Here is a 110,575-nt window from a genome sequence, read left to right as displayed (position 1 = left end):
TGATCTGCAGCCGCTGCGGCCGCTCAAGCTCAGCCACTTTTGCCTCCACCACAGACGTTCAACACCACAAAATGAGTAAGTGCCTCACTTTGAGTAGAACTAGGGTTGGCCGCATAAGACGTCAAGGAGGGCCGATGCGTGAAGGGAGACTGGCACCAACGATACCAACGATGCTGCGAGACCGCCTTTGACACCTTATGCTAACTTACTGATTTATTTAATGATTTTAAGATTTGTGTATTGCCATCCGCTCGCTTCGGGCACATTGTACCCAAAGAGGGACGCCCGCCGTGAAAGGGAGGGTTCCAATGTTACGAGGATTTTCCGACCGGTTGCGCAACGACGTCCATTGCAAGGTCCAGCAGGCCCTGTGGGCGGACGGGATTGTCAACATCATCAGGTTGTCGGAAGAAGTCAGGCTCGACAACGTCGAGGAGAACATCGCCCGCGAGGATATCGAGAGTTTGGTGCTGCAGGTGGCACAACTCTATGGCGCGGCCATTGAGTTCGACGACGAGGCGCGGACGGCGCTCGACCTGCCCGACCCCTGTCCAGCCGATAACCGCAACGATCTGGAAAAGGCGTTGAAAGAACGGTCGCCGCTTTCGGACGGCCTAACGAATCTGCTGCACGTGGATGACAAGTGCTGACGGGCGGGGCTAGCGGTTGGAACCGACGCCCGGCCATCAGCCGTTGGCCTGTTCATCCAACAGGCGCAGTCCGGTTTCATATTTCCTCGGCTCGATGCCCATCTGGCGCGCCTGCCACAAATTGTCCCTGAGGTCTGCTTGCTTGACCGGCCTCGCCAGCGGATTCGCCGCGGCGCGAGAGATGAAAGCCCGTTCGCCTTCGTCCAGCCGCCTCGTCAGCGCGTCGACCGCCGCGACCACCGGAAAGCCGAAGCCTGCCATCTCGAGCCGCTCGAGCGTCCAGCCCTCGCCTTTTTCGACCACGTCGTGCAGGTAGGCGACGGTCTTTTCGTCGAGCGTTTCGACGGCGTCAGCAACGCGCCTCACATGTTCGATGTAGGGACGGCCGGTCTTGTCCTTCTGGCCGCGGTGGACGTCTTCAGCGATCTTCGCTGCCTGGTAAAGCATGATCTCCTCTCTCTATTTGGAAGCCCGCCCCGGAGGGAGGACGACCGGAGCGGGCTGGGCCGGGCTCTGGATACCCGATCCGGCAGCGCGCCTTTCGCGAGGATGCGGGGAATGCGCGCCGTACTGCAAACAGGAACATCAGCAGCGTCTAAATGTTCCTTCGCTGCCGGCCGAAAAACAGGAACCTGCGGCCGGCGCCGCCGTTAGCACATTGTGCAAGTAAAGGAGGTCCGCGCCATGGATTGGAACCGCGTCGAAGGAAACTGGAAGCAGGTCAAGGGCAAGGTGAAGGAACAGTGGGGCAAGCTTACCGACGACGACCTCGACCGCATCGCGGGCAAGCGCGACCAGCTCGAAGGCAAGATCCAGGAACGCTACGGCATCGCAAAGGACCGTGTCCGCCGCGACGTCGACGACTGGGCGAGCCGCCAAGGCTGGTAGCGCCCGCGGTCCGGATGAATCAGTCCGCAGCCCCTCACCGGGCTGCGGTATCGAAAGTCGGGAATTTTGATTTCAGAACAATGGTGCCATATTAGCTGACTAAGTGATTCATGGCACACTGAACCGATGGCCAAGAAGAAGAACGCACCCAGCCCAACCGTCGTCACGGCGACATCCGCCGCCGAGGCCTATGAGGCAGCCTACTTTGCCCGCAAATGCGGCCTGACCCCAGAAGAGGCGCTGCGGCTGATGCGCGAGGCGGCGGCACCAGCACTCGAGACGTCCGACAGTAGAAAGCGCAAGGGCTAGCCAAAAAACGAAAGTATCTGTGCGGTCATAGTCGTTCAGGTCGGCGGGCGATTGTTACGGCCCTTCGCGAGTTTCCTTATTGCCCGGAGGAAGATCGAGGCAGCGAGATCGCACTTGTACCGCGAGGGGCCATTGGTACGGATGACGATTTCGGCCTGCTTCAAGGTCATGCCGTGCTTCTGAGCAAACTCGAGGGGTTCATAGGCTTGCTCCCAGCCCGGCCCCGTCTTCAGCATCATAATGTTCCTCCCGCTTGATAAGTCAGGCAACGCGTTCGGCTAGACAAAGTTTCAAGGGCTGAGACAAAGCGGCGATTCGGCGCTTGCGCCGGGCCTGCGTGCGGCGCCCCGCGGCATCGAAGGCGCTCGAGTTCGATACCGCTGCCACGGCCAGCCGAGTGTCCTGTCGAGACTTCAGCCTATGGCGGACTGGAAGCACCTTTCAAAACTGTTCCGGCTAAAGCATGTCTCCCGAAAGTGGGAACCGGTTTCGGGACAAAGACATGCGTAAAATCAAAAACCTAAAGCGCATGGAGCGAATCTGAAAAATTGCGACGCACTTTAGGCGGAGGCAGGACCAAAGACCGGCACGCTTTAGGCCTCAGCCACCCGAGCACTGAAACGGGCAGTCAATAACAAAAGATCGTTTCCGGGATTCTCCTGGCCAAAATTCTTTCTGGAACAAGTCGTTTCGGATCGAGTTGAGGCTGACCAACCCCACCGGGAGATCGAAGACATGGCGAGCACGAAAACAGCCTCGAAGAAAGGCTTGAACGAACTTTTCCACGACACGCTGAAGGACATTTACTTCGCCGAGAAGAAGATCCTCACGACGCTGCCCAAGATGGCCAAGGCGGCGCAGGACGACGCCCTGAAGACGGCCTTCGAAAAACATCGCGTCCAAACCGAGGAACATGTGGCTCGGCTCGAGGAAGTGTTCGATGTGATCGACAAGAAACCCGTCGGCAAGACTTGCGCCGCGATCATGGGCATCACCGAGGAAGGCGCTGAGATCATGGAAGAGTATAAGGGTTCCCCTTCCCTCGACGCCGGCCTGCTGGCGGCGGCACAGGCGGTCGAGCATTACGAAATCTCGCGCTACGGCACGCTTCGGACCTGGGCATCCGAACTCGGCCTGACCGAAGCCGTCAACCTTTTCGACAAGACGCTCGCAGAGGAAAAGGAGACTGACGCGGCACTTACCGAGCTTGCCGAATCGGCCGTCAACGTAGCGGCCGAAGCAGCTTAGGGGTGGAGGGAGGAATCTTCCCTCAATCCTGCCCCTTTCCCGAGGCCTGGGATTCACGTCCCAGGCGGGCGCGATTTGAGACCGTCACATGGAAAAGGCGTTCAACCGAATGGCGGAGGCCGTTGCCCGCGCTACCGGCAGGCCGTGGGCCTTTGCTCTCTGCCTGGCATCGGTTCTGGTCTGGGGAGGAACCGGGCCGGTGTTCCACTACTCGGAGACCTGGCAGCTCGTCGTCAACACCGGGACCACGGTCATCACCTTCCTGATGGTATTCCTGATCCAGAACACACAGAACCGCGACGGAGCCGCCGTGCAGGCCAAGCTCGACGAATTGATCCGCTCCGGCCACGCCAAGAATGATTTCATCGGCATAGAACATCTCACTGAAGCCGAGGTCGAAGAGCTCCGCGCCCGCTGCGCAGAGGCAAGGAGAAGGCAGATGGCCGACGCCTAGAGAAAGTTCAAAGGTTGACGGTTGCGCCGATCGTTCGGTTGTTCACCGGGACGCGGGCCTGGAAGCGCTCACGCCAGCCGCGGCAGCATGGGTTTCGATATTCTCCAGTTCCTCGTTTATGTGCTCCGGCGATTTATGCTCTAGGCCGACAACCTCGTTGCGGGCGGCCTCCAGCGCAATGATGATTTCGTTGAGCTTGGCCTGCATGGCGGCCGTATCGCGCGCGTTCTGGATCAGCACGACGCCGGTGAGTCCTAATGCCGAGATCGAGACGATATAGGTGCCGAGAGGGGCGCTGGCGACAGCGGCACAAATCAGCGCGGCTGTCAGCAGCACATAAAGTCCCCATGGTCTGGAGAAGAACTCGGCAAGGACGTAGAGCGGTCGATGCATGGAAGCCCTGTCACTTCGCGGCGAAGGCCTGCGCCTTTTTGCAAAGCGCAGGCCCGACCGGACGTATCGGCCGGCCGGCAGCTACCTTGGAGGGACACTGCGAAGATGGAACTTCAGTAGAGGGTGTTTGTTCCTCATGGCGAAAGGGCGGCTTCTCCAAATGACCAGACCGTCGCTTCATTTGCTCAAGGGCATAGGCTATATGGTCTCGACGATCAGCGTGGCCTTGCTGGCGATCGTCAGTTGGGAGAGCGCGTCGAAAAGTCCGCTGCTGACCGCCTGCCTGCTCGGCGGCGCCGCCACGTCGATCGCCGGCATGTTCTGCCGCTGGCTTTCCTACGAAATCGAAAAGCGTCAGGAGGAGCGGCGGAACCGAAAAAAGCCAAGCCTCGGATCGCCGGCGAGCAGCGTCACCCCCGCCTCCACCGCCGGAACCCCGAGACCAGCACCGTAATCAGGCTGGTGAGAAGGATCCACAGGACAACCTCGCCCTCCGATATACCCAGCCTGGATGGACTGTCCGACCGTGGCGTTTTACCGCTCGCCGCCGACCACCGGCGCGAGATCCCGCTGGCTGCCGCTCCGCACCGAATAGGCGCGGGTGATCTCGGCGCCAAAGAGGAATATCTGGGCAGAGTAATAGACCCACAGCAGCACGACCATCAGCGCGCCGGCAGCGCCATAGGAGGTGGCGATGGCGCTGGTGCCGATGTACCAGCCGATCAGCGACTTGCCGATGGTGAACAAAAGCGCGGTGACGATCGAGCCGACGCCGACGTCGCGCCATTTGAGCGTGCGGTCCGGCAGGACCTTATAGATCGCCGCGAAGAGCAGCGCGATCAGCACAAAGGAGACGACGGTGTTGATCGAGCTCACGATCAGTTCGCCGAACGGCAGACGCCGGTTGATGTATTCGCCCAGCGCCGAGATCGCCGTGCTTGCGGCAAGCGATACCAGAAGCATAAAACCGAGAGCCGCCACGAGGCCGAGGCTCGCCGCCCTCGCCCGGACCAGCCGTGAAAGCGAAACGCCATTGGGCTTGACCTTCCATATCTGGTTCAGCGACTGCTGCATCTCGCCGAAGACGCCGGAGGCGGTGACAAGCAGCGCCACCAGCCCGATGACTGTGGCCAGCGTGCTCGATCCGCGGTGCGAGGCGGTCTCGATCGTTGCCCTGAGAAGGTCGGCGCTCTGCGGGCCCATCACGCCCGCGAACTCGGCCGAAAGGGCAAGTTGCGCGGCGTCGTTGCCGATGACGATACCCGCGACCGCCACGACGATCAGAAGGATCGGCGCCAGCGAGGTTGCGGCGTAGAAGGCCATTGCCGCGCCATGGCTCAGCGCATTGTCGTCGAGAAAACCGGTGACGCTCTCTTTTAGCAGAACCCAGGCTTCCTGGAACCAGCGCGGCATGTTCCTCACCGCCTATCTCGAACGGGAGATGCAGGTTCGAATGCCGGACATCTTGCCATGCGCGCTCGCCCGAATTTGGAGCGGGCCGGGTGGGACAAGAGCTCGACTGCCTTTTCGTTGGCCAGGGTATGAAGCCGGAAAAACCACCCTGTTCTCTTTGCCACCAGGTCCGGCTGACGCGGCCCGCCGAAGTCAATTCGGCAAAAGCCCGATGGTTCCGCGCTTCGGCGCCGGCGAAGATCCGGCAATATGAACAATTTGAATGCGTGCCGATCCAGCAAAAGCCGCCCCGGATGGGAGAACCGGGGCGGCAATCGAGGGAAGTAGTTCAGGGTATCCGGGACTACCGGACAGTAACTCGCCCGACCTTGAAAAGTTTCAAGCCAGGCCGGCCCGGCATATCTATTTTGGCGTTTGCGGCGGCAGCTCGCCCGGCTTGATCACCGGCATCTGGCTGTTGTCGGCCGGCGGAACAGTGGCGTTCTTGTCGCCGGTCGGCGGCGGCTTCAGCACGCCGCCGCAAGGCTCCAGGCTGCCGGAAAGGTTGTTGGACTGATCGTTGGCCTGGGCTTTCGGCTGCTCGCCGTTAGCCTTCGGCGTCGCGTTTTCATCCGGTTTGACCTGGCAATCCTCGATCTGCGGGTTCTTCGGCTGGGTCTGTGCCACGGCGCTGATTCCCGACATCAGGACGATGGCGAGGCCAAGAAGTGCTTTCTTCATTGGATCCTCCTCAGGTTCAGTAGCCCCCGATGATCGGCAGGATTTCGCCGGTGATGTAGCTGGAGCATTGCGGCGAGGCTAGAAACACATAGGCCGGTGCGATCTCCTCCGGCTGGGCGGGCCGCTTCATCGGCGTCTGGGCGCCGAACCGCGAGACGACGTCCTCGGCCTCCTTTTCCGACGGGTTGAGCGGCGTCCATACCGGGCCGGGCGCCACCGCGTTGACCTCGCCCGGCTTCGGATGATGCTGCTTCGGAAAAGGCGGCGCCGGATATTTGCGCGCGCCGGCCTGCATCGGGCCAGGCCGCGACTTGGGCTTGCCGCGATCGGTGGCATAGACTTTGCCCTGCACGCCACGCTGCCTGCGCGTGGCCTTGGCGCTTTCGGCTTTCGATCGGATGCTGGTCGGCATGTTTGTCTCCTTCTCCGAGAGACAACGCTTGCCGGTCGAAAAGGTTGGCCTTCGTCCGACCCGGCGGCCGCTGCATGGCATTTCGCACGCATATCAAAATTAAATGCGAGCAGGTCGCCATAGGTGCTAGTCGATCGCTGTTAGGGGGGACTCTCAGGAGGAGAGTTCCATGGACGTCCGAAAACTGATCGGCAGGCTATCGACGGCATTTCTGCGCCAGCGCGCTGCCGCGCCGACCGCCCCTGCGAGGCCGGGCCAGGCCCCGCTCGCCGACGTGCCGTTAAGGCCCCGTCCGCGCCCGCCGCACCGTCCGGCGCCCCCTGTGCGATCGGCGAGCAACATGTAGCTCGTCCATGCAGCGGTACCCGCCCGCCCGGATGCAACCTGGTGGCGGCAACTTCGTTGATGGCGATCCAAATCTTTGTGGTGGCAACATGAAATCCATTCGCATGAACAATCCCATTTTCATCCTGGCCACGGCGATACTGACCGCGGCGCCCTTCGCCGGTCTCGCCTGGAGGGCGTATGAATGGCTTGGATGGTGACCCAATGAGCCGCTTCCTGCCGCTCACCATCCGCTTCGCCAATGGCGGCTCCATGGTGGTTTCCTCGATCGCCGACGCGAAGAAGGCGCTGGACGGGACATGGAAAGACAAAGAGGCGCCGGACTATCTCGCGGCGGCGCGGCTGGTGGATGACGCCGTGGCAGGCATCTGCCGGCCGGCGGTTGCCTTCGCCGCCTTCAAGAAGGCCGCCGCGCGACAGGGCCTGCTGAAGCCGGCAGACCCTAGTGCCGCGCTGACCATGCTCGACGACCTGTGGTCACGCAAGGGCAAGGGTCCGCCGCGCTGACCACCTCACCTCGGCTCGATCCTCATGCTGAGATAAGTCGGGTCGAATTCCGCGATGTCGACGAGACGCGGCCAGTCGAGGATAGTGACCCAGTGGTTCGCCCAGTTGATCACGCCCATGCGCCGCAGCGTGGCAATCACCCTGTTCATATGGACGACCGAGAGGCCAAGCACATCGGCAAGCTCTGCCTGCGACAGCCGCAGATGGAAGCTCATGTCGCGGGTCTTTCTCACCACCTGAAGCCTGACGAACAGCTCGCAAATGAGATGCGCCAGATGCGAGGTCTTCGAGCGGCGGCCCATCGCCACGATCCATTCGCGATGGATAGCGCCGTCGACAAGCGTGTCCAGCCAAAGCAGCCTGGTCAGATGCGGCGCCTGCTCGGTTATCGCGCGCAGGCTGCTGTGCCCGGCCCCCACCACGTGGCAGGGCGAGAGCGCGATGATGCCGTGGTCCATGGTCTTCAGCAGAAAGGCATGCAGGTCGACGAAGTCGCCGGCGACTTGCAGTGACGTGAACTGCCGCCCGCCATCCTCGAGAACCTTGTAGCGCGCCGCCAAACCATCGACGATCAGCGTGCTGTGGCTCGGCCTCGATCCCTCCGAAACGATGTCCTCGCCGACGACGAAATATCTCTCAATGGACATGGCGCCGGCCAGCAATCCCTTCTCTTCGTCCGACAGGGCATCGTGCTGACCAAGGTTGAGGAACAGATTCCAGCATTGGGACTTTTTGTCCTCCATTCGCAACAGCTAACGTTGGAGGATCGGGCCGGTTGCAGGGGATCGGTCGCCACGTTGGCTCAGACGGGGCCGGCGCAAGCGATTTCCCCTCAGGATCAGGTGCTTGGAACCATGCTCGCGGCGGTGAATTGAACATCGAAAATGTTCGGGATCGCGGCGCCGATGGAACGTTTCTACTTCGACCCATATAACACCGAACAAACTCAGATGGATGCCGACGGGCAGGTTCTTTCCAACCCTGAGCGGGCCGCCGCGGAAACGCTGCGGATCCTGCACGACGTCGCGCGCGACGAGATGCCGGGCGGCGAGAAACTGAAAATAACCGTCAAAGTGCGGAATGAAAAAAGCGAACAGATTTTCGAGGCATCGCTCACGCTGAATGCGGCCTGGAGCTGAACTCGGAAGCATCGGCCGGAGAGGCTTTCCGGCCGCGGCAACTATCCCTGGCCTGAGCTGTTCCGATGCCGGAAAGGCAAAGCATGTTCGAAGGGTTTGAAATCGCCGAGATCGATACGGGCGCGGCACGGATTTTCATTCGCCGCGCCGGCAGCGGGCCGGGGCTGCTCCTGCTGCATGGCTTCCCGGAAACGCATCTGATGTGGCGCGACGTGGCGCCCAAGCTGGTCGACCGCTTCAGCGTCGTCTGCGCGGACCTGCGCGGCTACGGAAAAAGCGGCTGCCCGCCGTCCAGTCCGGATCACGCTCCCTACGCCAAGCGCGCCATGGCCGCCGACCTTGCGATGCTGATGACGAAGCTCGGCTTTTCCCGGTTCATGGTTGCCGGGCACGATCGTGGCGGGCGCGTCGCCTATCGGCTGGCGCTCGACCATCCCGACCGCGTCGAGAAACTCGCCGTGCTCGACATCATCGTAACCGCCGATGCCTGGGACCGGGCCGACGCCCGCCTGGCGCTCGGCTACTGGCCGTGGTCGCTGCTGGCGCAGCCCGAGCCGCTGCCGGAGAAGGTCATGGCGGCGGCCGCCGATGCGATCGTCGACAACGCCCTGGAAGGCTGGGGCTCCTCGCCCGACGTGTTCCCGGCCGCGGTAAGGCAGGCTTACGTCGAGGCCTTGCGCGACCCGGTCCATATCCATGCCATCTGCGAGGAATACCGGGCGGCGGCGACGCTCGACCGCGAGCATGACCTTGCCGACCGGTCAGCCGCCCGGCGGATCGCCTGCCCGCTGCTGGTGCTCTGGAGCGGGCACGGCGCGCTCTCCGAATGGTATGCGGCCGAAGGCGGCCCGCTGGCCCTGTGGCGAGAGTGGGCGGACGATGTGCGGGGCGGCGCGGTTCCCGGCGGTCATTTCTTTCCCGAGGAATTGCCCGGCGAGACAGCCGCCATGCTCAACGATTTTCTGCTGCCGGCCAGATCAGCATGACGTTTGGTTGAACCGTCGTCCTGATCTAGCTTTTTGTCGGCACATGATCTTGTCCGAAAGCCAGTTCCCACTTTTTGCGCTCGCTGACCTCTGGTTCGGAATCACGCCCTAAAGCGCGTAGGCCAGGGCGAGATAGATCGCCGGCGCGACGATCAGGCAGAGCGCCATCACGATCACCACGGCATTGCCCAGACGCTCGGCGCGCCTGGCTATGTCGGCAACGTCGTCATCATCATCATTGATGAGTTGGAGGATCGAGGTGTCGGCGAGAGCGGAGAGATGATTGTCGTTTGCGGGGTGGCTTTCAGGCTCTCGGAGTTGGGGCTTGGCAGAAATGAAAGTCAAACGTCGTCTCGCTTTCGAAACCGGCAAAGCGGCTTCCTTGTCCGATGATTTTTGGGTTCCGACGGTATTGGGCGCCCGCCTTTGCGCGGAAATGGCGGGCACCCAAAATGCCGACGACGGAGGAGAATCCATCGACGACCGCTCACCAACTCAAAGCTTTTGCTTTGGTTGCCGTCAACGGCCCAATGCGCGGGCCGCTCGGACTTCAGTCGTAGGGGCCGTTCGGACCGTGGCCCCCGCGCACAAACGCCCATGCCGATCGGCCGGCGCATGCAAGACTTCGCGCCAGCGCCCTGGGGTGCAGGATTCACGAAATATTTCGCGGGGGAACATCGATCGCGGGCATCGGTTCTCCTTACTCAAGGAGTTCAGATCTCCTTGAATTCACCCCGAAGACCAATCCCCAACCAATGGAGCAGTAGATATGCCTAATCAAGGCGGAACTCACGAACAGCATGTCAGGGCCGGCCAGCAGAGCCACAAGAACCGCGACGACCAGCATCGCCGCAGCGGCCAACAGCAGGCCGAGGACCGCAACATGCGTCAGCAGAGCGCTGGTCAGCACAGGGGCGGCAGCGGCAATTTCGCCGAAGACCGCCGGCGTGCCTCGGAAGCCGGCCGCAAGGGCGGCCAGTCCTGACCCGGGCCGCAAGGGCGGCCAGCCGATAATGAAGCTGCGTTCCCGCGATCCCTTCGCGGGTGCGCCGCCTCTTCAGCAATTCCCGGAACGCGCGCAGCGGTTTCCGTTCGCAGCTGCGCTGCCGCTCCAAGCCTCCCGCCCCAAGCGATTGGAACTTCTTCCCCTCCCCCCGGTTCCTAAAACACCCGGCGGCCGCCGCCGCCAGGAGGATGTTTCAACGGAGGCACCCATGTCCGTGCGCACACTTCATCCCGAGCGCGTCGACGAGACACGTATGCATGCCTATTCGATCTTCGCTCCGCTGCTGATCAATGCACTGGCGCAGACGCTGGAGCGCCGCCAGGGCATGAAGGAGCTGGACAAGCTCGAGGCATCGCTTCTGCGCCTCATCGAGGAAACCGCCGTCGCCGCGCCGGATGCCGATGCGCTGAAGGAGTTCGCGGTCGAGCTCGTCACCTCGACGCTGCGCAATGTGCGCGAACATCCTGATGCCAAGCATGATCTGGAGGAGATCGAAAACCGCCGCACGCAAGGGCGGTCGGAGGTTCCGGCGACGCTGGAGGAGCAGCTTCAGTCCGGCCTGGAGGACAGTTTCCCGGCCAGCGATCCGCCTGCGGTCGTGTCCACCGCCATCACCGGGGGCTCGAAGAATATCGTCGGAACCGACGAGGTGTTGCGCCGCAAGAAGGCCGCCTCGAAGCGTGAGCGGCATCCCAAGTAAGCGGAGCTGGTCCGGCGAACGGAACAACTCCCCGGCCCGAGGGTTGGTCCAATAGCGGAAGGAGAAAAATGATGCACAGGAAAGAACTTCCGAACCGACCGGGCGCCGGTCACTCGCCATCGTCGGGCAGGTTGTCAAGTCATTCGCCGTCGTCCGACCAATTGCCGACCAAGGGCGGGGAAGACCCGGATGTTCGGTTCCTGGCCGAGAACAGCGACCTCTCGCCGAGGCAGGCGCGCGAGCTGATCCGTGAGCACGGGCACGACCGTGACGAGCTTTTGAGGATCGCGCGCACCATGAAGGCCGAGGGCTGATCGCGCTGCGGAAAGAGAGGCAAAAATGAGCAATTCACCGAAGAAGGGATCACCGGGAACGTCCGACCAGTGGCCGCGCTGGGAAGGCCCGGAAGAGAACCGCCCGCCCGGCTACCTGCCGGCCAAGGATAATCCAGACGAGGATCGCGATGCAGCCGGCGAGAACAACAAGGATCCCGAGCGATCCGACTTGGGCGACGTCGCCAAGAAGAAAGGCTCCTAGGATCCCTGGTTTTCACACCTTGAGCATCACTCAGCGCAACAGGAGAAGAAAATGCCACGCGGAGACAAATCGAAATACACCGACAAACAGGAACGCAAGGCCGACCACATCGCCGAGGGCTATGAGAAGCGCGGCGTGTCCGAGAAGGAAGCCGAGCGGCGCGCCTGGGCGACCGTGAACAAGGACGATGCCGGCGGCAAGAAGGAAGGCGGCTCCGGCCGCGGCAAGCACACCGGCAATCCGGCCGCGCACAAGGGCGGCCGCATGGGCGGCAAGGCTGCCGGAGAACGCCCGGCGGCCGAGCGCTCGGCTTCAGCCAAGAAAGCCGCGGCGACGCGCAAGCGCAATGAGAGCCACGCGCATCATTGACGCGGACGCCGGAGCTGATGTTCTCCCCCGTTGTGGGGGAGATCAGCTATCATCCCCGTAGAGCCCAATTTCGTCCGGCTGGAGCGAGGCGGCATTCCCTTCGGCAGCCTCACCCAGATACTTTTCCAGCGCGGCGTCCAGCCTGCCGGCGCTGCCGCCTTGCGGATCGACGATCGCGTTGAGCAGCGTTTCGAGCGAAACGCCAAGCTGGTCGAGGCCGAGCTGCCTTTCGATTTCGGCGATCGCGGCGGGAGACTGCCGTTTCAGGGCCTCGACAGCATGCTTGACGGCCGAACCGTAGGACGCCACGGACTCGTAGTCGTCCTGGTCGATGCCGAACTCCTTGCCTGCCCGCTCCATCAGCCGGACTTTCGTCGCCGTGACGTTGAGGCTGTTCACGCTGAACATGGATCGGGAGATTTTGGCCTGCGCCTGGATTAGTGGCGAGCCGGCGCCGTCGGGTTCGGCGCTGCGATTGATGCTCGAGACGAGACCATCCGCGATCGATTTCGGCGCCGGCGTCTGGCGCTGCCGTTGCAGGGTCAGAAGAGCGACGTTGTTCAGCGCGAAGGGTGAAGACATGGCGGCCTCGACGGCGCCCGCCCATCATGGAACGGACGCCGGATAGTCGAGCCAAGACATCATGCCTTGAGCAAAGCAAAAAGCCGGTTCGGCAAGGCAGTAGCCCAACAATCCTAAGAATTTCCTAGAGCGGGTCACCGTTTCACGGAAACGGCAACCCGCTCTATTTCCTTGTTTTTACGCAATTCCGGACGGGCGGGTACGGCGAAGTCGCCGAGCCCGACCGTTTCCACTTTTACTGGAATTGCTCCAGGAGTGATGGTCGTCCTATCGGGGAAGATTGACGCTCAATCAGTCGTCGCCCCCGCCGCTGTCGCCGCCGCCGTCGTGACCACCGCTATCACTGCCACCATCATGGCCGCCGCTGTGGTCGCCGTCGTGATCTTCGCCCTGGTGATCGCCGTCCTCGTCGTCGCCCTGGTCGCCCTCATGCGAGCCCGACTCGACGCCGTCGCCCTGATGGTCGGTCTCGTCATTGTCGGTGGCTTCGTGGTCGCCGTCGACGCTGGTGGTGGTGATCTGGTCGCCGTCATCCTCGGTCGCAGCCGCCGACACCTGGCCGCCATTGTCCGAATCCGCATATGACGGCTGCGCCGCACAGATGCCGAGCAGGCCGATCGCGGTCGCCGCCAGCAAGGGAAGGTTTTTCATCAGTCGCTCCGATCCTGTTTCAGGTGCGGATCATTGCCCCGGCGGATTACGGTGCGCTTAAGCGAGTGATCGCAATTTTAGCAGTCGCTTATTTTATGCCGCCCACCCTGGCGCGCGGCCTTTCGGGCGCGGCTCGCGCCACGATCGCCTCCAGCGGCTCGGGCCGGTGCAGGAAATAGCCCTGGCCATAGGTGACGCCCATGCCGATGAGTATCTCCAGGGCGCTTTTTTCTTCCACCTTTTCGGCGACGACCGCGCAGCCCGTCGAGCGAGCGATGCCGGTGATCGCCGAGACGATCTCGCGGTCGAAGCGGCTGTTGGCGATGTGCTCGATGAAGGAGCCGTCGATCTTGATGGCGTCGACGGGGAAGCGCCTGAGATATTCGAAGGAGCTCATGCCGGCGCCGAAATCGTCGAGGCTGACGCGGCAACGGCGCAGCCTGGCCTTGCGCACGAATTCTTCCGCGGCGTCGAAATTGGTGACGGCGGCTGTCTCCGTGATCTCGAAGCCGATGGCCGACGGCGGCGCGCCGCTCTCGGCCATGGCCTGGTCGACGAAATCCCAAAGCTGCGGATCGGAGAGCGTCTGCGCCGACAGGTTGAAGCCGAGCGAGATGGCGCCGGAGAGCATTGCCTTGCCATGGCGCGACAGCGCCGTGCGGATGATCCAGCGGTCGAGCCGGGCGGCAAGGCCGAAGCGCTCGGCCACCGGCATGAACTCGCCCGGCGGGATCAGCTTGCCGTTGCGGCCTTCGAGCCGCGCCAGCACCTCGACGTGGCGGCTCTCTTCCCATGGCCTGCCCAGGCGATGGATCTCCTGGCCGAACAGCTTCAGCCGGTTGTCCTCCATCGCGTCGACCAGCTTGGCGGCAAGCCGCGCGGCATTGAGGCCGCCGGAGCCCGAGGCCGTCTCGGGCGCGAACACCGCGAAACGGTCGCGCCCGCCAGCCTTGGCCGCGTAGCAGGCATCGTCGGCGCAGGCCAGCGCGTCGGCCACCGTCATCCCGGGATCGCGCACGAAGGCGATGCCGATGCTGGCCGCCAGCCTGCGGGAGGTCACGGCCGGGCCAAGGTCGGCGTCGCGCACGGCGGCGAGCACGGCGCGGGCGAGCCGCTCGGCGCAGGCGTCGTCGCAGTTCGGCACCAGCAGCGCGAACTCGTCGCCGCCGAGACGCGCGGCATGCCCGGAGGGCGGCAGGCTGGCGCGGATGCCGGCGGCGACGCTTTTCAGCGCGATATCGCCCGCGGCATGGCCGGCATAGTCGTTGAGCGCCTTGAAGTAGTCGAGGTCGACATAGAAGACGGCGAGCGGTAACCGGTTCACGGCGCCGATGTTCTCGGCCAGCAGCCGGTCGAAGGCCGCGCGATTCCACAACCCGGTCAGCGCGTCGTGGTGGGCGGCGTAGGCGAGCTCCTCGGCGCGCTTCTTCTCGTCGGTGATGTCGCGCACGGTGCCGAGGATCTGTCCGGCCGAACCGGCGGCGGCGATGAAGCGCACCAGCGACTCGACATGGCGGACCACGCCGTCGCGCCGCACGATGCGGTACTGCGTGGCGGTAACGCTTTCCGAACCGGGCGGCGGCAGGTGGGCGCGCTCGGTGGCCTCCTTGTCGTCCGGGTGGAGATAGGTGTGCCAGAGATCGGCCGTCACCTCGTCGGTGTCGCTGACCAAGCCGAAGATCTCCCTGGTGCGCGCGTCCCAATAGCTCTTGTTGGTGCCGATGTCGTAGTGCCAGATGCCGGTGCCGCTGGCGGCGAGCGCGAGACGAAAGCGGACATTGACCTGCTCCAGCGCGGCCTCTGCCTCTTTCTGCTTCGTAATGTCGGTCTGCACGCCCATCAGCCGCAGCGGCTTGCCCTCGGCGTCGCGCTCGACGATACCGCCGCGGTCGAGCACCCAGACCCAATGGCCGTCCTTGTGCTTCAGGCGCAGCTCCGTCTCGATGGAGTCGACGAGGCCGGCAATGTGACGGTCGCCGCTCGCCAGCGCCCGCTCGCGGTCCTCGGGATGGGTGAGCTTCAGCCAGAGATCGGACGTGTTGGCGAGCTCGTCCTCGGCATAGCCCAGCATCCTCCACCAGGTCGGCGAATAGTAGCAATCGCCGGTCGCGAGGTTCCAGTCCCAAAGGCCAAGCTGGGCGCGATCGAGCGCCAGCGCCCAGAATTCGCCCTTGCGTGTCTTGTCTTGCGCCATGCCCTGGTTTTCTTCCGTCCCCGTCGGACCATTGTGCACGGAACGAAAGAAGAAAGGGTTACTAGGGCGAAGCTGCCAATCTCCCTCCTTGAGGGGGAGATGTCCGGCAGGACAGAGGGGGGTGCCTCGCGCCGACGCCCACAATCTCCTTGACCGGCTCACCCCACCGCCAACCGTCTCCTCACCACCGCAGCATGAAAACGCGCGCCGTGGAGCAGGCCTTCGTCGTTGAAGTCATAGGCCGGGTTGTGCAGCGGCGCGGAGTTGCCGTTCAGGCCGGCTGCAGCAACACATGCTCCGGCGCCACGCCGACCAGCTCGGCGTAGCGGCCGGGATCGGTCGCGCCTTCCGAGTTGATGACCAGCACGCGCGAACGGGCGTCGAGGCCGAGTGCCGCGCGCATGCGCCTGTCGCCGGCGGCGCGGATCAGGCCGGCGAGCCCCGCCCCGCCGCTCTCGCCGGAGACGATCGCCGGATCGTTGCCAAGGGGCCGCGCCAGCCGCTTCATCACCGCGACCGCATCCGCCTCTTCCACCGTCATGAAGGCATCGCCGACACGGGCCAGCACGCGCCAGGCGACCAGGGACGGCTCGGCGCATTCGAGCATCGCCATCACCGTCGACTGCTGCTGTGCGATCGTCACGGGACGTCCGGCCTCGGCCGAGGCGTAGACGCAGGCCGAGCGCCTCGGCTCGACCACCACGGCCTTCGGCCGCCGCTCGCCGAGCAGAATTGCCATATGGCCGGCAATCGCCGCCGCGAAGCCGCCGACGCCGGCCTGGAGAAAGACATGCGTGGGCGGTTCGGCCAGATGCCGCAGCGCCTCGCGCACGATCACCGTATAGCCCTGCATGACGAGACCGGGGATGCGCTCGTAGCCCAGCCAGGACGTGTTGGAGACGATCTTCCAGCCACGCTCGGCGCCGACGCGGGCCACTTCGCGCACCGCATGATCATAGCCGCCCTCGACCTCTACGATCTCGGCGCCGAAGCGGGCGATGGCCGCGACGCGCTCGCGGCTTACGCCGGCATGGACGTAGATGACCGAGCGCGCGCCGACCAGGCCGGCGCCCTGCGCCACCGAGCGGCCGTGATTGCCGTCGGTGGCGCAGACGAAGATCATGCTGGACGCGATCTGGCGCACTTCGGCGTCGTTTATCTCGCTGACGTCGACATCGCGACCGAGCCACTTGCCCGCTTCCTCCAGCACGAGCCGGATGACGGCATAGGCGCCGCCCAGCGCCTTGAAGCTGCCAAGGCCGAGACGCTGACCCTCGTCCTTGACATGAAGCGCCGCGATGCCGAGCTCGTCGGCCAATGCCGGCAAGGCGTGCAGCGGTGTTTCCGCATGGTTGTCGCGCGCCTTGAGGTAATGCTCCGCCCGCGCGCCGCCGGTCGTGCCGAGGGACTCCGCATCGGCGGCAACCAACGGCTGGTTGTGTTCGGGACGTTGGTTGAGCAGCAGCATGCTAGTCTTCCTGCGAGGCACTGAACTCTCTTGGCTGGCGCAATTCCGGCGCGATTCTGGATGCTTTAATTGGCTAAGTGATTGAAGTTTGTTTCGATTGGATGTCGCCGAATGTTCGCTTCGGAACGACTCGATCCGCGAATTTGACTATTTTTGGTGATATTTGGTCCGGCGGCGTGCGGTTCCGGACATTTGTGGCGATGGACCGGGTGAAGGTGGGGCTGGAAGTGCCGCTAGGTGAGGCTCCTGGCCTTCGTCATTCTAGGACGGAGCAAGGAGCGAAGCGACGCGCGCAGACCCTAGAATCCATGCCGTTACTTCGACGCGTTGCGACGATGCAGAACTCGATTGTCGGCAGCCCTGGACGCTATTTCTTCCATCGCGGCATCCTTTGGCCGATGTCACGGCATGGATCCTCGGGTCTGCGCGTCCGCTTCGCGCCCGCTCCGCCCGTGGATGACGAAGTTGAGAGGCCCTGCAAACTCACCCGCCCTTCGCTCGCCCCAGCCACCGCGCATAGACCTCCCCCACGATTCCTCGCCTGAAAATCAGCACGCAGACCATGAAGATCAGGCCGGTGGCGATGGTCACCGGGAAGCCGGAAGTGGCAAGCGTGTTCTCCAGCCCGACGACGAGGCCGGCGCCGACCACGGGGCCGACCATGGTGCCGATGCCGCCGAGCAGCGTCATCAGGATCACCTCGCCCGACATCTGCCAGGTGACGTCGGTGAGGGTGGCGAACTGGAAGACGATCGCCTTCAGCGCGCCGGCGAGGCCGGCAAGGGCCGCCGACATGACGAAGGCTGCGAGCTTGTAGCGGCCGACCGAATAGCCCAGCGAAATGGCGCGGTTCTCGTTTTCGCGAATGGAGCGCAGGATCATGCCGAAGGGCGAGTGGACGATGCGCCAGATGGCGAAGACGCCGATCAGGAAGACGGCGAGCACGAAGAAATAGATGTTTATGGTGACGCTAAGATCGACGACGCCGAAGAGATGGCCGCGCGGCACCCCCTGGATGCCGTCCTCGCCTTCGGTGAACGGCGCTTGCACGCAGAAAAAGTAAAACATCTGCGCCATCGCCAGCGTGATCATCGAGAAATAGATGCCCTGCCGGCGGATGGCGAGGAAGCCGACGACGAGGCCCATTGCCGCCGCGCCCGCCGTGCCCAGCAGGATGCCGGCCTCGGGCGGCCAGCCCCAGGCCTTTACCGCATAGGCGCAGAAATAGGCGGCGCCGCCGAAGAAGGCGGCGTGGCCGAAAGAGAGCAGCCCGGTGTAACCCAGGAGCAGGTTGAAGGCGCAGGCGAATAGCGCGAAGCACAGCATCTTCATCACAAAGATCGGGTAGATGACGAAAGGCGCCGCGAGGAGCGCCGCTATGCCCAGGGCCACCAGAGCCCTTTCCAGCCGCATGGAGGCGGCGGCGCGCGCTTCGTGAAGGGTCGCCTCGCTCATGTCAGGCATCCCTTCCGAACAGGCCGGCGGGCCGAAGCAGCAGCACGATCGCCATGATGACGAAGACGACGAGGTTGGAGGCCTCGGGATAAAAGACCTTGGTCAGGCCCTCGGCGAGGCCGAGCATGTAGCCGGTGACGATGGCCCCTAAGATCGAGCCCATGCCGCCGACCACGACGACGGCGAAGACGACGATGATGAGGTCCGAGCCCATCAGCGGGCTGACCTGGTAGACGGGCGCGGCGAGGATGCCGGCCAGGCCCGCCAGCGCCGCACCCAGCCCGTAGGTGAGCGTGAGCAAGAGCGGCACGTTGACGCCGAAGGCCTGCACCAGTTCGGGGTTCTCGGTGGCGGCGCGCAGGTAGGAGCCGAGCCGTGTCTTCTCGATCAGCAGCCAGGTGCCGATGCAGACGATGAGCGAGGCCACCACCACCCAGCCGCGATAGTTGGGCAGGAACATGAAGCCGAGATTGGTGCCGCCGGCAAGCAGCGTCGGCACGGCATAGGGGTTGCCGGAGACGCCGTAGTAGTAGCGGAACACGCCTTCGATGACGAGCGCCAGGCCGAAGGTGAAGAGCAGGCCGTAGAGGGGGTCGAGTCGGTAGAGCCTGGATAGCGCAAGACGCTCCACCACGATACCGAACAGGCCGACGGCCAAAGGCACGATGATCAGCGCCGGCCAGTAGCCGATGCCCAAATGAACGAGCAGCAGATAGCCGATGAAGGCGCCGAGCATATAGAGCGCGCCGTGAGCGAAATTGATGATGCGCAGCAGGCCGAAGATGACGGCGAGGCCGAGGCTGAGCATGGCATAGAAGGAGCCGTTGATGAGGCCGACAAGGAGCTGGCCGAGAAGGGCCTGGATGGGGATGCCGAAGATCATGGTCATTTGGCGATCATACCCCCAGCACCTCGTGCAGTTTCTCGGTATGCGCGGAAAGCTGCCCGACCGGAAAGCCCTCCACCACCTTGCCGTGGTCCATCAGATAGAAGCGGTCGGCGATGCGGGCGGCGAAGCGAAAATTCTGCTCGATCAGAAGGATCGTCATGCCGCGCTTTTTCAACGTCGCCAGCAATTCGCCGATGCGCTGCACGATGACGGGCGCCAGTCCCTCGGTCGGCTCGTCGAGCAAAAGCATCTCGACGCCGGTGCGAAGAATGCGGGCGATTGCCAGCATCTGCTGCTCGCCGCCGGACAACTTCGTGCCCTGGCTGTTGCGGCGCTCCTTGAGATTGGGGAAAAGCTCGAAGATCTCCTCCACGCCCATGCCGCCCTTGGCCACCACCGGCGGCAGGATCAGGTTCTCGTCGACGGTGAGCGTCGCGAAGATGCCGCGCTCCTCCGGCACGAAGCCGATGCCCTGATGCGCGACGCGGTGGAGCGGCAGGCGGATGATGTCCCTGCCGTTGAAAGTGACGGAGCCGGTGCGCTTGCGGATCAGGCCCATGATGGCGCGCAGCGTCGTCGTCTTGCCGACGCCGTTGCGGCCGAGCAGCGTCACCGTCTCGCCGCGCTGGACTTCCAGGTTGACGCCGTGCAGCGCGTGGCCCTCGCCGTACCAGGCATGCAGATCACGCACGGCCAGCAACGGCTCACTCATGCTCGGTCCCCATGTAGGCGACGCGCACGCGCTCGTCCTGGCTGACGGTGGCGTAGTCACCGGCGGCGAGCACCTGGCCGCGCTGCATGACGGTGATCCAGTCGCAAAGATCGGCTACGACGGTGAGGTTGTGCTCGACCATCAGCACGGCGCGGTCCTTGGCGAGCGAGCGGATGATGCCGGAGATCATGCCGACATCCTCGTGCCCCATGCCGGCCATAGGCTCATCGAGCAGAAGCACCTTCGGATCGAGCGCCAGCGTCGTGGCGATCTCCAGCACGCGCTTCCTGCCATAGGAGAGATCGCCGGCCTGCCGGTGCGCGGCATCGTCCAACCCGACGATGGCGAGCAGTTCGCGCGCCCTCGGCGTGAGCCGGTCCAGCGCCGAGACCGGACGCCAGAACTGATAGCCCAGACCGCCCGGGCGCTGCAGCGCCACGCGCACATTGTCGAGGACGGTCAGGTGCGGGAAGATCGCCGAGATCTGGAAGGAGCGGACAAGGCCCATGCGTGCCACTTTCGCCGGCGGCGTGCGGGTGATGTCGGTGCCGAGCAGCTCGATCGTGCCGCTGGTCGGCTGCAGGAATTTGGTCAGCAGGTTGAAGATGGTGGTCTTGCCGGCGCCGTTCGGGCCGATGAGCGCATGAATCCTGGCGTGATGGACGTCGAGGTCGACATCCTTCACCGCGACGAAACCGGCGAAGTCGCGCCGCAGGCCGCGGGCGGAAAGCACCACCCGCGGTATCTCTTCGCCGCCGTCCGGCCGGACGGCCGTTGCGGTTTCGAGCGTCACTTGGTGACGAGCGGACAGCCGCTTTCCTCGGCCTTCATGAACGCCTTGTCGCCGGGAATGGTCGCCAGATAGGTGTAGTAATCCCAGTCCTTCTTCGACTCTTCCGGCTTCTTGACCTGGTAGAGATACATGTCGTGCACCATGGAGCCGTCGGCCTGGACCTTGCCGTTGACGGTGAACACGTCGTTGACCGGCATCTCGTGCAGTTGCTTGGCCACGGCCTCGGTCTCGTCGGTGCCGGCCTTGTCGATGGCCTTCAGATACTGCGTCACCGCCGAATAGGTGCCGGCCTGAATCATGTTGGGCATGCGGTTGGTGCGCTTGAAGAACTTCTGCGCGAAATCGCGGCTGACGTCGTCACGGTCCCAGTAATAGCCTTCGGTGAGCACGACGCCCTGCGCCGCCTGCAGGCCGAGGCCATGCACTTCGGCCAGCGTGAACAGAAGCGCCGCCAGCCGCTGGCCGCCGGCAACGATGCCGAACTCGGCCGCCTGCTTGATCGAATTGGAGGTGTCGAGGCCGGCATTGGCGAGCCCGATGATCTTGGCGCCGGAGGACTGCGCCTGCAGCAGGAAGGAGGAATAGTCGGTGGAGCCAAGCGGATAACGCACCTCGCCCAGCACCTTGCCGCCGCTCGATTCGACCAGCTTGGCGGTCTGCTCCTTCAGCGAATAGCCGAAGGCGTAGTCGACGGTGATGAAATACCAGCTGTCGCCGCCCTGCTGCACCAGCGCGCCGCCGGTGCCGACCGCCTGGGAATGCGTGTCATAGGCCCAGTGGAAGCCGTAGGGCGAGCATTGCTTGCCGGTCAGATCCGTCGAAGCGGCGCCGGTGACGATGTCGATCTTCTTCTTTTCCTTGGAAAGCCCCTGGACGGCGAGCGCCACGGACGAGGTGGTGAGCTCCATGATCGCGTCGACCTGCTCGGTGTCGTACCACTGGCGCGCGATGTTGGAGGCGATGTCCGGCTTGTTCTGGTGGTCGGCGCTGACGATCTCGATCGGCGCGCCCTGCACCTTGCCGCCGAAATCCTCGACCGCCATCTTGGCGGCCTCGACCGACCATTTGCCGCCGAAATCGGCATAGACGCCCGACTGGTCGTTGAGGATACCGATCTTGACCTTGCCGTCGGAAATTTCGCCGGCCGCCGCCGGCATTGCGGATGCCGCAATGAGCGCGGCCGAGACGAGATAGGATGCTTTCACTGGTGGTTCCTCCCTTGTGGCCAACCACGGGAAACGCGGCGGGCCTCGCAATGGTTCAACAGTTCGGTCCGGATTTTGGATTTGGAGCCTCGATCCCGCCTGCCACTCCTCTTCTGCGAGACCACGCCGCCCATGTGCCTGGGGTGCGCGGGCGCGAGCCTAGCATCACCATTCGCGGGTCGAGAATGCTATTTTCGTAGCATGCTGCATGGGCAGATGACGCGGCAGCGGCGCGTGCAACAGCAATGCCGCTTTGGATCGATCCGGTGCAGGAAACGACGCAATAGGCAGTCGCCCCAGGCCGGAAGAAAGGTTAAGCGCGAGCCGCGGCTTTCTTGTCGTTTTTATTGCCCTGATCGGCCAAATGGTAAGGGACGATCAGGATTTCCGCGGGAATATGCCACTCGCGGTTGAGCTTGAAAGCCATATCCATCGTCAGCGCTCGCTTGCGAGCTAGAATCTCAGATGCACGTGACGCCGACCCGAGCAGCTTTACCAGCGATTGCCTACCGAGATTGGCCATCTCCATATGAGCGGTGATCGCGTCCACCGGGTCGGTTTCCTCAATGGGATAGTGCCTCGCCTCATAGGCTTCGATGAGTTCAGCGAGAACATCGAAACGATCAGCATCAGGCGTGCCGGGAACGGGCTCGTTGTCAAAATAGCGAGTGATCTCCGCAATCGCCCAATCGTAATCGGCTTCGGTCTTAATGGGTCGAATGTTGTCCATCATACTTTCTCCGCGTCAATCTTGTCGTACTCGGCGTGGGTGCCGACGAATTTGATGAGCACCCTCTTGAACGTGTAGCTGACAAGTACAATCAGCCGGTACTTATTGCCGGCAATGTCGAACACCACACGGTTGTCAGCCAGGAAATCGACGTTCGCGCCGAATTGTTGCTTGATGTCAGGTGGCCCCCTCCACTCGACCTTGCTCGCTGCGTTGAACCAAGCAGTCAGCGGCGCTTTGGATTGCGGGTGCTTCGTCCAAAAGGTGACGAGCGTTTTCCTGCTGACGATTTGCATGCATCCATATAGCCATTTCCCAAACTGGGAACAAGGGGATTATTACCCAAATTGGGAAAATACCCGTTAGGTTTCGGGCTTCTTAGAATTTCGCGAATTTTGCCCAATCGCCGGTCAACTTCATTGACGCCTGCTCACCACCGTAGCCGCTTGCCGTCGCGGAAGAAGCCGCCCGTCGGGCCGTCGTCCGGCAAGGTCGCCGCCCAGACGATGCCGGCCGCACCTTGCGCGACGGGACGTCCGCCCGCCCCGCCCATGTCGGTCGCGACCCAGCCGGGGCAGACCGAATTGACCAAGACGCCCGAGCCGCGCAGCTCGGCCGAAAGGATGCGGGTCAGCGCGTTGAGCGTCGCCTTGCTGGTCGAATAGGCCGGCGCGCCGGCGCCCATCGAGGCGAGCGAGCCGCCTTCGGACGAGACGTTGACCAGCCGGCCGTGGCCGGAGGCGCCGAGCAGCGGCGCGAAGGCGGCAGCGACACGCCAGGCGCCGAAGACGTTGGTCTCGAAAGCCTCGCGAATCACGCTCCAGTCGGGTTTCAACGCCCGCGCGGACGGGTCGTAGTGGATGGCGGCGTTGTTGACCAGAACGTCGAGCCGGCCGAAGCGGCGCTCGACTTCGGCCACGGCACGGGCGGCGGCGTCGGGCGCCGCGACATCCAGCGCGATCGCCTCGACCTTGCCGCCGAGCTTGCTTGCCGCCGCCTCGCCCTTGGCGAGGTCGCGCACGCCGATGAGCACGTTGAAGCCGAGCCCGGCGAGCTGGCGGGCCGTCTCCAACCCGATGCCGCGATTGCCGCCGGTAACGAGCGCCACCTTGCCGGAATGATTTTTGGTGTTGGTCATCCGCGCTGCTCCTTGTGTCGACTGCAAGATGGCATCGATCGCGCCCACCGATTAGAGCGCAGAATTGGCAGTCATTGCGCGATGCGGCTCATGAATGGAATGGTTAAAATCTGACGCTTGGAACCGAGTCATAATTCCGAACGGGTTGGAAGACTTCTACTGGTCAGTCCGACAGCAGAGCGGGGACGATCCGGCGGTCCGTTCAATCGAGACCGACCCAGATGTAGCCGTCCTCCTCGCGGCACGGAATGAGACGCAACGGAGCCCGGTTCTTCGAAATATCGCCGAGGATCTCCATGCCGGCCGAAGTTCCGTCCTCATTGAGCGCCTCGCACCACTTCACGATTTCGCCTGTATCCAGATCGAATCCGCTGTGATGCCAGCGACACACCAGCGTGCCGTCCTCGTCCAAAGTGCTCGCCCGTCCTGCATGGCCGTTGGCTCGCGAGGTGCTTTCGAAGAACGGCAACTTCAAATGCGGGCAGGCATTGTTAAAGGCATGGACGCGCCCGCCTCTGCGCAAAATCACGACATAAAGCGCCTGGAACTCGATGACTTTGTGGTCGCCCTCCTTCAGTTCGCTCGTTGAGACCGTCCGGTGCCACGTCTTGCCGCCCAGCTGCATGGTCTCGCGCGCGCCTCTTTCGTTCAGCCGGCGCTCGGCTTCAACTTTCAGCTTCTTTATCTCGTACAGCGAAATTCGGTCGGAGGTGCCGCGCAGACGCACCCGAATGAAATCAGATATTTCAACCTCATCCTTGACCCGTTCATAGAGCGTCTCGGAAATCAGCAGGCGGGTTCCGGCCTCCTTGTTGGCTGTTTCGACGCGGCTTGCCACATTGACCGCATCGCCTATAGCCGTCAGGCGCTCGTTGCCGGGTGATCCGACCGAGCCGATCACGGCTTCACCCAGATGCAACCCGATGCGAATATCGAAGTCGATGCCGTACATAGAGGCAAAGAAGGGCTTCAGCCGATCGACCGTGGCAAGTGTCTGCAGGGCCGCATTGACGGCGCGCACCGGCGCATCGTCTTGGCCTTCCACGCCAAATATCGCCATGAGCCCGTCGCCGACGAACTTGTCGATGTAGCCATCGTTCAGCTCGATCACTTCGGCGACCTGAGTGAAATAGCGATTGAGCAGATACATGACGTCGTAAGGCGTCAACGTTTCGGAGAAGTGGGTGAACCCGGCTACGTCGCTGAAGAAGATGACGACCGACTTCAGCTCGCCCGCACTGGTGGACCGGTGCGGCAGCAACTGACTGGTCATTCGCAGGTCGGTCTCGTCGAGGACGAGCCTGCGGAAGGTGATGTCGGAGGCAGGTCGGAGCTGGCATGCCAGCCGTACGTTGTCGCTCAGCCCCAATCGCTCCACCAGCGCGCGCTCCAGCGCGGTGCGCTCCGGGCAGCCGTCCGCACCGTCGAGAATCCAGATCCGGCAGGTAGAGCACTTGGCCTTGCCGCCGCAAGCGCAGGCGATCGGCACATTAGCCCGGCGAGCGGCTTCGAGGACAGATTCTCCACTCGCCGATTTGATCAATATGTCGTCAGGCAGCGATAGCAACGTAGGCATCGGAACCGATCTTCCAGTGCGAGCGGCGCCGGATGCCGGTAGCTGACAACAGGTCTATCAGCCGGACGCCGTTTTAGCCTCGTTCGGACGACATTAGCCCAGCAATGGCCTGGATGCCATGGTCGAGTCCGATAGTCCCGTCCGGGGTCGGCCGAAAGCCGCACTCCACTCGCTTCCCGCAAAAACGCCGTCCCGTTCGGGCGGCGTTTTTGCCTGGCATCATGAGCGCCTATTTCTTCGGCTCGCAAGCGCCCGCGCTCAAAAAGATGCCACAGCGCAGCCGCCCGCAGGCTCGACTCGCCGGCTTCGGGGTTCTGCTGGCGGGCGCAAGCCTGTAGCTCCGCCCTATTTCTTCTTCTGCGGGTGGATCGTCTCGCCCCGCATCAGCATGGCCACCAGGTCGGCGATCTTCTTCTTGCGCCCTGCTTCGGTCTTCATGTTGTGGGTGCGGAAGGCGAGCGCGAAGCGGTTCTGGGCGGAAAGCTTTGCCAGCATCGCCTTCGCCTCCGGCTCGGCATCGATCGCCGCCTGCAGGTCGGGCGGGATGGTCGTCTCTTTCGACCCGCCGTAGGCGCGGTCCCATCGCCCATCGGCCTTGGCCGCCTCGACCTGCTTGAGGCCATGCTTCGTCATGCGGCCCTCCTCGATCAGGCGGGCGACATTGTCGATGTTGATCCTGCTCCAGATGCTCTTCCTGCCGCGCGGCGTGTAGCGCTGCAGGAAGCTCTTCTCGTCGAGCGACTTGCGCACCGCGTCGATCCAGCCGAAGCAGAGCACGACGTCGATCGCCTCCTTCGGCGTGATCGAGGCAAGACCCGAACCCACCTTGTGAACCTTGATCCAGACCTCGCTTTCGCTGGCGTGATTGTCGGCCAGCCAGGCGTAGAAGCTCTCGGCATCAGGGAACTCGCGAACCTTGTCCGGATCGACTTTGATGGGTGCCATCAAAGAAGTCTCTTCGCCTTAGACATTGTTGGTTTCCGAATATATCTCTGCCTCTCGTCGAATTGCGTAAAAGTGGCTATATAGGGCGTATGGCAAAGACAAGCACAGCATCGACCGTGACGGTCCGCAACGCGAAGACGGGCAAGTTTGTGACCGTCCGCGGCGCTCAGTCCCTGAAGGGTAGCAAGTTCGCGATCAAGAAGAGCGTGGACTTGACGAAGCCTATCGCGGAGCAAGCCCTCAAAGGCAAGCCGCAGACACTGAAACACGCGGCCAAAGGCTGATAAGTGCCGGGCATCCTGCTCGACACTCACGTACTCTATTGGCTAGTGAGTGGTGTCGAGCCACTTTCCAACGACGCGCTGGTGATGATCGGCGAGAATCAAGACGCCGGCACGCTCTATGTGTCGCCGGTCACCGCCTGGGAATTGGCTATTGCTGCGCGGAAGCCTGCCCACAAAGCTCCGCCTGATCTCGGTGCCAATTCGCCCGCCCGTTGGTTCTCGGCCGCGATCGAGGCGACCGCTGCGAAAATCGTTCCGATCAAACAGCGTATCGCGATAGAGGCGGCCGCAGTAGTGACGGCAACAGGCCACAAAGACCCTGGTGACTGCTATCTAATCGCCACCGCCCGGGTGCGCAAAATTCCGATCATGACGCGGGATCATGTGATGCGCGGGTTCTCCGCACCGAACTACCTGCAGATCGCAGACTGCTGAATAAAGGACTCGATGGATGGCGGGCTGAACCGCAACACCATCGGACTTTCCGATGACACTATCGGTTTCTTCCGTTTCCGTTTCGCCCTCTCGCCTGCCACCTCAGCGTCCATGCAGAGGAAAGGCATGGACATGGACAATCGAAAAATCCTGATCGTCGGCGGCGGCTCGGGCATGGGGCTGGCGCTTGCCAGGCGCTTGATCGACGAAGGCGCCGCGGTCGTCATCGCCGGGCGCGGCGAAGCGAAGCTGAACGCCGCGCGGGACGAGCTCAACCGGCCGGCAAAGCTCGAAACGGCGGTTGCCGACATCAGCCGCAAAGCCGAGGTCGCGGCGCTGTTTGAGCGCATCGGGCGGCTCGACCATATCGTCAGCACCGCGGCCGACATCGAAGGCGCCTACCAGCTGCTGCCGGAGATCGAGCTGGAAGCGGCGCAGCGTGTGGTGGAGAGCAAGCTCTACGGGCCGCTGCTCCTGGCCAAGCACGGCGCGCCGTGGCTTTCGGCGACGGGTTCGCTCACCTTCGTCTCGGGCATTGCCGCCTACCGGCCGGCGGCGCGCGGCTCGGTGGTCGCCGCGGTCAACGCCGGGCTCGAAGGACTGGTGCGGGCTCTGGCCGTCGAGCTGGCGCCGATCCGCGTCAACGCCGTCTCGCCCGGCTGGGTCGACACGCCGATCTGGCAGTTCGTCGCCGGCGACGCGAAGGACGAAACCCTTGCCGCCATGGCCAAGCGGCTGCCGGCCGGCCGCGTCGGACGGCCGCAAGACATTGCCGATGCGCTTTGCTTCCTGATGGGCAACGGCTTCACGACGGGAACGACGCTGCATGTCGAGGGCGGGCACCGGCTGATCTGACCGGCTCGAAATTCTCTCCTATCGCTGCAAGCAGCGCCTTCAGCGCCGGCGGCTGCACGCGCCGGCGCCGCCAGATCATCACCAGCTCGGCGGAGCGGACAGGGCCTGGCCAGGCGAGCTCGGCGACCTCGCCGCGGTGGAGCGCCGCTACGACCGCCAGGCGCGGCACGACGCCGAGACCCGCGCCGGCCGCCACCAGGCCGGCAATGGCGTCGATGCTGCCGGCTTCCACAGCCAGTTTCGGCCCGCCGAGGCCCGCTTCGGCGAAAGCCCTGTCGACCATGACGCGGTAGACGCACCCGGTCTCGGTGGCGACGAAGCGTTTTTCGGCAAGCTCGGCCAGATCGACTTCCGTCCGGTTCTCGCCGGGCGGCGCGATCAGCACCAGCGGCTCGGCCGCGACGACGCGTCTGGCGAAGCGCGCGCCCGGCTCGCCGGCGCCTGGCCGGTCGAAGCAGAAGGCGACGTCGATCTCGCCGTCGCCGAGCCGGCGGAGCAATTCGCCGCTGCCGGCGATCTTCAGCTTGATGTCGATGCCCGGATGAACAGCCTGAAAGTCCGCGAGCCAGCCGGCAAGCCTTGCAGAAGCGATCGTCTCCAGCGCGCCGATAGACAGGCTGCCGGCCGTCTCGCTCCCGGTCGCGTCGAGGGCCGCCCGCGCCTCGTCGGCGAGCGCCAGCAATTCCTCGGCGTAGGGTTTCAGCGCCTCGCCGGCCGGCGTCAGACCAAGCCCTTGCCGCGAGCGCGTAAACAGGCTCGCGCCAAGCTCGGTCTCCAGCGCCTGGATCTGGTCGCTGACGCTCGACTGCGCGAGGTTGACCTCGGCGGCAGCGCGCGTGACGTTGCGGGTGCGCGCGACCGCGAGAAAGGTCTTCAGCAGCCTCGGGTGCATGCGGCGTTACTGCAGCTGCGGCTTCTTGAGGAAGGAGTTGCGGTCGGCGGATTTCACCCTGAGCCAGGTCTCGCGGCCGTCGCGCACGACACGCAGCGGAATTTCCGCGCCGGCCGGGTTCTGCCAGAGCTTGCGGTAGAAGTCGGCGAGACCGTCGACCTCGCCGTCGCGCACATCGGAGATGATGTCGCCCTGGCGCAGGCCCGCTTGCTCGGCCGGGCCGCCCTCGGCGACGCTCATCACAACCACCATGCCGTTCGACTCGGCCGAGAAAGCGCCGAGCCACGGGCGCGCGGGCTTCGCCACCTGGCCGCGCTTCACAAGATCGTCGAGGATCGGCGTCAGCAGGTCGATCGGCACGATCATGTTGATGTCGGCGACCTCGCCGGCGCGGCTCATCTGCAGGCGCAGCGAGCCGACGCCGAGCAGCTTGCCGTCGCGGTCGAACAGCCCGGCACCACCCCACGACGGATGCGCCGGCGCGGTGAAGATCGCCTCGTCGATCAGATATTCCCAGTAGCCGGCGAATTCCTGCTTGGTCACGATATGGGCGTCGACCTGCTGGCCGATGCCGTCGGCAAGCGTCACGGCGTCGCCGATATTGGCCTTCCTGGCGTTGCCGAACTTCACCGCCGGCAGGCCGAGCGGCGACAGCGCCTGCACCAGGCCGAAGCCCGTCTCCTGATCATAGGCCAGCGCATGCGCGGCGACCACGCGGCCATCCTGGTCGGTCAGCCAGACCTCCTCGGCTTCGGTGATCAGATAACCGATGGTGAGCACCAGCCCGTTGTCACGGATCACCACGCCGCTGCCCTCGCGGCGGGTACCCAGCGCATTGGCGGTGAAGGCGTCGTCCGGAACCGTGGCGCGCACGGCCACGACGGAGCGCGAGACTTTTTCGATGGTCATCGGTCGATCCTGCATTGCGGGTCTTTTTCTATAGGTATGGCCAAAGGGGCGATGTGCAAGGGTATCTTCCCTTCTCCCCTTGCGAGCCCACAAGGGAGCGAGCCCACAAGGGAGAAGGGAAGAGGCTGGCCCAGTCGTTAGTTCAACGAAAATTGAACTTTTTTCTTTGACGCGCGCGCAGCCGCACCTAAATCTTGCGCCAACGAACCCGCATCCACCCCCGCAGAACAGGGCCTCCGAGATGAACCAGTACACTCCGCCGAAAGTCTGGACCTGGAACAAGCCGAATGGCGGCGCCTTCGCCTCGATCAACCGGCCGGTGGCCGGGCCGACACATGAGAAGGAACTGCCGGTCGGCAAGCATCCGCTACAGCTCTATTCGCTGGCCACGCCCAACGGCCAGAAGGTCACGATCATGCTGGAGGAGCTTCTGGCGTGCGGCCACAAGGGCGCCGAATACGACGCCTGGCTGATCCGCATCAATGACGGCGACCAGTTCGGCTCAGGCTTCGTCGAGGTCAATCCGAACTCGAAGATCCCGGCGCTGATGGACCGCAGCGAGCCGAAGCCGGTGCGCGTATTCGAATCCGGTTCGATCCTCACCTATCTCGCCGAAAAATTCGGCGAGTTCCTGCCGACGGAGCGTGCCGCCCGCGCGGAAACCTTCTCGTGGCTATTCTGGCAGATGGGCTCGGCACCCTATCTCGGCGGCGGCTTTGGCCATTTCTACGCCTATGCGCCGGAAAAGATCGAATATGCCATCGACCGTTTCGCCATGGAGACCAAGCGGCAGATGGACGTGCTCGACCGGCGGCTGGCCGAGAGCGAATACCTTGCCGGCCCCGACTACACCATCGCCGACATGGCGGTCTGGCCCTGGTATGGCGGGCTGGCCAAGGGCCGCAACTACAACGACGCCGCGCAGTTCCTCTCCGTGCATGAGTACAAGCACGTGCAGCGCTGGGCCGACGCGATCGACGCCAGGCCGGCGGTAAAGCGCGGCCGCATGGTCAACCGCATCTCCGGCGACCCGGCCTACCAGCTGCACGAGCGCCACGACGCCAGCGACTTCGAGACGAAGACGCAGGACAAGCTGCAAGCGGCGGAGTGAGGCGTTGAAGCTGCTGATCTCCCCCCCTTGCGGGGGAGATGGCCGGCAGGCCAGAGGGGGGTGCTGCCCCGCCAGCCTATCATCCAGTCCCTGCATCGCTTCGATAGGCTAGAGTCGTCAGGTCCGCTACGTCGCGTTCCTTCACACCCCCTCTGCCCTGCCGGGCATCTCCCCCACTTGGGCCCGCAAGGGGGAGATTAGCTGTCGCCAGCGCCTCGCTATCTCCCATAGGTATACGTCACGCTCGCCTCGCCCAGCGCCTGGCTTTTCGCCGCGACCGATACCATCTCCGGCGACGGATTTGCCGGCGTGCGCAGCTTGGCTTCGCCCAGCGCGTAGAGCGTGAACACATAGTGGTGCGCGCCGCTGCCGGGCGGCGGGCATGGGCCGAAATAGCCGGCGCGGCCGACACCGCTTTCGCCAGACACCGTGCCCTTGGGCAAGCGCTTGCCGCCCTTCGAGCCGACGCCTTCGGCCAGGCCCTTGGCGCTCGCCGGGATGTCCCAGGCGAGCCAATGCCAGAACCCCTTGCCGCCGTTGGCATCGGGATCGAACATGGTGAGCGCGTAGCTCTTGGTGCCGGCCGGCGGATCCTTCCAGGCAAGCGCGATCGAGACGCTCTTGCCGCCGCATCCAGCCTTGTCGCCGAGATATTTGGCGTCCCATTTGCCGTTGGAGACCGACGGGCTGGAGATCTCGAAGGCCGATGCCTGGGTGGCGAGGGCAGCGAAGGCAAGCACGGTAAAGCCAAGGCGCAAGATCATGGCACTTCTCCCTAGCTGAAATGACGGAGTCTAGCCGAAAGACCGCGCTAAACCGAGCAACTTTGCGTGACGGCTGGCGGGGGCGCAGGAGCTGCCAATCTTCACAGGGGTCACCACCAAACTCCCCCTACTCCGCCGCGTTGCATTCCTCCAGCGGCGGTGCCACCAGTTCCGCGACGGCCGCCAGCCACAAACGGTCGATGCGGGCGAGCTTGGCGCCGTCGATCTCGTCGAGGTGGTTCCAGTACATCCCGTCCTCGTAGAAATAGTCGAACTCGCGCTCCATCGCCTCGGCCGCATCCACCGTCTCGGTATCGATGCAGGCGCGCAACTCGGCCCGCATGGCGGCAAGGCGCGATGGCGTGAGCGCCCGAACCTCCTCGAAGGAGAGCTTCGGGAATATCAGCCGGCTGCGCGGCAGGTCCGACAGGTTGACGCAGAGCGTGCCGCGCCGCAGCGCGTGGATCAGCAGGCGCGCGGACTTTGCCTCGAGGCTCTGCAGCGTGATGTCGCCGCGCAGCGGGTCGGCGCGGCCGGTGCCGTAGAAATGCGTGTCGCCGGCATGATCGTAGATCATGTCGCAGCCGAGGAAGGCGAGCACGTCCGGTCTCTGGCTGTGGACGGTCCAGTAGGCCGCCGTCATCGACATGGTGCCGCCGGCATAGGCGAAGCCGCCGAAGCTGTTCTGAGCCGGCACATAGTCGGCGGCGCTGAAAATCCGCCGCTCCGGATCGGGCCGCGGCATGCGATCGGCCGGGAAATCGCCGGCATGGACAAGGATGTCCCAGTCGGAGCGCACACGCCAAGCATTGTTGATGGCGACGATGTCGGCGAAGGCCCGCTTCGGCCATGAAGCGCAGCGCATGACATCGGGCGCGCTGCCGAGCAACAGTGTCACGCGGAGCGATGCATCCATGCCATCCTCTCTCACCGGCCGGGGCGACACATTTGACCTTATCGGCCCTCTCCTGCAAGGGCCGACCGTCGCGCGATCTATCCGCCAAGCCCCTCGAAAAGGCCGGCGATGCGGCCTTCACGAATTCTTTCAGCCGGAACATCCCCTGGAATGCTCCGTTGGAAATTCAATCAACGATGCAAACCGATGGAGATTTCCTCATGATGAAGAAAATCCTCGCAGCTTGCGTGCTCACCCTTGCGCTCGCGACCTCGGCCGCGGTGGCGCAATCGACCGGCACGAGCGCCGGTACGAATGCGTCGGGCAGCGCGTCGGGCGGCGTGAACGGCGGCGGAACGGTGACTGGCACAACTCCGACCCAGACGGATACGACCACGACCGGTTCCACGAACAAGTCGAACGGCATGGAGGACCGCTGCAAGGACAGCGGCGGCTACGATACCGACAACAACACTCCTAGCGGCGCCATGACTTCCGACATGCAGAACTGCAACAAGTAGCATCGCTTGGCCCTGTCGCGCTCTCTGCGTCGGCTCCCCGATGCGGGCCTATAAAAAAGCCCCGCCGGTGGAGGCCGTCGGGGCTGTTTCGTTCGGGCCGTGAAGGTGGGACTTCGCGGCCTGTCGATCCAGGGGGTGTTGGATCGGCCGCGACCCTAGCTGAAGAATCGGCCGCCCCGACAATCACGCCTACGCACCAGCAATCACGCCTGCGCGAGGCAGAGGTGATAGCCGGCCGTTGATCTTCCCCTCGAGGGGGGACTATCCCCTTAGCAACCTCGCCAACCTTGGCACACCCTCGCCCACCGCGCGGTCATCCGCGAGCGTGAACGACATACGCAGCGTGTTGCGGCCAGTGCCGTCGGCGTAGAAGGCCTTGCCGGGAACGAAGGCGACGCGCGCCTCCTTCACCGAACGCGCCAGGAGGTCGGTTGCGTCCGAGCCTTCGGGCAGCGTCAGCCAGACGAACATGCCGCCGTCCGGCCGGCTCCAGGAAATGCCGTCCGGCATGTTTTCCTCGAGCGCGCCGAGCAGCGCGTCGCGACGCCGGCGATAGGCGCCGATCAGCCTCTCCACCTGGCCATCGAAGATGGTTTCGGCGACCCGGTGCATGACCATCTGGTTGATCGAGGGGCTGTGCAGGTCGGAGGCCTGCTTCATCAGCACCAGCTTTTCCACGACGTGGCGCGGCGCGCAGACCCAGCCGACGCGCATGCCGGGCGACAGGATCTTGGAAAACGAGCCGCAATAGAGCGTGCGGGCCTTGTCGATGCCGCCGGAACGCGCGCAGTCGAGCGCCAGGATCGGCGGCACGGCCTCGCCGTCATAGCGCAGCGCCCGATAGGCGGCGTCCTCGATGACGGCTATGTCGAGCTCGCCGGCAAGATCGAGCACCGCCTCGCGCTGCCCGGCATCGAGCGTATTGCCGGTCGGGTTGGCGAAATCCGGCACCAGATAGGCGAACTTCACCTTGCCGCCATTGGCCGCGGCGGCCGCGCGATAGGCTTCCGGTGTCATGTTGCCGCCGGCTACGTTCAGCCGGTCGTAGCGCGGCTCATAGGCGTTGAAGGCCTGCAGCGCGCCGAGATAGGTCGGCCAGGTCACCAGCGCGGTGTCGCCGGGCGACAAAAACAGCTTGCCGAGATAGTCGAGCGCCTGCTGCGAGCCGGAGGTGATGAAGATATTGCCCTCGTCGCACCGGACGCCGAGCTTGCCCATGTAGTCGGCCAACCATTTGCGCAGCGGCAGAAAGCCTTCGCTGACCTGATATTGCAAGGCGGCGCCCGCCTCCGCGCCGCCGAGCACCGCCTGGTAGGCGTCGCCGATGGCCTCGGCTGGAAACAGCGTCGGATCCGGAATGCCGCCGGCGAAGGAAATGATGTCGGGCTGGTCGAGCAGCTTGAGCAGCTCGCGGATTTCCGAGGCCTTCATGCGCGAGGAGCGCGAGGCCAGAAGGTTCAACAGGGTCAAGGCGCACCTCCCGCAGGGCGAGTTCTTATTTAGGTCAATGTAGCTGACCTATTATCAGGCTTTTTAGCCGAATTGAATAGCCCAGCCGCGAAGCGCGCACAGGCCAATCGCCCGGCCGTGCAGGTCGGGATTGTCGTCATATTAGAATGGGCGCATATTGAGTCGATCCGAAGCCGTTTGCTCCGGTTGAACCGCCGTTGGCTGTGCTTGTCCAGGCGGTCCGCAGACCATGTCAAATGCCAGCGAAAGACACTGCTGTGTGCTGCCCGACAATCGAGCAGCCGAGACAGGATATTGGGAGGAGATTAGCCATGAAGGTTACCATATTGGCGAATTACGAACCCCATGCCGCCAAGGGGCTGATGCAGGGATCGAACCGCGAAGTTGCAATCCAGGCGCTTTTTGAAAGCGTCGGCGGCAGGATGAGCAACCTGACGTTCACGCGCGGCATGTACGACGTCGTCGTCAATGGCGAGGTGCCGGATCAGGTTGCCGGGATGGGCATGGCCCTTGCCGTGCGGGCCAGTGGCTCGGTGAGCGACCTCGTCGTGCTCGAAGAGCTCGACATGAAAGCCGTGATTGCAGCCGCCAACAAGGCCGCCGGCGCCTACAAGCCCGCCGGCTGAGCGTCGGACCCAGCGGCACGGACACAAACGCGCCCGTGCCGCCGGCGTCGCATCGCCAAAGCGGCCTTTGTTTTGACGCATGTCGTTGTCCCAAAACCGCCGCACACTTTCGGGCGACATGCGGTTAGAAGGGCAACCGAATCTCTATGTCCTGGACGGGATCGGGCAAGCCGATATCCCTGCGGATCTCCGGCGGCAGTTCATTCAGCTCGCGCACCGTCCTGCGGCGCTGGCTCGCCCGCGCAAAGGCGGCCCGGATTCGGCTAAGGCTCTTAAACATCGCGACCTCCACTTCAGCAGCGGCAAAATAGTGCCGGGCGCGCCGCTTTTGCGGTGCGTCTGTAACCAGCCGATTGCGCGGAAACGGTGAAATGCTTCACGAAGCCGAAGCGGCCTGAAACATATGCATGCAAACTAATTGCGGGTGGAGGCGCATGTCGATCCGCGGCGCCCGCTATGTCAGGCGATCAAGCGAAGGCGGCGGCAGGCGCCCGCATAATCCGGCGCCTGCCGTCCGGCCCCTCGCCATTCGGCTTTCAGAACTTCATGGTGCTCGGCGTCTATGCGCCGGCCCGGCGGGCGCGTTTGCCCGACGTATCCTGCCTTTGATCCTCTTCGTCGATCTCGCTCATCGCCTGTTCCCAAAAGCGCAAGTCGGCGCCCTCGGGCTTTCCTTCCTTTTCCCAAAGTTCATAAGCGCGCATGCGGATGCGCTCTTCCCTGCTCTGATCAGCCATCGGTTCCTCCGGATCTCGATTTCACCAGAAGGAACGTTGGTAGCGGCGAAACGATCCGTGACTGAGTGGGCCGCAGCCGATTTTCCGCGCCGCTCAGCCGATCATTGCGCCGCCGCTGGCGACCGCCCTGCCCGCCCGGTACACCGTGCGCTCCTTCGGCACCGCCACCACCGCCTCCGGCACATGCCCGGCCCTGAGCGCGACGAAATCGGCCTTGGCGCCGACGGCGATGCCGTAGCCCTCAAGGCCGAGCGCCCTGGCGCCTGCATGGCTCACCACGTCGAAGGCCGCTTCCAGTTCCCGGTCCTCGTAAAAGCCGGAGCGGTAGCCGATCATGTTGGCACGGTTGAGCATGTCGCCATCGCCATAGGGCCACCAGGAATCGCGGATGTTGTCGGAGCCGCCGAAGACGGTCACACCAGCCTTGCGCAGCGCGGCCACCGGCGGAAAGGGATGATTGCCCGGCGCGTTGGTCATCACGGCGACGCCGGAAGCGGCGAGCATGTCGCCCGCTTTGGCCAACGCGTCGGCGGAAATGTCGCCCAGCGCATAGGCGTGGCTGATGGCGACTTTCCCTTGCATGCCCAGCGCCGTTGTCCGCGCGGCGATCTCCTCGATCTCGAACAGGCCGAGCGCGCCGCCGTCATGCAGATGGATGTCGACGCCGGCGCCGCGCCTCTCGGCGAGGCCGAAGACGACATCGAGATGGCCCTTCACGTCGCGGTCGAAGCTCGCCGGGTCGAGCCCGCCGACAAGCTCGCAGCCGAGTTTCAGCGCCTTGTCCAGAAGCTCGGCCGTGCCGGGCGACGACTGGATGCCGCTCTGCGGGAAGGCGACGAGCTGGATGTCGATCACGTCGCGATATTTTTCGCGCACGGCAAGGATCGTCTCGACATGCTTCAGCCCGACCGCTGCGTCAACCATGACGTGGCTGCGCATCGCAAGGCTGCCATTGCCGACGCAGAGCTCGAGCTGGTTTTTCGCGCGCTCTTCCATCGGCGCGGCCCACTCGAGGTTCCGCATCTGGAAGGCGACGCGCTCGCGCACGTCGAAGCCGTTGGTGCAGGGAATGTGCGGGCGCCAGGCATCGCCATAGAAGGAGGTGTCGAGATGGATATGGCCCTCTACGAAGGCCGGCAGGACGAGTTGGCCGGCGAGATCGATGGCGCCCGGCGCCGGACTGGCTGGCTTGGCTGCGGGCGTGATGGCGCTGAAGCGGCCGTCGGTGACGGTCAGGTTGGCCAGCGAGCCGTCGGCGAGCTTGGCGTTGAGGAAATGGGTCTGGCGCAAGATGCAAATCCGTTGGAAGCGAAAGCGCCAGTCGTCGCCGCCCGGTGGGCCGAGGTCAATGCAGCGGAAGATAGAAAGTCTTTCGCCCTTTCCCTTCTCCCCTTGCGGGAGAAAGTGGATCGGCGCGCAGGGCCGAGACGGATGAGGGATGTTGGAAGGAACGAGGCGTGGATGATTTTGAGCACCTGACCTCCAACGTCTCGCTCCGCCCAGCACGCGTCATCCGTCGCCTTCGGCGGCACCTTCTCCCGCAACAAGGGGAGAAGGTGCCACTGCCTATTCCGCTTTCGCGGAAGTTTCCGCGCGCAAAAAATATGCGATGGTGCGGTCTGCGGTACGAGGCCGCCGTGGTCGACGCGGACGCCCAAGCACATCCCCAACAATGTCGCCCCCAACGGCCGCGTCGACCATGAACCAAGGCGACCCCGCGGTCGCCGCTTCTTTTGGGCAATCAGGCTTGGGCGTATTCGGCGACCAGCCCCTCATACTCCTCGAAGGCCGGCAGGGCCGCGTAGCTGTGCACGGCGGGTGTCGTCGCCCAGGATAATTTCTCGCTGGTCCAGGTCTCGATGAAGGGCGTGAACCAGGCATGGTCGTCGAGCATGGTCGGGCGCAGGTTGACGAACCAGTCGAGCCCCTCCGGCCGGGTGAACATCCAGGTCATGCAGTAGCCGCAGAAATAGTGTCTCGAGGCGCCATGCAGGCCGCCGATCACCGGCTCCCCCTTGGTGATCTCGAAACCTTCCGCGGGAATGGCGGCGCTCAGCGAATAGGCGCTGGAGGACATGAGCTGACAGCCGGTGCAGTGGCAGGCCATGGTGAGCAGCGGCTTTGCCGAGATTTTCAGGCGCACGCGGCCGCAGCGGCAGCCTCCTTCGGCGGGCAGGGAAAGCGTTGGCACGGTAGGGCTCCTTTGGGGTCTTCCCCTTCTCCCCTTGTGGGAGAAGGTGTCGCCGAAGGCGACGGATGAGGGGTGCTGGACGAAGCGAGGCGATGGAGTCCTGGCGCTTCAACCAGCAGACCCCGAGTTTCTTCCAACACCCCTCATCCGTCTCGGCGCTGCGCGCCGATCCACCTTCTCCCACAAGGGGAGAAGGGAACTGGCGCTCAGCTGCCAACCAACACCGCCGTCGTCGTCAGCCGCGCGCCCTGCTCGGCAAAGGCCGCATTGTGCCGCGCGATGATCTCCGGCGCCTTCTCCTCCTGAGAATCCAGTGTCGAATGCGCATCCGAAACCACGGTGACGCCAAGCCCTTCGGCAAAGGCGCCTTTCACTGTTGCGGCAACGCAGAAATCGGTCTGGGCGCCGATGAGCACGACGTCGCGCGCGCCCTGCCCCGCGACCCACTGACCGAGCTCGGCATTGGAAAAGGCATTGCCGACCGTCTTGCCGAAGGTCGGCTCGCCGGCGGCCTGGCCGAGCTGCGGCCAGACCGGCCAGCCGGAAGCGCCCGGCGCCAGCGGATCGCCCGCCGGTCCGTCATGGCGGATGAAGGCCACCTTGCGGCCGGAACGGCGCGCCCAGTCGATCAGTCTTCGGGCGCGTTCGGCGATCGTGTCCGCGTCGTGGATCGGAGGATCGAAACGGCCGTCGAACATGCCGGTCTGCAGGTCGATGACGATAAGCGGAGCGGCGGCGGAGGGGGCGGTGTCTGGCATGGCGGTGAGGATAGCGTGGTCGGGGGGTGGGTCAAGGCGGCAGCCTTCTCCTTCTCCCCTTGTGGGAGAAGGTGGATCGGCGCGCAGCGCCGAGACGGTTGAGGGGTGCTGGAAGGAATGAGGCGCAAAAAATATTTTGCATTTTCAATCGCTTACCTCTTCAACGCCGCGATCCGTCCAACACCCCTCATCCGTCCGAGCTTCGCTCGGCCACCTTCTCCCACAAGGGGAGAAGGTGGGCGCTACGACATCAGCGGCATGGGTCCCTTCAGCGCTTCTGCCAGCGCCTCGCGGAACACCGCGATCGGCCGCGCGAGTCTTCCCGCCGGCGGGCGGTGGAGGAGCCAGCAGCGCACCTGCGGCTTGAAGCCGGGGCAGTCGACCACCTCGACCGCGTCGCGCCACGGACTGCCAGACAGGGCGCCGGGGGTGACGACGCCGATGCCGTGGCCGCGCGCCACCAGCGACATCCTGAGATCGGCCCCTTGCGCCTCGACGCCGACGTGGAAAGGCAGCCGCGCCACTTCGAAGCGGTGGCGGATGAAGGCGCGGAAGCCGCAGCCGGTCTCGTTGAGCACCCAAGGGTAGCGCGCAAGGTCGGTGAGCTCGGCCGGTTTCGGCACGCCGAGGCCTCGCGAGGCAACCAGCAGCACCGCCTGCACGCCGAGATCGTCGCCGACGAGTTCCGCCGGCGGCGCGACACCTTCGGCGAGGCAGACGGCGACGGCGTCGATTTCGCTGTGCAGCACCTGCTCCACCAGGCGCGGCGACAGGCTGGAGGTGATTTTCAGCGTCAGCTGCGGAAAGGCCGCGCGAAGACTGTCGAGCGGCTCGGAGAGCGCGCTGGTCGAGAGATAGGGCATGATGCCCAGCCGGAACTCGCCCCTCACCTCGCCGGCCGGCGACACGCCCGCCTTCAGATCCTCCAGCGAGCGCAGCACGCGGCGGCCATGCTCATAGGCCTCGCGGCCCGAGGCGGTCGGCTTCAGCGGTTTCGACTGGCGGTCGAGCAAGGGGGTGGCCAGCCGCTCCTCGAGATTCTGGATGCGGCGCGTGACGCCTGGCTGGGTGAGGTTGAGCCTGGCCGAGGCGCCGACGATGGAACCGGTTTCGACGACGGCGACAAAGGCTTCGAGGTCGTGGATATTCATGCGTATCTCGCATAATCATTATCATATCAATTCAATTGTAGCATTATGCCTATTCCGAATAAAGTCCTCACTGGATATGCGAACAGCGAGGAGCCTCATGCACGGAACGCACAACGCGCAATTGGCCGAGCGGCCGGCCGAAACCATCACCCGATCGCAAACGCTGCTCTTTGCCGCCTCGGTCGGCATCATCGTCACCAACCTGTTCGCGCCGCAGACGTTGGTCGGGCTGATCGGCCCGTCGCTGGGCGCGGCGGCATCGGAGAGCGGCCTGGTCTCTATGGCGACCTTGCTCGGCTATGCCGCCGGGCTGTTCTTCCTGGTACCGCTCTCGGACCTTGTCGAGAACCGGGCGCTGGTGCTGCGCATGCTCGGCGCGGCGGCGATCGCGGCGGCGATCGCATCATTCGCGCCGTCAGCCACCTCACTGCTCGCCGTGCTGTTCGTGCTGGGCGCCGCCTGCTCCTGCATCCAGGTGCTGGTGCCGGTCGCCGCTTCGATGGCGCCGCCCGGACAGGACGGGCGCGTCATCGGCGACGTGATGAGCGGGCTGATGATCGGCATCCTGTTGTCGCGGCCGCTCGCCAGCCTGGCCGCCGACGTCTTCGGCTGGCGCGCCTTCTACGGCATCAGCGCCGCGGCGCTGGCGCTGCTCGCCATCCTGCTCGGCCTCGCCTTGCCGCGGCGGCGGCCGCTGGCGCACACGAGCTACGCGGCGTTGATCGCCTCGCTGCTGGAGCTTTTGCGCCAGGAACCGGTGCTGCGCCGCCGCGCGCTGACGGCGAGCCTGGCGATGGCTGCCTTCAGCGTGTTCTGGACGGCGGTGGCGCTGCGCCTTGCAGCAGCACCCTTCGATCTCGGCCAGCGCGGCATCGCGCTGTTCGCGCTGGCCGGCGCCGGCGGCGCGGTGGTGACGCCGCTCTTCGGCCGCGCCGGCGATCGCGGCTTCACGCGGCCGGCGACGGTTCTCTGCCATCTCGGCCTGATCGCCGCGCTCGGCCTCGCGGCGTGGGCGGGCGCAGCGCAGACCGGCGGTTCATGGTTGCCGCTGGTGCTGATGGGTATCAGCGCCGTGCTGCTCGACATCGGCGTCACCGGCGACCAGACCCTCGGCCGCCGCGCCGTCAACCTTTTGCAGCCGAAAGCGCGCGGGCGCCTCAACGGATTGTTCGTCGGGATCTTCTTCATCGGCGGCGCTGTCGGCTCTTTGCTGGCGGGGATGGCCTGGGCGTGGGGCGGATGGAATGCGGTCTGCGCGGCGGGCGCCGTATTCGGGGTGGCGGCGCTGGTGGTGGATTGGGTGAGGTAGCGGGGCGCCCTCCTTCTCCCCTTGCGGGAGAAGGTGGATCGGCGCGCAGCGCCGAGACGGATGAGGGGTGTTGGAAGAAATGAGGGGATGAAATATCGAGCGATTGTAAGTGCTTAGTTCCTCGAGGCAGCGATCCGTCCAACACCCCTCATCCGTCCGAGCTTCGCTCGGCCACCTTCTCCCACAAGGGGAGAAGGAGAGGCGCCTCACTCAATCCCGCCCGTCACAACATAGGCGCCCGCCGCACGCCCATCCGGCAATCGCGCAATGGCCGTCACGATCGAGCCGTAGGAACCGCGCCAGACGCTGTGGAAGCCCTGATGCGTCGAGGCCGGCACCTCGACCCGGCCGGTGTAGCGGTTACCTCCCGGCTGCATGATGACCGCCTCACCATTGACGTGGACTTTCACGACCGCATCCGGCTCCGCCTCGCCCGCCTCAATCTCCAGCTCGATGGCAATCTCGTCGGAATCGCCGGCGTGGGCCGTCTCGGCAGTCAGCGTCAGGGCAAACGGCGCGTCACCGGCACCGCTCGTCATACCGCCGCGCGCCACAAACACGTCGTCTGCCAGCGCCGGCGTGCGCGGCGGAACGGTGCGGCGCTGCGTGGAGCGCTCGTAGTCGCCGGCCATCGTCAGCAGCCCGACGTCGCCATAGGCCTTGCCGGCGAAGGTCAGACCCACCGGCATGCCGATGTCGGCCATGGTGCCCATCGGCACCGTCACCGTCGGGATGCCGAGATGGCGCCAGACCAGATTGCCGTTGGCGACCCAAGTGCCGTTGCGCCAGGCTAGATCGGCCGAGGCCTTGTTGACGTCGGCATCGGCCGGACCGACATCGGCGACAGCCGGCAGCACCACGGCGTCGAGCCGGTTGGCCCCGAGCCAATCCTCGAAATCGACGCGGCGCGTTGCCTCCAGGCCCTTCAGCCCTGCCTCGATCGTGGGAATGTCTTCGAGCGGCGAGACACCCTGCTTGGCCCACTCGACATACTCCGCCAGGTCGAAGCCGTCGTCGCCGTAGCGGTCGGGCAGTGCGCCCGGCGGCTGCGGGAAGATCTTCGGCCCGTCGACCGAGGCGAGATCGGGGAGCGCCGGATCGGCATTGGCGCGCAGGAAATCGTCCCACGACCAGATCGACAGGTCCCGGAGCTCGCGTTGGGCAAACTCCCGCGGCACCAGCCCGCGATCGACCATGGAGCACGCGCCCGGACGGTCGCGCTCGTAGTTCGAGACGACGGGGAAATCGACCTCGACCACCTCGGCGCCGAGCGCTTCCATGTCGCGCGCCGCCTGCCGCCAAAGATCGAGCACCGAGGCGCGCGTCTCGATCGGCCGCTCGGCGCCTTCATCCTTGCCGATATACATTCTGGGGACAGCGAGCCGCTTGCCCCTGAGCGCGCCTTGCAGCGAAAGCCCCGTATAGCTTGCCGGCCGAAGCGCCGAAGCCTTGGGGATCGGCACCCAGGACTGCACGCGCCAGAAATCGCCGCGCGTGACGTGATCGTCGGCGACGATCACGTCGAGCAGCTCCAGCAGGTCGGGAACCGAGCGCGTGTGCGGCACCACCACATCCATGGTCGGCACCAGCGGCCAGTTGCCGCGCACAGAGATCACGCCGCGCGAGGGCGTGTAGGCGATCAGCGCATTGTTGGAGGCCGGCGCGCGGCCGGACGACCAGGTCTCCTCGCCGAGCCCGAAGGCGGCGAAGCTCGCGGCGGTCGCCGTGCCCGAGCCGTTGGACGAGCCGGAGGCGAAGGCGGCGGTGAGGTAGTCGGCGTTGTAGGGGCTTTCGGCGCGGCCATAGACGCCGCGCTGCATGCCGCCATTGGCCATCGGCGGCATATTGGTGAGGCCGATCAGCACCGCGCCCGCCGCGCGCAGCCTGGCGATGGTGAAGGCGTCGCCGGTGGCGGCGAGATGCTCGAAGGCGGGTGAGCCTGCCGCGACCGTCAGGCCCTTCGCCTTGTAGCTGTCCTTGGCGGTGTAGGGGATGCCGTCGAGAGGCCCGAGCGTTTTGCCTTGGAGGCGACGGCGGTCGGAAGCCGCCGCCTCCTCGAACATCTTCGGATTGAGGATGGGCACGGCGTTCAGCGCGATGCCGTGCCGGTCGTAATGCGCGATGCGCCGCAGATACGCGCCGACAAGCTCGACGCTGGTGACGGCGCCTTCCTCCAGCGCGCGGCGCAGGTCGGCGATCGAGGCTTCGACGAGGTTGAGGGTGTTCATCTCATTCCCTGCTTGTGTGGCGGCCACAACGGCCAAAGGCCGCGTTCCGTCACACCCCCCTCTGCACTGCCGGGCATCTCCCCCGCAAGGGGGGAGATTGGATGTTGCCGTCGCTTCCGCCAATCAGCGACATTGCAGAGAGGGCGCCGCCGCCGGAACTGCCGATCTCCCCCCATGCGGGGGAGATGGCCGGCAGGCCAGCGGGGGGTGCGAAGGAACTCGGCCTCTGCGGAATTCGCCTCCAAGAAGATAGTGGCTCGACTGAAATGCTGGCGGGACAGCGCCCCCTCTGCCCTGCCGGGCATCTCCCCCACAAGGGGGGAGATTGGCTGCCGCGCAGGCTTTCGCCAGCCGGCACCGCCCCCCTAAACCCCCAGCACCGCCTTCACCCGCTCGCGCGTATAGGGCAGGTCGTAGATGCGCTTGCCCGTGGCAGAGCGAAACGCGTTGGCGATAGCGCCGGCGGTGGGGCCTTGGGCGGCTTCGGCGACGCCGAGATAGGGCGTGCCGGGATTGTCGACGACATGGACATCGATGCTGTCCGGCACGGCGCTGAAGCGCAGGATCGGATAGGCCGACCAGTCGGAACTCAGGATGCGCGTCCTGTCGAAATGGACGGCCTCGTAGAGCGTCCAGCTCAGGGACTGCAATATGCCGCCCTCGGTCTGGTTGACGATCGAATCCGGCGCCACCGCCTCGCCGCAGTCGACGGCGCAGACCACATGCGAGATGCGGACCGTGCCGCTGTCGCGATCGACATCCGCCTCCAGCGCCACGGCAAGCCAAGCGGCGTGGTTCTTGTATTTGGCGAAGGCGAAACCCCTACCCCGGCCTTGCGGCAAGGGATTCTTCGACCAGCCGAACTTTTCCGCCGCCACCTCGATCACCTTTCTGGCGCGCGGGTCCTTCAGGTGGCGCAGCCGGTATTCCACCGGATCGGCATTCGCCGCCAGCGCCAGCTCGTCCATGAAGCTTTCGATGGAAAAGACGTTGCAATAGGCGCCGAGCCCGCGCAGCGAGGAAACCCGCACCGGCATGTCGGCGATGAAGTGCCAGTTCACGCGCTGATTCGGCACGTCATAGAGCGGGATCGCGTTGCGGTCGCCATTGCCGAGCGGCGAAATCTGCAGCTTGGCGGGGTCGGGCGGGAAATGCCGCGCCATCAGCCGCCCGGCGATCAGCGATCCGGCGGAGCCCGGCCGCGTGCCGTGGCTGTTGCTCCACAGATCGTAATGCCAGTTCACGATGCCGCCGTTCTGGTCGAGCGTGGCGCTCGCCCTGGTGAGCATCGCCGGCCCGTAGGGCTCCCACAGATGCTCCTGGTCGCGCATCCATTGCACGCGCACCGGCTTGCCCGGCACTTTCTGGGCGATCAGCGCCGCATCGGCGGCGGCGTCGTCGGCGCCGTTATGGCCGTAGCAGCCGGAACCCTCGGTATGGATACAGCGCACTTTCTCGGGCGGCACGCCGAGCATCTCGGCGATTGCCTTGCGGTCGGGATAGACGCCCTGCGTGTGCGTCCACACCGTCGTCAGGCCGTTGTCCAGCATGGCCACCGCGCTCGACGGGCCGATCGAGCCGTGCATTTGGTAGGCGCGCGTGAACTGCGCCTGCAGCGTCTTGGCCCCCGGCGCGCTTTCGGCGCCGGCCGAGGTCACGGCGCCGACTTCCGAAACCGACTTCTCCAGGAAGGCCGGCATGTCGTTCTGGTCGGGGAGCGTCGGCTGCTCCTGCCACTTCGCGACGGCGGCCATGGCGCGCATGGTCTTCACCGCCTGGAACTCCTGCTCGGCGACGACGGCCAGAAAATCGCCGTCGCGCACGACAGCGATCACGCCCGGCATCGCCTTCACGGCGGCATCGGCGAAATCGGTCAGCTTCGCTCCATAGCTCGGCGGCCTGACCACGCGGGCATGCACCATGCCCGGCGGCCGCATGTCCTGCACGTAGGCCGCGCCGCCGGTGACCTTGGCCGGAATGTCCACCCGCGCGAAGGGCTTGCCGATCGCGCGATAGGTTCCGGGAGCTTTGAGCTTGGTGTCTGCGGCGGCGTCGACATGCAGAAAATCGGCCGAGACCAGCTCGCCATAGCCGGCCTTGGCGCCGTTCGGCCCGACGATCCTGCCGGCCTCGGCCTTGAGCGCATCGACCGGCGCGCCGAGCCTTTCGCTCGCCTTGGCGAGAAGGATCTGGCGCACTTGCGCCGCCGCGTAGCGGATCGCGGTGCCGCTGTTCTGGATCGTCTGGCTGCCGGCCGTATAGCCTTCGTTCGGCGTCAGCGCGGTGTCGGCAGTGATCAGCTTGATCGCCGCGGGCTCGACCTCCAGCTCCTCGGCCGCGATCTGGCGCAGCGATGTCTTGGTGCCCTGGCCAAGCTCGGCCTTACCGGTGAAGACGGTGATGGAGCCGTCCGAGTCAATGCGGATCCAGGCGTCGAGCGAGGGCGTGTCGGCGAGGCTGCCCGGCAGCTTCGGCTTGGCGGCTGGAGCGCCCGGCGGCGTCACGCCCTCCTGCGCTTCGGCGGGGATGGCGAAGGAAACGACCAGCGCGCCGGCTCCCGCCAGGAAGCCGCGCCGCGTCATATCCGGGAAATGCGGGCTCGGCGCGTTCATCATCCCCTCCCCGTGGCAGCGGTGGGCGCCAGGCCGGCCGACCTCGCCTTCATCAGGTCGCGCGCCCGGGCCACGGCGCGCAGGACGCGCATATGCGTGCCGCAGCGGCACAGGTTCGGCTCCAGCGCCTGCCTGATGTCGGCATCGGCGGCATCGGGCTTCGCCTCGAGCAGCGCCTGCGCCCGCATCATCATGCCGGCGATGCAATAACCGCATTGCGCCGCCTGCTCCTCGATGAAGGCTTTCTGCATCGGGCCCGGATTGTCGATCGTGCCGAGGCCCTCGACCGTCCTTATCGCGCGCCCCTCGACGAGCATGGCCGGCGTCAGGCAGGAGAAGACGGCCTCGCCGTCGACCATCACCGTGCAGGCGCCGCACTGGCCGAGGCCGCAGCCGAACTTGGCGCCGTTGAGCTTCAAATCGTTGCGCAGCACATAGAGCAGCGGCGTCGCCGGATCGACGTCGACGTCGTGCGCGGCGCCATTGACGTTGAGCTTAACCATCAGTCCTTAGCTCCTATGTTTTCGGGGGCGCGCTCGATGCCGTCGGAGGGCCGAACGCTGACCTGATATTTCCCGCTCCTGGTATCGGCGAGCTTCGCTTTCGCGTCCGCCCAGGCCGGCTTGGCCGCATAGGCCTCGCGCAGATAGGCGAGCAGGTCGACCACCTGATCGTCCTTCAGCATCGCGGCGAAGCCCGGCATGATCGGGCTCTGGCGGCCGCTTGCCGCCGGCAGGCCGAACAGGACGACGTTGATCGCATTCTGCGGATCGGGCGCGGCGATCGTGCTGGAGAGATGGAAATCGATGCCGCCGAAGGGCTGCGGGCGGCTGCCGTCGTGGCATGTCGCGCAGGCCGCCTGGTAGATCGCGCCGCCGCGGCTCACCGCGCTGCCGGTCGTGGCGCTCGCCGGTATCGGCATGCCGCCCTGGTCGGTCGAGAGCTTCTTGCGGATTTCCTCGCTTCTCGCCACGCGCTCGGGCGTCGGCGCGCCCATGCGGGACGTCAGGTAAGTGGCGATGGCGCCGATGTCGGAATCGGGCAGCCGGCCGAGATTGCCGGTGACTTCGGCCATCGGTCCTTTGGCCACGCCATGATCGGCCTGCCAGCCCTGCCTCAGATAGGCAGAGAGGCTGTCACGCGTCCATGGGATCGGAGCGGAGGACGAGGCGTCTAGCGCGAAGGCTGTCCAGCCCTCGGCCTCGCCGCCGGCCATATGCGATCCCTTCTTTTCGGCGCCGAGTGTGTTGCGCGGCGTGTGGCAGGCGCCGCAATGGCCGAGGCCCTCGACCAGATAGGCGCCGCGGTTCCACTCCGCGCTCTGGGACGCGTCCTCGCGATAAGCACCCTTGTCGAAGAAGAGCAGCTTCCAGCCGGCCAGAACAAACCGCACGTTCAGCGGGAACGGCAGCTCATTGGCGGGAGGCTGGTTCTCCACCGGCCGGCGCGTCATCAGATAGGCATAGAGCGCCTTGTTGTCCTGGTCGGACACAAGCGTGAAATGGTCGAACGGAAAGGCCGGGTAGAGATGATCGCCGTCGCGCTCGACGCCCTCGCGCATGGCCCGGCTGAAGGCGGCCTCCGACCAGCGTCCGATGCCGGTCTTGGGGTCCGGCGTGATGTTGGTGGAATAGATCGTGCCGAAGGGCGTCGGCACCGCCAGCCCGCCGGCGAAGGATTTTTCGCCTGGCTTGGTGTGGCATGCGGTGCAGTTGCCGACCGAGGCGAGCACGGCTCCCTTTTCGATCAGCGCCTGGTCGAAAGAGGCGCGCTGCGGCGGTTCGACCGGATCGATCTCGGGCTTCCAGGCATAGGCGCCGAAGCCGGCCGCGCAAACGACAACGAGGATGAGAACGCCGATCCAGAAGCGTTTCAAGGAGTGACTCCCTTGCGCGAGGTGTGGCGGGCAGTCGGGAAGGTCAGCGCCGTCATCGGGGATGAACTAGGCAGGAGCCGCGCGCCGTCAATTGGCGAAGACGCCGAAGCTGCTGATCTCCCCGCAAGGGAGGAGATCGGCCGTCTCGCAGGTTTTCGCCAATCTCCTGCGTTACTCCGGCGCGCCGGCGAACAGCACCGTCCCATTCCCGCCGGCCGCCGGCCAGCCGCGGATGGTGCGGTCGATGCCGCCGGTGAGAAGTGTGCCGTCGGCGGCGAACGCCACCGAGTACATCGGCCCGGTGCCGGGGTCGAATTCGGTGATCTCGGCGCCTGTGTCCATGTTCCAGACGCGCGCGGTGCCGTCGAGCGAGACCGAGCCCAGCCGCTTGCCGTCGGCGGACAGAGCGAGCGCATAGACCGTGCCGGAATGGCCATCGAAGCGGCGCACTTCCCTGAAACTGTCGAGGTCCCAGAGCTTGATCGTGTAGTCGCCGCTGCCGATCACCGCGTGGCGGCCGTCAGCGGTGAAGAGCGCGCCATAGGCGCCGCGGTCGTGGCCATGCCAGCTGCGCAATTGCTTGCCGGTGCCGATGTCCCAAAGCTTGAGCTCGCCGTCGATGCTGCCGGTGAGCGCTCTTGTGCCGTCGGGCGAGACGGCGACCGAGCTGACGGACCAGTCGTGGCCGGGCAGCACATGCAGGACAGTTCCCTTCTCCAGATCCCAGACGATGACGGAACCGCTGTCGTGGCCGCTGACGGCGCGTTTGCCGTCCGGGCTGACGGCGAGCTTGTTGACGCCGCCGTTCTGGCCCGACGAGAAGACATGCAGCACCGCGCCGTCGGAAAGCTGGCGCAGCACGATCTCGCCATCGTCGCCGGCGGTGAGCGCGGTCTTGCCGTCGGGCATGAAGAGTGCCGTGCGCGCCATGTCCTTGTGGACGCCAAGGTCGCGGATCAGCCGCTTGCCGTCGATGTCCCAGAGCTTGATCATGCGGTCGGTGCTGGCGCTCATGATCTCATGCCCGTCGGCCGAGACCGCCAGCCAGACGACGGCATCGCGATGGCCTTCCGGCGCGGTCGGCTGCGTCGGCGGCTCGGGCGGGGGCGGCGCCACAGTCTCGGGCGGCGAGGCCATTTCGGGCTGCGCAACGGGCGCCAACGCCGTCTGCTGGACGGGCTCCGGGGCGGCTGGGGCAGCCTGCTGCGTTGACGGCTGCGCTGGCGGCACTGGCATCACGTCGGGCGGCACCGTGGCCAGAGGCGTCGGCTCGGCGGGCGCCGCGACGGGACCGCCGGACGGGCTCTCCGCCGATTCCTGAATGAGGGGAGCCGGGGCCGGGGCCGGCGCGATCCCGGCCGGCGTCGCGGGCTGCGCCGGAGCGGCAGCAACCTCCTTGGATTCGGCCGGTTCGCCACCAGGCGTCCGCCAGGGGCCGAGCTGGTCGGCGACGATGGCGAGCAGGGCAACGAGCGGCACGGCAAGCGCGATGCGGCGCAACCTGGGGCGCCCGGCTGGCACGATCTCGGCGTCGCGGCCGAAGAGAGGCGCCGCAGGATCGTGCTTCGGCGCCGCCGGCAGCAGGCCGGCGAGGAACAAAAGCCCGGCGAGAATCGAAAGCACGCCCGCCGCGCCGAAGACCTCGGCGCTCGTCGTGGCCGGGGGCTTTCCGCCCAGCGCCAAATAGAGCTTGGCGAAGCAGACGAGGCCGACGGCGAGCATCGCCAGCGCCAGCAGCCTGTCGGTCGATCTTTTCATAGGCGTTCCCCCGCGCCTTCCTGCCCGATAGCGGAAAGCGCATCGGCCATCCTAGCCGAGCTTCTTTCCGGGGCTAAGTGCGAGACATCACACGAAGAAGGATAAATGTGCCTCGACCGGGCCTGTGTTCCTCCACTCACCTGTGTTCCTCCACTCAATTGCCGAGGCTTGCCGACGTTACTCGACCGACGAGCCAATATCCGATGCCGCAGGGCCGGCGGCGCCGATGTCTTTCGTGCCATAAAGCGCCGGCGGTGTGAGCAGAAAGCCACATTCCCTAAGAATAGACGGGACTGCTAGCCGGCTTGGTTGACAGAAAACGGCCTTATGACATCATCCGGGCGGGATTTTCAGGAGAGCTTGGCATGAAGAAGATTTATGAGAGGCCTTCCCTGGTGAAAAAGGGCCGGCTTTCGGCCGTTACCGCGCAGGTGGCACCATCCACGGCGACTTGACGATTTTGAGACGCTAGGCTTTCGCGCGAGCATTTTCGCGAATCGTCAGGCAATGGCGGACCGGCAGGGTGATCCGGCAGCGAAGGGCGTCCTGTGTCGGCCGTCGGGGTGCTCCAGCTCGGCGGATACGTTCAGTGTATTCCGGCAAGCAATAAGATCACCAAGCGTCTCATTTCTTCCAACACCCTCATCCGTCTCGGCGCTACGCGCCGAGCCACCTTCTTCCACAAGGGAGAAGGTCAGGTCGCCAATTCCACCCACACCGGCGCGTGGTCGCTGGCGTTGTCCCCGCCCCGCACCTCGCGATCGATACCCGCCCCTTTCAGTTTTCGCGCCAGCTTCTTCGACAAGAGGATGTGGTCGAGCCTGAGCCCCGCGTCGCGTGGCCAGCGGTTCCGGCGGTAGTCCCAGAAGGTGTAGAGCTTCTCCGCCTTCGGAAAGACTTTTCGCAGCGCGTCAGTCCAGCCTTGCTCGATCAGCGCGGCGAAGGCGGCGCGGCTTTCAGGCTGCACCAGCGCGTTGTCGTCATAGGAGCGCGTAGCGTAGATGTCGCGCGGCTCGGGCACGATGTTGTAATCGCCGGCAAGCACCACCGGCAGGCCGGTCCCGAGCAGTTGCTCGGCATGGGTGGCGAAGCGCTCATGCCAGGCGAGCTTGTAGTCGAATTTCGGCCCCGGCTGCGGGTTGCCGTTGGGCGCATAGAGGCAGGCGATCACGATGCCGTCGACCGCGGCCTCGATATAGCGCGCCTGGCGGTCGGCATCATCGCCGGGCAGAGCGTTCCTGGTAAGCACAGGTTCCGAGCCCCGTGCGAGTATGGCGACGCCGTTCCAGGTCGGCTCGCCCTTCCATACCGCGCCATAGCCGGCATTCGCCAGCCGGGTCAGCGGAAACTGCGTGTCGCGGGATTTCAGCTCCTGCAGGCAGACGACGTCGGGTTTTGCGCGGGCGAGCCAGGCCAACAAGTTTTCGAGCCGGCTGTTGATGTTGTTGATGTTGAAGGTGGCGAGTTTCATTTTTGGATACCGAAGGCGCCCCTCGCTTCGTCATCCTCGAGCTTGACCGGAGGATGACGAAGTCGATGGCGCCATCCAGGCCTTCACCATCTCCGCCACCGTCTTCAGATGATCCGCCGCCGAAAACCCCGAGATCGCCTTGCGCGGCTTCAAATCGTGGTCGCCGTCCTCCAGCCAGACAATCTGAATAGCCTCGGAAAGGCCGTAGGTCGCGACCTCGTCCTTCGTGCCGAACTCGTCGCGCGTGCCCTGGAAGATCAGCGTCGGCGTCTTCAAGTCGGTAAGATGCTTCGTCCGAAGCTGCTCAGGCTTGCCGGGCGGGTGGAAGGGATAGCCCAAACAGACCAGACCGACGATCTCGCCCTTGGCAAACATCTCGTCGGCGACCATCGATGCGACGCGCCCGCCCATCGACTTGCCGCCGATGATCAGCTCACCGTTCATGCCCTTGGCGCGCAGATCGGCGATCGCCTTGACGTATTCCGGGTTCACCGTCTCGGCGCGCGGCGGCGGCTTGCGATGGCCGTAGCGGCGCGACGCCATGTAGTGGAATTCGAAGCGCGCGACGCGGAAGCCGGCTGCGGCGAGCGCTTTGGCGGTGGCGGCCATCGAGGCGGAATCCATCGGCGCGCCGGCGCCGTGGGCGAGCAGGATGGTGACGGGGGCGGTTTCCGGGCCGTCGAAGAGGAAGTAGGTCATGGTGTCTCCGGCGTGGGCGACCCCTTCTCCCCTTGTGGGAGAAGGTGGCCGAGCGAAGCTCGGACGGATGAGGGGTGCTCCAGCTTGGCGAACACGCCCATCGATGTACCGGCACGCAACAAGATCACTAGTGCCTCATTCCGTCCAGCACCCCTCATCCGTCTCGGCGCTGACGCGCCGATCCACCTTCTCCCACAAGGGGAGAAGGAAAGGCGCTCACCCCGCCGTCCGCGCCATATGCAAATCCACGAACTGAATCCCCTTCCGCGCCAACCCCGCCCACTCGGACTCCGCATCCAGCTCCAGATACCGCGCCCACAACCGCCGCGCCTCCGGCAGATTGCCCACATCGAACTCCAGCCGCGCCAGGTTGAACACCGGGTCGGCATAGGCCTTGTCGAGCGCGATCGCCTTCTGCAGATGCCGCCTTGCCGAGGCGACCTTGCCCTCGTCGCTCATCAGCCCGGCGAGGTTGAACCAGGCTTCGACGAAGCCGGGATCGAGCTTGATCGCCCGCGCATAGTCATGCGCGGCTTCCGCGACGCGGCCGGCGCCGCGCAGGCAGTTGGCGCGATTGAAGGCGGCGATGGCGTCCTTCGGGTCGATCGCCATGCAGCGCTGGTAAAGGGCAGCCGCGTCGTCGTGGCGCCCTTCGTCCTCCGCGGCTTCAGCCTCCGAGAAAAGCTCTTCCAGCTTGTCGTCTTCCGGGCTGCCTAGATCGAACAGCAGCTGGCCGTCGAGCTCGCTCCTTCCCTCGTCGAGATAGATCGCGTCCGGGCGGCCATGCTGCGAGCCGAGATTGAGCGACTTGGCGGTGAGCGATGCCACCGGGCCGGAGCGATGCACCGAGCGCGCGATGGCGCCCCAACTGGCGCCGCTGGCGATCAACCCGGCATATTTTCTGGCCAGGATCAGGTCGCGGAAGGAATAGGGCTCGCCGTCATGCTCGAAGGCGTCGAACAGCGACAGCATGTCGAGGTCGTCGCCGGCGAGCCGCGACTGGTCGATCAGCGACTGCCTGGACAGCGACGACACCTCCGGCGCCTTCATCAGCCCGAGCAGGCGCAGGAAGCCGTTCTCGCTGATGAGCGTGCGCCCGGCGTCGCGCTCGGCCTTCGCGCGGCGCTCGATCTCGGCGTCGCCGGCCTTTGCCAGCCCGGCCTTGGCGAGCAGCGCGCGGCCGAACACGACATGGGTCGTGCGCCGCGTGACGCCGCGCCTCAGCTCGGCATGGCGGCGCTCGACCTCGCGGGCGGCGAGCCTGAGCGGAAAAGCGGCAAGCGCGCCGACGACGCCGAAGACGGCGCCGGGGAGGATCACTGGCCCTGCGTCTCCCGTCACTTCTTGCTCTTGCCGACGGCCTTCAACAGGTTAGCCTTCAGCGGATTCTCAGGCGCGCCGCCGGCAGCCGCCTTCTTGGCGGGCTTGGCCGGCGCTTCCTCGGCCTTGCTCTTCGACTTGGCCGGCGGCTTGGCCGACTGCTGCAGGCTCGCCTTCAGCGCATCCATCAGATTGATGACGTTGCCGCGCTCCGGTGCTGCCGCGATGATCGGCTTGTGGCCTTTGAGCTTCTCGCGGATCATCGCCATCAACGCCACCTCGTAGCGATCCTCGTAGTTCTTCGGATCGAAGTGGGTTTCCTTCTGCTTGATCAGCGCCTGGGCGAGATCGAGCATTTCCGGGTCCGGCTTCCCGGCGGGGATGTTGCCGAAATATTCAGCCGTGCCGCGCACTTCGTTCGGGTTCCTCAAGGTGCAGACGAACATGCCGTTCTCGCGCGGGCCGATCGTCACCACGCGCTCGCGGCTCGAAAGCACGAGGCGGGCGATGGCGAGCTTGCCGGACTTGCGCATCGCCTCGCGCAGCACGATGAAGGTCTCCTCCGCCATGGCGCCGTCGGGCGCAAGGTAATAGGGCGAGTCCTGATAGATGACGTCGACCTCGTCCTCGTCGACGAAGGCCTCGATATTCATCGTGTGATTGGATTCGATCCTGACCGCATCGAGATCGGCGTCTTCGATGATGATGTACTGCTTGTCCTCATATTCGTAGCCGCGGACAAGGTCCGAGCGCTCGACCAGGCCGAGCTCGGGATCGACCGGCTTCATGTTGATGCGGTTGTGGGTCTTCTTGTGCAGCTGGTTGAACGAGATGCGCTCGCTCGCGCTGGTGGCCGGATAAAGCCGGACCGGACAGCTGACGAGGCTGAGCTTGAGGTAACCTTTCCAACTTGCCCTGGGCGCCATGACGAACTCCTACGCGGCCATGCACTGACTTTATTTGGAGCATGGTGTCCAAAAACCGGTTCCCACTTTTTGGGACCATGCTCTCTGCAGCGCTTTTCGTCCGAAGGACGAGCGACGCCGTGGAAATCCTACACCGACCCCCGATGATACAACCGAATTCCTAGCGAAGTGTTTTTGGGACGGGTGGCGCGGAGGATAGTTCAAATTGTAGGAAGCGTCGATGGAGACGGATTGAGACGCTGGCGGGACAGCACCCCCCTCTGGCCTGCCGGCCATCTCCCCCGCAAGGGGGGAGATTGACAGCTCCGGCGCCCCGCCATTCCTGCAACATTGGAGATTGGCGAAAGCCGGCGCGACATCCGATCTCCCCCCTTGCGGGGGAGATGGCCGGCAGGCCAGAGGGGGGTGTGACGGATCGCCAACGTTTCCGAGCTACCTCCCCTCCACCACCGGCAAATCCCTGGCAGCCTCGTCGATCTCCGCCCATGGATCGCCTGATGTCTCCAGCAATCCCGGCAGCGAGGCGTAGTTCAGATCCTCCGGCGCGTCGATCGTCTCCAGGTCGGTCCAGCTCACCGGGGTCGAGGCCGGCAGGTTGGTGCGGGCGCGCAGCGAATAGGGCGCGGCGGAGGTGTGGCCGCGGGCGTTGCGGTGGAAATCGATGAAGATGCGCTTCTTGCGGTTTTCCTTGCCCATGGTGGTGGTGAAGGTGTCGGGCGCGCTCGCGGCGAGCAAAGTCGAAATGGCGCTCGAGGTTTGGTGCAGTTTCTTCCAGTTCTGCTTGCGCGTCACCGGCACGGTGATGTGGATGCCCTTGCCGCCCGAAGTCTTGGCGAAAGGCACCAGGCCGAGGCTCTCCAGCCCGCCCTTGATGTGGACGGCCGCCTCGACCACCTCGCGCCAGGAAATCCCCTCGCCCGGATCGAGGTCGAAGACGATCTGGTCGGGCCTGTCGAGCTTGGTGCGGTGCGTGCCCCAGGTGTGGAACTCCACCACGCCGAACTGCGCCAGCGCCAGGTAGCCCTTGGCGTCCTCGACCGAGAGATAGGTTTTCGTCTCGCCTTCCGAATTGGTCGACTCGAACACCGCCACCGAAGGCGGCATGCCGGTGAAGGCGTGGCGCTGGAAGAAGCAGTCCTGCGGCTTGCCGGTTGGACAGCGCACCAGCGACACCGGGCGCCCGATGATGTGCGGCAGCATGAAATCGCCGACCAGCGCGTAGTAGACGGCGATGTCGAGCTTGGTCGGCCCGGTCTTGCCGAACAGCCGCCTTTCCGGGTTGGTCACCCAGATGGTGGCGAGGTCGGATTCGGCGATCAGCCGCTTGCGCTTGACCGGCACCGGCGTGGTCAGCCCGCCGACATCGCGCAGCCCGCGAAAGACGCCGTGGCGGATCGCATTGTCGGCGGTGCGGTTCGAATAGCGGATGCGGGCCGACAGCAGCGGCTTCACCCAATGCATCTCGCGCATCACCTCGCGCGGCGCGCCTTCGGGCGGCGTGGCGCCGGCGGTCAGCCGCTCCAGCCTTGCAAGCAGGTCGGTCGCCATGTCGCGGTCGAAGCCCGTGCCGACCTTGCCGCGATAGTGCAATTCGCCGTTCTCGAACTCGGCCATGCCCAGCGCCGCCAGACCTTCGGCCCGGTCGGAGACGGTATAGCCGGCGATCACGAAATCGTCCGTCTTCTGCGCCTTCACCTTGGTCCAGCTCTTGGTGCGGCCGCTCTGGTAGATGGCGTCGGCGCGCTTGGAAACGACGCCTTCCAGCCCAAGATCCGAGGCCTGGTCGTAGAGCCCCCGCCCGTCGCCTTCGACATGGTCGCTGTACTGGATGGCGGAGTTGGCGGCCTGGCCGGCGAGCAGCTCGGCAAGCAGCGCCTTACGCTCCTGCAGCGGCACCTTGCGCAGGTCCCAGCCGTCGAGGTGGAGAAGGTCGAAAGCGTAGAAATGCAATTTGGAGCCGGCGCCCTCGGCCAGCGCGTCCTGCAGCAGCGCGAAGCGGGAGATGCCCTTCTCGTCGAGCACCATGATCTCGCCGTCGATGATCGCCCGGCTGACCGGCAGCCGCGCGAAAGCGTGCGGAAGATCGCCGTAGCGCTTCGTCCAGTCGATGCCGCCGCGGGTGATCAGCCGCACCTCGCCGTCTGCGACATGCGCCATGGTGCGGTAGCCGTCGAATTTTATCTCGTGCAGCCAGAGCGTGCCGGTGTTCTCGATCGGCCCGCCGGGCGGCTCGGTCACCTGCGTCGCAAGCTGCGGCTCGATCCGGTTAGGCGGCTCGCCCTTTACCGCGCCTGGCAGCGCGCCGGGTTTCAGCGAGCCGGGCTTCGGCGGCAGACGCTGCGGCTTCTTCGCCGGCGCCGCCAGTTCCTCGATACGGCGACCGGACTTCACGCTTTCCGGCCGCGCTTCGAGGATGTCGAGCTTGGTATCGGAGGCGAGGTCGCGCTCCTTGAACAGCAGCCAGTTCTTCTTGTTCTCGTCCTCACCGGGCTTCGGCTTCAGCCGGGTCAGCATCCAGCCGCCATTCAGCTTCTGGCCGGCCAGCCGGAATTTGAAGGCGCCGGTGCGCAGGCTTTTCTCGACATCCTCCATCGGCGCCCAGGTGCCGGTGTCCCAGACGATCATCGGCCCGCCACCATATTCGCCCTCGGGGATGACGCCCTCGAAGTCGATATATTCGATCGGATGGTCCTCGGTCTCGACGGCGAGGCGCTTGTCGGCGGGGTTGAGCGATGGGCCGCGGGGCACTGCCCAACTCTTCAGCACGCCGCCGACTTCGAGGCGCAGATCGTAGTGGTCGGCGGTGGCGTGGTGCTTGTGGACGACGAAGCGGTTGCCCTCTGCGACTTCCGGCCCGCCCGCGGGCTCGGGTGTCCGGCTGAACTCGCGCTTGGCGCGGTAGGTTTTGAGTTTCGAGGGCATGGGTCAGGTGGAAGTGGTGGCGGGCCAGCCTTGCCGGCGCCGCATTCCTTCACACCCCCCTCTGTCCTGCCGGACATCTCCTCCGCAAGGGGGGAGATCAGACGTCGCGTGGGCTTTCGCCAATCGCCAGCGTTGCAGGAAGAGCGCCGCCGACCAAGCTGCCAATCTCCCCCCCTGCGGGGGAGATGTCCGGTAGGACAGAGGGGGGTGCTGTCCCGCCAGCCTTGCCGCTATCATCCTCAGGTGCTCAATCGTCGGTCGCCGGCGTCAGTTCCAGCTCGGCGGGCGAAAGCCCCTGCCTCAGTTGGCTCAGCCGGAACTCGTCGACCCAATAGGCTTCGCCATCGACCAGCACACGGGCCCGATAAGTGCCGCCGGAAAAGCTCTGCGCGGTGACATAGACCTTGTGGCGGTCGAGCGCCTTCTTCACCGCGGCGCGGCGGGAATTCTCTCTGGCGACAGGACTGGCCATGGCCTCACTCAATTACGCTGCCGCGCGATGGCGGACGCATAAGGATGGCGGAGAGCGAGGATCGAGTCAATTTCGGGGATGGCGGCGACGCTGGAGCGCTGATCTCCCCCCTTGTTTGGAAGATGGTCGGCAGACCAAAGGGGGGCAAAGGAATGAGGCGTGAGCCAATTGGGGCGGCTGGCTTGTTGCTATGAATTTTCCAACCACGAAACTACGATGTGTCGGCGGGACCGCGCCCCCTCTGCCCTGCCGGGCATCTCCCCCACAAGGAGGGAGATTGGCTGTCACCCGCGTCGCGCCCTATTTTTGACGGCGCAAGGAGAGGACCATGTCCCACATCCGTCCTATGGCGACGAACGACTTGCCGGCTGTCTCGCGACTGCTCGGCCAGTCCTGGCGGCGGACCTATGCGCCGATCATGGGTGAGGAAAACACCGCCCGGCTCTCCGACGAGAAGCATGCGCCGGAGAAGCTCGCGGCCGAGCTTGCCGACGATAACAAGATGTCCTTCGTGGCCGAGCGGACCGACGGCTCGATCGCGGGCTATGCGATGGCGGCGATGGACGAACATGGCGACGTCACGCTCAACCGGCTGCATATCGAGCCGCAGGAATTCGGCAGTGGTCTCGCCGTCGACCTTCTGCATGCAGTGCTTGCCGCCCATGCCGGCATTCCCTCGATCGCGCTGGAGGTGATCGAAGGCAACGACCGCGCGGTCGCCTTCTATCGCAAGCACGGCTTCGAGATCGCCGAGCGCCGGCCGGCGGCGCATGGCGTCGGCGGCCATGCCTCGCTGATCATGCGCCGGCTTTTGCCGAGGGCGTGAAAGCGCCTTCGCGCCGAAGCGAATTCAGGCGACGCGTTTCAAGTCCTTGTTTTGAACCGCCGCGCACTTTCGGGAGACATGCATCAGTCTCGACGCAGGCGGTTCAGGTGGTTCCGTCAGGGCTTCCGAGGGAGTGGAGTCGGCCGGAACCACCCGCCCGCCTTGTGTCCTTCCCAAGACGGATGAACGGTACGACCTACCGTCCTGCCCTGCTTTGATCCTGATCAAGCGAGCGCGCAGGCTGGACGCCTCGCCCCCGGCCTCTATATTTTCGCGAGCGCTTATTTTCCATTGGAGACAGACAGATGAGCCTCGGCAAGCAGAAACTCGGGGGCCAGGGGCTCGTCGTCTCAACGATCGGCCTCGGCTGCATGGGCATGAGCCAATCCTACGGGCCGGCCGATGAGGCGGAGTCGATCGCGACCATTCACCGGGCGATCGAGCTCGGCTGCACCTTCCTCGACACGGCCGAGGTCTACGGGCCTTTCCTCAACGAGGAGCTGCTCGGCCGCGCGCTGAAGGGTCGGCGCGACGAGGTGACGATCGCGACCAAATTCGGCTTCCGCATCGTCGGCGACAAGCAGGTCGGCACCGAGCGCGACAGCCGGCCCGAGCATATCCGCGAAGTCGTGGACGCCTCGCTCACTCGGCTCGCCACCGACCATATCGACCTGCTCTACCAACACCGCGTCGATCCAGGCGTGCCGATGGAGGACGTGGCGGGCACGGTGGGCGAGCTGGTCGCCGAGGGCAAGGTACGCTTCTTCGGCCTGTCGGAGGCCGGCATCGCAAACATCCGCCGCGCGCATCAAGTGCACCCGGTCTCGGCGCTGCAGAGCGAATATTCGCTGTGGGAACGCAACCTGGAGCCCGAGATCATCCCGGCGCTTGCGGAATTGGGCATCGGCCTGGTGCCGTTCGCGCCGCTCGGCCGCGGCTTCCTCGCCGGCGACGTCAAGCGCGCGGAAGAGTATCCTGAAGGCGATTTCCGACGCGGCGACCCGCGCTACCAGGGCGAGAATTTCGACGCCAATGTCGCCGCGGCCGCGACGGTGCGCGACATCGCGGCCGCCAAGGGCGTGAAGCCCGGCCAGGTGGCGATTGCCTGGCTGCTCGCCAAAGGTCCGGAATTCGGCATCGACATCGTGCCGATCCCCGGCACCAAGCGGCGGACCTATCTGGAGGAGAATGTCGCCGCCGCCGACATCAAGCTCGACGCCACCGAGATGCTGGGGCTCGACATGGCGCTGACGCCGGACAGGGTTTCGGGGCCGAGATACAACGAGTGGACGATGTCGATGGTGGACCGGTAGGCTGAGTTTCGCCTGGTAGATGACTTTCCGATGCTGGCGGGACAGAGGAGGGTATGACGGAACGCGGCCTAGAGCAATTTCAGGAAAAGTGTGTAACGGTTTTCCGTCCGGAATTGCGTAAAAAACAATTAGTTAGAGCAGTTCAGCGTTTCCGTGAAACGATGAACTGCTCTAGGCAGCCAGCCGCTACTTCTTCTTGCAATCCGGCAACGCCTCCATCGCCTTCCTGGCCTCGCCCTCGCTGGCGTATTTCTTCTTGCCGAGATCGACGACGAGCGTCCCGTCGGGCTTCTTCGGCACGATCTCGCACTGCTTCGAGACGGCATCCCTGGCGACCCAGTATTCCTCGGCCGCCATGGCGGGCAGGCCGGCCAAGCCGGTGGCGAGGATGACGATGGCGATGGGGCGAACCATTCTGGTCTCCATTGCGTTCGTTGCAGGCAGGCGGAACCGCCGGCGCCATAGGCGGCAGGCGCCGGCATGCTGCTTTTTCGGAAACGCCCCGCCCGCCCCTTCTGTTCCGGGACTTCGTTGGAGCGCGCTTCGCTCAACCGCCCGAATGCGGGTCGATGCTGTAGGGGTGCACGGGATAGCTGGGGCCGATCACCTCGCTCACCCGATCGATCCAGGCGCTGACCGCCGGATAGTCGGCAAGCGAGAAGCCGCAATCCTCGGCGCGGTGGCCGTAGGCATAGACGGCGATGTCGGCGATGGTGAGCGAGCCGCCGGCGAGGAAGGGCGTGTCCTGCAGGCTGCGCTCGAGCGCGGCAAGCGCGCGGATGCCCGCCTCGCGCTTGCCGGGAACAAGCGCCTTGTTGCGCTCCAGCCGCCTGGTCAGCGTCCAGAAGCGCAGCGAGCCGATGACCGGCTCGACATAATACTGCTCGAAGAACAGCCATTGCATGACCTTGGCGCGCAGATGCCGGTTCGCCGGCAGATAAGGCGAGACCTCGGCGAGATAGACGAGGATGGCGTTGGACTCGGCGATCGCCTCGCCGTCCTCCAGGCGGAGCACCGGAACGGCACCGGCCGGATTGAGCTTGAGAAATTCCTCCGTATGGCTCTCGCCCTCGAAGATCGACACCTGCCGTGTCTCGTAAGCGATGCCGAGCAACCCGAGCAGGACACGCACTTTCCAGGCATTTTGCGACGGCAGATAATCATAGAGCGTGAGCATGGCTGGGTCCCCGGTTGACTGAGGTGGCTTCGCATGCGGCGATGAAGGGCGCCACCCGATTTATGCGGAGTCGGTGACACCGACTAACGAGACGCCGGCAGGACAGAGGGCGTCTCGAGGGAACTCGGCTTGCGCCATTTGCGCAGCAGGCCTCACCGCCCCGCGATATCCCTCGCCACCGCCTTTGCTTCGATGCCGATCTCGCGCAGCAGGCCGGTGACCGGGTTGTGGAAGCCGACGAGATAGACGCCGAGGTCGGAGGCGCGGGCATTGACGCCGCTTTTCGCCGGCCTGAGCTCCACAGGCAGGATGCCGTCATAGCCCGGCCGATAGCCGGTGGCGAAGATCACCGCGTCGAAGTTTTTCTCCTGCCCATCGGTGAATTTCGCGCCGTCCTCGGTGAAGCGGACGATATCGGGGAGGATGCCGATCCTGCCCGCCTTGATCGCCGCCACGGTGCCGACATCGATGACCGGAATGCGGCCGGCATCGATCTGAGCGAGGATGCCCTGCTTCGGTCGCACGATGCCGTATTTCTCCAGCCTGCCCAGCGCCAGGTCGAGGATTTTCGGGAACATCCAGTCGTTGAGCGCCTGCGGCATCGGCCGGCTGGCGATGCCGACCATCTGGATCGGCACGCCGAAGAGCTGGCGCGGCACGATGTGGACGCCCTTGCGCACCGAGATCGCCGGGTGCGCGCCGCTTTCGGCCAGGTCGAGCGCGATCTCGGCGCCGGTGTTGCCCATGCCGATGACCAGCACGTTCTTGCCGACATAGGGCGCGGCCTCGGTGTAGGCGGCGCTGTGCAGCACCTCTCCCTTGAACGCATCGATGCCGGCGAAGCCCGGCACGATCGGCTCGGCATTGTTGCCGGTTGCGATCACGATCTTGCGGGCGCGGATTTCGCCTGCATCGATCTCGACCAGGAATTTTTCGCCCATGCGGCGGATCGATTTCACCGTCACGCCGAAACGCGGCTCGAGGCCGAAGCGTTCGGCATAGGCATCGAGATAGGCGACCACCTTTTCGCGCGGGACGTAGCGGGGGTGGCTCTTCGGAAACGGCACGAAGGGCAGCGAGGAAAACGACTTTACCGTGTGGAGATGCAGCCGGCGATAATGCCGCCGCCAGGCCGGCGCCACCTCGCTGGCTTTTTCGAGGATGGTGAAATCCACCCCCGCCTGTTTAAGGCAAGCGCCGACGGCCAGCCCGGCCGGCCCCGCGCCAACAATGACGACATTGGTGTCCAAGGCAGGCTCCTCCCCAAGGCAATGTCAGGCTATGACGAGAGCCGTACGAGCGGCAAGTAGGGAGAAGCACCTATCCTTCCCCCCTTCTTGTGGGAGAGGGAAGAACTTACTCCATCCCGCCAGGCGCTTCGGGCTCGTCCTCGGGCGGCTCCAGGATCTCGATCAGCCGCGCTACCCTGGCGCTGGGCAATGCGTGCCCCTCGTTCACCAGCGCCTCGTCGGCGCCGATCCAGGCAACGGCCTCGTGCAATTCCTTAAGGCTGGCGCCGGTTAGCGCGACGTCGGCGATGACGGCCTCGTCGACCGGACCAAGCACCGAAATGATCTCGTTGCGGGTCATCCTTGCCTCCCCATGGGTCGGGACGAATGGCATAGAAACGGGCGACGGGTGGGACAGGTTCCGGGACGCTGGCGCAGGCTATCTCCCCTTGCGGGGAGATAGCGCGCCCTCGCCTTGGAGATGCCCTCTTTGCTCTCGCTGCCTACAAGCGCTATGCACGAAGCTTCGCCCGGAATCCCACCGAGTCCCAATGAAGCCTGCCCTCCTGCTTACCACCCTGCTCTTCTCCACGCCGGCCTTGGCCGACTGGCAACCGGTCGAGAAGATCGAGACCTATGCCATCTCCGGGCAGACCGTGGAGGCGCTCTATGTCTCGATCGGCGACAAGGGTCCGGTGATCGGCAAGGACAGCGCGGGCAATGGGCGACGGGCGATCGCGCAGACCAATTTCAAGCTGACCTGGCATCGTGACTACCAACCTCAGGGCGGCGCCTGCGTCCTGAGGACGGCGCGGCCCAAGCTGATCATCACCTACACGCTGCCGAAGCCCGCGGGAAAACTCGCTCCCGCCGTGCAGGCGCGCTGGGACGCGTTCGCCGCCGGGCTTATCGCGCATGAGAAGGTGCACGGCGCCGGTATCGTCGAGATGGTGGACAAGATCGCCGCCTTCAGCACCGGCCTCACCGTCGCCGACGACCCCGGCTGCACGAAGGTCAGGGCCGAGCTGACGCAATATCTCGACAAGCTTTCCAAGGCGCAGCGCCAGGCCAGCCGCGACTTCGACAAGGTCGAGTTCGGCCCGGGCGGGAATTTGCAGAAGCTGATCGCGGCGTTCTTGATCGGCGAGTGAAAAGGGCCAGGCGTGATAGTATCGCTGCCAGCGGCGGCGCGTAGAGCCACAACGGAAGCACCAACCAGCAATGCCCGCATTCGGGAAGCACGGTGCCAAATCACGCTGCCGTCGCGACAGGTGCTATGTAAGATTTCCCGCGTAAGTTGAAGCTATTATCTTAGTAATTTCTAATGTCTTTCGACCGCTATTCGATAGCTTGATCGCCGGCAATCCGGTCTGGCCTGGCTTCACTCTCCCGGAGGCGAGCTTTGTCCATCTCTCCTCAGCGACGAAAGTATAAGCGTGCGCACCGACGCTTTACAGGCGTATTTGGTAGCGCTACCGTTTCACGGTCGCGTGACCCGGGGGGAGCTGGGGCAGACGTCGCCGACGCCAGTGGTGGATGCTTGCCGGCATCCGTTTCAGCCACACCTGATAGAAACGGCTCCCCGCGAGACTTCGCAGGGACCATCGGGAGGAATGCGATGGCGTCTGTCGCGATTGGCGATGTCTACAAATCGTTCGGGGCTACCCAGATCCTGCATGGCGTCAGCGTCGACATAGACGATGGCGAGTTCGTCACGCTGGTCGGACCCTCCGGCTGCGGGAAATCGACTCTTCTCAGGATGATCGCCGGGCTGGAAAAGATTTCGCGCGGCCATATCTCGATCGGCAGCCGTATCGTCAACGACGTTGCGCCAAAGGAGCGCGACGTGGCCATGGTGTTCCAGAACTACGCGCTCTATCCGCACATGACCGTTGCCGAGAACATGGCGTTCTCGCTCATGCTCAAGGGTGTCCCGAAGGCGGAAAGCGATTCGGGCGTGAAGCGGGCGGCCGAAATCCTCGGGCTGGTGCCGCTTTTGTCGCGCTATCCGCGCCAGCTTTCGGGCGGCCAGCGGCAGCGGGTCGCCATGGGCCGGGCCATCGTGCGCAATCCGCAGGTGTTCCTGTTCGACGAACCGCTCTCGAACCTCGACGCCAAGCTGAGGGTGCAGATGCGCGCCGAGATCAAGGAACTGCACCAGCGGCTGAAGACCACGACGGTCTATGTCACGCACGACCAGATCGAGGCCATGACCATGGCCGACAAGATCGTGGTCATGCATGACGGGGTCGTGGAGCAGATCGGACCGCCGCTGGAACTCTACGACCGGCCGAACAACCTCTTCGTCGCGAGCTTCATCGGCTCGCCCGCCATGAACCTGCTCAAGGGCACGTTCGCCAGCGATGGTGCGCCGTCGTTCCAGGGCGCGGGAGGCGTTTCCGTGCCTCTGCCGAAACCACCTTCGATCGGCAACGGCGAGGCTATAGTCCTGGGGGTGCGGCCCGAGCATCTGCGGCTGGCCGACGACGGCATTCCGGTGACCGTGGTGGTGATTGAGCCGACCGGCTCGGAAGTGCAGATCATCGGCCGGACAGCCGGCGGCGAGGATATCGTCGCCAATTTCCGCGAACGCCATTCCTTCGCGCCGGGAGATACCATTCGGCTGTCTGTCGAGCCCGGGCCTATCCATCTGTTCCACGGCGAAACCGGCCGGCGGATCGAAGCGGCGCGATAAGCCACCCAGCGAGGAAACACACAGGAGGAGACGAGCATGAAGTTCACCAGACGGGACGTGATCCGCACGACCGCCGGCGCGGCCGCCGGGGCCTTGGGCAGCCGCCTTGTCGGCTCGACCGCCTTTGCCCAGGAGGGCCCGACCTACAAGCCCGAGGACGGTGCGAAGCTGAGGCTGCTGCGCTGGTCGCCCTTCGTGCAGGGCGACGAGGACCAGTGGCTCAAGAATACCAAGCGGTTCACCGAGGCGACGGGCGTGGAGGTCCGCGTCGACAAGGAGAGCTGGGAGGACATCCGGCCGAAGGCGGCGGTTGCCGCCAATGTCGGCTCCGGCCCCGACCTGATGTTCGTCTGGTTCGACGACCCGCACCAATATCCCGACAAGCTGCTCGACGTCACCGAACTCGGCGACTATCTCGGCAAGAAGTATGGCGGCTGGCACGATGGGCCGAAACAGTATGCAACGCGCGAGGGCAAGTTCCTCGGCCTGCCGCTTGCCACCATCGGCAACGCCATCGTCTATCGCGAAAGCTGGGTGAAGGAGGCCGGCTTCTCGGAATTCCCGAAGGACACGGCCGGCTTCCTCGAACTCTGCAAGGCGCTGAAGGCGAAGGGCCATCCGGCCGGCTTCACGCATGGCCACGGCGTCGGCGACGGCAACAACTACGCGCATTGGCTGCTGTGGAGCCATGGCGGCCAGATGGTCGACGAGAAAGGCAAGGTGACGATCAACAGCCCCGAGACCCTGAAAGCGATCCAGTATGCGCAGGAGCTCTACAAGACCTTCATCCCGGGCACGGAGAGCTGGCTCGACGTCAACAACAACCGCGCCTTCCTGGCCGGCGAGGTGAGCGTCATCGCCAACGGCATCTCTGCCTACAACACCGCCAAGGTCAACAAGGACAACGACCCGAAGCTGGCGGAGATCGCCAAGGACATTCGCACCACCAATCTGCCGATCGGTCCGGTCGGGAAATCGGTCGAGCTGTTCCAGGTGACCACCGCCGTCATCTTCAACTACACGCCCTACCCCAACGCGGCCAAAGCCTATCTGCAGTTCATGTTCGAGGAGCCGCAGATGTCGGACTGGATCACCTCGTCGGCCGGCTATTGCTGCCAGACGCTGAAGGCTTTCGACAACAATCCGGTGTGGAAGGCCGACCCGAACAATGCCGCCTATGCCAAAGCCTCGGCGACGCTGCGTCCCAACGGCTATGCAGGGCCGCTCGGCTATGCCTCAGCCGCGACCATGGCCGACTATGTGCTGGTCGACATGTTCGCCAAGGCGGTAACGGGCCAGGCCACGCCGCAAGAGGCGATGGAAGAGGCGGAGAAACGCGCCAACCGCTACTACCGCGTCTGATCCTTTTCGACCTCAGCCGGGGTGGCACGTCTTTCGGAGGCATCCGGAAGAAGGGTTGCCGCCCCGGCCGCTCCATCAGACCTCGTACCAGGGAGCCCGCGCCATGGCCGTGCCATCCGTTGCCGTTCAGCAACGTCCGTCGATGCTTTCGCGGCTCGCCGAGAGCCGCAATGCCCTCGGCCTCGGCTTCATGCTGCCGGCGGCGGCGCTGCTCCTGGTCTTTCTCACCTATCCGCTGGGGCTCGGCATATGGCTCGGCTTCACCGATACGCGCATCGGCCGCCCGGGCATCTTCATCGGCGCCGAGAACTACGAATACCTCTGGACCGACAGCGTGTTCTGGCTGTCGGTCTTCAACACTGTGCTCTACACGGCCAGCGCATCCATCCTGAAGTTCGTGCTCGGCCTCTGGCTGGCGCTCATCCTCAACGAGAAGCTGCCCTTCAAGTCGTTCTTCCGCGCGGTGGTGCTGCTGCCCTGGGTGGTGCCGACGGTGCTGTCGGCGATCGCTTTCTGGTGGATCTACGATTCGCAGTTCTCGATCCTGTCCTGGGCGCTGCAGCAGATGGGCCTGATCGACCACCGCATCAACTTTCTCGGCGACCCTACCAATGCGCGCGCTTCCGTCATCGCGGCCAATGTCTGGCGCGGCATTCCATTCGTCGCCATCACGCTGCTTGCCGGTCTGCAGACGATCCCGCAATCGCTCTATGAAGCCGCCACGCTCGACGGCGCCAGCCGGTGGCAACTGTTCCGCCATGTGACGCTGCCGCTGCTGACGCCGATAATCGCCATCACCATGACCTTCTCGGTGCTGTTCACCTTCACCGATTTCCAGCTGATCTATGTACTGACCCGGGGCGGGCCGGTGAACGCCACCCATCTGATGGCGACACTGTCGTTCCAGCGCGGCATTGCCGGCGGCCAGCTCGGCGAAGGCGCGGCAATCGCCGTCGCCATGATCCCCTTCCTGCTGGCGGCGATCCTGTTCAGCTATTTCGGCCTGCAACGGCGCAGGTGGCAGCAAGGCGGCGGAGACTGACATGGCCGCGATCAAGCAAGCCGAACGCATGGAAACCGACGAAGGCGGCATGGGCTACCTGCAAAGCCTGCCGCGCCGGGTGGCGACGGTCTATCTGCCGCTGCTGGTGTTTCTGATCGTGCTGTTGTTTCCGTTCTACTGGATGACGATCACGGCGGTTAAGCCCAATGTCGAGATGACCGACTATGTGAACTACAATCCGTTCTGGGTCGTGCATCCGACACTGGAGCACATACGCTACCTGCTCCTCGAGACGTCATATCCCGGCTGGCTGCTCAACACCGTGATCATCTCCACCGCCGCCACCTTCCTGTCGCTGGCGGCCGCGGTGCTTGCGGCCTACGCCATCGAAAGGCTGAGGTTCTCGGGCGCGCGCCAGGTCGGCCTCGCCGTCTTCCTCGCCTATCTGGTGCCGCCTTCGATCCTGTTCATCCCGCTGTCAGTGATGGTGTTCAATCTCGGCCTATACGACACGCCGTTCGCGCTCATCCTCACCTATCCCACGTTCCTGATCCCGTTCTGCACGTGGCTCTTGATGGGCTATTTCCGTTCGATCCCGTTCGAACTGGAGGAATGTGCGCTCATCGACGGAGCAACACGCTGGCAGATCCTCACCAAGATCGTGCTGCCGCTGTCGGTGCCGGGCCTGATCTCGGCCGGCATCTTCGCCTTCACGCTCTCCTGGAACGAGTTCATCTACGCGCTGACCTTCATCCAGTCATCCGAGAAGAAGACGGTGCCGGTCGGCGTGCTCACCGAGCTTGTCCGCTCCGACGTCTACGAGTGGGGAGCACTGATGGCAGGCGCGCTGATCGGCTCGCTGCCGGTGGTGGTGCTCTATTCCTTCTTCGTCGAGCACTATGTGTCCTCGATGACGGGCGCGGTGAAGGAATAAGCGACGGCGTAGCGGCAGGCGCATGCGCCTGCCCAAGATAGCCATAGAGTGATCAAGATGGTTCGACGCTATGCTGACACTCGCTGGCAGTTTCCCTTCGCTGTTGCCATGGACCTATTCGACTACAGACCGACACAGACCGCCTCGCCGGGAGCAGACCAGCCCGCCATCGAGATTATAAAGCCCTAGCTCCTCTGATCCCTTCAAAAGCTGATCTCCACCGCCGCGGCGCTCCGCTTGGCCTCGCCATGGTACACCGCCTCGATGTTGCTGCCGTCGGGGTCGAGCAGGAAGCAGGCGTAGTAGCCAGGGTGATAGTGGCGCTCGCCGGGTGCGCCATTGTCCTTGCCGCCGGCGGCGAGCCCTGCCGTGTAGAAAGCGTCGACCATGGCGCGGTCCTTGGCCTGGAAGGCGAGATGGTGGCGGCCGGTGAGCACGCCTTGCGCTGTCCGGCTGTCGGCGCTGGAGACGAAGAGTTCGTCCGCCCAGAAATAATCCTCGGCCTCGCCGCCGATCGGAATGCCAAGCACCTCGAGCAGCGCGCCGTAGAAGCGACGGCTCGCCTTGATGTCTCGCACCACAAGATGAAGGTGGTCGATGAGCCGGCCGCGATAGAGTTGCATGGAGGTTCCCTGGTTGACGGGTCAATCTAGAAGGGACGGGAGCGCGGTCAATGCTGGCGCGGTGGACTGCTGACATACTGAAGGGTGGGCGGGACAGCGCCCCCTCTGGCCTGCCGGCCATCTCCCCACTTGGGGGAGATCAGCCTTCATGCGGCCTTTCGCCAACCGCCAAACTCGCAGAAAAAAGCGCCAGCGCCGGAACTGCCAATCTCCCTCCAAGTGGGGGAGATGTCCGGCAGGACAGAGGGGGCGCGAAGGAACGCGACCTTTCTGGTGGCAAGCCGGATCACCGCCTCCAAAATCCAGATAAAAAATGCAACCAGATTGTAGGATCGTTGTCGCCTGCGGCGTCCTTCGGACGCAAGCGGCACGAATGAGCCTGGAAAAACCGTGCCGCATCAAACAGGATGCCTTACGGCATGGGAGAAAACCATGAACCTTTCCTATCGTTGGGTCATCGTCGCGGCGGGCGCGCTGATGACTTGTGTGGCGCTCGGCGCGATGTTCTCGCTGGCGATCTTTCTCGAACCGATGTCGCTCGACACCGGCTGGTCGCGCGCCGGCATTTCCAGCGCCATGACCTTGAACTTCCTCGTGATGGGGCTCGGCGGCTTCGCCTGGGGCTCGATCTATGACCGGGTCGGCGCCCGGCCCGTGGTGCTCGCCGGCGCGGTGCTGCTCGGCCTGGCATTGGTGGTGGCGAGCCGCGCCGGCTCGCTGCTGGTGTTCCAGCTGAGCTACGGCGTGATCGTGGGCCTCGCGGCCAGCGCCTTCTTCGCGCCGATGATCGCGCTCACCACCGCCTGGTTCGACACCAACCGCAGCCTGGCGGTGTCGCTGGTCTCGGCCGGCATGGGCGTGGCGCCGATGACGATCTCGCCCTTCGCACGCTGGCTGATCTCGGCCTATGACTGGCGCACGGCCATGTTCGACATCGGCGTCATGGCTTGGGTGCTTCTCTTGCCTGCCGTCCTGCTGGTGCGCCAGCCGCCGTCGGCGGTTGCCGCGTCCGACGGCGGCACACCCTCGCCCACTGCCGACGATCCCGGCATGAGTGTCGGCCAGGCGCTGCGCTCGCCGCAATTTTTGGTGCTGGGCATGACCTTCTTCGCTTGCTGCGCGGCGCATTCCGGCCCGATCTTCCACATGGTGAGCTACGCGATGGCCTGCGGCGTGGCGCCGATGGCCGCCGTCTCGATCTACAGCGTCGAGGGTCTGGCCGGACTCGGCGGCCGCGTGCTCTACGGCGTGCTTGCCGACAGGTTGGGCGTCAAGCCGGTGCTGATCGCCGGGCTCGCCATCCAGGGCATGGTGATAGCGGCCTATCTCGGCGCCGCGCGGCTCGAACACTTCTACGTTCTCGCCGTCATCTTCGGCGCCACCTATGGCGGCGTGATGCCGCTCTACGCGGTGCTGGCGCGTGAATATTTCGGCGGCCGCATCATCGGCACCGTGCTTGGCGCCGCCACCATGCTCTCCAGCCTCGGCATGTCGTTCGGACCTTTGGCCGGCGGCATGATCTACGACGCCTATGCCAGCTATTCCTGGCTGTTCATCGGCTCGGCGCTGGTCGGCCTCGGCGCGGCCGCTATCGCGATTGCCTTCCCGCCGCAGCCGAGCAGGCAGCGGCTGCAGATGGCGTGAGCGGCGCAATCTCCCCCTCGAGGGGAGATTGCTAATTCCTGAGCGCTATCGTCGCCGCCGCCCCGCCCATGCATACGGCCGCGCCGCGGTTGAACAGGCGCGTGGCGCGCGGCGATTGCAAGCTGCGGCGCGTGCCGGCGCCGGCGATGGCGAAGGGGAACTGCACCGCCGCGAGGATGATGGCGGTGATGGCAAGAAGGATCGGCACGTCGAACGAAGACAGCGCGCCGATGTCGATCACCGTCGGCAGGATGGAGATGTAGAACAGCACCGATTTCGGGTTGCCGAGCGTGACCAGCACGCCCGAGAGGAAGGCGTTGCCGCCGCTCTTCGCCGCGCCGGCTTCCGATGCCTCGAAGGTCTCGCCGGCCTTCCAGAACTGGACGGCGAGGAAGCAGAGATAGCCGACGCCAGCCCATTTGATGGCGATCAGAAGGACGCTGAAGGTTTCGGCGATGAAGGCAAGGCCGGCCAGCACCGCGGCAAGGTAGAGCACGTCGCCCAGCACCATGCCGGCCGTCATCCAGGCCGCCTGCCGGTAGCCGCTGCGCAGCGCCTGCGCCACGATGGCGACAATCTGCGGCCCCGGGATGATGGCGGCGATCGCCAGCGCGCCGGCATAAGCGGCAAAACCCGACAATGTCATGGTAGTGTGGGATCCCTCGCGGTGGAGTCAGCAAGGACAATCGAAGGGTAGAGCGAGGGTGTCAACCGCGGACAGGGGAAGAGCCAGTGTCCGAGCGCCAATCTCCCCCTAGAGGGCCCTCACCCCGTCCCCGACCGCAGCGCCTCCCTGCCCTCGTCGTCGCGACGCAGGCGCTCGTCGGAGATCAGCACCACCGGGCACGGGCAGCGCTGCAGCACGCCGCTCGTCGTCTCGCCGAAGATGAGTTCTTCGCCCGGCCGCCGCGCCACGCCCATGACGATCAACGCCACCCGCCTGCCGGCCTGGCGGCCAATGGCATCGGCGGCGGCGGCCCTGCTCCTGATGGCAGTCTCGATCTCGACGCCATAGCGATCGGCAAGCGCGACGATGTCCTTCAGCACCGCCTCCCTGCGGCGATGCGAGACGGTGTCGCGCGGCTCGTCGCGGGCGACCCGCGCGACATAGAGCATCTTGACCGGCGCGCCGGTGACCGCGGCGATTGCCAGCGCCAGCTCGGCGCCACGGCGTGCAACCGACGTGCCGTTGACCGGCACCAGGATCCGGCCCGACTCGGGGCCGAGCCGCGGCATCCGGCGACCGGCGCTGGTGGGCTTCAGCACCAGGCAGAGCGGGCCGTCGAAGGCGCCGGCCACCTCGTTCAGCCGATGCGAGAAGCTGCCCTTCGAGGTGACAGCGCGGCCGAGGCCGATCAGCAGCATGCCGTAGCCCTTGCGCGCTTCCTTCGCGACCGCCTCGGCGGAGAGATGCACGTCGCGCCGGCGGCGCGTAAGGGGGGCTTCATGCGCGGGCTCCTCGTCGCTCTCCTTGGCGGCCTCGCGGCCATCCTCGGCCCCTTTCTCGACCTCGTCCAGGTGCGCCGCCTCTTCGGGGTCGGCATCGCTTTCGCCGCTGGCGTGCAGCACCGTCGTCGGTTTGCCGGCGCCGATCACGCCGGCAAGGTAGGCGGCAAAGCGGCCGACCACGCCCTCGTCGACCACCACAAGCAGCCGCTCCAGATTGGCGATGAAGCCGCGCTGGTCGACCTCCTCGCGCTCCAGCCTCTTCTTCTCCGCCTCGCCGATCGACAGGCGCCCCAGCGCCCAGCGCAACGTCGGCGGCATGGCCAAGGTGGTGATGACGGCCATGGTGAGGATCATGGTGAAAAGCGTGTGCGAGATCACGCCGATCGACAGGCCGATCGAGGCGACGATGACCTCGGTCGAGCCGCGCGCGTTCATGCCGCAGCCGACGGCGATCCCCTCGGCGCGGCTCATGCCGGCGACCTCGGCGCCGATGAAGGCGCCGCCGAACTTGCCGATGCTGGCGATCGCCACAAGCGCCACCGTGAGCAGCGCGAGTTCGCGGTCGGCAAGCACGGTGAGGTCGGCCGACAAGCCGGCAACGCCGAAGAACACCGGCATGAACAGCGCCGTGATGACGCCGCGCAACTGCCCCTCGATGTGACGCGACAGGATCGGCGACTCGCCGACCAATATGCCGGCGACGAAGGCGCCGAGCACGGTATGCACGCCGATCAGGTCGGTGATCAGCGCCATGACGCCCATGATGGCGAGGATGACTGTGACGACCGCGTATTCGCTACGGAAAGTGTCGTTGGTCCAGCGGATGGCATCGAAGACGATGCGGCGGCCGAGCGTGAAGGAAAAGGCCATGAAGAGAGCGACGCCGGCCAGCGTGAAGGCCAGGCTGCCGGTCTCGATGCGGCCATGGGTGGCGATGCCGATGGTGATGGCGATGATCACCCATCCGATCGTGTCTTCGATGATGGCCGAGGAGACGATGATCTGGCCAAGGTCGCGGCGCATGAAGTTCATCTCGCGCACCACCATGGCGACGATCTTGACCGAAGAGATCGACAGCGCCGTGCCGAGGAACAGGCCGGCGACGACGCGCTCGCCGCCGGCGGCGAGCAGCGTGTCCGGCATGAATTGCGCAGCGACGAAACCCAACGCGAACGGCACCGCGACGCCGGCCGCCGAAATGGAGAAGCAGGCGCGGCCGACCCGGCGCACCAGCCTCAGATCGGTCTCCATGCCGGTGAGCAGCAGAAGCATCAGGACGCCGAGCTGGGCGATGGCATTGATCATCGACTTCTGCGCGGCGTCGCCGGCAAAGACCACGCGCTCGGCCGTGGGCCACAGCCAGCCGAGCAGCGAAGGCCCGAGCAGGATGCCGCCGATCAGCTGCCCCATCACCGCCGGCTGGCCGAGTCGCTCGAGCAATTCGCCGATACCGCGGCCGATGACGAGCAGCAGGATGACTTCGAGAACGAAGATACCTTCGCTGGACATGCCGCTCTTCTCTGCGGCCCAGGCGACGGCCGGCATGAAAAGGAGCGCCGCCGCGGCAAGCGCGATCGTCCGGCGCCGGTTGAGCATGAAGGACAATTTCTGCACCCCTCGATTATGTCCCGCCATAACGGTTTCGCGCGTGCTTCGGTTGCACAGACGCTATCTTCCCCATCGAGGAGGAGATCGCCACAATTCTATTCAAATGCGGCGGTGGATGTTTGCGTTTGGGTAAAGCGAGTCGAGCATGGTCGAGACACGGCGGGCAATAAGGAGAAGCTAATGAAAAGCGACTTTGCCGCCGCCCACCTGCACTTGGACCGGGCCTGCCACTATCTGCGCGGCGACGATGAAACCAGCCGGACAGCGCTTGCGGCGCTGGACCTCGTGATCGAGGCGGTCGCTACCGCCCAATATGCCCGGCCCGAAGCCGAAGTGGTGCCGTTTCCGGCGGCTTCGAAGCGGGCATAACGTCTCATCCTACCCTGACTTATCCGCCTGAAAGGCGGGAACATTTTTGCCGGCCGCACATTGTGGTATATGGGGTGTGGCCGGCTCGTTCGGCCGGCCACGGCGGGAGGCACGTGGCAAGGGGATGTCGCAGGTTCAGACCATAAAGCCAGCCGAGGCGGCCGCCGCGCCGCGTGGCTCCGACGCGTTCGCGCTGAAGCTGACATCTTCCGAATTCGCGACCACCATGTCGCATTTCCACCGCGCCGAGATCGCGCGCATGGCCGGCTGGCGCGACCGGCTCGACCGCACCAGCAACTGGGCGATCACCGTGGTGGCGGCGATGCTTTCCGTGTCGCTGTCGACGCCATCCGCGCATCACGGCGTGCTGCTCTTTGCCATGCTTCTGATCACGCTGCTCCTGTGGATCGAGGCGCGGCGGTACCGTTTCTTCGACGTCTACCGGTCGCGGGTGCGCCAGTTCGAGCGCTATTATTTCGCGCAGATCTTCTCGCCGCAGCCGGATTTCGCCTCCAACTGGCTGGCGATCCTCGGCGAGGGCCTGCGCTCGCCACGCTTCCTGATCTCGCAGCGCTCGGCGCTGATCCGCCGGCTACGCCGCAACTACATCTTCATGTACACGATCCTGATGCTCGCTTGGGTGCTGAAGATCACCACGCCGAGCCTGTCGCGCGAAGGCTCGCCGATCGGCTTCGGCGCCTCGCTCGTCGACACCTTCCGGGTGGCGACGCTCGGTCCCATTCCCGGCATCGTGGTGGTGTGCGGCGTCACGGTGTTCTATCTCGCGATGCTTGCCGCCGCCTTCCTTATACGCGCCGACGACGGCGAGCTGTCGTTCGGCGACGTACATGTGTAAGCGACGGCGCCGCCATCCGCTCACAGTCCCGGCGGCCTGACGAAACCGTCGGTCAGCCGCGCCAGCGCCTTGGCGGTGGCGAGCAGCTTCATGTCCGAATGGCGGCGGCCGACGAGTTGGGCGCCGATCGGCAAGCCCTCCCGGTCGAGGGCGATCGGAATGACGGCGGCCGGATGTCCGGTCAGGTTGAAGCGGCAGGCATGGCTCAGCGCGCTCCAGTATGGCGTCTCGACGCCGTCGACGGGTATCGGCACCCCCATCTCGCGGTGGCGGAAGGCGGTGCACATCATCGCCGGGCAGACGAGCACGTCCCAGTCGTCGAAGAAGCGCTCCCAAGCATAGATGAACTCATCGCGCCGGTTGAGCGCCTCAAGATAGGCAGCCAGCGAGGGCGATGCTTCGCGCGGCTGCCGGAACACCTGCGAGTACCAGGTGATCAAATCGGAAAACAGCGCCCGCTCGGCGGCAAAATCATGATGCGGCAGAGCCTGCCCTACCCGCGCGCCGCCAACCTCGATCGCGCCGGCGAAGCCTGCAATCGCTTCGGCGATGTCGAGCGCGGACGGCACACCCGGGAATTCGGGCGCGAAGGCCACCCTGAGCGCGCCCAGCGGCGGCTCCGGCGCCTCGTCGGTCGCCACCGGCGGCACTTCGGTGTCGAGGCCGTCGGCACCGGCTATGAGGCGGTGGGCAAGGATGAGGTCGTCGACGTCGCGGGCCAAAGGCCCGATGTCGAACAGCAGGCGGAAACTGCGCGGCATGTCGGGCGGATCGGCGTAGCTGCCGGTGGTCGGCACGGTCGCCTGCGTCGGCTTGAAGCCAAAGATGCCGGTGAGATGCGCCGGCACGCGGATCGAGCCGCCGGCGTCGCTGCCGATCTCAAGCGGCACCAGCCCTGCGGCGACCGCGGCCGCCGCGCCGCCGCTGGAGCCGCCGGGCGTGCGGGTGACGTCCCAGGGATTGACGGTGCGGCCGAAGATCGGGTTGACGGTCTGAAAGTCGCGCAGCCTGGGCGGCACATTGGTCTTGCCGATGATGATGGCGCCCGCCTTGCGCAGCCGCGCGGCGATGGTGCTGTCGGTGGTCGGAACATGGTCGGCACAGGCCTCCAGGCCGACGGTCGTGCGCATGCCGGCGGTGGCGTGGCCGTCCTTCAGCGTGATCGGCACACCGATCAGCGGGCCAACGGCTTCGCCGCGCGCGATCGCCAGGTCGGCAGCCCTCGCTCCCGCGCGGGCGGCTTCCTCGTCGAGGGTGACGATGGCGTTGAGGAGCGGATTGACCAGCGCGATGCGGGCAAGCTGCGCCTCCATCGCCTCGACGGCGCTGATGCGTCGCTCGCGGATCGCCGCCGCCAGTTGCGAAGCGGTAAGGAAGGTGGTGTCGGGGTGGACCATGTCGGCAGTCTCCCTATCGGCGGCAGGCAGTAGGGAATAGGCAGTAGGAAATAGGCGACCAGAGAATAGCCGAACAGATGCCGCGAGCAGTGTGATCTCTTTCCTACTGCCTACGGCCTATCCTTTAATTCAACGAAAGCGTCGTGCGGAACTCCTTGGTGGTGTTGCGGTTGGGATAGGGCTCGGCCGGCACCGGGACGCCGAGATGGGCGCAGAGCGGTTCCCAGCCGTCGCCGAGCTTGTGGATCAGCAGGCGCTCGGCCGGCACGGTCTTCAGCACCGCCTCGACATTAGCCTCGTAAACGGCAATCGCATGCGCGCGGTCCTGCGGGCGGCCGCCGAAGACCTGCTTCGTGATCAGGGCGACGCCCAGCGACTCCTGATCCTTGCTGTCGGCAATGGCTGGCAGGATGGTCTTTGCGAAACTCTCCCACCAGCTTTCGGGCGAGCGCCAGGTCAGGATGACACGCGCCTGCGGGTAGGTTTCGATCAGCTCGCGCCAGTAATGCACCGACGGCCAGTCGACGCAGGATTTATAGCCAGCAAAGAGCCGGTCCCAGTCGGGCGCGGCGCCCTTGGCCAATGCTCGCCAGAGGCGTTTCTGCTCCTCGTGCGCCATCACCTCATACATGTGATGGCATGGGCCGAAGCCGAGCATCGTCAGCGCCTCGCGCATCGAATCGGTGCCGGTCCGGCCAAAGCCGGTTCCTATCACCCTGATCGTCATTTCCCCTCCTCCCAGTTCCTCCTTGGCGAGCCCGCAGCCGTGCGATCAGCCTCCCTGCACCACCAGCCGCAAGCGATTGCCCTCCGGATCGGCGATCTCGACCGCGCCGCCGGCCTTTTTCGACGGCGCGTTGGCGGCGGCGAGCCTTTGCGCCACCGCCGCAAGCTCCTCCGCGGACGCAAGCTCGACCGTGAAATTGTCGAGGCCGGCGGCATGCGGCGGCGGCTCGCGCAACTCGTCGCGCGCCCAGATGTTGAAGGCGACCATATGCGGCCGGCGAGCGGTGCCGCAGTCGAACATGCCGAAGGTTCGGGACTGGATGTGCGGCTCGAAGCCGAGCACGCCGACATAGAATTCCATCAGCGCCTCCGGCACGCGGGCCCGCATGTGGATGTGACCGATGAAGGCGTCTGGCGCCATCCTCTGCTCGACATGGCCCGAGTTGCCGAGGTCGCGCAGCAGGCCCGGAAGGTCCAGCGGTTCGAGCCCGGAATGCGCGCTGCCGTCGGTGGCAATCAGCGCCACGCGGCCGTCGGCCGACACTTGCCGGCGCAGGAAGCGCTCCGGCGTATCGAAGCAGATCTCGATGCCGTTGCCGGAGGGGTCGGAGACATAGAGCGATTCCGAAATCAGGTGATCCTGGGCGCTGTATCTCAAGCCCGACGCCTTGAGGCGGGCGGCCGTATGGGCGAGATCGCGGCGCGTCGTCACATGGATGGCGACGTGGAAGAGATCGCGCGATTTCTGCGGCAGGGGCACGCTCGCACCGGCATGGAGAACGATCAGCGTCCCGCCGCCGGCACCGAGTTCGGCGATAGCGTCGTCCTCGCCGACCAGCACGAGCCCAAGCGTGTCGCGCCAGACGGTCAAGGCCGCCGGGATGTCGGTCACCTTGAGATGGACCGGCCCGAGACGGGTGGCTTGAGACAGCAATCCTTCGCCCATTGTCGTTTTCCGATTGCGGTCGACAACCATATTAGCTGTGAATGATATGGCTGTCTCGCGCCAAGTTCGGGTTGACCCCTCCCCGGCGGGCGGCAACTATTGAGAAAGCGATTTGTTTTCACGCAATTCCGGACAAAAACCGCTGCACACTTTTTCTGGAATTGCTTTTAGCAGGAGGAACCTCCATGGACGAGACCGACCACTGGCGCAACATGGCGAGCGCGCCGCGGGACGGCAGCCGCATCCTGGTGACGGTGCGCTCGTCCGAGCAGGGACCGGCCGAGGTCGACATGGCCTACTGGTCGCGCGCCGACCAGTTCGGTGAGGAAGGCTGGCGGGCCTCCGACTCCTCGCCCGGCCGCGTGGTCGAATATGCCGAGCCGGAGCTGAGATGCTGGATGCCGCTGCCGACGGCCGGACGCGGCACGATGCCGAGCCCGTGGGAAGGAGACGACGTGCCGCTGGTGGATGGGGAAGGGATTTAGGGCCTTTCCCTTCTCCCCTTGTGGGAGAAGGTGGAGCCCAATCCTCAGAACAAAAACGCCGCCGTGGCAGGGTCCGGCCCCGTCCGGCCGTCCGCGGAGTCCATGCCGCGGACGGTCTGCATGTCGTTGTCATCCAGCTCGAAATCGAAGACGTCGAAATTGGCGGCGATGCGGTCCTGGTGGATCGACTTGGGGATGACGACCAGTCCTTGGTGCAGATGCCAGCGGATGATGACCTGGGCCACCGACTTGCCGTGCTTCTTCGCGATTCCTTCAAGCGTCGGGTCGGCGAGCAATCGGCCGCTGCCCAGCGGGCTCCAGCTTTCGATGCGGATGTCGTGCTTCTTGTGGAACTCGCGCTTGTCGCGCTGCTGGAAGCGCGGGTGCAACTCGATCTGGTTGACCGCCGGCGTCACGCCGGTCTCGCCGACGATGCGCTCCAGATGGTCCTGGTTGAAGTTCGACACGCCGACCGACCTGATGCGACCGGCTTGCTTGAGTTCGACCAGCGTCTTCCAGGCCTCGACATATTTATCCTGGCTGGGCACCGGCCAGTGGATGAGGAAAAGGTCGATCTGGTCGATGCCGAGCTTTCGCATCGTGTCGTCGAAGGAGCGGAGCGCCGCATCGCGCTGATGGCCGCCGTTGCGAAGCTTGGACGTGATGAACAGCTCGCTTCTCGGCACGCCGGCAGAGCGGATCGCCTCGCCCACCCCTTCCTCGTTGCGGTAGCCCTCGGCGGTATCGATGAGGCGGTAGCCGGCCTCGATCCCCCAGCGCACGACTTGTGACGTGATATCCGGATCGACCTGCCACACGCCGAGCCCGATCTGGGGAATGGTGGCGCCGTCGTTCAATGTCAGCTGTTCAGGCATGTGGATATCCTTCTGCACGGTGGGTTGGCCCCGCTCTATCTAGGCTGCGCTTTCAGTAATGCCAGTCGATGACAGCGCAGCGCCATGGGAACCGAGTCCCTCTGGCCGACTTATGAGTGAGGGTTGGGGACGCAACCAGCGGGTGACATGGCCGACGTTCGCAAACGAATCTCACCCAACCGCGAGAACACAACAACCTCGTGGCAGACAGAGGCGCGCAATCGCTTCATCATCGTCATCGGGGCGTCAGCCGGCGGGGTAGAGCCGCTGAAGCGGATCGTGAGCGACCTGCCCGCCGATCTGCCGGCAGCCGTGTTCGTCGTGCTGCATGTCGGTCAGGTCAGCTACCTGCCGGGAATCCTCGACCGCGTGGCAACCCTCAAAACGTCGGTGGCTGAGAACGGCGCGACCTTCAGGACTGGTAACATCTATGTGGCGCCGCCCGGCTTCCATCTTCTGCTCCACGGCGATCACATGATGCTGCGGCGCGGCCCGCGCGAGAACCTCGCCCGGCCGGCCATCGACCCGCTGTTCCGCTCGGCGGCGCTGAGCTACGGCGCAAGCGTCATCGGCGTGCTGTTGTCGGGAGCGCTTTCCGACGGCACCGCCGGCCTGAGGGCCATCAAGGCCGTCGGTGGGCTCGCGGTCGTCCAACACCCGAAGGACGCGCCGGTGCCGACCATGGTGGAAAGCGCGCTGCATTACGTCGAGATCGACCATTGCCTGCCGGCGGCGAAGCTCGGCGGATTGCTGGCCAAGCTGGCGGCAGAGCCGGCCGGCGAAACCCTGCCTGCGCCACCGGGTGTGAGGCTGGAAGCGGCGATCTCCGCGCAGGAGCATGCGACCATGAAAGATGAAGATCGACTTGGCAAACTGTCGGTGTTTACATGCCCGGAATGCCACGGGCCGCTGTGGGAAATCGAAGACGGTGACATGCTGCGCTATCGGTGCCATACCGGGCACGCTTTTACCGCCGACGCGGTGATGGAGGCGCAGTCGATCGAGGCGGACGAGATATTGTGGAGCCTGCTGCGATCGCATCAGCAGCGGGCACAGTTCGCCCGGCGCATGGCCGAGCGGGAAAGGGCACAAAATCGCTCCGGACTCGCCAACGAGTTCGGCCAGCGGGCAAAGGAATATGAAGCGGATGCCGCCCTGATCGAGCGCATCCTGGAAAGCAGGCGGGTGCAGGCAACAGACGATGGCTCAGTCGGCAAGGAAGGCTACAAGGAAGGCAAGGGCTAGCTCGCGCGACAATGCGAACCAGTCCGAGCCCTTCCCCATCATCGGCATCGGCGCTTCGGCGGGCGGCATCGGAGCATTGCAGAAATTCTTTCCCGAGGTGCCGGCCAACAGCGGCTTTGCCTATGTGGTCATCCAGCATCTCGACGCCGAGCACGAAAGCGTGCTTGCCAGCATCATCCAGCGCTGCACCACCATCGAAACGCAAACCGCGACCGAGAGCATGGAGATCGAGCCGGACAGGATCTACGTGATTCCCCCAGGCGTCTCGGTGACCGTGGAGAAGCACCGCTTTCACATCGCCAGGATGGCGGCAAACCGCGCCAAGCGGACGCCGATCGACGACTTCTTCACGTCGCTGGCGCGGGAGACGGCGGAAACTGCAGCCGGGGTGATTCTGTCCGGGACGGGCAGCGACGGCACGATCGGGCTGAGGGCAATCAAGGAACATGGCGGCCTGACGCTTGCGCAGGAGGGCGCCGAATATGACGGCATGATGCGCAGCGCCGTCCAGAGCGGCCTCGTCGACATGGTGCTTCCCGCGGAACAAATGGCCGCCAAGCTGGTCGGGTATTTCAGCCACGCAAAGCGCCCCGAAAGCGAGCGCGAGCGTCGCAAGGGCGAGGTGGCCGAACAGCTTTCGCGCATCGCGGCGCTGCTTCGTGTGCGCACCGGTCACGATTTCAGCGGCTACAAGGACAACACCATCTTGCGGCGCATCCAGCGGCGCATGCAGGTCCTGCAGATCGACGATCCGACCGCCTTCTACGAGCGGCTGCGCGACGAGCCGCAGCAGGTCGACCTTCTGTTCCAGGACCTTCTGATCGGCGTGACCAGCTTCTTCCGCGACCCGCAAGCCTTCGAAGCGCTGGAACGCATCGTCATCCCCAAGCTTTTCGAGGACCGCAAGTCGGACGAGACGATCAGGGTCTGGGTGCCGGGATGCGCCACCGGCGAGGAAGCCTATTCGATCGCCATGCTCTTGAAGGAGAGCGCGCCGCGGGGCGCCGCCTCGCCCAATCTGCAGATCTTCGCCACCGACATCGACGAGCGCGCCCTGGAAGTGGCCCGCGCCGGCCGCTATCCGGCGACGATCGCGACCGATGTGACGCCCAAGCGCCTCAAGGAATTCTTCTCGCGCGAGGACGGCACCTATCGCGTTTCCGCCGATTTGCGCGAGATCTGCCTGTTCTCGGCGCACAATCTGTTGCGCGATCCGCCCTTTTCCAAGCTCGACCTGATCGCCTGCCGCAACCTGCTGATCTACATGGGACCGGAACTGCAGGAGAAGATCGTTCCGATCTTCCACTACGCGCTGCGCAACAACGGCTATCTCTTTCTCGGCTCCTCGGAGAACGTCACCCGCCACGGACGTCTGTTCTCGACCATCGACAAGGCGAGCCGCATCTTTCAGAAACGAAGCGGGATCGCCATGCAGCGGCTGCCGGAATTCCCGCTGGCGGCGGCCAGGCAGGCGCCACCGATCGCGCGCCGGGGGACGACGGCGACAACCCTGCGGGAAGTCGCGGAGCGGGTCCTCGTCGAGCGCTATTCGCCGGTCTACGTGGTCATCAACGCCGATGGCGAACTGATGCACAGCTCGGCAGGCACGGGCAAATATCTGGAGCTCGCCGCCGGCGCCCCAGATCACAACGTGTTTTCGATGGCGCGCCGCGGGCTTCGCATGGATTTGCGGGCGGCGCTCCACAAGGCGGTCAGCACCGGGCAGGCGGCGGTCCAGAACAAGATCAGCATCGGCACCAATGGCGGGCGCCAGACGATCAGCCTGGCCGTGCAGCCGCTGCCGCCCGACGGCTCGTCCGACCCACTCTACATGTTGGTCTTCAGGGATGTGGGCAGCATCAAGCCGGAGGCCGAGGACGAACCGGTCCACACGACCGACGATGTCGAAAGCGCCAATGTCAGCCAGCTCGAAAAGGAGCTGAGGGAAACCAGGGAGCGGCTGCAGATCACCACGGAGGAGCTCGAATCCTCCAACGAGGAGCTGAAGTCCTCCAATGAGGAACTGTCCTCGATCAACGAGGAACTGCAATCCTCCAACGAGGAGTTGGAGACCTCCAAGGAGGAACTGCAGTCGATCAACGAGGAACTGCAGACCGTCAATGCCGAGCTCAACATCCGCGTCGACGAGCTCAGCCGCGCCAACAACGACATGGCGAACCTGCTCGAAAGCACGCAGATCGCGACCGTGTTCCTCGACCGCGAGCTCTGTATCAAGAGCTTCACGCCGACGGCGCGCGACCTGTTCAGGCTGGTCGAGAGCGATGTCGGCCGGCCGCTCGCGCATGTGCGCCCGCGCTTCCCCGCCGACGGCCTGCAGACCGACATGGAGCAGGTGCTGCACAGGCTCGGCACGATCGAGCGGCAGATCGGGGGCGTCGACAACGCCAAGCGCTACATGATGCGGGTGCTGCCCTACCGGACGGTCGACAATGTCATCGCCGGCGTGGTCGTCACCTTTGTCGACGTCACCAAGATCGCGCAGGCGGAAGAAAGGATCGGCACGCTTTCGCACGACCTGCGCAACCGCGTCGAGAGCCTGGAGACGCTGCTCGACCTGGTGCCGGTCGGCATCATCATCGCCGAACAAGCCAATGGTGCGATCCGCGCCAACCGTCGCGCCATGGAGCTCTCCGGCATGCCCGCCACGGATGGCAAGCTACCGGCCCTGTCGCTGATGTCGAACGGCGCCGCGGTGGAAACGGAGGACCAACCCCTGCAGAAGGCGATGCGAACGGGCAAGCCGATCCGCGCCTACGAGGCGAGAATCGCGCGGGCGGACGGCAGCAGCATCGACGTGGCGATATCAGCCAATCCGCTGTTCGACGAGTCCGGCAAAGTTCGTGGCGCAATCTCGACCCTGGTCGACATATCGGACCACAAGGGGGCGGAGCGCAGCAAGGAAAGGCTGGTGCATGAATTGCAGCATCGGGTGAAGAACATCCTCGCCACGATCACCGCGCTGACCTCGCGCATGCTCCGCTCGTCGAGCTCGATGACGGATTTCTCGACCTCGTTCCAGGAGCGGTTACACGCGATGGCGCGCACGCATGAAGTGCTGTCGTCTCACAATTGGGGCGATGCCGACCTCGAGCAGTTGCTTAGGGCGATGCTCTCTCCTTTCGGCAGCGGGGAACGCCAGGCCCTCGTTGTCCGGGGCCGGCCGTTCCATCTCGGCGCAGCAGCGGCGGCGACGCTCGGCATGGTGTTCTTCGAGCTTGCCAGCAACGCCGCCAAATACGGAGCGCTTTCCGTCGACACCGGCCGCGTCGAAGTCTCCTGGGACGTGGTGAAGCCCGGCACGTTGTCGATCACTTGGAAGGAAACCGGCGGCCCGGCCGTGGACGAGCCGTCGCGCATGAATTTCGGAACAACTTTCATCCAGCAGAGTTTAGAGTACGAGCTGGCAGGGAGCGTCGCGTTGAACTTCAGGCCCACCGGCCTGGAATGCCTACTTGAGATTCCTCTGCCCCAGACGGAAGCCTTCGAGCTGTTACCCAGCCACGCATGAACAAGAGCGCCCCACTATCCGGCCTGAGGATCCTCGTCGTCGAGGATACTTTTCTGGTCGCGCTCGATCTTTCCGACGAATTGACGAATGCGGGCTGCGATGTCGTCGGACCCGCGCCCTCGGTCGAACAGGCGCTCGAGCAGATCGACGGTGTCGAGCTGGACGGGGCGGTGCTCGACGTCAACCTGCATGGCGAACGCAGCTTCCCGCTCGCCGAGCATCTCGCGGCCCGCGACGTGCCTTTTGTTTTCCTCACCGGCTATGACAGCGCCACGATCTTTCCCGATCGGTTCCAGGATTCGCCGAGACTGTCGAAGCCCGTCGAAAGCCGATTGCTGATCGAGGCGGTCGCGCGGTTTGGCAACAACAAGCACTGAGCCTTCTTCCCTTCTCCCTTTGTGGGAAAGGGCGAGCCTCACCCCTTCGCCCCGAACCTCAACCCGTCCATCAAGAGCTTCACCAGCCTTCCCGACCGCTCGCGCCAGTCGGGTGTGTTGGGAGCGGAGTAGATGCCGCCGAGCGCATGCATCACATCGGAAGCGTCGACATCGACGCGGATCTTTCCCGAGGCGGCGGCCGCTTCGACCAGGGCTCGCATGGCGCCTGAGACACGGCCCGACGTATCCGAGAACAGCGTCGAGTTGGAGCTGAGCAGCAGGCGCAGGCTGGTGGCGAGCCCTCGCTTGGTGGCGATGTAGTCGACGAAGCGCTGCATCCAGAGCTCCAGCGCGACATCGGCCGGATGATCGCGGGCGAGTTCGTCGGCCGCCTGGCAGAGCCCCTCCACCTCGCGGCGGTAGACCACCTCGACCAAATGCTCGCGCGTCGGGAAATGCCGATAGAGCGTGCCGATGCCCACCCCTGCCCGCTTCGCGATCTCCTCCAGCGAAGCATCGACACCGTCCGAAGCGAAAGCCTGCGCCGCCACCTCGACCAGCTTGTCGCGGTTGCGCTGCGCATCGGCGCGCAACGGCTTCGGCGCCGAGCTTTCAGGCTTCTCGTCAATCTCCGGCGGCTGGTCGGCCACTTTTTTCTCCACTCTCGCAATATGGGGGTTGAACCGAAGTGGCCCAGTCCCCAAGTAAATAAACGGAGGCGCCTCCGTTTTAGTGGAGCACCTTTATCATATAATCAGGGGAAGCGGTATGTCACGTGTCGAAGGACGAGAAGCTTACCCTGGCCGCTGGAGAAGAGTGGAGACGGTGAAGTTGCCAATCTCCCCCCTTGCGGGGGAGATTAGTCTCTCCGCAGTCGGCGCCTTCCCTCGGATGTTGCTCTTGCCCCATCCCGCCCAAGCCCCATTTCCATCCGCCTAGCGTCCAGCAATTGGAGCCCGACGCCTCATGACCAGCCAGATCATCATCGATCCTCCCGAAGACGGCCATTTCAGGAATGGCGATGCCACCAACGGCTCAACCGCACAGCCCAGCCCGACCACGCTTTCCATCCATCTCACCATCAACGGCGAGACCCGCGCGCTCGATATCGAGCCGCGCGTCACGTTGCTCGATGCGTTGCGCGACCGGCTCTCCCTCACCGGCACCAAGAAAGGCTGCGACCAGGGCCAGTGCGGCGCCTGCACCGTCCATGTCGACGGCCAAAGGGTGTTGGCCTGCCTGACCTTGGCAGCACAAGTCGAGGGACGCTCGATCACCACCATCGAAGGGCTGGCCGACGCGGACGGCACGCTCAACGCCGTGCAGGCCGCCTTCCTCGAGCAGGACGCCTTCCAGTGCGGCTATTGCACGCCGGGACAGATCATGTCGGCGGTGGCCTGCATCCGCGAGGGCCATGCCGGCTCCGACGAGGAAATCCGCGAATATATGGCCGGCAATCTGTGCCGCTGCGGCGCCTATCCGCACATCGTCGCCGCCGTTCGCCAGGCAGCCAGGGAGCTCCGCTCATGAGAGATTTTTCCTACCTTCGTGCCGACAGCGTCGAGGCCGCACGCAACGCCGCCGCCCTCCCCGGCGCCATGCTGCTTGCCGGCGGCACGACGCTGGTCGACCTCGCCAAATGCGGCGTCGCCGAACCCTCGACCGTCATCGACATCAGCCACATCGAGGGGCTGAACGCCATCGACGTCGGCGCCGAACGCGCGGTGATCGGCGCGTTGGCGAAGATGAGCCATGTCGCCGACAATCCGCAAGTGAAGAGCCACTTTCCGGCCGTGTCGGAAGCGCTCTGGCAGGCGGCCTCCGCGCAGCTTCGCAACATGGCAACCATCGGCGGCAACCTGATGCAGCGCACGCGCTGCCCCTATTTCCGCGATCCGCAAAACTTCCCGGCCTGCAACAAGCGCGCGCCGGGCAGCGGCTGCTCGGCGATCGGCGGCGTGACGCGCGGCCATGCGGTGCTCGGCACCAGCGAGGCCTGCATCGCCACCTATCCGGGCGACCTCGCCGTCGCGCTCGTCGCCTTCGACGCAGAGGTCGATCTCGGCGAGCGGAAGCTGAAGGTCGAGGACTTCTTCCTCGCCCCCGGCGCCACCGCCGAGCAAGAGCACGACATCCGTCCCGGCGAGGTGATCACGGCAATAGAGATCCCCGGCTCGGCTGCAGCCAGGCGCTCGACCTACCTCAAGGTGCGCGATCGCCAGTCCTATGAATTCGCGGCGGCAAGCGCTGCCGTCGGGCTGGAACTCGAAGCCGACGGCCGCACCATCCGCGACATCCGCGTCGCGCTCGGCGGCGTCGCGACGAAACCGTGGCGCACGCGGACGGTGGAAGACGCGCTCAAAGGCAAGCCGCTCGACGAAGCGACCGTGCGCAAGGCGAGCGAGCTCGCCATGGAGGGCGCCGTCGACCATGGCGCCAACCACTACAAAATAGCGCTCGCGCCGCGTGTGATCGCGCGCGCCATCCTCAAAGTGGGAGAGACGGCATGACCGTTCACGACATGAAACACGCGGCGTCGGACAGCGCGCGGCTCGAAGCGGTCGGCGGACGGCTGTCGCGTGTCGACGGCCCGGCCAAGATCACCGGCGCCGCCCACTACGCCGTCGAGCAGCAGCTCGAAGGGCTGACGCATGCGGTGCTGGTCGGCGCGACGATTGCCGCCGGCAAGGTCACTGCGATCGACACCCGCGCCGCGGAGACGGCACCGGGCGTGCTCGCCGTGCTGACGCCCGAGACCATCATGGAGCTGAAGGGCGCGTCGGACTGGCTGGGCAACCCTCCGTCGCAGCCGACCTACAACCCCCTCGCCCGCGAGGTCACCTTTTCCGGTCAGCACATCGCGGCCGTGGTGGCCGAGACTTTCGAGCAGGCGGTGGCGGCGGCCGCGCTGGTCAAGGTCTGGTATGACGAGACGCCGGCCATCGTCGACTTGAGCGACAGCAAGGCCGGCGACGGCATCCCGATCGAGGCCATGACCAAGGAATGGGGCGACGCCGAAGCCGCCTTCGCCGAGGCGCCGGTGCGCGTCTGCGTGGCCTACAACACGCCGCGCGAGTTCCAGGCGGCGATGGAGCCGCACGGGCTGATCGCGCGCTGGGAAGGCGACGAGCTCACCATCTGGGAGCCGAGCCAGTGGCTGGACGGCATGGCGCGCACCTATGCCGAATGGTTCGGCGTGCCGTTCGAGAATGTGCGGCTGGTCTCGCCCTATATCGGCGGCGGCTTCGGCTCGAAGGCACTGGCGCTCGCGCACAGCGCGGTGGCCGCCGCGGCGGCCAGGATGCTGGGGCGGCCGGTGAAGCTGGTGCTCAACCGCCCGCAGAATTTCACCTCCTATGGCGGCCGCGCCGCGACGCGGCAGACCGTGGCGATCGGCGCCGACCGCGAAGGCCGCATCCAGTCGATCGTGCATCGCGGTATCAACGAGACGGCCGTCGACGGCATGTGGGTCGAACCGCTCGGCTCGGTCACCTCGATCATGTACGCCACGCCCAATTTCTCCTCGAAGCAGAATGTGGTGCGCGTGAACACGGTGGTGCCGGGGGCAAAACGCGCGCCAGGCGAGAACCCGAGCGCCTTTGGCATCGAATGCGCCATCGACGAGCTTGCATACGAGCTCGGCATCGATCCGCTGGAGATGCGGCTGATCAACTACGCCGAACAGGACCCGCACGCGAAGAAGGCGTGGTCGACAAGGCAACTGCGCGAAGCCTTCGCCGTCGGCGCGGAAGCCTTCGGCTGGGCGAAACGTTCGCCCGCGCCGCGCTCGATGCGCGACGGCCATCAGCTCATCGGCTGGGGCGTGGCGGCCGGCACCTACCCGGTGCGGCGCGCCCATGGCGAGGCGGTGGTGAAGATACTCGCCGACGGTTCGGTCGAGGTCGAAAGCTCCTCCATCGACATGGGCCAGGGCACCTACACGATCCTGGCGCAGACCGTCGCCGAGACGCTCGGCGTGCCCGTGGAGCAGGTCTCGGTGAAGCTCGGCGACTCGCGCCTCGCGCGCGCCGGCGTCACCGGCGGCTCACGGCTTGCCGGCGTCATGACGGGCGCCGTCTACAAGGCGGCCGGCCAGGCGCTCGACGAGATGATCGGCCTGGCGCTCTCCGATCCGCGCTCGCCCTTCCATGGGCTGCAGGCGAACACGCTGCAAGTGCGGGACGGCCGCATCGCCTCGCCACGCGGCGATGGGCCGGAGCTGTCGATCGCCGAATTCCTGGCGGCCATCGGCCGCGAGCGGATCGAGGCCAAGGGCGACACCGTTCCTGCCAGCTTCACGCCGGAACAGCGCTACAACAACTACACCACCATCGCCGTGGCGATCCCGCACACCGAGGGCGACTATTCGCGCCATTCCTGGTGCGCGCATTTCGTCGAGGTGCGCGTCGACGAGGATTTCGGCACGGTGCGCGTGTCGCGCGTGGTGTCGGCGCTGGATTCCGGCCGGCTCTACAACCCCAAGCTGGCGGAGAGCCAGTGGAAGGGCGGCATCATCATGGGCATCGGCCAGGCACTCTTGGAGGAAGGCATCGTCGATCGCCGCCACGGCCGCATCGTCAACGGCAACCTCGCCGACTACATGCTGCCGACCAATGCCGACATCCCGGATATTCAGACGATCTCGGTCGGCATCCCCGACCCGCACTCCTCCGCCCTCGGCGGCAAGGGCGTGGGCGAGCTTGGCATCGTCGGCGTCGCACCCGCGATCGCCAACGCGGTGTTCCATGCGACGGGAAAGCGGGTGCGGGATCTACCGATCACGCTGGAGAAGTTGATCTGAGGTGGAAGTTGGGCGCCGGCGCCAAAGCTGCCAATCTCCCCCTTGTGGGGCCCTTGTGGGGGAGATCACTCGCTCGTGCGCTTTCGCCAATCTCCGACGGTGCCCTTCCTACCAATCCAGCCCGAACACCAATTTGCCGAAATGCAGGCCGCCGGCGGCCATGTGGGTGTAGGCTTCGGTCGCCTCGTTCTGTGAAAACACCTGGTCGACGACCGGCTCGATGCCGGCGGCGCCGACGGCCCGGGCGGCGTCGCGCAGGTCGGACACCGATCCGGTGTTGTTGCCCACCACCTTCAGCGCCTTGATGATGATCGGCAGCAGGTTGACGGTCGCCTCGGCGCCGGTAACGAAGCCGATGGTGAACAGCGTGCCGCCGGGCGCGGTGGCATTGACGGCGCGCGCGAAGGTGGCGGTGCCGCCGGTCTCGACGACGAGGTCGGCGCCGACGCCATCGGTCAACTCCAGCACCTTGCCGTCCCAGTCGGGCGTCGCGCGGTAGTTGATGAGATGATCGGCGCCGAGCGCCTTGGCCCGCTCCAGCTTCTCGTCCGACGACGAGGTGATGACGACGGTCGCGCCGGCCGCCTTGGCAAGCTGAAGCGTGAAGATCGAGACGCCGCCGGTGCCGAGCAGCACGACGACAGAGCCCGGCCCGACGCCGGCGGCGCGGATCGCGTTCCAGGCGGTGGTGCCGGCGATGGGGAGCGTCGAGGCCGCCTCGAAGGAAAGATGCGCCGGAATCGGCACGATCGAATTGGCCGGCAGCGCCACATATTCGGCGAGCGATCCGGGCAGCGAGATGCCGCGCATCTGCGTCATCTCGTAAGGACGCGGCCGGCCGCCGATCCAGCGCGGCTTGGCGTGAGCGACGACGCGGTCGCCGATGGCGAAGCTTGTCACGCCCTCGCCGAGCGCGACGATCTCGCCGGCGCCGTCGGCGATGGGTATGAGCGGGAAAACCGGTCCGGGATAGTTGCCGCTCGCCACAGCGACATCGACGAAATTCAGGCTCGCCGCGCGCTGGCGGATCAGCACCTCGCCGCGCTGCGGTTCGGGCGTGGCGACGCTGGCGGTACGGAAGGCGTCAAGCCTGGGCTGGCTGAGTTCGATGGCTTTCATGGGTTCACTCCGTGGGTGGTCGATTGACGGGTTGAGTGAACCTATCTGCTGCGCTATTCCTCGATAATTGCCGAGCTTTGCATTTGAGTATTGCAAATGATGCAGCAATCCCATGAGCCCTCCGCTCTTGCCGAAATGGTGGCTTTCGTCGCCGTCGCCGAGGCGCGCTCCTTCACCAGGGCAGCGGCGCGGGTCGGACGCGACGCCACCATCCTGTCGCGCCGCCTGCAGTCGCTGGAGGAGCGGCTTGGGGTCCGGCTGCTCCACCGCACGACGCGCAGCGTCTCGCTGACCGAGGCGGGCGCGGAATTCCTGGTGCGCGTGCGCGCCATCCTCGCCTCGGTCGACGAGGCGGAAGCCGCCGCCTCCGCCCATGCCGGCGGCCGGCCGCGCGGGTTGCTGCGGCTGGCGCTGCCCGGCACCTTCGGGCGCATGTGGATCGCGCCGTTCCTGCCACAGTTTCTCGCCGAGTTCCCGGATGTGCGGATCGAAGCCGAATTCTCCAACCGTTTCGCCGATCTCGTCGCCGAGAATTTCGACGTCGCCGTCCGGCTGGGCAGCCTCGAGGATTCGCGCCTGGTGGCGCGCAAGGTGGCGACGCGGCGCCGGCTGCTCTGCGCCGCGCCCTCCTACCTTGCGCGAAGGGGCCGGCCGGAAACGCCGCAGGCGCTGCTCGAACATTCCTGCCTCGGCTTCACCGGCTTCCAGACCTTTCCGGCTTGGGAGATGACCGACCGCGAGGGCCGACGCGTGCGCGTCGAGGTTTCGGGACCGCTCACCAGCGACGACGCCGAGGTGCTGGTCGAGGCCGCCGTGCAAGGCGTCGGCCTGATGATGAGCACCGACTGGCTGGTCGGGCGCGAGCTCGCCGACGGGCGGTTGGTGCCGATCCTGGAGGACTGGACGCTGGCCGACGAAGGCGCGGTCTATGTCGTCATGCCCTCAGCCAAGGGCCAAGCCGCCAAGACCCGCGCCTTCGCCGACTGGATCGGCAAGCGATTTTCGCCAGAACCGCCCTGGCGGCAGGGCAAAGGTGCTGATCTCCCAGCTTGAGGAGATTAGCCACTCGCCCGCTTTCGCCAACTCCAATATGATCCGGCCACCACGGGGGAAGCATCATGAAAAGCGTATTGGCAACCGTCATCCTGGCGCTACTCACCACCCTACCCGCCCATGCTGCCTCCTGCGGCTGGTCCGCCAAGATGGAGGAGGACGAAGGCGGCAGTGTGCTGATGGCCTCTGTCTGCGGCGGATCGAAGGGCGATGCGCATCTGATGCTGGCCTGCTTCGGCAAGCCGGTGCTGAGCTATGATCTCGGCGCCGCCGGCGGGCAGCTCGAGCCTGGCATCAGCGCGGATTTCACGTTCAAGGCTGGCGGCAAGAGCCTGACCAAGAAGCTCGATCTCGAGGCAATGTACAATTATTTCACGGCGGAACTCTCCGGTCCTTCCGATCCGCTGCTCGCCCTGCTGCGCGGCAAGGGGGAGGTGACGGTTACCGCCGGCAAATACGGCGCGGCGAGCTTTCCGCTGAAGGGCTCCGGCGCCGCGATCGGCAAGGCGCTGGCCGAGTGCGGGAAAGGTTCGGGCGGCGAGGCGGATTAATCTCCCTCCTTGAGGGGGAGATTACCCGCCTCCTCCCTCCGGCTTCAGGAACTGCCGCAGCAAATCCACCGGCAGCGGGAAGACCACCGTGGAGGAGCGTTCGCCGGCGATGTCGTGCAGGGCCTCGAAGTAGCGCAACTGCATGGCCTGCGGCTCCTCGGCCAGCATCTTGCCGGCCTCGACCAGCTTTGCCGCGGCCTGCTGCTCGCCGTCGGCGTTGATCACCTTGGCGCGCCGCAGCCGCTCGGCCTCGGCCTGCTTGGCGATGGCGCGGATCATGCTCTCGTTCAGGTCGACATGCTTGATCTCGACATTGGAGACCTTGATGCCCCAGGCGTCGGTGCGCTGGTCGAGTATCTCCTGGATGTCGCTGTTGAGCCTGTCGCGCTCGGCCAGCATCTCGTCGAGCTCGTGCTTGCCCAGCACCGAGCGCAGCGTGGTCTGCGCAAGCTGGTTGGTGGCGGTCATGAAATCCTCGACCTGGATGATCGCCCGCTCGGCGTCGACGATGCGGAAATAGAGCACCGCGTTGACCTTCACCGAGACGTTGTCGCGCGAGATGACGTCCTGCGGCGGCACGTCCTGCACGACTACGCGCAGGTCCACCCTGACCATCTGCTGGATGAAGGGAACGAGGATGATGAGGCCCGGTCCCTTGACGCCGGTGAAGCGGCCAAGCGTGAAGACCACGCCGCGCTCGTATTCCCTGAGGATGCGGATGGCCGCCGACAGGAACATGATCACCAGCAGCGCGAGGATCAGATAGGCGACATAACCGACTGTCATTGTCTTGCTCCGTCGTTTCCCGGCCCGTTGCTTCCCGCTCCACGCCGCCGCACCGTCAGCACGAGATCGCTGACGCCAGTCACCTCCGCGCGATCTCCCGGCGCGATCGGCTCGTCGGCTTTCGCCCGCCAGCGTTCGCCAAGCGCCAGCACATGGCCCTCGCCGCCTTCCCAGTCGAGAATCTGCACGGGCAGGCCGCGCATCGCCTCGCCGCCGATGCGCGGCGGATTGCGCCGCGCCGCCCAGACATAGCTGCCCCCCAGCAGCGCGAGCCCGAGCGTCAGCGCGGCGGCCGGACCGATGATCGCCCAGGATATGGCGAAGCCCGGCCCCTCGACCTTGAGCAGCATGGCCGCGCCGAGCAGGAACGCGGCCGCGCCTCCGACCCCCAGCACCACCGTCGGATTGAAAGCCTCGACGATGAGGAAGCCGACGCCGAGCAGCATCAGGGCGAGCCCGGCATAGTTGATCGGCAAGAGATCGAGCGCGTAGAGGGCGAGCACGAGGCAGGTGGCGCCGATGACGCCGGGCGCCACCGCGCCGGGGCTCGTCACCTCGAAGACCAGACCATAGAAGCCGAGCAGCATCAGGATAACGGCGACGTTCGGATCGGTGATGACGGCGAGAAGCCGGATGAACCAGCCGGGATCGAGCGTCTCGACGGCCAGCCCCTTCGTCGCCAGCACCTGCTTCTTGCCGGCCACCTCGACGGTGCGGCCATCGGCGAGCTGCAAGAGCTCGGTCGTGTCGCGGGCGACGAAGTCGATGACATGTTCCTGCAGCGCGGCGCTCGCCGAAAGGCTCGCCGCCTGGCGCACGGCCTTCTCGCCCCAGTCGCCGTTGCGGTTGCGCAGCTCGGCGAGCGAGCGGATCAGCGCCACCGCGTCATTGGTCACCTTGGCCATCATCGGATCGCCGGATGGCTGCCCGGTGCTCTTGTCGTCCTTCTCGCCGCCCGGAAGCGAAGGCAGCCCGCCGATCTCGACCGGCGTCGCCGCGCCCAGATTGGTGCCGGGCGCCATCGCGGCGACATGGGTGGCGTAGAGGATGTAGGTTCCGGCGCTCGCCGCGTGGCCGCCGGCCGGCGCGACGTAACCGATGACGGGAACGGGAGAGGCCAGGATATCGGCGATCATCTCGCGCATAGAGGTGACCAGGCCGCCCGGCGTGTCGAGCTGAAGGATGAGAACCGCGGCGTTGCGCTCGGCCACGGCCTTGAGCGCCTCCTTCAACTGGCGGGCGCTCGCCGGACCGATGGCGCCGTCGATCGCGATGCTGAGAGCAACCCTCTCCGCCGCCATTCCGGCCGAGGAGAAGGGAAAAAGAACCGCGGCAGCCACGAAGGCCGCTGCCAAAAGGGCCACCCGCGCGAGTCTCACGCTCAAAGCTCCTTGGATTCAATATGGGGTTGTAGCGGGCCAAGTCCAATGAGGGTGGCGGAGCGCTGCGCCCTTCCCTCTCGCCCTTGTGGAAGAAGGAGAGGCGCATCCCCCGATTCCACGGCAATTTCGACGCAGGCTCCAACGCTGGCTCCCTCGCCCATCCTGCATTCTCCCCGTCGACCGCGCGAACGAACGCGCCCGCAACCAATGGAGACGACAATGACGGCTTTGGATCGAGCCACCATCGAAACCGGCCGGGCGGGCTTCAGCCTGTCCGGCTTTGCCCGGCGCACATTCAGCCTGGCCTATCGCGCCATCAAGATGCGCAATGAACGTGCCGCGCTGCAGGCCATGCCGGACTTCCTGCTGAAGGACATCGGCATCAGCCGCTCGCAGATCGAGTATTATACCCGCGTGCGCCTTGCGCCCTCCGATACGGGTGGGATGGACCGCTGAAGCATCGCCGCTTCGGCGGCCGGAATGCTTGAAGGCCCTTCAAAAACCCCGGCGTCGCCGGGGTTTTCGCGTTTGGCCATGCCCCTGGCGACCGGCGTCTCCGGCGTTGGGATCGTGCGGCGGGCGCGCGTCCCAAATGAAACGCCCAATGCAATTTCCACGGTGGGCGTATCAAAAATTCCACGCTCGCACCCACTCTCGCTCAAACGCTCGACCGCCAAAGGAATGCCGTCACGGCAACCAAGCCGCAAACAACCTTCGGAGTAGAAAAGATGCAACCCAACACCAAGCCTGCACGACTTCCGCTCAACGGCGTCGACACGCCCAACCTGATCGCGACGATCAATTTCGTGGCGGGCCAGCCGGAGCTGGCGAAGTTCCAGTTCCGCGCCCACAACGAATGGATCGAGGGCACGCACAGCAAGAGCGTCATGCACGGCTTCTTCGGCGCCGGCCAGGAGCAGAAGCACGAGAAGCCCTATTATGCCGACAGCGACCATCCGGCGATCCTGTGCGGCGCCGACAATGCGCCGACCCCGGTCGAATGGCTGCTGCATGCGCTGGCGAGCTGCCTGATGTCGGGCGTCGCCAACATCGCGGCAGCGCGCGGCATCAAGCTCACCCGGGTCAAGTGCTCGGTCGACGGCGACATCGACCTGCGCGGCATCCTCGGCATCTCCGACGAAGTGCGCAACGGCTTCCAGAACATCCAGGTATCGTTCGAGGTCGAAGGCAACGCGCCGGCCGAGAAGCTCACCCAGCTCGTCGAACAGGCCCGCGCCCGCTCGGCGGTCTACGACGTGCTGACCAAGGGCGTGCCGGTCACGGTCGGGATCAAGACCATCCAGTGATCCCGACAATCCAATGACCCGCCGGGGAGACGGTTTGCACACGGCCGTCTCCCTCAATGCCATCGGACAGGAACCATGAAACGGGCTGACGTCGTCATCGTCGGCGCGGGCCAGGCCGGCCTTGCGCTCAGCCATTGCCTCGGCCGGATCGGCATCGAGCATGCCGTGCTGGAGCGCGGCCGCATCGGCGAACGCTGGCGCTCGCAGAGCTGGCGCACGCTCAGGCTCTTGACACCCAACTGGCTGAACGCGCTGCCCGGCTCGCCCTATGAAGGCGGCGATCCCGACGGCTTCATGGACAAAAGCGCCTTCGTGGCTAGCCTGGAGGCCTATGCAGGACGCTGGCAGGCGCCGGTCGAATGCTGCGTCGAGGTTCTTTCGTCAAGGCGGATCGGCGACGGCTTCGTGCTCGACACCGGCACCGGCGCCTGGTCGGCCAAGGCCGTCGTGGTGGCCACCGGCCATTGCGACCGACCAGCGATCCCCTTTATGCCCCAGACCAGCGGCGGACCGCTGACCATCCACGCTTCGCAGTATCGCTCTGCCGGCGAGTTGCCCCTTGGCGGGGTGCTGATCGTCGGCGCGTCATCCTCCGGCGTCCAGATCGCCGACGAGCTTGCCCGCGCCGGCCGGCGCGTGACGCTGTCCGTCGGCAAGCACACGCGCCTGCCGAGACGCTGGCGCGGCAAGGACATCTTCTTCTGGCTCTGCCGGATGGGTTTCATGGCGCAACCGCTCGGCGCACTCGCCAACCCCGAAAGCGCCAGGCGCCAACCGTCGCTGCAACTCGCCGGGCGGCCGGACAAGGCCGATGTCGATCTCGCCGCGCTGCAGGCGTTGGGCGTCGAGCTGACCGGGCGGGTGCGCGGCCTTGGCGATCGCGAGATCGTCTTCGCCGACGATCTCGCCGCGCAGATCGCGGCGGCGGAGGCGAAGCAGGCCCGTTTGCTGGCCGAGATCGACTGTTTCGCCGGCGATCCGCGACCAAGCCGGCGCGAACCGGTGGCGGTGCCTTCGACCAGCCCTGAGCGGCTTTCGCTGACGGACGGATCGATCCGGACGATCATTTGGGCGACCGGCTATTCCCGCTCCTTCGGCTGGCTGGAGCCGCTCGCCCTCGGCGCCGATGGCGAGATTGCGCATCAGGGCGGCGTCACAAGCGTTCCCGGACTCTACGCGCTCGGCTTCCGCTTCCTGCGCAAGCGCGATTCCAACTTCATCGGCGGCGTCGGCGCGGACGCGCGGGCGATCGCCGCCGAGATCTCCCTCTATCTCGGCCGCAACGGCCGCCAAGCCGCCTGAGGACAATGTCGATGCCGATAACCCCGATCCGTTCCCTTCCGCCCGTGCCCAGGCGCGGCCATTACGACGCCATCATCGTCGGCGCGCGCTGCGCCGGCGCCTCGACGGCCCTGCTGCTTGCCCGCGCCGGCCTGAAAGTGCTGGCGATCGAGCGCAGGTCGTACGGCTCCGACACGCTGTCGACGCATGCGCTGATGCGGCCCGCCGTGCTGCAGCTGTCGCGCTGGGGCCTGCTCCAGCCGCTGCGCAAGGCCGGCACGCCGCTGATCGAGGCGACGACGTTCCACTATGGCGACGACGAGATCACCATCCCGCTCAATGCCGGGCCCGACCTTCCCGGACTGATCGCGCCGCGGCGCACCGTGCTCGACCGCACCCTCGTCGACGCCGCGCGCAAGGCCGGCGCCGAGTTCCTGCACGACATGGCGGTCGGCGACCTTTTCGCCGACACGCGCGGGCGCGTGCGCGGCGTCGAGATCCGCGGCGCCGGCCGCGCCGCCCTGCGGGTGAGCGCCGACATCGTCATCGGCGCCGACGGCATCGGCTCGCTGGTGGCCAAATGCTGCGGCGCGCAGATGCTCAGAAGCGGCACGGTTTCGGCCGCCCATGTCTATGGCTACGCGCCCGTCGAGCCAGGCGCCGGCTACCATTGGTATTTTCGCGACGGCATCGCCGGATCCCTGATTCCCACCAATGACGGGCTTGCCTGCATCGTCGCCTCGGTGCCGACACGTATCTTCGACCAGCGCTTCCGCGTCGGCCATGGCCGCGCCCGCATGGAGGTGCTGGAGGCGCTTTCACCGGCGCTGGCCGAGCGGGCGAGCCGAGCGCCGAAGGACATCCGTCTACAGGCCTTCCGCGGCGTGCCGGGCTACATCCGCCAGGCCCACGGCCCGGGCTGGGCGCTGGTCGGCGATGCCGGCTTCTTCCGCGACCCGATCACCTCGCACGGCATTGCCGATGCGCTGCGCGATGCCGAGGCCCTGGCGCGGGCGATCCTCGACGGATCGGAAGCAGCCTTCGCGGCCTGGCAGCAGGAGCGCGACCGCTTCGCTCACCAGATCCTCGACACCACGGACGCCATTGCCGGCTTCGACTGGTCGCTGGCCGATCTCGGCGAGCGGCATCGCCGCTTCAGTGCCGTGCTCAAGGCCGAGGTCCAGGCGCTGGCCGGACAGTCAATGCCGGTCCACCGCGCCTTGTCCGCCATGAGCGGCCCGGCGACTTGTCGAGCGCCGGCAAACCAGGACGAACCGCCGGCAATGGCGGGCTCGATCCTCCATCGCAACCGAACGGGAGCAAGATCATGACTGTGCATCTGATGAAGGACGGGTGGATCGGCGTCATCAACGGGCGGCCGCACCTGGGTGCCGTCGCCGAACGTTCGCGGCGCACGCGGCCCGAGGATATCGACGCGTTCGCGGACATGACCGGCGACCGCAACCCGCTGCACTACGACAAGCGGCTCGCCGAGGCTTCGGTGTTCGGCAAGCTCATCGTGCAGGGCGGCGTCACCTCGGGCATCCTCAACGCGGTGGTGGCGGAGGACCTTCCCGGCCCGGGTTCGGTGTTCCTCGAGGTCTCGTGGAAATTCGTCAAGGCGGTCGGCGTCGGCGAATTGATCACCGGCCGCGTCGAGGTCAAGGACGTGCGCGCCGACAAGCCGATCACGAAGCTGGAGACATCGGTGCGCAACGAGGCCGGCGACGTCTGCCTCACCGGCACCGCGACGGTGTTCACCGTGCCGCTCGCCAAGGGCTGAGCCTTTGCGATGACACTCTGGGCAACGACGCTCCGGCGCACCGAGCTCGCATCGGCCGACATTCCCGAGGATATGCGCCGCTGGAGGGTGCTCGGACTGCTTTGCCTGGCCGTCGTGCTGTCGCTGACAACCTGGTTCTCGGCAACGGCGATCACGGCCGAGCTGAAGGCGGCATGGCGCCTGTCCGGACCGATCGACATCTGGCTGACCAACGGCGTGCAGATCGGCTTCGTCGCCGGCGCGCTGGCCGCCAGCATGGTCAACCTGCCCGACGTCGTCAGGCTCAACCGGCTGATGGCGATCTCGGCGCTCGTGGCGGCGATGGCCAATGCCGCGCTCCTCCTACAGACGGCGCCGGGCGGCGTCGTTGCCGCGCGCATCGTGACCGGCATCGCGCTGGCCGGCGTCTATCCGCCGGCCTTGAAGCTCGTATCCACATGGTTCTTGCGCGGCCGAGGGCTGGCGCTCGGCGCGCTGATCGGCGCGCTGACGCTCGGCTCCTCGCTGCCGCATCTGTTCCGGGCGCTCGCCGGCTCGCTCGACTGGCAGCTCGTGGTGCTGGGCGCGACCGTGGCCGCCCTGATCGGTTCGGTGCTGTTCTCGTTCGCCGGTGAAGGGCCGTATCCTTTCGGCAAGGCCGTCTTCGAGCCGCGCCGGATCGGCGCGATCTTCCGCGACCGGGCGCTGATGCTGGCCAATATCGGCTATCTCGGCCACATGTGGGAGCTCTACGCCATGTGGGCCTGGCTGATCGCCTATGTGCGCGGCGCGCTCGAGGCGCAGCAGCGCCCCTCCCCGGCGCTCGCCTCGCTGCTGACATTCCTCGCCATAGCCGCCGGTGCCGGCGGCTGCCTGGTTGGCGGCGCCCTTTCCGATCGCATCGGGCGCAGCCTCACCACCGCCGGCATGATGATGGTGTCCGGCCTCTGTGCGCTGACGATCGGCTTCGTCTTCGACGGACCGCTCTGGCTGTTGGGGCTGGTGATCGTCGTCTGGGGTATTTCGGTGATCGGCGATTCCGCGCAATTCTCGGCCGCGGTCACCGAGCTTGCCGATCGCCGTTTCGTCGGCACGGCGCTATCGGTGCAACTTGGGCTGGGTTTCGGACTGACGGTATTGGCGATCTGGCTGCTGCCGCATGCGGCGGACTTGCTCGGCTGGCGCTGGGCTTTCGTGATGCTGGCGCCTGGCCCACTGATCGGCACGATCTCGATGCTTTCGCTTCGGCGCCTGGCCGATGCGGCGAAGATGGCGGGCGGCAAGCGGTGAACTGAGAGGTATCGAGCCTCAGTCCGGCTCACCGCTCATTGCGGGAGCCGGGCTGGAGACCGTGCATGGCAGGCGTCGCTTTCGGCAGCTTTGCCGAGAATGAGGCCGGCGCCGCAGTGGGTGGGGGGCGTTGGGGTAGCTGAGGCACCGGCCGAAGGCGGAATGGGCACCGCCATAGGCAAGGATAGGCTTCGAGCGTCGCGGGGAAAATTCCGCGATCGCGGAAGAGCCGTCGGGCCTTCCGGTATCGCGGAAAACAACGCTGTTTACGATCCCGCGGTCTCGGCGATGAAGGCCCGGACATGGGCGATGAACTCGTCGAAGGCCGGCTCGCCCTCGAGCAGGATGTGGTTCTGGCTCTCCAGCTCGAAGAAGCGCGCGCCGGGAATGCCCGCCGCCATGGTGCGCCCGGACTCGACCGGGGCAACATTGTCTTCCCGCGCGTGCAGCACCAGCGTCGGCACCCGCACTTTCTCCAGGAGGTCGCTGACATCGATCACGGAGAAGGCGCTCTGCAGGCGCCAGGCGTCGTCCGGCGACACGGTGCGCAGCATCAGATCGTCCATCCAGGCGAAATGCTCGTGCGTGGCGCCGGGGATGAACATCGAGCAGAAGGCCTGGCGGAACATCGGATTCGACTTGCCCCAGCTCTCGCGCATCAGCGTCGCCACGGCCTCGCGCGTGGCGATCTCGCCGGCGTCGCCGCGCGCCCGCCAGCCTTTGACATAGCCGCCGTAGAGGATCATGCCCGAGACCTTCTCGGGATGGCGTATGGCATAGGCGATCGAAACCGCGCAGCTCTGCGAGAGGCCAAGAAGCGTGAAGCGACCCAGCCCCGCCGCCTCGACCACGCATTCGAGATCCGACACCATGGTGTCGAACGAGACGTCGACCACGTGGCGCTGCGACAGGCCGTTGCAGCGCTCGTCGTAGCGCACCAGCTGGTTCTCGCGCGACAGTTCCTTCATCCAGTGCCGCCAGATCGGGCTGTCCCAGTCGAAGGTGAGATGCGACATCCAATGCGCGGCGCGAAGGATGGGCGGGCCGCTGCCGGTCTTGGCGAAAGCAAGCCTCGTGCCGTCGGCAGCCCGGCAGAAATGGACGGCGCGGCCGGGATCCTGCGCGGCTGCCACGCTTTTTCCGGGCGAAGCCGATTGCGGCGGTGCGGCGGCATTCGCGCTGGGTTCGGCAGGGCGTGCCGTCGGCTGAGCGGCCGCCGCCCTCACCTTCTCCTCCAGCGCCTCGATCTCTTCGGCCAGGCCGATATCGTCCGGCAGCAGGCGCGCCAAGCGCCGGGCGAGCGGGAGCGCCCGCCTCGGCTCGCCGGCCAGACGCCCGACCAGTTCGCGCAAAATACCGAGCTCGGCGATCTCGACCTCGCTGGCGACGCCGGCGCGCCAGGCCTCGTATTCGAAGCAGCGATCGAGCGAGAGATCGGCGAGGAAATCGCCACGGATCGAGCCGGCGACAGCCTCGAGCTCCTCTGTCGATGCCAGCGAAATATCGCCCTTCACCAGCGGCAGCAGCCGGGCATAATCCGTCGCGACCTTCAGCGCGACGCTGTTGCGGTCGGCGACCAAAGCGCATTCGTCCTCGCCCAGCACCTGGCGGATCTTGGACAGGCTCCAGCGCAAGGCGCCGCGCGGATCGTCGGGAATGTCCCAGAAGATTTCGCAAAGCCGCTCGCGCTGGTGCGTCCTGCCGGTGACGGCGAGATAGGCGAGCAAGGCCCTCGTCTTGCGCGACGGCGGCAGGTCGAGCAGCGCGCCGTGACGGGCCACCTGGAAATCGCCGAGCACGCAAAGATCCAGCGGCCCGCTATACGGACCGACAGTCATGCGGCCAGGCACCTTTCCACTGCCATTTACCCCCTGGCTTCCGGCGGCTGGAGAAGACCGCACGCAATATCAAAATCGGCTAATTTACGGAAGCCACTACGGCAAGACGGGCGCGGGGAATGTGGGGTGCGTTACATTGGCGGGGGGCCGGAGGAGAAGGCGCCATCGCTGAAGCTGCCAATCTCCCCCCTTGTGGGGGAGATGTCCGGCAGGACAGAGGGGGGCGCGAAGGAACTCGACCTTCCGGGACCCTACGTGTGACAAGCAAGAGAGGCTGGCGGAACAGCGCCCCCCTCTGCCTTGCTAGGCATTTCCCCCCAAGTGGGGAGATTGGCTCTCACTTCGCTCTTCGCCAACTTCTACCCACCGCAATCACCACCGCCACCACAACCAGCCCCGCCGCGACGGCGAACGTAACCCTCATCCCGCCGGCGACCGCTTCTGGCGCCGCTCCGGCCATATCCCTCGTCCCGACCGCGAAGGCGAACAGCCAGCCCATCACCGCCGTGCCGGTGACCAGGCCGAGATTGCGCGAGAGGCTGAGCATGCCCGACGCCACGCCGCGCTCGTTGCCGTCGACATCGGCCATGACGGCGGTATTGTTCGCCGCCTGGAAGAGCTGGTAGCCGGGCGTCAGCAGTACGATCGCCGTCGCGTAGCCGGCGACGCCGAACAATCCCGGCAGCAAAGTGAGCGCGACGCAGCCGACGGCCATCAGCGCCAGCCCGGCGACGACCATGGCGGATGCGCCGAGGCGATCGACGACGCGGCCGGCGACCACGCCGCACAGCGCCGAAACGACCGGGCCTATGGAGAGAACGATACCGACCAGCGCCTCGCTCAAGCCGAGCGCGCGCGACAGGAAGAAGGGCCCGACGACAAGCGTAGCCATCATCACCGTCGAGACCAGCACGTTCATGGCAAGGCTCGGCGCCAGCACCGGGTCGCGGAACAGCGCGAGCTTCACCAGAGGCGAAGCCACCTTGCCCTCGGCATAGAGGAACAGGCCTGCGCCGAGAACGGCAGCGGCAAGCAGCGCGACGTTCAGGCCGCCGAAATGGCCGCCTCCAGTGGTCATCGCCAAAGCGTAGGCAGCAAGCGTCAGCGCAAGCAGGATCGTGCCGACCGTATCGAAGCGTGCGCCTTCCCTCCTCGCGCCTCGATCTTCCTTCACCCCGCCCATGGGCAGGAAGCGTTGGGCGGCAAGCATGGCCGCGACGCCAAGCGCCGCGTTGACGAGGAAGATCGAACGCCAGCCCAGCGAGGCAATCAGCACGCCGCCGAACGACGGCCCGAGCGCCGTGCCGATCGCCGACATGGTGCCGAGCAGGCCCATGGCGCTGCCGGTGCGCTCCTTCGGCACCGTCTCGCCGACAAAGGCAATGGTCAGCGCCATCATCACTGCTGCACCCAGGCCTTGCGCGGCGCGGGCGGCGATCAGCAGCGGCAGGGTCGGCGCGAGCGCCGCGGCAAGCGAGGCGGCGCTGAACAGGCCGAGGCCGGCGATGAGCAGCAACCGGCGGCCGACAAGATCGCCCAGCCGCCCGACGCTGACGATGAGCGCGGTGACGGCAAGCAGATAGGCGAGCACCACCCATTGCACCGCGGTGAAGGACGCGGCGAAGGCCAGGCTCAGCGTCGGCAGCGCGACATTGGCGATCGAGGTGCTGAGCGAGGACAAGAGCATGGCCAGCGACAGGCTTGCCAGCGCGCCGGTCGCCGAGCGGCTTCTAGGTACGGTGCGCGGATCGGCGATGTCGGTCATGGTTCTTCTCCGGCTCGGGTGAAACTTGCCGGGAAGATAGGCGCGCGGCTGACATGGCGGAACACGCATCATTTGCATTCGAACAGTGCATGAAACGCCATGTAACCGCACCACAACCGTGCTATGGTCGCGTCATGTCACGACCCGATCTCAACCTGCTCGTCACGCTGGACGTGCTGCTTGCCGAAGGCAGCGTCGCGAAAGCCGCGCGCCGGCTGAGGCTCAGCCCCTCGGCGATGAGCCGGGCGCTCGCCAGACTGCGCGAGGCGACCGGCGACCCGCTTCTGGTGCGCGCCGGGCGCGGCCTGGTGCCGACACCGCGCGCCATCGAGCTCGGCGCGGATGTCGGCCGGCTGGTGAAGGAAGCGGAAGCGGTGCTGCGACCGGCAGAGCGGCTCGACCTCAAGCGGCTTGCGCGCAGCTTCACGCTGCGCAACAGCGACGGTTTCGTGGAGAATTTCGGCCCGGCGCTGATTGCCCGGGTGGCGGAAGAAGCGCCGGGCGTGCAGCTGCGCTTCGTGCCGAAGCCGGACAAGGACAGCGCGCCGATGCGCGAGGGCGGCGTCGATCTGGAGACCGGCGTGGTCGGCGGCTCGACCGGTCCGGAGGTGCGGGCGCAGGCGCTGTTCCGCGACCGTTTCGTCGGCGTGGTGCGGCCTGGCCATCCTTTGAGCCAGGGCAAGATCACCGCCGCCCGCTTCGCCGCTGGCCGCCACATATTGATCTCACGCCGCGGTCTCGACCGCGGGCCGGTGGACGACGCGCTCGAGCTTGCCGGGCTGACGCGCACGATCGCGACCGTGATCGGCGGCTTTGCGGAAGCGCTGGCGCTGGCGCGCGGCTCCGACCTCATCGCCACCGTGCCCGAGCGCTATACCGGCAAGTTGCGCGAAGGCCTGTTCAGCTTCGCGCTGCCGGTGAAGCTTGCCGAACTCACCATCTCGCTCCTGTGGCACCCGCGCCTCGACGCCGACCCCGCGCATCGCTGGCTGCGGGGATTGGTGCGCGAGGTGTGTGGCGGGCAGAAGCTGCCTATCTCCCCCAAGGGGAGATCGGACGTCACGCCGGCCTTCGCCAATTCCGAGCGTGACCGGCGCGAAACGTAGTTATTGCCGCTTTCGCGAAAGCGGTAATAACTCGAAACGCCGGAGCCCTTCCCTACGGCACCGGCTTCACCGACTCGTTCCGGCGCATCCGAAGCTCGTAGTTCAGCCGGTAGCGGCCGCCCTCGAAATTCCAGATCAGCGGGGTCCTGACGCCGTCGATCGAAGTCACGCCCATGGGGAGATCGGGGAAGTCGCGGCGGCGGCTGGGGTCGTCGGGGCTGGAATCGTCCTCTTCGATGACCTTCATCCCCGCATGGCTGACGAAGGTGAGGTTTCGCGGACCGAAATACGCTTTCCAGTCCTTGTGGTCGGCGGAGTCGTCGCAGTCGAATTCGCGCTCGCCGGAGGGAGGGAAGCGCAGGGACCGGCTGTCGATCGAAAGCTCGGTGTAGATGTCGTCCGAGCCGAGCTCCGGGTTGGTCTCGTCCTCGCAGATCAGCGCCTTGAGCTCGAGGTTGCGCACGCTGGTTTCCATGAAGGCCCAGACCGGCACGTCGGCTCCGCCCGGCGTGCCCTGACGGATGACGATGTAGCCGGTCGAGCCGTCGCCCATGGCGTCGCTCAGCTTGCGCTCGGTGCCTTTTTCCTCGAATGCGGGAGCAGCGCTGCCGTTGGTGTTGGTGAAGTCTTCCAGTTCGGCCTTGTAGTTGCCGGCATCGGGCAGGCCCTCGGCGAACAGCTTGACCGTCTGGTCGGCGCCGCTGTCGGCCTGGCCGACGACGTCGAAGGCGAACCAGGCCTCGTTTTGCGTACCGAACAGGCCGCCGGCTTTGGAAAGCGTCGCGCCTTGCGGCGCCTCGCCCGGTTGCAACAAGCAGGCCTCTTCCTTCGTCGCGCAGGTGTGGCGACGCACCAGCAACGCATAGTCGCCGGTATAGGCGCGGTCCTTGCCGGTGGCGCGGATGTAGAACTCCCTGGGCAGCGCATAGGTGTGGACGTACATGGTGCGCTCGCCATCGACGATCTTGCCGGTCTTCTCATAGTAGCTCGCGATCGGGGTCGTCATGTTCTCGGGCAGGAAGATGTCGATCTTGACGTCCTCGGTGCTGGGACCGATCGAATAGGTGCCGGCGTCGCTCCTCACGACATGGAACCACTGCATCGAGCCCGGATAGCGGATCTGGGTCGAGTCCTGGCCGTCTTGCGAATCGATGACCTCTTCCTCGCGCGGCTTGCCGCCGACGTCGACCTCGGTCATGTTGACCTTGTAGGCGATGCCCGGATGGCAGAAGAAATTGCCGAGGTTGAGATCCGCGGTGACCAGGTTGTGGTCGCTTTCGAGGTCGACGAAATCGACCGGAATGGTGACGTGCTGGACGCAGATCGGCCCCTCGATGCCGCCGCTCCGGTAAGGCTGGGGCGAAGCCAGGATATAGTCGTAGCGCTCGCCGTCGATGTAGTTGGAGATGCCGGGATCGGCCGGATTGGTCGCGGCCCACGAGTCGTAATAGCCGTCGGTCCAGTAGGTGCCCGACGTGGCGAAGCGCCCGGTCCATTCGGTCGGCGTCCCGTGGAAGATCGGGATGTTGAGGTCGCCCATGACGAGCACGCGCTCGCGCCTGCGCTGCGCGTCCGACAGCGGCGACAGCGTCGTCTCGATCAGCTTCTCGATCTGCGCGAACTGCGCCTCGCGGGCGTCGGCATGGCGCTCGGGCGGGTTCTTGTCGAAATAGTCGGCCTGCATGTGGGTGAAGACCACGGTGTATTTGCTCTGCGACGGCTTGTGCAGCAACCGCACGATCGCCGCGCCCTTGGCCGACAGGCAGTCGACGCCGCCGCAATGTTCGTACAGCGTGAAGCCGACCTCGCCGGTCGCATCGAGCGTCTCGCCGTCGCCGCGGCCCCATTTGAAGCTGTCGTCCGGCAGCGGCAGGAACTCGAAATCCTTCTTGGCGAACAACATCAGTCCGCTGTCCTCGCCGTCGATCTTCTCGATCGGCTGGCCATAGATGGCGACTGCCGCGGCGGGGTCGAGGCTGGTAATGGCGTCGCGGATCGCCTGCGGCCGCAGCTTGACCAGAGGCGCGTCGATCTTGCCGACATAGTTCGGATAGTCATGCGAGAGCTTGCCGATGAGGATCTGCTTGGCGTCCTCGTCCCAGGCCTCGTTGATGGCGATGATGTCGAAGCGGGAGGTGTCCGCCAGGATGGTGTCGGCGAGGTGCTCGGCCTGCTTCTCGGTCTCGCCGGGGATCTGCAGCAGGCAATCGGCGAATTGCGGATTGGCGCATTTGAAGATCGGCGACAGCAGATAGGCGTTGAAGGTCGCCACCCTGACCGTCTCGACCTCCTGCGCGCTGGCGCCGCCCATGAGACCGGCAATCAGCGTCGCGAGAAAAACGAGCAGCCCCAGCCCCAGCCTGTCCAGCCAGGACTTGCGGTTGGCAAGCATTTCGAGCAGCCGATCGCCCATCTCACCCTCCCCCACTCGATGACGCATTTCTAGCATGCCTGCATGAGGGGATCATGAAGCGGTTCACACAGGATGGCGTCTCCCTCCTCGAAGGGGAGATTCGGCGCCGATGTTGCGTTGCAGAAATGCCCCCAAAAAAAGTCAGGGGTAAAAGGGGAACCCCGAACCGCCTCGACCAGTGAAAGACAAGCCTATTCAACTGCATAGGGGCAAACGCCAGCGTCGCCTTCCGCAACGGCCGAAAAGCCCGGAAATCCGCCATTTCCGGACTTGCGGCAACCGCAATGGCGCGATCGCGGCAGTGCGGTTTCGGCTCTGCACAACGGGAAAAGCGCCCTTGCGAGGGCGCCCCGGCCGGCGTTGACAGCAAGGCCCGCCAATGGCACTCCGCAAGCACTGGTCACACGCCATGACCGTTGCTGTTGGGGACGGACGGGGTTTCAGCAGCTTGGCGGCGGCGCCGGACGGGCGGACACCTGCGCAGTGTACCGCCCGCTCCTGGCCAGATGGACCAGCCCAGGCACATCAATGAAATTAAGGGCCTATCGATAAAGAGCCCATCCTTGCCTTCGCCGACGTAGGGCGAGGCGCCACCCTGACGACGATCAGCGCCGCTTCGCCCAGCGGCCTCAGAACGAGAAGCCGGATGACGGCGCGGCGGCTGTCGCGGCTGAGAGCCTGTCGCGCTTTTGCAGCCTGGGCTTCTCGTAGGTCTTCTTCATCGTCCATTCCTGCGCGGGTCAACGACCGGCGCAGGTGAGCGCGATGCGGCCGGCCTGTCAAGTTCGCCTCGCCGCCTATATCGTCGCCGTCCTGCTCTTCGCCGTCATGTTCCGGCGCCAAGCCAGGGCGCAGGTGTTGATTTTGCGCATGTCTTTGCCCCGAAACCGGTTCCCACTTTCGGGAGACATGCTTTGGCTTTGATCTTACGCATGTCTTTGTCCCGAAACCGGTTTCCACTTTCGGGAGACATGCGTTAGCCCGCGTGCTGCAGCCAGTGGCGGTCGAACACGTCGACGATGGCCCGGAAATCGGCAGGCGGGATCTGGTTGGCGCCCCCGCCCGCGTCGGCGCCGAGGAACTGCTCGAGTTGCCGGTCGACCGTTTCCGGATGCTCCACGGCGATGCCGATGCCCGCCAGGTCGCCGGCGATCGAGCCGCCGGCCGGCAGATATCCGCCCCATGTTTCGGCTCCGGGCGCGGTATCGCGCAGACGCACCAGGATGATCCTCGTGATCGACGGCTGCGCCTCGGGCCCGATGATGGCGGCGCCGCACATATAGCCGCCGAGCACGCTGACAGGCTGCGTGTGCGGGAACAGGCAGAGGAAGAACTGGGTATCGCCGCCGACTTCCTTCAGATGCAGGTAGAGGCCGCGCTTTGCCGGGTTGACCGGGCCGCCGAGCTGCAACTGGCCGGTCGGCAATATCTCGCGATAGGTGGCCGTCAGCCCATGCGCTCCCGGCCCCGGCTCGATCGACAGGCGGCCCTTGATGAGCTGGCCGCGATAATAGGGCGACCAGGCGCGCGAATAACAGGCATAGGTTCCGGCAAGCCCGGAGCCGAGGCCGCGCTCGTCATGCATCGAGGCCTCGAACTGCATGCCGGCCCGACGCTCCAGCTCGGCGCCGTCGATGCCGTGGCGGGCCGCGATCGCGGCGGTGAAGGCCGGCAGCTCGCTCTCGGCAATCCAGGCGCCGGGCTGTTCCAGTCCGAGCAGCTTCGCCCAGTCGTCATAGACGCTCATCTGGCGCGGCCGCGCGCGGCCCTGCAGCCATTTGTCGGCGCGACCGAGATCGAACGCCGTCTTCGGGTTGACGGCCCGGAATGCCGCCGCCAGGTCCTTGCGGGTCACCGTTCCCAGCAAGGCCGAAGTCAGCCTCAGTTTTTGCGCGATATGCTGCGCCATGCCACCAGCCCCTCGATGCTTCGCCGCTTCAGGTCCCTGTTTCGATGCATGTCGTTCTCCCAAAACCGCTGCGCACTTTTGGGCGACATGCATCTGAGCATTTCGACGTTTGGCGGGAATCGCCGAGCTGCCCTAACGATGTGGTTTAGCACGCCGGCAGACAGTCTCCATTCCCGGCCACGCCGATTTTCCATCGCCTAATATTCCAGGAAATCCAGAGAATTCCACAGCGTTCCGCGCACGCCACCTTTGCGGCCTGGCGGCCAACGCTAGGTTCCCTCGGGGTGGGTGCAGGGGAAGCTGTCATGAAGATCGTTCTATCGGCGCTCGTTGTGGCGCTCGCGCTATCGCAAACCGCTGAAGCCAAAACGAAAATCCTGGCGACCGAAACAAAGACCAGCACCGAGAAAGCCCGGCCGCTCGATGGGACGGCCACCGGCGGCATCGTGCCTTTGGCCGGTGCGATGACGAAGGAACCGGGCCGGGCCTATCCGCCACCGCTGGACCTGCATTTCTAGAAGCGAACCGGAAAGTGCTCAGCGGTTTTTCGTCCGGAATTGCGCAAAACAAAAGGGAGCCGTTGCCGGACGACCGCGTGGCGGTCGCCGGTCGACCGGCGAGGAAAAACGAGCGGCCGGGCAAAAGGCCGAACCGAACAGCCACCCGGCCAGCCTGAGCGTTGGGGGGCTTGGCGCCGCCGCGGGGGCAGGCGCCCGCCCGCGCGGATCGCAAAGCTGCGGTCGCGGGCCATGCCAACTCGGCCAATTCCTCCGGTCTTGACGAAAGGACGGCGAACCGGAAAGCTCGGCATGGTCGCGGAAGGGGCGCTGCAACGGCGCTGTGCCACGAGGGCTCCGAGGGAGGCCATGCCATGCCGGGTGCTGAGGAAAGGCTTGCCGCGCTCGGCATCGTGCTGCCGCCGCCGCTGAAACTGCCGCCGGGCATGGTGCTGCCCTTTCCCTGGGTGAATATGCGCGGCGACCGCGCCTCTATCTCCGGCCACGGACCGCAGGAGCCGGACGGCTCGCTCGCCGGCCCGTTCGGCATCGTCGGCGAGAGCGTGTCGCCGGAAGAAGCGCGGGCCTCCGCTCGCAAGGTCGGGCTGTCGATGCTCGCCAGCCTGAAGCGCGAGCTCGGCAGCCTCGACCGGATCACCGGCTGGTGCCGCGTGCACGGCATGGTCAATTCGGCGCCGGGCTTTACCCGGACGCCGGCTGTGATGAACGGCTTTTCCGATCTCGTCCTCGAGGTCTTCGGGCCGGAGATCGGCCGCCACGCCCGCACCGCCGTCGGCGTCGTCGCCTTGCCGTTCGATCTCCCGGTCGAGGCGGAGGTGATGATCAAGGAGCGAATGGCTTGACCAGATTGTCGTCGGCGCGATAGGCGGACGCACCGCCACCCAACCGATGAAAGACCGCCATGACAGACGCCATCATAAAGGACAGCAACGGCACGCCGCTGAAGGATGGCGACTCCGTCACCCTGATCAAGGACCTCAAGGTCAAGGGCACGTCCGAGACGATCAAGCGCGGCACGCTGGTGAAGAACATCCGCCTCAACGGCAATCCCGGCGAGATCGAATGCAACACCAAGCAGGTGAAGGGCCTGGTGCTGAAGACGGAGTTTTTGAAGAAGGCGTGAGTGCGGGCGGGCGCCGCGCTCGATCTCCCCTCAAGGCCTTATAGGAAGGACGTCCGGTCCACCCTCCGCAGCTGCTGCGGAGGACGGGCAAGACAAGGGGCGCGCCAACCCTTCCTTCGTCATCCTAGGGCGAAGCAAGGAGCGAAGCGACGCGCGCAGACCCTAGGATGACGAAGACGATGGGCGGCGCCGCCCTCTGTCCTGCCCGTCCTCCGCAGCAGCTGCGGCGTGTGGACCGAACATCTCCGCCGCAAGGAGGAGATCGGCAGCTTGGCACCGCGCTGCCCCTCGTTTTCG

At 65.5% G+C, this 110,575-nt stretch carries 114 protein-coding genes and 1 pseudogene (1 of these 115 running past the window's edge); 51 read left to right on the top strand and 64 right to left on the bottom strand.

From position 1 onward, the window contains the following. Positions 1–37: the start of a hypothetical protein gene (locus P9236_RS16720; RefSeq protein ID WP_278075744.1), read on the bottom strand. 209 nt of this gene lie to the left of the window's left edge; the window shows 37 of its 246 coding nt (coding positions 1–37); it begins with the start codon at positions 35–37; its stop codon lies off the left edge, out of view. Positions 38–308: 271 nt separating this feature from the next. Here P9236_RS16720 and P9236_RS16715 point away from each other — a divergent pair, with 271 nt between their 5' ends. After that, positions 309–650: a hypothetical protein gene (locus tag P9236_RS16715; RefSeq protein WP_278075743.1), complete on the top strand. Its 342-nt coding sequence runs from the start codon at positions 309–311 to the stop codon at positions 648–650. A gap of 36 nt (positions 651–686) precedes the next feature. Here P9236_RS16715 and P9236_RS16710 read toward each other — a convergent pair whose 3' ends face one another. Continuing rightward, complete coding sequence (locus P9236_RS16710) at positions 687–1,097, bottom strand: HD domain-containing protein (protein ID WP_278075742.1); 411 nt, start codon at positions 1,095–1,097, stop codon at positions 687–689. Between the two features lie 237 nt (positions 1,098–1,334). Between P9236_RS16710 and P9236_RS16705 the strand changes: the two genes are divergently transcribed. Both P9236_RS16705 and P9236_RS16700 read left to right on the top strand, forming a co-directional pair. After that, the gene (locus P9236_RS16705; protein ID WP_278075741.1) at positions 1,335–1,538 is read left to right on the top strand and encodes a CsbD family protein; all 204 of its coding nucleotides are present in this window, start codon (positions 1,335–1,337) and stop codon (positions 1,536–1,538) included. A gap of 126 nt (positions 1,539–1,664) precedes the next feature. Beyond that, on the top strand, positions 1,665–1,847 hold the full coding sequence (locus P9236_RS16700; RefSeq protein WP_278075740.1) for a hypothetical protein: 183 nt from the start codon (positions 1,665–1,667) through the stop codon (positions 1,845–1,847). A 35-nt stretch (positions 1,848–1,882) separates the two neighbouring features. Here P9236_RS16700 and P9236_RS16695 read toward each other — a convergent pair whose 3' ends face one another. Beyond that, complete coding sequence (locus P9236_RS16695) at positions 1,883–2,086, bottom strand: hypothetical protein (RefSeq protein ID WP_278075739.1); 204 nt, start codon at positions 2,084–2,086, stop codon at positions 1,883–1,885. A 496-nt stretch (positions 2,087–2,582) separates the two neighbouring features. Between P9236_RS16695 and P9236_RS16690 the strand changes: the two genes are divergently transcribed. Together P9236_RS16690 and P9236_RS16685 are read left to right on the top strand one after the other, a co-directional pair. Continuing rightward, positions 2,583–3,095 carry a ferritin-like domain-containing protein gene (locus P9236_RS16690; protein WP_278075738.1) on the top strand — a complete coding sequence of 171 codons (513 nt, stop codon included), beginning with the start codon at positions 2,583–2,585 and terminating at the stop codon, positions 3,093–3,095. Between the two features lie 88 nt (positions 3,096–3,183). Further along, positions 3,184–3,549, top strand: a complete 366-nt coding sequence (locus P9236_RS16685; protein WP_278075737.1) for a low affinity iron permease family protein — start codon at positions 3,184–3,186, stop codon at positions 3,547–3,549. Between the two features lie 42 nt (positions 3,550–3,591). Here P9236_RS16685 and P9236_RS16680 read toward each other — a convergent pair whose 3' ends face one another. Continuing rightward, on the bottom strand, positions 3,592–3,942 hold the full coding sequence (locus P9236_RS16680) for a low affinity iron permease family protein (RefSeq protein WP_278075736.1): 351 nt from the start codon (positions 3,940–3,942) through the stop codon (positions 3,592–3,594). On the opposite strand from P9236_RS16680, the gene P9236_RS16675 reads away from it, so the two are divergent. Continuing rightward, positions 3,941–4,396 (top strand): hypothetical protein, encoded by a 456-nt coding sequence (locus tag P9236_RS16675; RefSeq protein WP_278075735.1) that lies wholly within the window; start codon positions 3,941–3,943, stop codon positions 4,394–4,396. The two genes, P9236_RS16680 and P9236_RS16675, sit on opposite strands and share 2 nt — an antisense overlap. Before the next feature lie 80 nt (positions 4,397–4,476). Here the strand turns inward: P9236_RS16675 and P9236_RS16670 are convergent, their stop codons facing one another. The 3 genes and pseudogenes from P9236_RS16670 to P9236_RS16660 all read right to left on the bottom strand — a co-directional run. Next, a complete protein-coding gene (locus P9236_RS16670; RefSeq protein WP_278075734.1) occupies positions 4,477–5,355 on the bottom strand; it encodes a YihY/virulence factor BrkB family protein in 879 nt (292 codons plus the stop codon). A 402-nt stretch (positions 5,356–5,757) separates the two neighbouring features. Next, the gene (locus P9236_RS16665; protein ID WP_278075733.1) at positions 5,758–6,075 is read right to left on the bottom strand and encodes a hypothetical protein; all 318 of its coding nucleotides are present in this window, start codon (positions 6,073–6,075) and stop codon (positions 5,758–5,760) included. A 16-nt stretch (positions 6,076–6,091) separates the two neighbouring features. Beyond that, positions 6,092–6,301: pseudogene (locus P9236_RS16660) on the bottom strand (SDR family oxidoreductase); the annotation flags it as partial. Between the two features lie 735 nt (positions 6,302–7,036). On the opposite strand from P9236_RS16660, the gene P9236_RS16655 reads away from it, so the two are divergent. Next, on the top strand, positions 7,037–7,339 hold the full coding sequence (locus P9236_RS16655; protein ID WP_278075732.1) for a DUF982 domain-containing protein: 303 nt from the start codon (positions 7,037–7,039) through the stop codon (positions 7,337–7,339). Positions 7,340–7,344: 5 nt separating this feature from the next. Here the strand turns inward: P9236_RS16655 and P9236_RS16650 are convergent, their stop codons facing one another. Further along, positions 7,345–8,082 carry a Crp/Fnr family transcriptional regulator gene (locus P9236_RS16650; protein WP_278075731.1) on the bottom strand — a complete coding sequence of 246 codons (738 nt, stop codon included), beginning with the start codon at positions 8,080–8,082 and terminating at the stop codon, positions 7,345–7,347. A 141-nt stretch (positions 8,083–8,223) separates the two neighbouring features. On the opposite strand from P9236_RS16650, the gene P9236_RS16645 reads away from it, so the two are divergent. Together P9236_RS16645 and P9236_RS16640 are read left to right on the top strand one after the other, a co-directional pair. Then, positions 8,224–8,478, top strand: coding sequence for a hypothetical protein (locus tag P9236_RS16645; protein ID WP_278075730.1), 255 nt, complete (start codon positions 8,224–8,226; stop codon positions 8,476–8,478). 83 nt (positions 8,479–8,561) lie between these two features. Then, complete coding sequence (locus P9236_RS16640; RefSeq protein ID WP_278075729.1) at positions 8,562–9,464, top strand: alpha/beta hydrolase; 903 nt, start codon at positions 8,562–8,564, stop codon at positions 9,462–9,464. Positions 9,465–9,572: 108 nt separating this feature from the next. On the opposite strand, the gene P9236_RS16635 is transcribed toward P9236_RS16640, so the two are convergent. Then, the gene (locus P9236_RS16635; protein ID WP_278075728.1) at positions 9,573–9,809 is read right to left on the bottom strand and encodes a hypothetical protein; all 237 of its coding nucleotides are present in this window, start codon (positions 9,807–9,809) and stop codon (positions 9,573–9,575) included. 424 nt (positions 9,810–10,233) lie between these two features. Between P9236_RS16635 and P9236_RS30860 the strand changes: the two genes are divergently transcribed. The 5 genes from P9236_RS30860 to P9236_RS16610 all read left to right on the top strand — a co-directional run bounded on the left by P9236_RS30860 (position 10,234) and on the right by P9236_RS16610 (position 12,076). Continuing rightward, on the top strand, positions 10,234–10,449 hold the full coding sequence (locus P9236_RS30860; protein ID WP_347405192.1) for a KGG domain-containing protein: 216 nt from the start codon (positions 10,234–10,236) through the stop codon (positions 10,447–10,449). A 28-nt stretch (positions 10,450–10,477) separates the two neighbouring features. Continuing rightward, positions 10,478–11,170: a hypothetical protein gene (locus P9236_RS16625; protein WP_278075727.1), complete on the top strand. Its 693-nt coding sequence runs from the start codon at positions 10,478–10,480 to the stop codon at positions 11,168–11,170. Positions 11,171–11,238: 68 nt separating this feature from the next. After that, complete coding sequence (locus P9236_RS16620; RefSeq protein WP_278075726.1) at positions 11,239–11,484, top strand: hypothetical protein; 246 nt, start codon at positions 11,239–11,241, stop codon at positions 11,482–11,484. Positions 11,485–11,509: 25 nt separating this feature from the next. Continuing rightward, entirely contained in the window at positions 11,510–11,707 is a 198-nt protein-coding gene (locus tag P9236_RS16615; RefSeq protein ID WP_278075725.1) for a hypothetical protein, read from the top strand. A gap of 51 nt (positions 11,708–11,758) precedes the next feature. Continuing rightward, positions 11,759–12,076 carry a plasmid stabilization protein gene (locus tag P9236_RS16610; protein ID WP_278075724.1) on the top strand — a complete coding sequence of 106 codons (318 nt, stop codon included), beginning with the start codon at positions 11,759–11,761 and terminating at the stop codon, positions 12,074–12,076. Between the two features lie 42 nt (positions 12,077–12,118). Here the strand turns inward: P9236_RS16610 and P9236_RS16605 are convergent, their stop codons facing one another. The 14 genes from P9236_RS16605 to P9236_RS16540 form a co-directional block, all read right to left on the bottom strand. Further along, positions 12,119–12,658 (bottom strand): hypothetical protein, encoded by a 540-nt coding sequence (locus P9236_RS16605; protein ID WP_278075723.1) that lies wholly within the window; start codon positions 12,656–12,658, stop codon positions 12,119–12,121. A gap of 291 nt (positions 12,659–12,949) precedes the next feature. Then, positions 12,950–13,309 carry a hypothetical protein gene (locus tag P9236_RS16600; RefSeq protein WP_278075722.1) on the bottom strand — a complete coding sequence of 120 codons (360 nt, stop codon included), beginning with the start codon at positions 13,307–13,309 and terminating at the stop codon, positions 12,950–12,952. An 88-nt stretch (positions 13,310–13,397) separates the two neighbouring features. Continuing rightward, a complete protein-coding gene (locus P9236_RS16595) occupies positions 13,398–15,503 on the bottom strand; it encodes an EAL domain-containing protein (protein ID WP_278075721.1) in 2,106 nt (701 codons plus the stop codon). A gap of 271 nt (positions 15,504–15,774) precedes the next feature. Beyond that, positions 15,775–16,971 carry a diaminopropionate ammonia-lyase gene (locus tag P9236_RS16590; RefSeq protein WP_278075720.1) on the bottom strand — a complete coding sequence of 399 codons (1,197 nt, stop codon included), beginning with the start codon at positions 16,969–16,971 and terminating at the stop codon, positions 15,775–15,777. 483 nt (positions 16,972–17,454) lie between these two features. Continuing rightward, a complete protein-coding gene (locus P9236_RS16585) occupies positions 17,455–18,426 on the bottom strand; it encodes a branched-chain amino acid ABC transporter permease (protein ID WP_278075719.1) in 972 nt (323 codons plus the stop codon). Position 18,427: 1 nt separating this feature from the next. Then, positions 18,428–19,315, bottom strand: coding sequence for a branched-chain amino acid ABC transporter permease (locus P9236_RS16580; protein WP_278075718.1), 888 nt, complete (start codon positions 19,313–19,315; stop codon positions 18,428–18,430). Positions 19,316–19,322: 7 nt separating this feature from the next. Next, entirely contained in the window at positions 19,323–20,027 is a 705-nt protein-coding gene (locus tag P9236_RS16575; RefSeq protein WP_278075717.1) for an ABC transporter ATP-binding protein, read from the bottom strand. Next, entirely contained in the window at positions 20,020–20,820 is an 801-nt protein-coding gene (locus P9236_RS16570) for an ABC transporter ATP-binding protein (protein ID WP_278075716.1), read from the bottom strand. Before P9236_RS16570 ends, P9236_RS16575 begins: the two co-directional genes overlap by 8 nt. Next, positions 20,817–22,025 carry an ABC transporter substrate-binding protein gene (locus tag P9236_RS16565; protein WP_278075715.1) on the bottom strand — a complete coding sequence of 403 codons (1,209 nt, stop codon included), beginning with the start codon at positions 22,023–22,025 and terminating at the stop codon, positions 20,817–20,819. Before P9236_RS16565 ends, P9236_RS16570 begins: the two co-directional genes overlap by 4 nt. 313 nt (positions 22,026–22,338) lie before the next feature. Continuing rightward, complete coding sequence (locus P9236_RS16560; RefSeq protein WP_278075874.1) at positions 22,339–22,755, bottom strand: XRE family transcriptional regulator; 417 nt, start codon at positions 22,753–22,755, stop codon at positions 22,339–22,341. Beyond that, the gene (locus P9236_RS16555) at positions 22,755–23,051 is read right to left on the bottom strand and encodes a type II toxin-antitoxin system HigB family toxin (RefSeq protein ID WP_278075714.1); all 297 of its coding nucleotides are present in this window, start codon (positions 23,049–23,051) and stop codon (positions 22,755–22,757) included. The genes P9236_RS16560 and P9236_RS16555 overlap by 1 nt, the downstream gene beginning before the upstream one ends. Positions 23,052–23,185: 134 nt before the next feature. Next, complete coding sequence (locus P9236_RS16550; RefSeq protein WP_278075713.1) at positions 23,186–23,893, bottom strand: SDR family NAD(P)-dependent oxidoreductase; 708 nt, start codon at positions 23,891–23,893, stop codon at positions 23,186–23,188. Positions 23,894–24,095: 202 nt separating this feature from the next. Next, the gene (locus tag P9236_RS16545) at positions 24,096–25,469 is read right to left on the bottom strand and encodes an adenylate/guanylate cyclase domain-containing protein (RefSeq protein ID WP_278075712.1); all 1,374 of its coding nucleotides are present in this window, start codon (positions 25,467–25,469) and stop codon (positions 24,096–24,098) included. A gap of 345 nt (positions 25,470–25,814) precedes the next feature. Beyond that, entirely contained in the window at positions 25,815–26,414 is a 600-nt protein-coding gene (locus tag P9236_RS16540) for a YdeI/OmpD-associated family protein (RefSeq protein ID WP_278075711.1), read from the bottom strand. A gap of 89 nt (positions 26,415–26,503) precedes the next feature. Between P9236_RS16540 and P9236_RS16535 the strand changes: the two genes are divergently transcribed. The 3 genes from P9236_RS16535 (at position 26,504) to P9236_RS16525 (ending at position 27,988) form a co-directional block, all read left to right on the top strand. Beyond that, a complete protein-coding gene (locus tag P9236_RS16535) occupies positions 26,504–26,698 on the top strand; it encodes a hypothetical protein (protein WP_278075710.1) in 195 nt (64 codons plus the stop codon). 3 nt (positions 26,699–26,701) lie between these two features. After that, positions 26,702–27,133 (top strand): type II toxin-antitoxin system VapC family toxin, encoded by a 432-nt coding sequence (locus P9236_RS16530; protein ID WP_278075709.1) that lies wholly within the window; start codon positions 26,702–26,704, stop codon positions 27,131–27,133. Between the two features lie 126 nt (positions 27,134–27,259). Next, a complete protein-coding gene (locus tag P9236_RS16525; RefSeq protein WP_278075708.1) occupies positions 27,260–27,988 on the top strand; it encodes an SDR family oxidoreductase in 729 nt (242 codons plus the stop codon). Here P9236_RS16525 and P9236_RS16520 read toward each other — a convergent pair. Then, positions 27,939–28,880, bottom strand: coding sequence for a LysR family transcriptional regulator (locus P9236_RS16520; RefSeq protein WP_278075707.1), 942 nt, complete (start codon positions 28,878–28,880; stop codon positions 27,939–27,941). The two genes, P9236_RS16525 and P9236_RS16520, sit on opposite strands and share 50 nt — an antisense overlap. A gap of 6 nt (positions 28,881–28,886) precedes the next feature. Further along, positions 28,887–29,789: a S1C family serine protease gene (locus P9236_RS16515; protein WP_278075706.1), complete on the bottom strand. Its 903-nt coding sequence runs from the start codon at positions 29,787–29,789 to the stop codon at positions 28,887–28,889. A gap of 241 nt (positions 29,790–30,030) precedes the next feature. On the opposite strand from P9236_RS16515, the gene yghU reads away from it, so the two are divergent. Beyond that, entirely contained in the window at positions 30,031–30,900 is an 870-nt protein-coding gene (gene yghU / locus P9236_RS16510; protein WP_278075705.1) for a glutathione-dependent disulfide-bond oxidoreductase, read from the top strand. Between the two features lie 218 nt (positions 30,901–31,118). On the opposite strand, the gene P9236_RS16505 is transcribed toward yghU, so the two are convergent. Together P9236_RS16505 and P9236_RS16500 are read right to left on the bottom strand one after the other, a co-directional pair. Further along, entirely contained in the window at positions 31,119–31,664 is a 546-nt protein-coding gene (locus P9236_RS16505; RefSeq protein WP_278075704.1) for a YbhB/YbcL family Raf kinase inhibitor-like protein, read from the bottom strand. A gap of 127 nt (positions 31,665–31,791) precedes the next feature. Further along, positions 31,792–32,580: a hypothetical protein gene (locus P9236_RS16500; protein ID WP_278075703.1), complete on the bottom strand. Its 789-nt coding sequence runs from the start codon at positions 32,578–32,580 to the stop codon at positions 31,792–31,794. A gap of 200 nt (positions 32,581–32,780) precedes the next feature. Between P9236_RS16500 and P9236_RS16495 the strand changes: the two genes are divergently transcribed. Next, the gene (locus P9236_RS16495; RefSeq protein ID WP_278075702.1) at positions 32,781–33,080 is read left to right on the top strand and encodes a hypothetical protein; all 300 of its coding nucleotides are present in this window, start codon (positions 32,781–32,783) and stop codon (positions 33,078–33,080) included. Between the two features lie 261 nt (positions 33,081–33,341). Here P9236_RS16495 and P9236_RS16490 read toward each other — a convergent pair whose 3' ends face one another. Further along, positions 33,342–34,511 (bottom strand): PLP-dependent aminotransferase family protein, encoded by a 1,170-nt coding sequence (locus P9236_RS16490; protein ID WP_278075873.1) that lies wholly within the window; start codon positions 34,509–34,511, stop codon positions 33,342–33,344. Positions 34,512–34,861: 350 nt separating this feature from the next. Here P9236_RS16490 and P9236_RS16485 point away from each other — a divergent pair, with 350 nt between their 5' ends. Further along, complete coding sequence (locus P9236_RS16485; protein WP_278075701.1) at positions 34,862–35,176, top strand: GYD domain-containing protein; 315 nt, start codon at positions 34,862–34,864, stop codon at positions 35,174–35,176. A gap of 124 nt (positions 35,177–35,300) precedes the next feature. On the opposite strand, the gene P9236_RS16480 is transcribed toward P9236_RS16485, so the two are convergent. The 6 genes from P9236_RS16480 to P9236_RS16455 form a co-directional block, all read right to left on the bottom strand. Continuing rightward, on the bottom strand, positions 35,301–35,456 hold the full coding sequence (locus tag P9236_RS16480; RefSeq protein ID WP_278075700.1) for a DUF1127 domain-containing protein: 156 nt from the start codon (positions 35,454–35,456) through the stop codon (positions 35,301–35,303). Between the two features lie 280 nt (positions 35,457–35,736). Beyond that, positions 35,737–35,913 (bottom strand): DUF2934 domain-containing protein, encoded by a 177-nt coding sequence (locus tag P9236_RS16475; protein WP_278075699.1) that lies wholly within the window; start codon positions 35,911–35,913, stop codon positions 35,737–35,739. A gap of 93 nt (positions 35,914–36,006) precedes the next feature. Further along, positions 36,007–37,206, bottom strand: a complete 1,200-nt coding sequence (locus tag P9236_RS16470; RefSeq protein ID WP_278075872.1) for an amidohydrolase family protein — start codon at positions 37,204–37,206, stop codon at positions 36,007–36,009. Positions 37,207–37,654: 448 nt separating this feature from the next. Next, a complete protein-coding gene (locus tag P9236_RS16465; RefSeq protein ID WP_278075698.1) occupies positions 37,655–38,104 on the bottom strand; it encodes a GFA family protein in 450 nt (149 codons plus the stop codon). Positions 38,105–38,310: 206 nt separating this feature from the next. After that, positions 38,311–38,862, bottom strand: a complete 552-nt coding sequence (locus tag P9236_RS16460) for a cysteine hydrolase family protein (protein WP_278075697.1) — start codon at positions 38,860–38,862, stop codon at positions 38,311–38,313. 242 nt (positions 38,863–39,104) lie between these two features. Next, on the bottom strand, positions 39,105–40,013 hold the full coding sequence (locus P9236_RS16455) for a LysR family transcriptional regulator (RefSeq protein ID WP_278075696.1): 909 nt from the start codon (positions 40,011–40,013) through the stop codon (positions 39,105–39,107). A 97-nt stretch (positions 40,014–40,110) separates the two neighbouring features. Between P9236_RS16455 and P9236_RS16450 the strand changes: the two genes are divergently transcribed. After that, a complete protein-coding gene (locus P9236_RS16450; RefSeq protein WP_278075695.1) occupies positions 40,111–41,322 on the top strand; it encodes an MFS transporter in 1,212 nt (403 codons plus the stop codon). Positions 41,323–41,528: 206 nt separating this feature from the next. Here the strand turns inward: P9236_RS16450 and P9236_RS16445 are convergent, their stop codons facing one another. The 5 genes from P9236_RS16445 to P9236_RS16425 form a co-directional block, all read right to left on the bottom strand. Further along, the gene (locus P9236_RS16445; protein ID WP_278075694.1) at positions 41,529–43,550 is read right to left on the bottom strand and encodes an amidase; all 2,022 of its coding nucleotides are present in this window, start codon (positions 43,548–43,550) and stop codon (positions 41,529–41,531) included. A 365-nt stretch (positions 43,551–43,915) separates the two neighbouring features. Beyond that, positions 43,916–46,162 (bottom strand): molybdopterin cofactor-binding domain-containing protein, encoded by a 2,247-nt coding sequence (locus P9236_RS16440; protein ID WP_278075693.1) that lies wholly within the window; start codon positions 46,160–46,162, stop codon positions 43,916–43,918. After that, positions 46,162–46,665: a (2Fe-2S)-binding protein gene (locus P9236_RS16435; protein ID WP_278075692.1), complete on the bottom strand. Its 504-nt coding sequence runs from the start codon at positions 46,663–46,665 to the stop codon at positions 46,162–46,164. Before P9236_RS16435 ends, P9236_RS16440 begins: the two co-directional genes overlap by 1 nt. Further along, positions 46,665–48,038, bottom strand: a complete 1,374-nt coding sequence (locus P9236_RS16430; RefSeq protein ID WP_278075691.1) for a cytochrome c — start codon at positions 48,036–48,038, stop codon at positions 46,665–46,667. Before P9236_RS16430 ends, P9236_RS16435 begins: the two co-directional genes overlap by 1 nt. Before the next feature lie 171 nt (positions 48,039–48,209). Further along, positions 48,210–49,796, bottom strand: coding sequence for a WD40 repeat domain-containing protein (locus P9236_RS16425; protein WP_278075690.1), 1,587 nt, complete (start codon positions 49,794–49,796; stop codon positions 48,210–48,212). Between the two features lie 365 nt (positions 49,797–50,161). On the opposite strand from P9236_RS16425, the gene P9236_RS16420 reads away from it, so the two are divergent. After that, a complete protein-coding gene (locus P9236_RS16420; protein ID WP_278075689.1) occupies positions 50,162–50,251 on the top strand; it encodes a putative RiPP precursor in 90 nt (29 codons plus the stop codon). A 239-nt stretch (positions 50,252–50,490) separates the two neighbouring features. Here P9236_RS16420 and P9236_RS16415 read toward each other — a convergent pair whose 3' ends face one another. The 6 genes from P9236_RS16415 to P9236_RS16390 all read right to left on the bottom strand — a co-directional run bounded on the left by P9236_RS16415 (position 50,491) and on the right by P9236_RS16390 (position 57,606). Then, a complete protein-coding gene (locus P9236_RS16415) occupies positions 50,491–51,267 on the bottom strand; it encodes an exodeoxyribonuclease III (RefSeq protein WP_278075688.1) in 777 nt (258 codons plus the stop codon). Positions 51,268–51,297: 30 nt separating this feature from the next. After that, positions 51,298–51,966: an alpha/beta family hydrolase gene (locus tag P9236_RS16410; protein ID WP_278075687.1), complete on the bottom strand. Its 669-nt coding sequence runs from the start codon at positions 51,964–51,966 to the stop codon at positions 51,298–51,300. A gap of 216 nt (positions 51,967–52,182) precedes the next feature. After that, entirely contained in the window at positions 52,183–53,286 is a 1,104-nt protein-coding gene (locus tag P9236_RS16405; protein ID WP_278075686.1) for a tetratricopeptide repeat protein, read from the bottom strand. A 17-nt stretch (positions 53,287–53,303) separates the two neighbouring features. Continuing rightward, positions 53,304–54,212: a Ku protein gene (locus P9236_RS16400; RefSeq protein WP_278075685.1), complete on the bottom strand. Its 909-nt coding sequence runs from the start codon at positions 54,210–54,212 to the stop codon at positions 53,304–53,306. Between the two features lie 432 nt (positions 54,213–54,644). Next, entirely contained in the window at positions 54,645–57,134 is a 2,490-nt protein-coding gene (gene ligD / locus P9236_RS16395; RefSeq protein WP_278075684.1) for a DNA ligase D, read from the bottom strand. Positions 57,135–57,381: 247 nt separating this feature from the next. Next, complete coding sequence (locus P9236_RS16390; protein ID WP_278075683.1) at positions 57,382–57,606, bottom strand: hypothetical protein; 225 nt, start codon at positions 57,604–57,606, stop codon at positions 57,382–57,384. Between the two features lie 328 nt (positions 57,607–57,934). Here P9236_RS16390 and P9236_RS16385 point away from each other — a divergent pair, with 328 nt between their 5' ends. Together P9236_RS16385 and P9236_RS16380 are read left to right on the top strand one after the other, a co-directional pair. Next, complete coding sequence (locus P9236_RS16385; protein ID WP_278075682.1) at positions 57,935–58,432, top strand: N-acetyltransferase; 498 nt, start codon at positions 57,935–57,937, stop codon at positions 58,430–58,432. A gap of 305 nt (positions 58,433–58,737) precedes the next feature. Then, the gene (locus tag P9236_RS16380) at positions 58,738–59,745 is read left to right on the top strand and encodes an aldo/keto reductase (protein ID WP_278075681.1); all 1,008 of its coding nucleotides are present in this window, start codon (positions 58,738–58,740) and stop codon (positions 59,743–59,745) included. Between the two features lie 186 nt (positions 59,746–59,931). Here the strand turns inward: P9236_RS16380 and P9236_RS16375 are convergent, their stop codons facing one another. The 4 genes from P9236_RS16375 to P9236_RS16360 form a co-directional block, all read right to left on the bottom strand. Continuing rightward, complete coding sequence (locus P9236_RS16375) at positions 59,932–60,159, bottom strand: hypothetical protein (RefSeq protein ID WP_278075680.1); 228 nt, start codon at positions 60,157–60,159, stop codon at positions 59,932–59,934. Between the two features lie 133 nt (positions 60,160–60,292). Continuing rightward, positions 60,293–60,922 (bottom strand): glutathione S-transferase family protein, encoded by a 630-nt coding sequence (locus tag P9236_RS16370; RefSeq protein ID WP_278075679.1) that lies wholly within the window; start codon positions 60,920–60,922, stop codon positions 60,293–60,295. A gap of 152 nt (positions 60,923–61,074) precedes the next feature. Beyond that, on the bottom strand, positions 61,075–62,172 hold the full coding sequence (locus P9236_RS16365) for an NAD(P)/FAD-dependent oxidoreductase (protein WP_278075678.1): 1,098 nt from the start codon (positions 62,170–62,172) through the stop codon (positions 61,075–61,077). A 106-nt stretch (positions 62,173–62,278) separates the two neighbouring features. After that, positions 62,279–62,512 (bottom strand): hypothetical protein, encoded by a 234-nt coding sequence (locus P9236_RS16360; protein WP_278075677.1) that lies wholly within the window; start codon positions 62,510–62,512, stop codon positions 62,279–62,281. A gap of 190 nt (positions 62,513–62,702) precedes the next feature. Here P9236_RS16360 and P9236_RS16355 point away from each other — a divergent pair, with 190 nt between their 5' ends. The 5 genes from P9236_RS16355 to P9236_RS16335 all read left to right on the top strand — a co-directional run bounded on the left by P9236_RS16355 (position 62,703) and on the right by P9236_RS16335 (position 68,145). Next, the gene (locus P9236_RS16355; RefSeq protein ID WP_278075676.1) at positions 62,703–63,302 is read left to right on the top strand and encodes a DUF922 domain-containing protein; all 600 of its coding nucleotides are present in this window, start codon (positions 62,703–62,705) and stop codon (positions 63,300–63,302) included. Between the two features lie 467 nt (positions 63,303–63,769). After that, complete coding sequence (gene ugpC / locus P9236_RS16350) at positions 63,770–64,846, top strand: sn-glycerol-3-phosphate ABC transporter ATP-binding protein UgpC (protein ID WP_278075675.1); 1,077 nt, start codon at positions 63,770–63,772, stop codon at positions 64,844–64,846. Between the two features lie 36 nt (positions 64,847–64,882). Next, positions 64,883–66,208 (top strand): ABC transporter substrate-binding protein, encoded by a 1,326-nt coding sequence (locus P9236_RS16345; protein WP_278075674.1) that lies wholly within the window; start codon positions 64,883–64,885, stop codon positions 66,206–66,208. A gap of 103 nt (positions 66,209–66,311) precedes the next feature. After that, positions 66,312–67,250, top strand: a complete 939-nt coding sequence (locus P9236_RS16340; RefSeq protein ID WP_278075673.1) for a sugar ABC transporter permease — start codon at positions 66,312–66,314, stop codon at positions 67,248–67,250. 1 nt (position 67,251) lies between these two features. Next, positions 67,252–68,145 (top strand): carbohydrate ABC transporter permease, encoded by an 894-nt coding sequence (locus P9236_RS16335; RefSeq protein ID WP_278075672.1) that lies wholly within the window; start codon positions 67,252–67,254, stop codon positions 68,143–68,145. 203 nt (positions 68,146–68,348) lie between these two features. Here the strand turns inward: P9236_RS16335 and P9236_RS16330 are convergent, their stop codons facing one another. Further along, positions 68,349–68,768 (bottom strand): VOC family protein, encoded by a 420-nt coding sequence (locus P9236_RS16330; protein WP_278075671.1) that lies wholly within the window; start codon positions 68,766–68,768, stop codon positions 68,349–68,351. A gap of 432 nt (positions 68,769–69,200) precedes the next feature. Here P9236_RS16330 and P9236_RS16325 point away from each other — a divergent pair, with 432 nt between their 5' ends. Further along, a complete protein-coding gene (locus P9236_RS16325; protein WP_278075670.1) occupies positions 69,201–70,412 on the top strand; it encodes an MFS transporter in 1,212 nt (403 codons plus the stop codon). A 31-nt stretch (positions 70,413–70,443) separates the two neighbouring features. Here the strand turns inward: P9236_RS16325 and P9236_RS16320 are convergent, their stop codons facing one another. Then, positions 70,444–71,058 (bottom strand): LysE family translocator, encoded by a 615-nt coding sequence (locus tag P9236_RS16320; protein ID WP_278075669.1) that lies wholly within the window; start codon positions 71,056–71,058, stop codon positions 70,444–70,446. Positions 71,059–71,177: 119 nt separating this feature from the next. Then, complete coding sequence (locus tag P9236_RS16315) at positions 71,178–73,475, bottom strand: cation:proton antiporter (protein ID WP_278075668.1); 2,298 nt, start codon at positions 73,473–73,475, stop codon at positions 71,178–71,180. A gap of 174 nt (positions 73,476–73,649) precedes the next feature. Here P9236_RS16315 and P9236_RS16310 point away from each other — a divergent pair, with 174 nt between their 5' ends. Beyond that, entirely contained in the window at positions 73,650–73,838 is a 189-nt protein-coding gene (locus P9236_RS16310) for a hypothetical protein (RefSeq protein WP_278075667.1), read from the top strand. Positions 73,839–73,962: 124 nt separating this feature from the next. Beyond that, positions 73,963–74,694: a DUF2270 domain-containing protein gene (locus P9236_RS16305; RefSeq protein WP_278075666.1), complete on the top strand. Its 732-nt coding sequence runs from the start codon at positions 73,963–73,965 to the stop codon at positions 74,692–74,694. Positions 74,695–74,714: 20 nt separating this feature from the next. Here the strand turns inward: P9236_RS16305 and P9236_RS16300 are convergent, their stop codons facing one another. The 3 genes from P9236_RS16300 to P9236_RS16290 form a co-directional block, all read right to left on the bottom strand. Further along, positions 74,715–76,091, bottom strand: a complete 1,377-nt coding sequence (locus P9236_RS16300) for an amidase family protein (RefSeq protein WP_278075665.1) — start codon at positions 76,089–76,091, stop codon at positions 74,715–74,717. Positions 76,092–76,215: 124 nt separating this feature from the next. After that, complete coding sequence (locus P9236_RS16295) at positions 76,216–76,818, bottom strand: sulfotransferase family protein (RefSeq protein ID WP_278075664.1); 603 nt, start codon at positions 76,816–76,818, stop codon at positions 76,216–76,218. Positions 76,819–76,863: 45 nt separating this feature from the next. Further along, entirely contained in the window at positions 76,864–77,763 is a 900-nt protein-coding gene (locus tag P9236_RS16290; protein ID WP_278075663.1) for a VOC family protein, read from the bottom strand. Between the two features lie 185 nt (positions 77,764–77,948). Here P9236_RS16290 and P9236_RS16285 point away from each other — a divergent pair, with 185 nt between their 5' ends. Beyond that, positions 77,949–78,248 carry a hypothetical protein gene (locus tag P9236_RS16285; RefSeq protein WP_278075662.1) on the top strand — a complete coding sequence of 100 codons (300 nt, stop codon included), beginning with the start codon at positions 77,949–77,951 and terminating at the stop codon, positions 78,246–78,248. A gap of 44 nt (positions 78,249–78,292) precedes the next feature. Here P9236_RS16285 and P9236_RS16280 read toward each other — a convergent pair whose 3' ends face one another. Next, positions 78,293–79,123, bottom strand: a complete 831-nt coding sequence (locus tag P9236_RS16280) for an aldo/keto reductase (RefSeq protein WP_278075661.1) — start codon at positions 79,121–79,123, stop codon at positions 78,293–78,295. Positions 79,124–79,270: 147 nt separating this feature from the next. Between P9236_RS16280 and P9236_RS16275 the strand changes: the two genes are divergently transcribed. Genes P9236_RS16275 through P9236_RS16265 form a run of 3 tightly spaced genes read left to right on the top strand, consistent with a single transcriptional unit; the run spans position 79,271 to position 84,274 of the window. After that, complete coding sequence (locus P9236_RS16275) at positions 79,271–80,368, top strand: chemotaxis protein CheB (protein ID WP_278075660.1); 1,098 nt, start codon at positions 79,271–79,273, stop codon at positions 80,366–80,368. Then, the gene (locus P9236_RS16270) at positions 80,325–83,897 is read left to right on the top strand and encodes a CheR family methyltransferase (protein WP_278075659.1); all 3,573 of its coding nucleotides are present in this window, start codon (positions 80,325–80,327) and stop codon (positions 83,895–83,897) included. Before P9236_RS16275 ends, P9236_RS16270 begins: the two co-directional genes overlap by 44 nt. Further along, positions 83,894–84,274 carry a response regulator gene (locus tag P9236_RS16265; protein WP_278075658.1) on the top strand — a complete coding sequence of 127 codons (381 nt, stop codon included), beginning with the start codon at positions 83,894–83,896 and terminating at the stop codon, positions 84,272–84,274. Before P9236_RS16270 ends, P9236_RS16265 begins: the two co-directional genes overlap by 4 nt. A gap of 38 nt (positions 84,275–84,312) precedes the next feature. Here P9236_RS16265 and P9236_RS16260 read toward each other — a convergent pair whose 3' ends face one another. Continuing rightward, on the bottom strand, positions 84,313–84,924 hold the full coding sequence (locus P9236_RS16260) for a TetR/AcrR family transcriptional regulator (protein WP_278075657.1): 612 nt from the start codon (positions 84,922–84,924) through the stop codon (positions 84,313–84,315). Between the two features lie 418 nt (positions 84,925–85,342). Here P9236_RS16260 and P9236_RS16255 point away from each other — a divergent pair, with 418 nt between their 5' ends. From P9236_RS16255 to P9236_RS16245, 3 genes are read left to right on the top strand one after another with little or no spacing between them, the layout of a single operon-like run. Beyond that, positions 85,343–85,804, top strand: coding sequence for a (2Fe-2S)-binding protein (locus tag P9236_RS16255; protein ID WP_347405193.1), 462 nt, complete (start codon positions 85,343–85,345; stop codon positions 85,802–85,804). Continuing rightward, positions 85,801–86,784 carry a xanthine dehydrogenase family protein subunit M gene (locus P9236_RS16250; RefSeq protein ID WP_278075655.1) on the top strand — a complete coding sequence of 328 codons (984 nt, stop codon included), beginning with the start codon at positions 85,801–85,803 and terminating at the stop codon, positions 86,782–86,784. The genes P9236_RS16255 and P9236_RS16250 overlap by 4 nt, the downstream gene beginning before the upstream one ends. Next, positions 86,781–89,075, top strand: a complete 2,295-nt coding sequence (locus P9236_RS16245; protein WP_278075654.1) for a xanthine dehydrogenase family protein molybdopterin-binding subunit — start codon at positions 86,781–86,783, stop codon at positions 89,073–89,075. The genes P9236_RS16250 and P9236_RS16245 overlap by 4 nt, the downstream gene beginning before the upstream one ends. A gap of 108 nt (positions 89,076–89,183) precedes the next feature. Here P9236_RS16245 and P9236_RS16240 read toward each other — a convergent pair whose 3' ends face one another. Continuing rightward, positions 89,184–90,194, bottom strand: a complete 1,011-nt coding sequence (locus P9236_RS16240; RefSeq protein WP_278075653.1) for an NAD(P)-dependent alcohol dehydrogenase — start codon at positions 90,192–90,194, stop codon at positions 89,184–89,186. Between the two features lie 99 nt (positions 90,195–90,293). On the opposite strand from P9236_RS16240, the gene P9236_RS16235 reads away from it, so the two are divergent. Both P9236_RS16235 and P9236_RS16230 read left to right on the top strand, forming a co-directional pair. After that, positions 90,294–91,247, top strand: a complete 954-nt coding sequence (locus P9236_RS16235) for a LysR family transcriptional regulator (RefSeq protein WP_278075871.1) — start codon at positions 90,294–90,296, stop codon at positions 91,245–91,247. 65 nt (positions 91,248–91,312) lie between these two features. Further along, positions 91,313–91,798 carry a hypothetical protein gene (locus tag P9236_RS16230; RefSeq protein ID WP_278075652.1) on the top strand — a complete coding sequence of 162 codons (486 nt, stop codon included), beginning with the start codon at positions 91,313–91,315 and terminating at the stop codon, positions 91,796–91,798. 21 nt (positions 91,799–91,819) lie between these two features. Here P9236_RS16230 and P9236_RS16225 read toward each other — a convergent pair whose 3' ends face one another. Then, positions 91,820–92,584: a slipin family protein gene (locus P9236_RS16225; protein ID WP_278075651.1), complete on the bottom strand. Its 765-nt coding sequence runs from the start codon at positions 92,582–92,584 to the stop codon at positions 91,820–91,822. Beyond that, on the bottom strand, positions 92,581–93,963 hold the full coding sequence (locus tag P9236_RS16220) for a nodulation protein NfeD (protein WP_278075650.1): 1,383 nt from the start codon (positions 93,961–93,963) through the stop codon (positions 92,581–92,583). Before P9236_RS16220 ends, P9236_RS16225 begins: the two co-directional genes overlap by 4 nt. Before the next feature lie 222 nt (positions 93,964–94,185). On the opposite strand from P9236_RS16220, the gene P9236_RS16215 reads away from it, so the two are divergent. The 6 genes from P9236_RS16215 (at position 94,186) to P9236_RS16190 (ending at position 99,606) form a co-directional block, all read left to right on the top strand. Then, positions 94,186–94,422 carry a DUF1127 domain-containing protein gene (locus tag P9236_RS16215; protein ID WP_278075649.1) on the top strand — a complete coding sequence of 79 codons (237 nt, stop codon included), beginning with the start codon at positions 94,186–94,188 and terminating at the stop codon, positions 94,420–94,422. Positions 94,423–94,694: 272 nt separating this feature from the next. Further along, positions 94,695–95,273, top strand: coding sequence for an OsmC family protein (locus P9236_RS16210; RefSeq protein WP_278075648.1), 579 nt, complete (start codon positions 94,695–94,697; stop codon positions 95,271–95,273). A 75-nt stretch (positions 95,274–95,348) separates the two neighbouring features. Beyond that, entirely contained in the window at positions 95,349–96,575 is a 1,227-nt protein-coding gene (locus P9236_RS16205) for an NAD(P)/FAD-dependent oxidoreductase (protein WP_278075647.1), read from the top strand. Between the two features lie 11 nt (positions 96,576–96,586). Continuing rightward, positions 96,587–97,885, top strand: coding sequence for an FAD-dependent monooxygenase (locus tag P9236_RS16200; RefSeq protein ID WP_278075646.1), 1,299 nt, complete (start codon positions 96,587–96,589; stop codon positions 97,883–97,885). Next, entirely contained in the window at positions 97,882–98,337 is a 456-nt protein-coding gene (locus P9236_RS16195; RefSeq protein WP_278075645.1) for a MaoC family dehydratase, read from the top strand. The genes P9236_RS16200 and P9236_RS16195 overlap by 4 nt, the downstream gene beginning before the upstream one ends. Before the next feature lie 9 nt (positions 98,338–98,346). Then, positions 98,347–99,606: an MFS transporter gene (locus P9236_RS16190; protein ID WP_278075644.1), complete on the top strand. Its 1,260-nt coding sequence runs from the start codon at positions 98,347–98,349 to the stop codon at positions 99,604–99,606. 266 nt (positions 99,607–99,872) lie between these two features. Here the strand turns inward: P9236_RS16190 and P9236_RS16185 are convergent, their stop codons facing one another. Continuing rightward, positions 99,873–101,444, bottom strand: coding sequence for an alpha/beta fold hydrolase (locus tag P9236_RS16185; RefSeq protein ID WP_278075643.1), 1,572 nt, complete (start codon positions 101,442–101,444; stop codon positions 99,873–99,875). A 337-nt stretch (positions 101,445–101,781) separates the two neighbouring features. Further along, positions 101,782–103,209: an MFS transporter gene (locus P9236_RS16180; RefSeq protein ID WP_278075642.1), complete on the bottom strand. Its 1,428-nt coding sequence runs from the start codon at positions 103,207–103,209 to the stop codon at positions 101,782–101,784. A 134-nt stretch (positions 103,210–103,343) separates the two neighbouring features. On the opposite strand from P9236_RS16180, the gene P9236_RS16175 reads away from it, so the two are divergent. After that, complete coding sequence (locus tag P9236_RS16175; RefSeq protein ID WP_278075641.1) at positions 103,344–104,315, top strand: LysR family transcriptional regulator; 972 nt, start codon at positions 103,344–103,346, stop codon at positions 104,313–104,315. A gap of 52 nt (positions 104,316–104,367) precedes the next feature. Here the strand turns inward: P9236_RS16175 and P9236_RS16170 are convergent, their stop codons facing one another. Both P9236_RS16170 and P9236_RS16165 read right to left on the bottom strand, forming a co-directional pair. Beyond that, on the bottom strand, positions 104,368–106,728 hold the full coding sequence (locus P9236_RS16170) for an endonuclease/exonuclease/phosphatase family protein (protein ID WP_278075640.1): 2,361 nt from the start codon (positions 106,726–106,728) through the stop codon (positions 104,368–104,370). Positions 106,729–107,704: 976 nt separating this feature from the next. Further along, positions 107,705–108,637 (bottom strand): hypothetical protein, encoded by a 933-nt coding sequence (locus tag P9236_RS16165; RefSeq protein ID WP_278075639.1) that lies wholly within the window; start codon positions 108,635–108,637, stop codon positions 107,705–107,707. Between the two features lie 305 nt (positions 108,638–108,942). On the opposite strand from P9236_RS16165, the gene P9236_RS16160 reads away from it, so the two are divergent. The 3 genes from P9236_RS16160 to P9236_RS16150 all read left to right on the top strand — a co-directional run bounded on the left by P9236_RS16160 (position 108,943) and on the right by P9236_RS16150 (position 110,278). Then, positions 108,943–109,155, top strand: coding sequence for a hypothetical protein (locus tag P9236_RS16160; protein WP_278075638.1), 213 nt, complete (start codon positions 108,943–108,945; stop codon positions 109,153–109,155). A gap of 353 nt (positions 109,156–109,508) precedes the next feature. Continuing rightward, positions 109,509–109,997: a RidA family protein gene (locus tag P9236_RS16155; RefSeq protein WP_278075637.1), complete on the top strand. Its 489-nt coding sequence runs from the start codon at positions 109,509–109,511 to the stop codon at positions 109,995–109,997. A 59-nt stretch (positions 109,998–110,056) separates the two neighbouring features. Beyond that, complete coding sequence (locus P9236_RS16150) at positions 110,057–110,278, top strand: alkylphosphonate utilization protein (protein ID WP_278075636.1); 222 nt, start codon at positions 110,057–110,059, stop codon at positions 110,276–110,278. The last annotated feature ends 297 nt before the right edge of the window (positions 110,279–110,575 follow it).

This window comes from Mesorhizobium sp. WSM4884 (assembly GCF_029625675.1).
Taxonomy (GTDB): Bacteria; Pseudomonadota; Alphaproteobacteria; order Rhizobiales; family Rhizobiaceae; genus Mesorhizobium.
Note: the sequence above shows the minus strand (reverse complement) of the source record. Positions and strands in the feature narration are given on the sequence as shown.

Bases quoted from the DNA above. Each gene is read 5' to 3' on its own strand.
- P9236_RS16240 (WP_278075653.1), bottom strand. From the start codon at position 90,194: ATGAAAGCCATCGAACTCAGCCAGCCCAGGCTTGACGCCTTCCGTACC.
- P9236_RS16245 (WP_278075654.1), top strand. From the start codon at position 86,781: ATGACCGTTCACGACATGAAACACGCGGCGTCGGACAGCGCGCGGCTC.
- P9236_RS16450 (WP_278075695.1), top strand. From the start codon at position 40,111: ATGCACGGAACGCACAACGCGCAATTGGCCGAGCGGCCGGCCGAAACC.
- P9236_RS16340 (WP_278075673.1), top strand. From the start codon at position 66,312: ATGGCCGTGCCATCCGTTGCCGTTCAGCAACGTCCGTCGATGCTTTCG.
- P9236_RS16525 (WP_278075708.1), top strand. From the start codon at position 27,260: ATGGACATGGACAATCGAAAAATCCTGATCGTCGGCGGCGGCTCGGGC.
- P9236_RS16330 (WP_278075671.1), bottom strand. From the start codon at position 68,768: ATGCAACTCTATCGCGGCCGGCTCATCGACCACCTTCATCTTGTGGTG.
- P9236_RS16410 (WP_278075687.1), bottom strand. From the start codon at position 51,966: ATGACCTACTTCCTCTTCGACGGCCCGGAAACCGCCCCCGTCACCATC.
- P9236_RS16675 (WP_278075735.1), top strand. From the start codon at position 3,941: ATGGAAGCCCTGTCACTTCGCGGCGAAGGCCTGCGCCTTTTTGCAAAG.
- P9236_RS16290 (WP_278075663.1), bottom strand. From the start codon at position 77,763: ATGGGCGAAGGATTGCTGTCTCAAGCCACCCGTCTCGGGCCGGTCCAT.
- P9236_RS16215 (WP_278075649.1), top strand. From the start codon at position 94,186: ATGACGGCTTTGGATCGAGCCACCATCGAAACCGGCCGGGCGGGCTTC.
- P9236_RS16490 (WP_278075873.1), bottom strand. From the start codon at position 34,511: ATGAAGGCCTCGGAAATCCGCGAGCTGCTCAAGCTGCTCGACCAGCCC.
- P9236_RS30860 (WP_347405192.1), top strand. From the start codon at position 10,234: ATGCCTAATCAAGGCGGAACTCACGAACAGCATGTCAGGGCCGGCCAG.
- P9236_RS16680 (WP_278075736.1), bottom strand. From the start codon at position 3,942: ATGCATCGACCGCTCTACGTCCTTGCCGAGTTCTTCTCCAGACCATGG.
- P9236_RS16275 (WP_278075660.1), top strand. From the start codon at position 79,271: ATGGCCGACGTTCGCAAACGAATCTCACCCAACCGCGAGAACACAACA.
- P9236_RS16700 (WP_278075740.1), top strand. From the start codon at position 1,665: ATGGCCAAGAAGAAGAACGCACCCAGCCCAACCGTCGTCACGGCGACA.
- P9236_RS16695 (WP_278075739.1), bottom strand. From the start codon at position 2,086: ATGATGCTGAAGACGGGGCCGGGCTGGGAGCAAGCCTATGAACCCCTC.
- P9236_RS16390 (WP_278075683.1), bottom strand. From the start codon at position 57,606: ATGGCCAGTCCTGTCGCCAGAGAGAATTCCCGCCGCGCCGCGGTGAAG.
- P9236_RS16480 (WP_278075700.1), bottom strand. From the start codon at position 35,456: ATGTTTAAGAGCCTTAGCCGAATCCGGGCCGCCTTTGCGCGGGCGAGC.
- P9236_RS16560 (WP_278075874.1), bottom strand. From the start codon at position 22,755: ATGGACAACATTCGACCCATTAAGACCGAAGCCGATTACGATTGGGCG.
- P9236_RS16380 (WP_278075681.1), top strand. From the start codon at position 58,738: ATGAGCCTCGGCAAGCAGAAACTCGGGGGCCAGGGGCTCGTCGTCTCA.
- P9236_RS16155 (WP_278075637.1), top strand. From the start codon at position 109,509: ATGCCGGGTGCTGAGGAAAGGCTTGCCGCGCTCGGCATCGTGCTGCCG.
- P9236_RS16685 (WP_278075737.1), top strand. From the start codon at position 3,184: ATGGAAAAGGCGTTCAACCGAATGGCGGAGGCCGTTGCCCGCGCTACC.
- P9236_RS16425 (WP_278075690.1), bottom strand. From the start codon at position 49,796: ATGAAAAGATCGACCGACAGGCTGCTGGCGCTGGCGATGCTCGCCGTC.
- P9236_RS16555 (WP_278075714.1), bottom strand. From the start codon at position 23,051: ATGCAAATCGTCAGCAGGAAAACGCTCGTCACCTTTTGGACGAAGCAC.
- P9236_RS16610 (WP_278075724.1), top strand. From the start codon at position 11,759: ATGCCACGCGGAGACAAATCGAAATACACCGACAAACAGGAACGCAAG.
- P9236_RS16540 (WP_278075711.1), bottom strand. From the start codon at position 26,414: ATGGCACCCATCAAAGTCGATCCGGACAAGGTTCGCGAGTTCCCTGAT.
- P9236_RS16280 (WP_278075661.1), bottom strand. From the start codon at position 79,123: ATGCCTGAACAGCTGACATTGAACGACGGCGCCACCATTCCCCAGATC.
- P9236_RS16300 (WP_278075665.1), bottom strand. From the start codon at position 76,091: ATGGTCCACCCCGACACCACCTTCCTTACCGCTTCGCAACTGGCGGCG.
- P9236_RS16445 (WP_278075694.1), bottom strand. From the start codon at position 43,550: ATGAACACCCTCAACCTCGTCGAAGCCTCGATCGCCGACCTGCGCCGC.
- P9236_RS16295 (WP_278075664.1), bottom strand. From the start codon at position 76,818: ATGACGATCAGGGTGATAGGAACCGGCTTTGGCCGGACCGGCACCGAT.
- P9236_RS16515 (WP_278075706.1), bottom strand. From the start codon at position 29,789: ATGACCATCGAAAAAGTCTCGCGCTCCGTCGTGGCCGTGCGCGCCACG.
- P9236_RS16360 (WP_278075677.1), bottom strand. From the start codon at position 62,512: ATGACCCGCAACGAGATCATTTCGGTGCTTGGTCCGGTCGACGAGGCC.
- P9236_RS16160 (WP_278075638.1), top strand. From the start codon at position 108,943: ATGAAGATCGTTCTATCGGCGCTCGTTGTGGCGCTCGCGCTATCGCAA.
- ugpC (WP_278075675.1), top strand. From the start codon at position 63,770: ATGGCGTCTGTCGCGATTGGCGATGTCTACAAATCGTTCGGGGCTACC.
- P9236_RS16175 (WP_278075641.1), top strand. From the start codon at position 103,344: ATGTCACGACCCGATCTCAACCTGCTCGTCACGCTGGACGTGCTGCTT.
- P9236_RS16650 (WP_278075731.1), bottom strand. From the start codon at position 8,082: ATGGAGGACAAAAAGTCCCAATGCTGGAATCTGTTCCTCAACCTTGGT.
- P9236_RS16435 (WP_278075692.1), bottom strand. From the start codon at position 46,665: ATGGTTAAGCTCAACGTCAATGGCGCCGCGCACGACGTCGACGTCGAT.
- P9236_RS16545 (WP_278075712.1), bottom strand. From the start codon at position 25,469: ATGCCTACGTTGCTATCGCTGCCTGACGACATATTGATCAAATCGGCG.
- P9236_RS16485 (WP_278075701.1), top strand. From the start codon at position 34,862: ATGAAGGTTACCATATTGGCGAATTACGAACCCCATGCCGCCAAGGGG.
- ligD (WP_278075684.1), bottom strand. From the start codon at position 57,134: ATGCCCTCGAAACTCAAAACCTACCGCGCCAAGCGCGAGTTCAGCCGG.
- P9236_RS16640 (WP_278075729.1), top strand. From the start codon at position 8,562: ATGTTCGAAGGGTTTGAAATCGCCGAGATCGATACGGGCGCGGCACGG.
- P9236_RS16230 (WP_278075652.1), top strand. From the start codon at position 91,313: ATGAAAAGCGTATTGGCAACCGTCATCCTGGCGCTACTCACCACCCTA.
- P9236_RS16250 (WP_278075655.1), top strand. From the start codon at position 85,801: ATGAGAGATTTTTCCTACCTTCGTGCCGACAGCGTCGAGGCCGCACGC.
- P9236_RS16420 (WP_278075689.1), top strand. From the start codon at position 50,162: ATGAAGAAGATTTATGAGAGGCCTTCCCTGGTGAAAAAGGGCCGGCTT.
- P9236_RS16185 (WP_278075643.1), bottom strand. From the start codon at position 101,444: ATGACTGTCGGTCCGTATAGCGGGCCGCTGGATCTTTGCGTGCTCGGC.
- P9236_RS16665 (WP_278075733.1), bottom strand. From the start codon at position 6,075: ATGAAGAAAGCACTTCTTGGCCTCGCCATCGTCCTGATGTCGGGAATC.
- P9236_RS16600 (WP_278075722.1), bottom strand. From the start codon at position 13,309: ATGAAAAACCTTCCCTTGCTGGCGGCGACCGCGATCGGCCTGCTCGGC.
- P9236_RS16285 (WP_278075662.1), top strand. From the start codon at position 77,949: ATGGACGAGACCGACCACTGGCGCAACATGGCGAGCGCGCCGCGGGAC.
- P9236_RS16320 (WP_278075669.1), bottom strand. From the start codon at position 71,058: ATGACATTGTCGGGTTTTGCCGCTTATGCCGGCGCGCTGGCGATCGCC.
- P9236_RS16440 (WP_278075693.1), bottom strand. From the start codon at position 46,162: ATGAACGCGCCGAGCCCGCATTTCCCGGATATGACGCGGCGCGGCTTC.
- P9236_RS16535 (WP_278075710.1), top strand. From the start codon at position 26,504: ATGGCAAAGACAAGCACAGCATCGACCGTGACGGTCCGCAACGCGAAG.
- P9236_RS16210 (WP_278075648.1), top strand. From the start codon at position 94,695: ATGCAACCCAACACCAAGCCTGCACGACTTCCGCTCAACGGCGTCGAC.
- P9236_RS16655 (WP_278075732.1), top strand. From the start codon at position 7,037: ATGAGCCGCTTCCTGCCGCTCACCATCCGCTTCGCCAATGGCGGCTCC.
- P9236_RS16625 (WP_278075727.1), top strand. From the start codon at position 10,478: ATGAAGCTGCGTTCCCGCGATCCCTTCGCGGGTGCGCCGCCTCTTCAG.
- P9236_RS16195 (WP_278075645.1), top strand. From the start codon at position 97,882: ATGACTGTGCATCTGATGAAGGACGGGTGGATCGGCGTCATCAACGGG.
- P9236_RS16580 (WP_278075718.1), bottom strand. From the start codon at position 19,315: ATGACCATGATCTTCGGCATCCCCATCCAGGCCCTTCTCGGCCAGCTC.
- P9236_RS16190 (WP_278075644.1), top strand. From the start codon at position 98,347: ATGACACTCTGGGCAACGACGCTCCGGCGCACCGAGCTCGCATCGGCC.
- P9236_RS16475 (WP_278075699.1), bottom strand. From the start codon at position 35,913: ATGGCTGATCAGAGCAGGGAAGAGCGCATCCGCATGCGCGCTTATGAA.
- P9236_RS16400 (WP_278075685.1), bottom strand. From the start codon at position 54,212: ATGGCGCCCAGGGCAAGTTGGAAAGGTTACCTCAAGCTCAGCCTCGTC.
- P9236_RS16385 (WP_278075682.1), top strand. From the start codon at position 57,935: ATGTCCCACATCCGTCCTATGGCGACGAACGACTTGCCGGCTGTCTCG.
- P9236_RS16705 (WP_278075741.1), top strand. From the start codon at position 1,335: ATGGATTGGAACCGCGTCGAAGGAAACTGGAAGCAGGTCAAGGGCAAG.
- P9236_RS16645 (WP_278075730.1), top strand. From the start codon at position 8,224: ATGTTCGGGATCGCGGCGCCGATGGAACGTTTCTACTTCGACCCATAT.
- P9236_RS16590 (WP_278075720.1), bottom strand. From the start codon at position 16,971: ATGCTGCTGCTCAACCAACGTCCCGAACACAACCAGCCGTTGGTTGCC.
- P9236_RS16370 (WP_278075679.1), bottom strand. From the start codon at position 60,922: ATGCTCACGCTCTATGATTATCTGCCGTCGCAAAATGCCTGGAAAGTG.
- P9236_RS16670 (WP_278075734.1), bottom strand. From the start codon at position 5,355: ATGCCGCGCTGGTTCCAGGAAGCCTGGGTTCTGCTAAAAGAGAGCGTC.
- P9236_RS16500 (WP_278075703.1), bottom strand. From the start codon at position 32,580: ATGGATGCATCGCTCCGCGTGACACTGTTGCTCGGCAGCGCGCCCGAT.
- P9236_RS16575 (WP_278075717.1), bottom strand. From the start codon at position 20,027: ATGAGTGAGCCGTTGCTGGCCGTGCGTGATCTGCATGCCTGGTACGGC.
- P9236_RS16605 (WP_278075723.1), bottom strand. From the start codon at position 12,658: ATGTCTTCACCCTTCGCGCTGAACAACGTCGCTCTTCTGACCCTGCAA.
- P9236_RS16170 (WP_278075640.1), bottom strand. From the start codon at position 106,728: ATGGGCGATCGGCTGCTCGAAATGCTTGCCAACCGCAAGTCCTGGCTG.
- P9236_RS16335 (WP_278075672.1), top strand. From the start codon at position 67,252: ATGGCCGCGATCAAGCAAGCCGAACGCATGGAAACCGACGAAGGCGGC.
- P9236_RS16375 (WP_278075680.1), bottom strand. From the start codon at position 60,159: ATGGTTCGCCCCATCGCCATCGTCATCCTCGCCACCGGCTTGGCCGGC.
- P9236_RS16455 (WP_278075696.1), bottom strand. From the start codon at position 40,013: ATGAATATCCACGACCTCGAAGCCTTTGTCGCCGTCGTCGAAACCGGT.
- P9236_RS16150 (WP_278075636.1), top strand. From the start codon at position 110,057: ATGACAGACGCCATCATAAAGGACAGCAACGGCACGCCGCTGAAGGAT.
- P9236_RS16550 (WP_278075713.1), bottom strand. From the start codon at position 23,893: ATGACCAACACCAAAAATCATTCCGGCAAGGTGGCGCTCGTTACCGGC.
- P9236_RS16620 (WP_278075726.1), top strand. From the start codon at position 11,239: ATGATGCACAGGAAAGAACTTCCGAACCGACCGGGCGCCGGTCACTCG.
- P9236_RS16310 (WP_278075667.1), top strand. From the start codon at position 73,650: ATGAAAAGCGACTTTGCCGCCGCCCACCTGCACTTGGACCGGGCCTGC.
- P9236_RS16615 (WP_278075725.1), top strand. From the start codon at position 11,510: ATGAGCAATTCACCGAAGAAGGGATCACCGGGAACGTCCGACCAGTGG.
- P9236_RS16265 (WP_278075658.1), top strand. From the start codon at position 83,894: ATGAACAAGAGCGCCCCACTATCCGGCCTGAGGATCCTCGTCGTCGAG.
- P9236_RS16585 (WP_278075719.1), bottom strand. From the start codon at position 18,426: ATGAGCGAGGCGACCCTTCACGAAGCGCGCGCCGCCGCCTCCATGCGG.
- P9236_RS16505 (WP_278075704.1), bottom strand. From the start codon at position 31,664: ATGATCTTGCGCCTTGGCTTTACCGTGCTTGCCTTCGCTGCCCTCGCC.
- P9236_RS16225 (WP_278075651.1), bottom strand. From the start codon at position 92,584: ATGACAGTCGGTTATGTCGCCTATCTGATCCTCGCGCTGCTGGTGATC.
- P9236_RS16520 (WP_278075707.1), bottom strand. From the start codon at position 28,880: ATGCACCCGAGGCTGCTGAAGACCTTTCTCGCGGTCGCGCGCACCCGC.
- P9236_RS16495 (WP_278075702.1), top strand. From the start codon at position 32,781: ATGATGAAGAAAATCCTCGCAGCTTGCGTGCTCACCCTTGCGCTCGCG.
- P9236_RS16270 (WP_278075659.1), top strand. From the start codon at position 80,325: ATGGCTCAGTCGGCAAGGAAGGCTACAAGGAAGGCAAGGGCTAGCTCG.
- P9236_RS16595 (WP_278075721.1), bottom strand. From the start codon at position 15,503: ATGGCGCAAGACAAGACACGCAAGGGCGAATTCTGGGCGCTGGCGCTC.
- P9236_RS16415 (WP_278075688.1), bottom strand. From the start codon at position 51,267: ATGAAACTCGCCACCTTCAACATCAACAACATCAACAGCCGGCTCGAA.
- P9236_RS16165 (WP_278075639.1), bottom strand. From the start codon at position 108,637: ATGGCGCAGCATATCGCGCAAAAACTGAGGCTGACTTCGGCCTTGCTG.
- P9236_RS16180 (WP_278075642.1), bottom strand. From the start codon at position 103,209: ATGACCGACATCGCCGATCCGCGCACCGTACCTAGAAGCCGCTCGGCG.
- P9236_RS16690 (WP_278075738.1), top strand. From the start codon at position 2,583: ATGGCGAGCACGAAAACAGCCTCGAAGAAAGGCTTGAACGAACTTTTC.
- P9236_RS16235 (WP_278075871.1), top strand. From the start codon at position 90,294: ATGCAGCAATCCCATGAGCCCTCCGCTCTTGCCGAAATGGTGGCTTTC.
- yghU (WP_278075705.1), top strand. From the start codon at position 30,031: ATGAACCAGTACACTCCGCCGAAAGTCTGGACCTGGAACAAGCCGAAT.
- P9236_RS16355 (WP_278075676.1), top strand. From the start codon at position 62,703: ATGAAGCCTGCCCTCCTGCTTACCACCCTGCTCTTCTCCACGCCGGCC.
- P9236_RS16710 (WP_278075742.1), bottom strand. From the start codon at position 1,097: ATGCTTTACCAGGCAGCGAAGATCGCTGAAGACGTCCACCGCGGCCAG.
- P9236_RS16715 (WP_278075743.1), top strand. From the start codon at position 309: ATGTTACGAGGATTTTCCGACCGGTTGCGCAACGACGTCCATTGCAAG.
- P9236_RS16345 (WP_278075674.1), top strand. From the start codon at position 64,883: ATGAAGTTCACCAGACGGGACGTGATCCGCACGACCGCCGGCGCGGCC.
- P9236_RS16460 (WP_278075697.1), bottom strand. From the start codon at position 38,862: ATGCCAGACACCGCCCCCTCCGCCGCCGCTCCGCTTATCGTCATCGAC.
- P9236_RS16305 (WP_278075666.1), top strand. From the start codon at position 73,963: ATGTCGCAGGTTCAGACCATAAAGCCAGCCGAGGCGGCCGCCGCGCCG.
- P9236_RS16325 (WP_278075670.1), top strand. From the start codon at position 69,201: ATGAACCTTTCCTATCGTTGGGTCATCGTCGCGGCGGGCGCGCTGATG.
- P9236_RS16200 (WP_278075646.1), top strand. From the start codon at position 96,587: ATGCCGATAACCCCGATCCGTTCCCTTCCGCCCGTGCCCAGGCGCGGC.
- P9236_RS16205 (WP_278075647.1), top strand. From the start codon at position 95,349: ATGAAACGGGCTGACGTCGTCATCGTCGGCGCGGGCCAGGCCGGCCTT.